This window comes from Faecalibacillus intestinalis, from assembly GCF_015097455.1.
GTDB classification, from domain to species: Bacteria; Bacillota_I; Bacilli_A; order Erysipelotrichales; family Coprobacillaceae; genus Faecalibacillus; species Faecalibacillus intestinalis.
In genome coordinates this window covers 1-115,343 of sequence record NZ_AP024085.1, presented here as the reverse complement: position 1 = coordinate 115,343, position 115,343 = coordinate 1, and the positions used below count along the sequence as shown (strand labels likewise).

The following is a 115,343-nucleotide window of genomic DNA, read 5'->3' as shown; positions in this document are numbered from 1 at the left end:
GCATGACCTTCATACATTTGTGAACGTGTTCTTCCATGAACTGCAATCGCACTTGCTCCTGCTTTTTCAATTAATTTCGCTACTTCTACCGCATTAATATGCTCCTTATCAAAACCACTTCTAATTTTAACTGTAACAGGTTTACTTACATTTTTAACAATATTACTGACAATATCATAAATTAATTGAGGATTTTGAAGAAGTTTACTTCCAGCATTTGCTTTTAAAACCTTATTCACTGGACATCCACAATTAATATCAATAATATCACAATTAGAATGTTCATCAATAAACTTGGCAGCTTGTACCATACTTTCCACTTCTCCACCAAACAATTGAATACTAACAGGATGCTCTCCTTCATCTACTTGTAACATTTCTATTGTCTTTTGATTTCCATAACAGATTGCCTTATCACTGACCATTTCTGAATATACAAGTCCAGCTCCAAACTCTTTTACAATCTTACGAAATGCCATATTAGTAATTCCAGCCATTGGTGCCATAATGACAGGATTTTTAATTTCTATATCTCTAATTTTCAAATTTTATCTCCTCCTGTATATAATTTAAACATCTGTTCATAATATAAATAGATAACTTATATATTCCCTCTATTTTCCTCCCCTAAATAGATATAAGTTATCTAAATAAGAGTTGATTTCCTTGAAAATAAAGGCATTTGCCTTTATTTTTCTTTACAAGTTAACCCTGCTGATTTTTGGTTTTCTATTGTATCTTTTAAAGATATATAATCAATATCTTTATAACTACCATTTGTACTTACAAGTCCTGCTTCTACTAAATCCTTCATATAATCACTATCGTATTGAATATCAACTGTATAAATCACTTTATTTCCTTTAACTTTTAAAGAAGCTTTAACACCATTTATATTTTTATAAAACTTATTACTATTTTTTATATAATCTTTGTAGTAAGAAATAGGATACATATCTGAAACATAATCACTGTAATCATATGTAACTTGTGTTTTTGTTTCTTTAACTTTATCATCACTAGATATAACTTCTACTTCTTCATCTGTAATCATATCTAATGTTCCTTTACAAATTGTTGTTTTAGTAAGATGACCTGTTAAATAGAAAACAATTGCACCTAATATAATAATGAGTATAAGTCCTATAATTAATTTCTTTTTCTTGTTTTCCATTTTTTCTCCTTTAAAAAAATCACATTTTTCAATGTGATTATAAACGATTAATTAAATTTTGCAATTCTTCTTCACTAAATTGATATTTTGTATTACAGAATTGACATGTAATTTCACAACCATGATCCTCATCAATCATACTTTGAAGTTCTTGTTTTCCAATAGTTGATAAAGCATTGATCATCTTTTCTCTTGAACAATCACAAGTAAAGAATAAATCTTGTCGATCTGTAATTTCAACATCATCAAAAATCATTTTTAAGATTTCTTCTGGTGTTTTTCCTTCATGAATCAATGAAGAAACAGCAGGGAAATCTTTTATTTTTTCTTCAATATAAGAAATATCTTCTTCAGTAGCTTCTGGTAATAATTGAATAATAAAACCACCTGAAGATAAGATTTCATTTGTTTCATCAACTAAAACACCTACAGAAACAACTGACGGAGTTTGTTCACTTGCCATGAAATAATAAGAAAAATCATCACCAATTTCACCTGTTTGAAGTGGTACTGTTCCACAGAAGGGTTCTTTTAACCCCATATCTCTAATCACTTGTAACGTTCCTTGTGTTCCAACAGCCACACCTACTGCTAAATGTCCAGTATCATTATAAGTATAATGAACATGTGGATCGCCTACAAAACCTTTAATATGTCCATCACCACGCGTAACAGCCATCATCGTACCAATTGGTCCTCCACCATTAATTGTGACAGTCATTTTTTCATTATTTTTATTCATTGCAGCCATCATAAGAGTAGCTGACATCATTCTTCCAAGAGCAGCAGATGCTGTTGGCCATAAATCATGTTCTTGTCTTGCTTTTTCCAATAAATTCGTTGTTTGGCAGGCAAACACACGACAATTTTTACTATTGACTAATCCTCTTACTAAATAATCTTTCATTTTTCTTTTCTATAAAAAGAACACGGAAGAAAATATCGGAATAATCATGCTTAAAGCGATTAAGATGATTACAATTCTCTTTGTTCGTGTACTCATATTTATCCCCTTTCTAAATGAAAAAAAGCGAAATTCGCTTTATTTCATTTCATCTAATAAATCATCTTGATCATCAATTGATGGTTTTTCTTCTTTAACTTCTTGAACAGGTTCTTCAGTTAAAGTTCCATCATGATGTTCTAACATTTTACCTGTATTGTATAAAGATTCAATATCTTCACCAGATAATGTTTCATGTTCAAGTAATGCTTCTGCAATACAAATAAGTTTTTCTTTATTTTGTTCAATAATATTTGTTGCTTCTTGATAACAAGCATCAATAATTTTTCGTACTTGAACATCAATTTCATAAGCAATTTGTCCTGAATGTGTATTACTTCTTTGTGTATAATCTCTACCTAAGAAAACTTGTCCATTTTCAGAATCATATTGAATAGGTCCAAGTTCAGACATACCTAATTCAGTAACCATCATTCTCGCAATTCGAGTTGCTTGTTCAATATCGTTGTGTGCTCCTGAACTTACATCTCCAAAGAAGACTTCTTCAGCCACACGTCCACCCATATATCCTGAAATAGTTGCTTTTAATTGACTCTTAGTTTGGAAATATGTTTCTTCTTTAGGTGTCATTAAGTTATAACCACCTGCTTGTCCACGAGGAACAATTGTAACTTTTTGTACTTTATTGGCATCTTCTAAAGTTAAACCTATTAAAGCATGTCCTGCTTCATGGTAAGCCACTAAGCGTCTTTCTCTTTCTGTATATTTACGTGATTTCTTAGCAGGTCCACCCATAACACGGTCCACCGCTTCATCAATATCAGCCATTGTAATTAAATCATGATTTTGTCTTACAGCAAGTAAGGCAGCTTCATTTAAAACGTTTGAAAGTTCAGCCCCAGAGAACCCTGGTGTACGTTGAGCGATGTTATCAAAATTAACATCTGGTGTAAAACGTTTATTTCTTGCATGAACTTTTAAGATTTGACTACGTGCACGTTTATCTGGATTAGCTACTTGGATTTGTCTATCGAAACGACCTGGTCTAAGTAAAGCTGGATCTAAGACATCTGCACGGTTTGTAGCTGCTAAAACGATAATTCCTTCATTTCCAGAGAAACCATCCATTTCAACTAATAATTGGTTAAGTGTTTGTTCACGTTCATCGTGTCCTCCACCCATACCAGTACCTCTTTGACGACCAACTGCATCAATTTCGTCAATGAAGATAATACATGGTGCTGTTTGTTTTGCTTTTTTGAACATGTCCCTTACACGTCCAGCCCCAACACCAACGAACATTTCTACGAATTCAGAACCTGAAATTGAGTAGAATGGAACGTTTGCTTCACCTGCTACTGCTCTAGCAAGTAATGTTTTCCCTGTACCTGGTGGACCTACAAGTAAAACACCACGTGGGATCTTAGCACCCATATCAGCAAATTTTTTTGGTGTTTTTAAGAAGTCAACTAATTCTCTAACTTCTTCTTTTTCTTCATCCATTCCAGCAACATCACTAAAATGTGTTTTAGAATTTTTTTCTAGTTTAGCTCTTGAATTACCAAATTCAAAGGCTTTATTATTACCACCAGCAGTATTTGACATCATCTTCAAGAAGAAGAACATTCCTCCAAATAAGATCAAGTATGGTAATAAGCTTACAATGAAGTTCAATAATTGATTTCTTTCAGCATCATTGACAACATTGATTTTTGTACCATTTTCATCTAACAAGCTAATTAAAGAATCTAATTCTGTTTCTGTTCTTGGAATAACAACAGAGAATTTAGTATCTTCTTTTTTACCATTGCTTGCTTTTTTAGAATATGTTCCACTCACATCAATGACTAATGATTTAGGAACGATTTCTACATCTTTTACTTTTTCTTTTTGAACTATCTCTATAAACTTATCATATCTAATTTCTGACGATTCACTTTGATTAAAGAAAGGAATTGCCACAGAAATAACCATCAGTACAATAAGCCATGGTAGGATAGACTTCAACAATCCTTTTTTATTTCCCATAAAATCTCCTAACTATTTTTTATAACAATCTTCTTTTAAAATACCTATATAAGGTAATTGACGATAACGTTCATTAAAATCAAGACCATATCCTACAACAAAGGCATTAGGAATTTTAAATCCTGAATAATCAGCTTTCATATCAAAAACACGACCTTCTTCTTTATCTAATAAAGTCACGATTTTAACACTCTTAGCATGTCTTTTTTCTAACATTTCTTTAACGTTATATAAAGTCTTTCCAGTATCTAAAATATCTTCTACGATTAAAACATTCTTACCACGAATATCTTCTTTAATATCTTGTCTAACAACTAATGTTTTAGATTCAACACCACTATAACTACTTACTGACATAAAGTCGAACTTAACATCACTTTTTAAATGTTTAGCAAGTTCTGCCATAAATGGAACTGAACCTTTTAATAAACCAACTAATAAAATTTCTTGACCAGCATAATCTTGATCAATTTGTTTTGCTAATTCATCACATTTAGCCTTAATTTCTTCTTCTGTATATAATATTTCTTTTATATCCTTGTGCATACCTTACACCTCACTTACATGTGTCATATTTTATCACAAAAACATTTGGTTTTGTATATAAATACTTGATATTTTTGGCGATATGTGGGATCAAAATGATCTCACCATGGCAATTTTCAACGATTGGCCATATTTTACGCTCATCTCTAGGAATTTTACGATCTATAAATAGCCTAGAGACCTTTTTTGTTCCTCCAGATGTTTTGATTGTATCACCATTTTTAAAACATCTTATAACTATTGGAAAGTCTTCTTTTGAAAGAAAAACACCATCGTGAAGATGTCCTTGATCTGTTAAAAAATAATGTAATTGTTGATCTTTATAAAAAGATTCATACTTTACATAATAAGTATCGTCAATTTCTTTTTTTCTAACGGCTATATTATTATACTTTTTTATGAACACAAAATTAACAGGTAATGATATTTCAATATTTGGTTTTTGTGAATGGATTTGTTTAATAATTTCTTGTACTAAGTTTTCTGTTATAAGTGGTGGATAGATCTCTTTTTTTAACATATAATAAATGATTTGATCTAATGATTCTGTTGGTAACTTATCTAAATACAAGAAATGATTTTGATCATATTCTTGATAAATTTGTTGGAGTTTTGCTTGTTGTTTTTTGTATTGTTGATTATGCTTACTTGCCTTTTCTAATAATTCTTGTTCATTATATTTTTTAAGATCGATATGTCTTACATGATTACGTGTATAACGTGTATCATAGTTTGTATAGTCTTCATGATATTCAAGATGATTTTTAGTACAATAATCTATAAGTTGTTGTTTTTTTAACTTTAATAAGGGTCTTACAACATGCATATTTTTAACATAAGATTGTTCTTTTATACCCAAATATCCCTTTGTATTATGTCTTTGTAATTGCATCACGATTGTTTCTAAATGATCATTTAAATGATGCCCTAAAATAATCGTATCAATCCCATTTAAATCACCTATTTCTTTATAAAAAGCATATCTTTTTTCTCTTGCTAACATTTCAAAATTACCTTTTTGATATTCTTTTTTATCTCCTTGTCTTACATAAAAAGGAAGATGATGATTTTGACAATAACTACGTACGAGATTTTCATCAAGATCACTATCTTCTCTAAAATGATAATTATAATGTACAACAATGACATTGTATGCTTTTTTAACTAACATATCTAATAAAGCCATCGAATCGACGCCACCTGATACTCCTACAAGATATTTTCTATTTTTATCTAATAAACTTTCATCTAACATAATCTCACCGCTTGTATTATAGCATATCTCTAATTTCTATTGACCACTTTAATAACAATAATACTCATATCATCTAGATCTTTCTTTTGAAAAGATTTTTGAAAAAGAAAGGAAACAATTTCATAAACTGACATCTTTTCAATTTCTTCTTGATATTTTTTTAATAAATCAAAGAAATGTTCTCCTACTCCATCACTTGTAAGAATCAATATATCATTTTCTTTGATTTTCATATCATAAGAAACCATCTTCATTGTAGAAGCCATTCCTACTGGTAAAGAATGTGAATGTAAAACATCTATTTGATGATTTCTTATTAAATAACTTTCATAAGCTCCATATTTAATTACTTTTAATCTTGAATTCATTAAATTAAAATCAAATAAATCTAATGTCGTATACATATCTCCTTGATTCTTTATCTTTAATAACGTATTTAAAGTATTCAACGTATCTCTTAATTGAATGCCATTTTTAAGCAATTGACTTAAAACATCCAATGTTAACTTACTTTCCTTATAAGCAATATAACCTTGTCCCATACCATCAGATAAAGCCACATAATGATGTTCATCTAAACCAAAAGTAAGAATACTATCTCCACATTGTTGATCTAAAGCATACTGTTTTTTCGCAAGTTGTAATGTATATTTAAGTTCATGTTTTAATAAAATTGAAGTGTAACCTATTTGAAGATGTTGCTTTTTAATAGAGACAAGATCTAATGATTCATTTAAATAATTTTCTAAAATAGGAATAAGTTCTTCTGTTACAGTTTTTTCATCTATATCTTCTATTCCTATTTCTAACATATAATTTTCATAATCTTTTTTTATTTTCTTTAAATAATACACTTCAAAATGATACGCTTTTAAATGCTCTAAGATTTTCTTTTCATTATCTTGTTCATCTATCTTTTTAGAAAAGTTTTGAAAAACATGACCCATGATTGAAAACTCTTGAAATAAATCTTTTTTTAAATGATCATGTGCATGATTAACTTTTAACATCTTAAAATAACCTTTTTGATGATTCTTTAAACTCTTTAAATAATCATCCGGCTTTAAACAATGTTGATAAATATAATTATAATCATCTACCTCTAAATCTTTTTGAATTCCCTTAGAAATCAACTTACCTAAACGACTCATTCCTTCTTGACTATAAAAACAATATTTTTTAGAAGAACAATGATGACACACATCCTCATAAACATATCCCACATATTCAGATAAATGGGTTTCTTGATTTTCTTCTTTAAAAACTTCTGTGAGTTGATGAAATAAAGATGCAAAAGCATCTGCTTTACTTTTAAGTTGTTCTTGATAACTTATTTCTATAAATTCTGGATTGATCTTTATTTTTTTATTTTTAAATTGTGGAGAAATCATAAATAAAAAAACTGGAACAAGAATCACAAAAGCATAATAGAAGTAATTGTAATTAATAAAAAATGGTAGTGTAATATGTGATAATAAGAAAATAGATATGAATAGATATTTGTTTTTAGGTTGCATCATAAAAAAGAAACTCATTGGTAATATTAAGGATAAGACATCATCTTTTAATGATGGAGCTATTAGCATTAAAAGAATAGAAAGATATAAAATAATAGGCATGACTTTTTCAATTGATAGATAATAAATAGAAATTAATAAGAAATATCTTAAAAAGATCATTGTATATGTTGTATTAAAAGGAATAAAGCTAATAAATAGTGTACATACCACAACAATTAATGCTTGTAATCTTTTTATATTTAAAACATTTTTATTTTGATGAATAATTAAAGGAATAATTTCTTGATCAAGATAACAATTAAACAACGTTAACATGACAAGAACTGTTGTTTGTAAGATGTTGTAATGATTCGCATAAAAAAATGGAATCAAAATTGCTGTTATAATAAAAGAAATATACTTTGTTTTTAATAGATGTGTAAAGTTAAGAAGATAAATGGTCAGTAATAATGTAATGATGACAACAATTGTAAATGTATCTTGATTAATAATCGATATTCCTATAATCGCTGTTAAAAAGCATGTAAGATACAGATATCCACTATAAAACGATACAATAAATAAAGGTAATAAAAAAGGTAAGGCTGTTTCTTGTATTTTAGCATAGCTTAAAATAATGGTACTAAAAAATATAATGATTGGTAAAATATAATGCACGTGTTTTTGTTTATTGACGATAACTAAATCCATTTTATTTCCACCTCGTAATCATTATATAGAGTTTATTTTAAATATTTTGTCACTAAAAAAAGACATCTTTAAATTGATGCCTTTTATTTTGAATTATCCATTTAACTCATTTTAATAAAAATATGAGTAACTCTATTTATTTAACATTTTACGATAAAGTACATCTTGGTAAAACCAAGATTTATGGATTTTATCGAATCCATTTCTTTCTAATAGTTTAATTGATTTTATATTATCTTCATATACATGACATAAACATATTTTAAAAGAATATGTTTCATTCATTGCCTTAAATACACTCTTTAATGCTTCACTTGCATATCCTTTAGACCAGTAAACACTATCTAAAGTATATCCTAAAGTAAAAGTTGTATGCCCATCTATTTCAATAAAAATATCTCCAATAAGCTGATTGTTTTCTTTTAAATAAAGGCCAAATTGGTAGTTACCAATTTGTCCATGAAATGGATGCTTTTGACAATATTCAATACGGTTAATAGCCTTATTTAAAGGATATTCATCCCATGATTGATACATTGCAACTTCTTCTTTATCACGATATTCACTAAAACGTTTGGCATCATCTAATGTAAGTGGCTTGATTATGAGTCTTTCTGTTTCTATATTCATATTATTTTAAATTATAATAGATAAATAACATTCTATCTTTTCCATTAATGTCTTTAATAATTTCAAAAGGGTAATCTCCAAAGAATTCTTTGATTGCTGTTTCCATTAATTCTCTTTGATCAAATCCCATTTCAAAAGCTAATAAAGCTCGATCATTTAATAAAGGTTTAACTTCTTTAAAAATCTTTCTATAAAAATATAAACCATCATTTCCACCAAATAAAGCAACATGAGGTTCATTATCCTTAACCATTGCTTCAATATCTTGATCATTAGGAATATAAGGTGGATTAGAAACAAAGATATCTACTTTTTCATGTGTATCTAATAAAGGTTGTAACATATCTCCATTTCTAAATTCAACATTCGCCCCTAATGTTTTCGCATTATCTTGAGCAACAACTAAAGCTTCTTTAGAAATATCTGTCGCAATGACTTTTAAACGTGGTTCTTCTAAAGCAAGAGTAATCGCAATAGCACCACTTCCTGTCCCTACATCACATAAATGAATTTCTTTATAATCATTAAAGTAATCATCAATACGATATAAGATGTTTTCTACCAATTCTTCTGTTTCATAACGAGGAATCAATACATCTTCATTCACTTTAAAGTCTCTACCAAAGAAACTTTCACACCCTTTAATATATTGAATAGGTTTTCCTTGATAATATTCTTCCATTCCTGCAAGAAAAGCTTTTTCTAATTCAGGTTCTACTTCTTCATTCATCATTAAATAAAGTTCATGAGGTTCTTTTTTAGCAAGATGATAAAATAAGACTTTTGCGACATTGACATCTTTATGTTCATCATCCAATTTACTTTCGGCTTCTTTAATTAATTCTCTAACTGTTTTCATTATTTTTGTCCTTCTAATTTAAGACGTTGATCTTCATTGATTAATGCTGTAATAATATCATCTAATTTACCTTCAATAATACGATCTAATTGTTGAATTGTAAGTCCAATACGATGATCTGTTACACGGTTTTGAGGATAGTTATAAGTTCTGATCTTTTCAGCACGATCTCCAGTACCAACTTTCGATTTTCTTTCACTATCAATTGCTTCTGTTTGTTGAGATTGGAAGTAATCATAAACACGTGCTACTAAAGCTTTCATTGCTTTATCACGGTTATCATGTTGAGAACGTCCATCTTGGCTTGTTGCCACAATTCCTGTTGGTAAGTGAGTAATACGAACAGCTGAATCTGTTTTATTGATATGTTGTCCTCCGGCACCACTTGCACGATAAGTATCAATTCTTAAATCACTTTTATTAATTTGTACATCAACTTCTTCCATTTCTGGCATAACTAATACTGTTGCAGTTGAAGTATGCACACGTCCTTGTGTTTCAGTCTTAGGAACACGTTGAACACGGTGTGATCCAGATTCATATTTTAATTTACCATAAACACCATCACCAATCACATTGAATGAAATAAGTGAGAAACCACCAGCTTCAGATTCTTCAGCTTCCATAACTTCTACTTTCCATCCTTGGCTTTCAGCATATTTTACATACATTCTATATAAATCACCTGCAAAGATATTTCCTTCATCTCCACCAGCAGCTCCACGGATTTCCATGATAACGTTTTTATTATCATTTGGATCTTTAGGAATTAATTCTAATTCTAATTTTTTAATAATATCTGGCATTCTTTCTTCTAATTCATCTAATTCCATTTTTGCCATTTCTTTAATTTCAGGATCATTTTCCTTCATTAATTCTTTAGCACCATCAATACCATCTTTTACTTCTTTATATTCTTGAAACAAATCATAAGCAGCTTGTAAAGAAGCTTGTTCTTTTGTAACATCTGTCATTTTTTTAATATCTGTACCAATATCTGGATCCATTAACATATGACCTAATTCTTCATATCTATTTTCCATAGATACTAATCTATCTAACATACTTTCATTCATAGCTTTTTACCTCCATTAAATTTTTTATACTCATAGCACAATAATAATACATGAAATAGACGATTTAAACAAGAAAAAATGGGCATTAATGCCCATTTGGAACTTGATCTAATAATTCTTTTTCTTTGACTAAATCAGCATATAATAAGTCCCCTTGTAAAATAATTAAGAAAATAAGTGAACCCCATATAGCTCTATCTTTAAAATAATGACACATCACAGTAGAAAGAACAGCACCACCTATAAAACATAAAATCATACATAAATGTCTTAAAGAACGATTTAAATATTTCTTTTCATGTCTTTTTCTTAACCAACGAACAAAGAAACTCCCTGTTTGTCTAATATGATTTGTTACAAAAGTAGTAGCCATACCTACTTTTTCTGCTTGTCTAAAAGTATTAAATTGCATTGCACAAATAAAGTTAATTGTTACTTGAAATACTTGATCAGGTACACTACTAGGAAGTAGTCCTAAAATAATAACAGTAATTATTTCTACCCCTATTAAGATGGTATCCCATCTTAATTTTCTATATTTCTTTATTTTTAAAGCCAAATATTCAGAAACCATTGTTCCTATAAAATAAGAACTAATAGGAATTAATAAATAAGCAGCTCTTGAGAAATCCATATTACCTAAAGCCATACCAAATAAAACAATATTGGCTGTTTGGGCATTACAGAAAACACCACCCTTTACTGAAAAAGTATAAGCCCCAAAGAATCCCCCTACAGTAATCAACAATAAAAAACAACGCCAACGTTCACACTCTAGAAAGCCTTCTTCTTTTTGTTCGAGTTCTTCTTCAACTTCTTCTAACTCATCTTCTAATTGTTCTACATTCTGTTCTACTTCGTCATAATTTTCCATTTTTATCACCGCAAATATTATATTCCTGTAATAATTTGTTATCAAGATATAATTCTATTAAAAAAGACACATGTTTTCATGCGCCTTAAGTAAGCGTCAAATAAATAAGCGATTATAAATAATTGATGAATTCAATACAATAAGGATGTACTTAATAAGGAGGTGCATCTTTTTTGATAATTAGAGGAAAAGAAAAATGGAAGGAAGTTATCGAAGCACAGAAACAAAGTGGTTTGACAATTAAAAAGTATTGTAATGACAATCATATTTGTATTTCCAGCTTCTATAAACAAAAGGCTTTGATCCTTGAAGAAGAAAATACTTTTCTACCTGTCATCCTTGATAAAAGTAATGACGTTATTGATTTTGATATTGACCATCATCATATTTCCTGTTCCAAACAAAATCTCAAGATTTTATTGGAGAACCTGCTATGATTATCAATACCGATGAAATCAAAAATATTTATGTTGCCAAGCAGTTTTGTGACATAAGAAAACAAATTGATGGTCTTGCTTTGATTGCTGCATCTCAGTTCAGCATGACTGTCTTGGATCATAGCTTGTTTATTTTTACCAATGCTTCACGTAATAGAATCAAGATGCTTTATTATGAAGCCAATGGCTTCTGGCTTTTTACAAGAAGACTTGAAAATGGAAAATTCAAGTTTAAAAAGCATGAGGAATCAGGCGTTTTGATGATTACACCCCCAACAGCTCAACTGGCTGATTGAAGGACTGGAATTTGAAAATAAAATTAGTGAGGATACTGTATCAAACTGTATTCTCATCTAATAATTTATGGTATAATCTTTCCTGTTTGAAGGATGTGATGACAATGAAAAAGGATAAAAGAATCAGACAGTTGGAAGCTGAACTTGAAGCAAAAAATACAGTCATAGAAAGTCTGAAACAGGAACTGAATTATGTTCGTGAACAGCTGGTTCTTTATAAAAAAACATTTTATGGATCAAGAAGCGAAAAGATCGAAATACCTGATCAACTGACACTCAACCTTTTCAATGAAGCTGAAACTGAATCAACAGTATTAAAAACAGAACCAGAACTGCAGGTAAGAGTTACATCACATTCAAGAAAGAAATCAAAGAAAAGAGGGATTGAAGATCTTCCTGAAACAGTTGTTGAACATGATTTGGAAGATAAAACAGATCCTCAAACAGGGAAGCCATTAAGACTGATTGGAACGAATGAAAGAAAAGAACTTGTCCATCATAAAGAATATTATGAAGTCATAAAACATATTCAATATGTTTACAGCGGGGAGTATGATGAAGAAATTGAAACAACACCAATGTACAAAGGTGATATGCCTAAAGCAGTCATACCTAAAAGTTTTGCTTCACCATCATTGCTCGCATCGATACTTGATAAAAAATACAATCTTTCTTTGCCATTATACAGATAGGAAAAGGCACTTGAACGCATAGGGATTACATTATCGAGGCAGACAATGTCCAACTGGATCATGAAACTCTATGATCTTTACTTTCAAGAATTTGTTGAGTACATGCATGATCAGCTTTTAAAATGTGAATATATCAATGCAGATGAAACAAAGCTGGAAGTATTAGAACTCAAAAAGAGTGAAGGAAAACAGGACTGTTAGATGTGGGTGTATAAAACAGGAAGAAGCGAAGAAAAGAAGATGGTGCTCTATCAGTTTGAAAACGACAGAAAATATGATAGAGCCAGCGATTATCTTGAAGGCTTTAATGGAGTAATTCAAAGTGATGGCTACCAGGCCTATGCAAATATAAAAGATATAAAAAAACATGGGATGTTTTGCTCATATTAGAAGAAAACTGGTAGAAGTAATGGATGTTGCGCCACATACACCAAAGAAATCACATTTGGATACGGCAATGACATATGCCATCAATAATGAAAAATATTTAAGATATTATATAGAAGATGGGCGAGTTAAAATAAGCAATAATTCAGCAGAAAGATGTTGTAAGAGCTTTGTCATTGGCAGAAAAAATTTTCTGTTTTCAAACAGCATCAATGGAGCCAAAGCAAGTGGAGCGGCGTACAGCATAATTGAAAGTGCAAAAATAAATGGCCTAAAACCGTATGAGTATATAGAATACATACTAACAAGAATGACAGGAAATAAGCTGACAGCAGATTTACTTGAAAAAATCATGCCATGGTCAGAAGAATTACCAAAAAATCTATACAAAAACAAAAAGGCATAGAAATATGTTCTTTTGGTGCAACAATAAAACAAACAGGACATTTTCTTCATTATGAAGGCTTACTGCTTGTTTTTTATTCTATGCTTATAAATTGATGCTTACTATTCAATACATGTATATAAAACCAATCAATGATCATAAATAGAAAAGGAATTCCTACCCATATCATAGTTTCTATAAAATGATATCTTTTTGCATTCATCCTCATCACCTCTTAACAAAATATTACTCTTTTTTATGTTAAGAAAATATCCATTAAATGTAAAAAAAGAACTTCTTTCGAAGTCCTTATGCTCTTGAATTCATTGTATTTTGTTTTAAAGAATTTACATATTCCATTTGATGTTTAGTATTTTCTCTTAATTCTTTTTCCATTCCTTCTAATGTCATATGTTGTACTTCTTTAGTTTCTGCTTTTTTTCCACATACTTTTTCTAATGCTTCTCTAGCATCATGTTGTAATGTGTTTCTCATTTGCTTTCTTTGTTCTAATTTCATTTCTGAAGTTTTGATTTCTCCCGCTACTGATTGAAAGATTTCTTCTTTTGTTAATTCTTCTCTTCCTTCATTTCCATGTTTTACATCATTACTATCTTTAAAATACTTTCTTAAAGATTCTTTTGCTTCTGCGTTAATTTCATTGATACTCATAATATTCATCCTCTCTTTCCTAAGACACCTGTAGCATAATCTTTTTTAATTTTTCAGAAAAGAGAAATGTATACAATTTTAATTTCATTAACAAAATATATAAAATGTAAGAGCTTTATTTGTTAATGAGATTTACAATAGCCAAAAGAAATTCTTGAAGCAATAAAGCAAATAAACGCTAAAAATAAATAAACATAAAGCATAGCCTGCTTGGAAAAAACTCATTGCCCTGGCAAGTCCTGAAAAAAGATTTTCAATCAAAAAAACAATGCCATTATTGAAAATAATTCTAAATAAAGAAACACATCCTGAAGATAAAGCTGGTATAAGCATAATCATTTTATGTTTATTTTTATAATCTTCCAATAATCCTACCGATAAACGTAAAACCGTTTGTGATATCCCATAAGTTCCTATAATAATTCCAATAAATGACTCCCCTTCGCTACATTGATGTTATGTTACATCAATATCATTCACTACTATGAGAGTGTCTGACTCCTCATGATGTACCTATCACTTCGAATTACACTTATAGATAAGTACCTTGATATACACCAAGTAGTCATAAGGTCTGACAGGGTCATCGCTATTTCCTTAATATCATGCCAACAGACTTCACAATAGAAGGCCTATGTTATCGTCTAGTTCATTGATAACACAGTAAATAGACTTCCACATTTATCGCAATGTTGTCACACATTCTACTGCATATCCTTCACACACCGCCTTACGTTGATGCATTAGATTAGACTTTTCGAATAGCACTAGTGCGCACGATGTAGGACTTTCACCTACAGGATTTTTACATTCCATGAAGCATTTCAAGTTAATAGAGCCCTATCTTGAATAAGCATTTATAAGTAGAAAATGTCATGCCCCTGTTGACATAACATATAAGCGACTGCCTGTCGCACGAAAAGACAACCCATTTAATTAGGTTGTCTTTCAGTGCGAGATTTTCTCAATCATCCTATTAATTTTGAGATTTAATTAAAGATTCATATACAGTTCCTTTACAATCTTCTAAGGCTCTATTTTTATATTCCTTGCTTTTTGATTCATTACCCATATTTTTGTAGATAACTGATAATAAGAATTCGAGATAGGGAGTATCTGCATTGTTTTTAGTATATTCTACATCTTCTAGATCAGATTTTAATTCATCATAATACTTAATTCCACCACTAATTAAAGTATCATTGACCATATCCATCTGTCTATATAGGGCATGATCATTTGTAGTGCTAACCATTTCCAACAAACGATCAATCATAGATGCATTCTTCTTATCTACATATATATAGAATACTGATTTTGCGAGAGCAGACTTCTGCTTAGAATTCATAGGAACATGGTCCATTATATTGTTTACTTGAGTATCTATTTGTTTGTTATCATTTACTTTTAGATAAGCATTTAAAAGTAAATATTCCCTATTAAATAGAGGAATACATATCTTAGCTAGTTGAGTTGCTATTAAGTCTTCTATTGCCTTAATATCATTTTTTTGGAGTAATGTAAGATATATTTTTAGAAATTTCTTTCTAATGATCACTGGAATAATTCCAATAACAGCAATCACTATAACAGCAACTAACATAGCATTCATACTTTTATGCCCCTTTCTCAATCAACTTTATAATATCATTTAATTCATCAATAATTATATCTGCCTGGCTTTGATCCAAGCCAAACTTATCATCTTTTAAAGCCAATACCTTAATACCGGCTCTATTTGCAGCTAATATTCCTTTAGATGAATCCTCAATAATAATAGCTTCATCTTTATTCACATTCAATTCTTTGATTGTATGTAAATATATTTCTGGATTGGGTTTACTTTCTTTGAATTGTTCACCACTTACTATAAGTGTGAAATACTTTCTTAAATCAGCTTGAGCTAATGCAGTATTAATAGCATTTAAACTTGAAGAGGACGCTAACGCAATTTTATAATGTTCACTTAAGCTTTCTAAAACAGAATAGATCTGTGGTCTAACGACTGCTTTATAATCACAATCAAATGAACGAAAATATTCTTGAAGCATATTTTTAAATGTAATGAAATCTGTTTTGTTGTTCCACATTGTGTATGCTTGTTCATAATATAATTTACTATCAATACCAATAAGAGGAATGCAATCACTTACTTGTATTTCTATATCATGCTGTTTAAAAAATCTTATCAAATCATTTATATACATGGTTTCACTATCAAAGATCACACCATCCATATCAAAAATAATCGCTTTAATCGTCTCCATCATAATTCACAAAATTCTCCGTTTTTGCAGCTGCGATAGCCTTAAATTCTTTTAATAATGGGTGTTGATAAATAGAGTGTAAGTCATTTGAAACAATAAAGCTTAATAATTGTACAAATGGTAGATATACAAGTGGACTTAATTCACTTGATACCGTATCACTCAAACTTAAAACATGATCATCACTCGATAATTGAGGGTTGTTTGAAATCAAATAAGCTCGATTTGTGACTTTTCGTGTAGCCTTATATACTTGTTCTACTCGTCGACTTGCACCATCGTTTCCATCAAAGAAAATCACATTGTATTGTGGCGTTAATTGAAGGTTTGGTCCATGGATATACTCTTCAATTTCATAGCAGCAACTTGGAATATGAATGGTTTCACCCATTTTTAATGCACTTTCAAGTGCTGTTCCATAATTAGCACCCGCTCCACAACTGTAAACCCAGGACATAGATGAGAAATTCTTATAATGTTGCTGAATAAAGTTTGTAGCCTGATCAATCATTTCTTCATTTAAATCAGCTGCTTTCTTTAATTCATCCAAATACTCAGTCTTTCCAGAATACGCAATTGCGAATAAATCTAAGAATAACGCAAGTGAAGAAACACCTTTTGTGACATAGCCAACTAATTCTTCTCCAACACCATATTCAATCACAACATCCGCAACATCTTTTACATCGCTGTTTTTATTTCCTGTTAAACAAATAGCTCTACATTCTTTTTTCTTGGTGATTTTTAATGCTTCTATTGCATTTGTACTTAACCCACTCTGTGTAACCACTAAAACTAAGTCGTTCTCTTTAATGTCATTTTCATAATACGTAAATGTATATGGCGTAATGATTCTTACTTCTAAACCACTTACTTTTTCCACGAAACTTCTCGCACAATAACAAGCATTATGACTTGATCCAGAAGCAACAAGTAAAATACGTTTTATTTCTTTTTGTTGCACTTCTTTCATCAATGGATCAACTAGTGTAGTATATTGTTCAATATTTGTTCTTAATACGTCTGGTGTTTCTTTAACATAATCAAACATTGTTAATTTATTCATAATATACCTCCAATTATTAAGGTATAAGAGGTGGAATGAATCCACCCCTTATATTTTAGTATTCTAATCTTCTGTAATAACGACGGATTTCCATAGGGTGACGAGTTTCGATTTCCATATGAACATCGATTCTGTTGTTTACAGCATGCATTACATGGTGAGATAAGTGTTTACGATATTTTTCACTAATTCCTTTTAATTCGTAATCTTTAGAGTCGATGATTGTGTAGTTTTCACAAATTCTTGGAATAAAGTTAGCTACACGTTCAGATAATGGACGCTGAGCATCTTCACCAATATAGATAGTAACTGGAGTTTCTTTAGTTACGATTTCGAACATACCGTGGAAGAATTCATTTGATGTGATTGATTTAGTTTTTAACCATAACTGTTCTTCCCAATAGCACATCGCATATGAGTAAGTAGCACCCCACTGATTTCCAGCACCTACAAAGTAGTGCATTTCATCATTCCAATGTTTTTTAGCGAATTCAACAGCAAATGGTTCAGCCTTCTTTTCAACTTCTACTAAAGCTTCTGCTAAGTATTTGTCAAATTCAGCATACATATCTTCGTAGTCTTCTAATTCACCATTGTTGAACATGAAACGGTCAGCAACCATGAAGAACTTTAACTGTTCGTTAACTGGGTAAGAGATCTTGTAGTCTCCTAAATCTAATAAAATAGCTTCTTTAGCATCTACAAATGAAATAACTGTAGAACCAACTTCAGCTTTGATCTTTTTGATAGCATCAACTACTTCTTTAGTATTTCCAGTTACAGAAGAGATAATAACAACTGTATCTTTAGTAATACGTTTGTTTCCTGTAGTTAAGTATTCAGCAGCATTTTCTGCCCAAGTTTCAATGGCACTCATTTCTTTCATATGTACTGTAGCTTGCATTGCACTTGCCCAAGTACCACCAACACCTAACCAGCAGATGTTTGAATATCCACGTTCGCAGATTTCATCAACGATTTCGTTGATCTGAGGGCGTAGAGCTAATGCGCCATTTACGCTATCGATTTTTTCCTGTTCATTAAATTTAATCATTTCCATTTTCTTTTCCTCCATTTATTTTAAATTTATTAACAACCTAAGATACCAAAGAATGCTCCGACCAATCCGATCACAACACAGATTAACAACAATGTAGTTGTCTTAACATTTTTCTTTTTCAATAAGTAGTAAACTAGTAATGTGAATAATAACGGCATTAAACCAGGCATGATATTATTAAATACATCATTTAATGTAGTTGCTTCATTACCAGAACCAAACTTCAATGGGAAACTGATTGATACGTTTTCAGCAGTCATACCACCAACGACCATCAATCCTAAAACACTTGCTGCATAAGTAAGTTTTGCCATTAATCCATTCTCCTGGATCTTAGCCAAGAATCCACTACCTAATTTATAACCAGCATTCATTAAATAATAACGTAATCCCTGAGCTGGAAGGTTGAAGATTAATAAGAATAAGATAGGTCCTAAGATATTTCCTTGATTTGCTAATGATAGACCCACTCCAGTAGCGATAATACGTAATGTTCCCCAGATGAATGAATCACCAATACCAGCTAAAGGTCCCATTAATGAAACTTTTACACTGTTGATACTTTCTGTATCAAATTCAGGATCATTTGCGTTACTTTCTTCCATAGCAGCACTAATACCTAAGATTAATGTTGCCAATTGTGGAGTTGTATTGAAGAATTCCAAGTGACGCTTCATAGCTGCAACCTGGTCTTCTTTATTTGGATATAACTTTTTGATAACTGGTAACATACTATAGCAGTATGACATATTCATCTGTCTTTCATAATTCCAAGACCATTCCAAACCGAATGAACGCCAGAATACTTGATTTAATTCTTTTTTAGTTAATTTATTAGAAGTCGTCATCTTCATCCACTCCTCCTTCTATAGCTGTTTGAACCGAATTACTACGTAACTGAGTTAATACGATAGCAATGATAGCTCCAAAGATTGCAATCGCTGTTACTGGAACCTTTAGGTATACGCTTAATGCGAATCCTAAGAAGAAGAAACATGCAACGTCTTTGTCCATAATCATCATTAATAATAAACCGAACCCAATTGCAGGTAATAAGCCCATTGTAATTTGTAAACCATTTGAAATCCATTTAGGAATGACATTTAATAAAGCCTGTACAGCAGGTCCACCAGCATAGTAACCACATGCTACGATTACACCGATAATTAAGTTAACACCGAAGAATCCACCTAATAAGTGCATTCTAGCAACTCCAGCCATATTTCCCTCAGCTGCATATTTATCTGCTTTGTGAACAAACGGAGGTAAGATGAATACCATTCCAACGTTCTTTGCGATTAATACTAGTGAAGCAACTGGTAAACCTACAGTTAATGCGGTTTCTGGTCCAGCTCCTGTTGTAATTGTGAAAGCTGTTCCTAATACAGTTCCTGAAATCATTTCAGGTGGAATACTAGCACCGATTGAGAAAGCTCCCATAAATGCTAATTCTAATGTTGCACCTAAAGTAACACCTGTTTGAACATCACCAAGTACAATACCTGTTAAAGTACCCATAACCAATGGTCTTGACAGCAAACTTGTACCGAACAAATACTCAGCATTTCCAAGCATTGCTACCAAGCCAAGTAAAATTGCTTGTAGTAACATATTTCTCCTCCTATAAAACTTTTTCTACATTTACTGGATTATCTTCTGGAACCATCTGAATTGTTACATCCACACCTGATTCACATAATCCTTTTAAAATTGTTTCTTCTGCTTGTGTAATATTCATTGCTTTAGAAATATTACGAGTTTCAGCAGTTGCCTTAGTACCACCAAGATTTAATTTTTTAATGTTGCACTCTTTACATAATCTTTCAGCATCCTTAATAGATTCAACTACAGTCAATAATTTATATTTGTCTGTAACACCACTATTGATTGCATTTACTGCATCATCCATACTTTTAATAACTAATTTCACACCACTTGGCTTTGCCATCTTGATTGATGTTTTTCTTAAATCATCTTTCATAACTGCATCACACGCAATTAAGATACAATCTGCTTCAACTGCATTTTTCCAAGAAAAAGCAACTTGACCATGTAACAATCTGTGATCCACTCTTAATAATTTAATCATTTTCTTCTCCTCCTATTAGAAATCTTCATCATCTTCGCTTGTCATTCCACTCATAACAGTCATTCCATCTTTAGCTGCTTCGATCAAATCGTTCGCTTCTGCTAGTTCAAGTTTTCCGTTCAAGCCTTTCATTACTGCATCTAATACTAGTCCCATGTTCATTCCTGAAAAGACCAGTACATTATCTAATACTGCAAGTTTAGATAATGCTGTGTGAACACTTCCACCTTTAATATCACACAAGATTAAGATTTGTTCTTCACACTCTTTTGCTTCTTTCAAAACTTCTTGATAAAAGTCTTCAGGATTTTCTCCAGGAAGCAAGCTATATGTTTCTATATCCTTAGCTAAATCTCCAACAATCATAGAAACTGAATCTTTCATCCCTTTAGATAATCCTCCATGTGATGCAAGTATGATTTTTGCCATATTCTCTACACTCCTTTCTTTTTCATATAAGTTCAAGCTTCATGTCAGTTTATAGATTCTTTCGCTTAATCTGTACAACTAACTTCCACTTATACCCTAGCAAGCTTCGTGCCAATTTATAGATCTTTACGCTCAATCTGTACAACTAACTTCCACTTATATTTAAGCAAGCTTCGTGCCAATTTATAGATCAATACGTTCAATCTGCACAACTAACTTCCACTTATATTCAAGCAAGCTTTGTGCCAGTTTATAGATCTTTACGCTTGATCTGTACAACTAACTTCCACTTATACCTAAGCAAAAAGTGTGCCAATTAATAGCACACTAATCATTAATAATATAGTTGTATATATATTCTATTTCTTCATCTGGAATCTCAACGTTGTAGTATGTCTTAACTTCTTTCATTGAAATATTTACTTGATCTATAAATTCTTGATGCTTTTCTTTAAAGTCTTGATCAGTAAAGTTTGAAATAGCCTGTCTTGTAACTAATCTTTCTACAAGACAGCAGATATGAACATATAATCCAAAGCATGTTCTATTTTTAAATCTCTTATGTAAGATATTCTGTAGATGGTCAATTGCTTTCGCAACATGTTCAAGTAGTTTATCCGGATTTAATATAGTTAAGTTATTCATGACATTGGATAATGTGAAATTACGTAAGATATTCTTTTCAAATATCTCCATCTGTTCTTTTTTCATATACTTTCCAAAGTATATCTCTACCGCATTCTGACCTTCATTAATGATCAATTCCTGTATACCAATATACTTCATAGATTCAATGTTAGGATCAAGTGTTCCAATAACACATACAACCTCATAATCATTCATTAACTGGTCATAGACCTGTTTACGTATTAAAGCAGGATAATCATAAGTAATAATCTTTAGATTAGAATCTTCAGGTAAAGAATTGAATAAGATTTCTTTGATCTTATGCGCTGCACCTAATCCTGATGCACAAGAACAGATTACAATAGGTTCTTTGTTTTTCTTAAGTTCTACATGTGTTTTATAGATGTTTTCCTTAAGAATAGAATCAATGACTTCAGTCACTGTTTTATTGAATTTAATTCCCTGTCCTATTTCTAACGCACATTTAGTATTAATATTGTTTACTAAGGCAATATCCGCATTACTTGTATCTAATCCCTGATATATTTCTTCAAGAGAACCCATATCAACTAATAAATAAAGTTTTGAGATATTACCAACATGTGCAATGTAATCATTGATCTTTCTTGTAATAGTTTGTACATCCACATCTAATGGCATATCAATCGCATCAAATATATAACTATTCAACATTCTATTGGCTGCTTCTGCAATAGAACTAGCAGTTGAATAACCATGCGCAATAATAACCGCAATTGTGAGATCTTCACCAGAATGTGCAAAATACTTAATCATACAAATACAGATAATACATTCTACAAAGTCATCAATATCCTGATTCATATTATTCTTTAAGTAATGAGAAACATCCTGTCCTATTTCATATTCACGATGGAATTCAAGTTTAAGATATTTCTTTAAGTTCTTCACTTCATCATAATTCTCATTGATCCAGTTATTTGTCAGATATGTATTCTTAGAGAATTCTGAGATATATGTAGCGAGTGCTATCAACTCATTATGTGAAGTCCTAAAGCCATAATGTTCAGTGATATTATTAAATATCTTTTCTAGATAGTTAGTAAGATAATCAATTGAACCTGCACGATTATCATTAAAGATTAATTTTTCAAAATATCTATCTACAGTCTTCTGTGCATTTATCGCAAATGAAGTATCTCTCTTTATATTAATTAATGATTGATAAAAATCTTTAATGATACCCTGATCTGATACAGGAAGAAGTGTATTAAGAGACACAAGCTTATGCTTCTTCATAATCATAGAAGAGACATCTATACTATTTCTAATACTGTCAGGTAAATCATAAGCATGAATTTCTAACGTATCTGAATTACTTTTATATAATGCACTCACACAGCTTGCCTGAATCGTATTAGTCAGTTCACCAATATTACCTACAAATGTATGATTCAGTAACAACTCATAGACATTAGATGAAATAAGAATTGTTTTGTTGATACGCTTCTCTTCATTCTTTAAGAAGTTATACATGAGTTCTAGCTTTTCATTTTCTCCTCTTTGGGCAAGAGATGGAATTGTAAGAATAACAGGAATACGTCTAAGGAATGTTTTTAATAATGCTTTTTGTGGTATTTCTGTTGTTGCAAATATAATTCTACATTTTGATTTATACCACTTATTATTATCACCTACTAAGTGATAGATTCCCTGGTCCATATAAAGGAATAGTTTTTCTTGGCATTCCGCATTTAAACAATGCACTTCATCTAGGAATAATACACCACCATCCGCAAAATGTAATAAACCTAAGTTATCACTATCTGCACCTGTAAATGCGCCCTTCTTATAGCCAAATAGGTTTGCTGTGAGTAGTTCTGGGTTATTGGCATACTCTGAACAGTTCACCTGTACAAAATTCTTAGATGCATCAATTAAGCCTGTATCTACACAATATTCATACGTAAGTTTAGCCATAAATGATTTACCAGTACCAGTTGGTCCATAAAACAACATTGGTAATCCAACTGGTGGATATGCTACTGTTGCCTTAATCTTCTCAACAATCTGATACATACTTTCATTAGACCCAATAAGCTTTTCAAAGTTCTGTAACTCTGTCTGATTATTTAATTCAGCTTCCAATTCATCCAATGATTTGTATTCATCTGATGAAAGTTTCTTCTTATATTTACTTTCAAGAGAAGCTCTTGAAAGATATAAGATAGGACTTGCTTTAATTTTAATAAGTTTTTTCTCATTAAAAAGTTCATTTAATAATCTTATCACTTGATTTCTACCTAGTTTTAATTCTTTTGATAATTGGGTGGATTGACATTCATCATATGAATTTTGATCCATTTTCCCATTAATCAACAACATTATTTTTTCTTCCAATGAAATCACCTCATTATTCATCATAAAACAAATAAAACTTGTACGCAACAATAGTTATTCGGTATACTATTCAAGTAAATATCTAAACATTAATTGGCACGAATTTTGCTATATATTGATGAGAGGTGATGACATGAAACAGAAAATGCAATATATTCAAACATTGAAACAAACTTTAAAATTGAATCAAAAACTATTAAAATCCTTAGATTTCTTGACTGACAACATTGATGATATCAACAAAGTAATACAGGATATACTAGAAACGAATCCTTTTTTAGAATTAAAATCATCAAAGAATTATGATAATCAGCAGTTTATTGAAAGTATTTCTAATAAACGTTCTTTAAAAGATGATCTCTATTATCAGTTATATGCCTATACACATCCTTATAATGAAGATGTAATGACATATCTGATTGAATCATTGGATGATAGTGGATTCTTATCTTATCCTCTTGATCAATATATGAGTGACCTTCATATCGATCAAGATATTCTTGATGCACATTTAGATATATTACGTTCATTTGAACCTAATGGTGTGGGTGCCTCTGATGCGATTGATTCTATTCTTATTCAGTTAAAAAATAATAATAAAACTAAAACCTATACACTATTTAGAGATTATCAAGATGTCATCTTAACTCAGAATTATTCACTTATTAAACAAACAACAGGATTAAATAAAGAAGAAATAGATCATTTATTCTATGAAATACGTTCTTGTAATCCATTCCCTTGTAATATGTATAACACGTCTCATGATGACTATGTATCTCCTGATATACTCATTGAAGTAGAGAATTCAGATATTACTATTACACCTATTAACCAACCTGCTCTCATGGTGAATGACACTCTATATGAAAAAGTAAAAAATGATGAGAATATGAAAGCTTATTTTAATGAGGCACATTTCTTAATGGAGAATATGACAAAGAGAAATCAAACTGTTCTTATTGTCGCAAATGCGTTAGTAAATATACAAAGTGGATATTTCTTATATGATGATGAATTATATCCATGTACTTTATCACAGCTTGCAAGTGAGACAGGATTCCATGAATCTACTATTTCACGTACTTTAAATAATAAGTACTATAGCTTTAATGGTGAGGCTTATCCTCTTAAAAAACTTCTTGTTTCTCAAACTGCTTCAGGAGATAGCAGTGATTCTATTAAAAAGGCTATTGTTGAGTTAGTAGATGATGAAGATAAAGAACATCCACTTTCAGATAATCAGATTCTCAAAAAACTAGAGGAATTAGAATTACATTGTTCACGTCGTGTTATTGTCAAGTATAGACAACAATTGAACATTCCTTCTTCTACTAAACGTAAGGTGCTTAAGAAAGTAGGCTAACCTATCACTAGGCTAGCCCCTTATCAAACCGTACGTGCACTATTAATGCATACGGCTTACCAATTTACTATTTATTTAATTTATGTACGGACTATCTTGATAAAGAATCGTCCATTTTCTTTAATCTCTTTTTTGTGTAGAATGCTATACCTAGTTCTTTGAATTTTTGAATGCGTTTTTCCATATCAACCTTATTTCTATGCATGTGACCTTCGAATACTTTGAGAACCTTGTAGACATTCAAATAATAGTTGATCTTACCAACGATGATAGGATTTATATCCTTTATCCATTCTTCTTTTGGCTTAGTCCATCTATAAGCCATATTGACCTTGATTTCTTCACCGGTCATTCTCATAGAATTGATACCAAATGTATAATTGATAAAAATCATTTTAAAAAGTCCCACAGGATTAATAGAACATCTGCCAAAATCACTATAAAGTGATTTTACTAACGGATAGATGAATTTCCAGTCTATCGTAGCTTCCAGTGTTCTAACCAAATGGTCTTGTGGTACTAAGTCATCTAAAGGTAAGCGTCAAATAAATAAGCGATTATAAATAATTGATGAATTCAATACAATAAGGATGTACTTAATAAGGAGGCGCATCTTTTTTGATAATTAGAGGAAAAGAAAAATGGAAGGAAGTTATCGAAGCACAGAAACAAAGTGGTTTGACAATTAAAAATTATTGTAATGACAATCCTATTTGTATTTCCAGCTTCTATAAACAAAAGGCTTTGATTCTTGATGAAGAAAATATTTTTATTCCTGTCATCATTGATAAAAGTAATGATGTTATTGATTTTGATATTGACCGTCATCGTATTTTCTGTTCCAAACAAAATTTCAAGATTTTATTGGAGAACCTGCTATGCTTATCAATAATGATGAAATCAAAAATATTTATGTTGCCAAGCAGTTTTGTGACATGAGAAAACAAATTGATGATCTTGCTTTGATTGTTACATCTCAGTTCAGCATGAATGTCTTGGATCATAGCTTGTTTATTTTTACCAATGCTTCACGTAATAGAATCAAGATGCTTTATTATGAAGCCAATGGCTTCTGGCTTTTTACAAGAAGACTTGAAAATGGAAAATTCAAGTTTAAAAAGCATGAGGAATCAGGCGTTTTGATGATTACACCCCAACAGCTCAACTGGCTGATTGAAGGATTGGAATTTGAAAATAAAATTAGTGAGGATACTGTATCAAACTGTATTCTCATCTAATAATTTATGGTATAATCTTTCCTGTTTGAAGGATGTGATGACAATGAAAAAGGATGAAAGAATCAGACAGTTGGAAGCTGAACTTGAAGCAAAAAATACAGTCATAGAAAGTCTGAAACAGGAACTGAATTATGTTCGTGAACAGCTGGTTCTTTATAAAAAAACATTTTATGGATCAAGAAGCGAAAAGATCGAAATACCTGATCAATTGACACTCAACCTTTTCAATGAAGCTGAAACTGAATCAACAGTATTAAAAACAGAACCAGAACTACAGGTAAGAGTTACATCACATTCAAGAAAGAAATCAAAGAAAAGAGGGATTGAAGATCTTCCTGAAACAGTTGTTGAACATGATTTGGAAGATAAAACAGATCCTCAAACAGGGAAGCCATTAAGACTGATTGGAACGAATGAAAGAAAAGAACTTGTCCATCATAAAGAATATTATGAAGTCATAAAACATATTCAATATGTTTACAGCGGGGAGTATGATGAAGAAATTGAAACAACACCAATGTACAAAGGTGATATGCCTAAAGCAGTCATACCTAAAAGTTTTGCTTCACCATCATTGCTCGCATCGATACTTGATAAAAAATACAATCTTTCTTTGCCATTATACAGATAGGAAAAGGCACTTGAACGCATAGGGATTACATTATCGGGGCAGACAATGTCCAACTGGATCATGAAACTCTATGATCTTTACTTTCAAGAATTTGTTGAGTACATGCATGATCAGCTTTTAAAATGTGAATATATCAATGCAGATGAAACAAAGCTGGAAGTATTAGAACTCAAAAAGAGTGAAGGAAAACAGGACTGTTAGATGTGGGTGTATAAAACAGGAAGAAGCGAAGAAAAGAAGATGGTGCTCTATCAGTTTGAAAACGACAGAAAATATGATAGAGCCAGCGATTATCTTGAAGGCTTTAATGGAGTAATTCAAAGTGATGGCTACCAGGCCTATGCAAATATAAAAGATATAAAAAACATGGGATGTTTTGCTCATATTAGAAGAAAACTGGTAGAAGTAATGGATGTTGCGCCAAAAGGGACAGTAATAAAAGAAACCCAAACATATAAAATGTATCAGTTGATCAATAAACTGTTTTATCTTGAGAAGGTATACGATAAAAAATACAAAAAGGATTATGATCGTATAACCAGAGAAAGAAAAACAAAATCACTTCCAGTACTTGAAGAATTCTATGAAATAGTGAAAACAGTTGCGCCACATACACCAAAGAAATCACATTTGGATACGGCAATGACATATGCCATCAATAATGAAAAATATTTAAGATATTATATAGAAGATGGGCGAGTTGAAATAAGCAATAATTCAGCAGAAAGATGTTGTAAGAGCTTTGTCATTGGCAGAAAAAATTTTCTGTTTTCAAACAGCATCAATGGAGCCAAAGCAAGTGGAGCGGCGTACAGCATAATTGAAAGTGCAAAAATAAATGGTCTAAAACCATATGAGTATATAGAATACATACTAACAAGAATGACAGGAAATAAGCTGACAGCAGATTTACTTGAAAAAATCATGCCATGGTCAGAAGAATTACCAAAAAATCTATACAAAAACAAAAAGGCATAGAAATATGTTCTTTTTGTGCAACAATAAAACAAACAGGACATTTTCTTCATTATGAAGGCTTACTGTTTGTTTTTTTATTCTATGATTATAAATTGACGCTTACCGCCTTAATCATAGTATCCATATTCTGTGTCACTCATCAAATATTCATATTCCGATTCATGTTCTTCATCTCTACCTGCTTTATATTCATAGCTAAAAATAATGACTTTATTTTTATCTACAAACGTTCCATAAACAAGTCCACCAGCTTTTTTATTATTTTTGTTTTTAAATTCATATCTATATCCTGGTTTATCCGTATTATCTGATTGATAACTTCTCTTTTTGATGTTTTCTTCTGTATTATAATTTTGGTATATTTCATCTTTTAAAAATGTATAAGCTTCTTTTCTTGTAGATATAGTTTCAACATCTATGGCTTTTAATGTAATTCTATTATTTTTATCTAATTGATAACAATGATAATATTCATTCGAGTCACTACTTTGTTTATATTTTAATGGAAACATATATGATATATGATCTATTTCATAATGATTCATTTCTATTTTCTTTAAACCACATCCAGTAAGTAATACAACTAATAGTAATATAATAATCTTTTTCACTTTAATCACCTAGATCCTCTATATGTTGTAATAATTTTATTTTTTGTTACTACAATTTGATAGTCTTTATTTGTATAAGTATTTCCTTTTTTCTTAAATGATTTTATTGCTTGGTCATAGTTTTTGTAATGAATTTTATTTGTATCAAATTGATAAGTATAATCATCATTTAAAAATTGAATATAAGCATTATTTTCTCTTGTTTCATAATCAGTAAGTATAATAATAAATTTAAATACTCCATTTTTATAAATATCATTTTTAATAGTGATATTTCTTTCATAATAAATAATTTCTTGATTTTTTACTTTTTTTATACAGTTTGTAGTTTTAGTTTTAACCGCTTCACTTTCATAAAGATCATCTATTTTTTCATATGTTTCATATTGTTGGTTATTTTGATTCGTATTTATAAACAAACATAAAGTAAGCATTGCTATAAAAAAGTATCTCATTTGTTTTGTATTGAATTTTGGACTTAACTTTTGCAATATTCCAATAATTATAATAGGAATAAAAGTCATGTAAAAAACATTAGCACTTAATAAAGAAGTTAAAATAATATCTATTAAATAAATAATAGAAATGATAAAAATCAAATAATCTTTAATTCCATTTAATTTCTTTAATATCTTCAAATCCTTATCATGTTTTAAAGCATATAAAATTGAAAAATTTAAAATTGACGATAATAAAATACCTATAGCTAAAATAAAGACCATTAACAATATAAGGTATTTAGTAAATCCTTCATAATAAACAATTGGAAAACCAATTTCAAAGAAATCAGTTAAAAATAATTTCCCAATCCAAAATAAGAAACAAGCTAATATTGGATATACAAAGTATCTCATCTTTTTAAATTGTTTGATCTTATTATTTTTATCAAATACAAATTCTGTATTTAAATCTGGCGCATCTACATTTCTATTTTCTAACACTCTAAAATCAGGCAATGCATTTTCTACATCATGATATCCCATTTCCTTCAAAACTTCATTATATTCACTAGAGGATGGAGTGTAATCTATTTGATACTTATAAACATGTTCATCATGACTAAAACGATAATAATAGCCTATAAAATCTAAACGCCAACCTTTTTTAGACATCTTATTAAAATATTCTTGTAACTCTTCATCTAAATACAAACTATTTCTTAAAACATATTTGTGTTTCATTGTCTTATCCTCCCTTATTATTTGTATCTTGTAATAATTCTATTTTTTAATACTTTGATTACATATGTTCCATTGTCATATGTATTTCCTTTTTTATTAAAGGATTGAATAGCTTTTTCATAATGAACATATTGTGTTTTATTACTGTCCCATGAAACATTAGATTTTGTATTTACTGCTTTTTCAAAATTTTGATTATCTCTTGTATCATGTTCTGTTTTGATAATGATGTATTTAAAGATTTCATCTTTATACTTATCTTTTTTAATCAAGACATCTAATTGTGGATAGGTGCATGTTGTATCTTTTATATCTTTTTCATAATTTGTAATTTTTGTTTTAACAGTGCTACTTTCAAATAATGAATCATCCATTTGTACCTGAGGAAAAATAAGTCCACAAATAGCAATAGCTACAAAAGCAGCAATGGCACTGTTATATTTATTATTTTTAATAATACGTGATAAAACTACTCCTATAATACATGTAAGTAAAGATAAACAATGACTTTTAAATCTAATGTTATAAATGATTTCAATAAGTAAAAAACACCACTTATTAATAACAAAATATAAAATAGAATACTTAAATGGTCTTTAATACTGTTTAGTTTCTTTACGCTTTTTAAATCTTTATCATTTTTTAATGCATATAAAATAGAAAAATTTAAAATTGTCACAAATAAGAGTACAAATGATAAAACAATAAAAACAATACCCATCAACAATGAACCAAATCCTTCATAATAAAGAACAGGTTTACCTATCTCTACAATATCTTTTATAAAAATCTTACCTAACCAAAATAAGAAATAAGCTAAAATTGGATAAATAAAATAGCGAATCTTTTTAAATTGTTTCATTTTATTATTTTTATCAAAAACAAATTCTGTATTTAAATCAGGTGCATCAACATTTTCATTTTCTAAAACTCTAAAATCATCAAATGAATTTCTTACTTCGTGATACCCCATTTCCTTTAAAATATCTTGATATTCACTAGATATAGGAGTGTAATCTATTTGATACTTATAAACATGTTCATCTTTTATAAATCGATAATAATAACCAACAAAATCTAAACGCCATCCTTTTTTAGACATTTCATTAAAATAATCTTGTAACTCTTCATCTAAATACAAACTATTTCTTAAGACATCTTTGTATTTCATATCTTTATCCTCCTATTTGATCTAATAATGAAATTTGTTTAAGCATCCTTTCCTTTTCTTTTTGTAATTTCTTTTTTCCTAGATTTGTAATTTGATAGATTTTTTTATTATTTTCTACTTTCACTAATTTGATATAACATTCTTTTTCAAACTTTGGTAATAAAGTATATAAAGAACCTGCTCCTACAGTAACTTCTCCATGCGTAATTTCAGTAATCTTATTCATAATTTCATAACCATGCATCGGTTGATGTAAAACAAGTAAGACATAATACATTTGTGGAGTCAGTACTTCCATTTCTCTTTTTGGCATCTATATCATCTCCTATATCGTTTAACGATACTTTCTTCACTTTTATTATATATCGTTAAACGATATATAGCAATAAAAAAAGAACACATGTTATCTCAACATGTGCCTTTTCTTTGTTTATATTAAGGGGAGGTTTTCTTTTACACCCTTATAATAATGAATCTATGTTAATTTATTGTGAACTTTTAGCTTTTCTTTTTATTTTTATAGGTTTGTTGACAACTTCATGACAATGTCTGCATCTTGGTTCATAATGATCCACTGCACCTACTAAAACAACAGGATCATCGAAAGATGCTGGCTTACCATCTACAAGTCTTTGTGTACGTGTAGCCGGTGAGCCGCATTTTGCACAAACAGCTGTAAGCTTTGTCACAAATTCTCCTTTTGTAAGAAGTTCAGGCATTACACCAAATGCTTCACCTCTAAAGTCTTTATCTAAACCTGCAACCATGACACGAACGCCTTTATCAGCAAGATATTCACATACATCAACAATTTTTTCATCAAAGAATTGCACTTCATCAATAGCAACAACTTGAACATCATCTGTTACTTTATCTAAGATTTCCTCAGGATCATCAATTGCATAACATGGTACTTTTCTACCTGAATGTGAAGCAATTTCTATTTCTGAATAACGATCATCTATTTTTGGTTTAAATACTAATATTTTTTGTTTAGCATAAGATAAAACATTAATTCTACGAATAAGTTCTTCTGTTTTACCAGCAAACATACATCCACATATAACTTCTATATATCCTTCTCGATATTGGTGATACATTCTTTCTTCTCCTAACCTCTTACATCTCTTACACCCGCACTACTTCCATCAGGACCAATAGGTGCTAAGTCTGTAAATCTACTAAAATTCTTTTCAAAAGCAAGGTTAACTTCACCTGTTGCTCCATTTCTGTGCTTAGCGATAATAATTTCTGTTAAACCATTATCTTCCTCTTCTTTACCTTCACTAGCTTTATAATATCCTTCTCGATAAATAAAGGTAACGATATCAGCATCTTGTTCGATGGCTCCTGATTCACGCAAGTCAGACATCATTGGACGTTTATTTGGTCTTTGTTCAACTGAACGTGATAACTGTGATAAAGCAATAACAGGAACATCTAATTCTCTGGCCAACATTTTTAATTGTCTTGAAATATCTGAGACTTCTTGTTGTCTTGATTCTCGATTATTGGAACTTCCAGTAATTAATTGAAGATAATCGATAACAATTAATTTTAAACCATGTTCTTGTTTTAATTTTCGACATTTAGCGACAATTTCATTGATTTTAACTCCTGGCGTATCATCTATGTATAAATTACATTTACTGACTCTTTCAGCTGCCGCATAGTATTTATTTGCATTTGTTTTCAAGATTTCACCTGTTCTCATGGTAGAACCTTCAATTCCACCCATGGAACAAATAATTCTTTGTACTAATTGACTCGCAGGCATTTCTAAAGAAAAAATAGCTACTGGGTCTTCTGATTTAAAAGCAACATTATGAGCAATATTTAAGGCAAAAGCTGTTTTCCCCATTGCTGGACGTGCCGCTAAAATAATCAAGTCTCCTTTTTGAAGTCCTGATGTTATTTTATCCAAATCTCTAAAATTTGTACGAATACCTGAAATATTACCATCAATACTTTGTAATTTATTTAAACGATCCGTTACTTCTCTAATAACTTTTTTTACATCAACAAACTCTCCGGCATTACGATCTCTCGTAATGGCCAACATTGTTTTTTCACTTTCATCAATAAAACCATCAATATCTTCAATATCTCCAAAAGCATTTTCAGCTATTTTTGTTGTTTCATTGATGATTTTTCTTAAAATCGATTTATTATGAATAATCTTTAAATAATATTCACTATGAGCTAAAGTTGGAACTGAATCACTTAATTGTCTTAAGTATTCTACTCCACCTACTTTATCTAATTGGCTATGATCTAATAGATAAGAAGTAATCGTTGTAACATCAACAGGTATATTTTGTCTCGAAAGTTCACTCATTGCATTGAATAATACTTTATGTGATTCTTCATAAAAATCTCTATCTTCACACTTATTCAAAATATCTTGGCAAGCTTCTTTTGATATAAGCATAGATCCCAGTAAAGAACGTTCTGCCTCTAAATCATGTGGGAAAACTCTTGGCATAAATCTCCCTCCTATTTTTCAGATAAGTGAACTCTAATAGTAGCGATAACTCCTTTGTATAGTTCAACTTTTAAGTTTGAATATCCTAATGCTCCAATTGGATGTGCATTGATAAATTTTCTTTTATCGACTCTAATATCATATTTTTCTCTTAATTGTTCAACGATATGTTTTGTTGAAACACTTCCAAATGTTTTACCATCTTTACCAGATTTTAAAACAAATTCTAATGTAATACCTTCAATTTTTTCTTTTAGTTCTTCCGCATTTTTCTTGTTTTCAATATCTTGTAATCTTGCTTCTTCTTTTTGTTGTTCTAAAATCTTTTTAGCACCTGCTGTTTCCTTAACAGCTAATTTATTTTTAATTAAGAAGTTTTGTCCATATCCATCAGATACATTGACAACATCCCCTTTTTTACCTACTTTTCTAACATCTTCTAATAAAACTACTTTCATCTTTTTTACCCTCTTTCATCCAAATATTGATCAATAGCTTCTTCTAACTTATCGATCGTTTCCTTAACAGTTTTTTCTTCAACCTGACAAGCAGCCATTGAAAAATGACCACCACCTCCAAGTTTTTCCATAATCAATTGTACATTAACCTCTGCCTTAGAACGAGCAGAAATAGCAATCTTATCCTTATCTACGCGTCCTGCAACAAATACTGCTTTAATTTCAGCAATATTTAATAACTCATTACCAACTTTCGCTAGTAGAGGTCTTGTATAAATTTCTTCTTCATTTCCATATGCTATTAGTATATCATTTCCAAAACGATATGCATTAGCTGAAATAGACATTTTTTCTTGTGTCGTTTTGTAATCATCTTGCAAGAACTCATAAGCTCTAGAAACATTCGCTTGTTTTTCTTTAAGCTTTGAAGCAATTTGAAAAGTACGTGATCCAACATGATTTCTAAAATAGTTTGTATCCACCAACATTCCCGCATACATAACAGTTGCTTCTGTTGGTAAAACTTCAATTTCAACTCTTTGATACTCAAATAATTCAACCACTAATTCTACAGTTGAAGAAGCAGCTGGTTCCAAATAAGTTAAAATTGGTGAATCAACAAAGTCTTCCCCTCGACGATGATGATCAATCACGACTATCTTTTCAGCCTTATCCAAAAGTTCTTCACTAATAGCCAATGCTGGCTTATGATTATCAACACAAATAAGTAATGTATCTTCATCAATTAAATCAATGGCTTTTGCAGGAGAAATAATTTTTCCTTTATATAAATCTTCTCCCATTAAACGACGTGCAATATTTCCTGTTTTTTCTTCCAAAGAATTTTCATCAACAATCACATAAGCATCTTTTTCAAATGCTTTAACAAATTTAGCAACCGCTAAACTTGCTCCAAAAGAATCTAAATCAGATTGTTTATGTCCCATAATAAGGACATTTTGGCTTTGTTTTACTATACTTGCTAGTGTTTGTGAAATAACACGTGCTCTAACACGGTTCGCTTTTTCACTATTTTCACTATTTCCACCAAAATATCGAATTTCTTCATCTAATGTTTTTACTGCCACTTGATCTCCACCACGTGAATACGATAAAGAAATAGCACTAAAAGCAAGTTCATCTAATTCACGTAAAACTTTAGATCCTCTTCCTATTCCCATTGATAAAGACATCACGGCACCAATTGATTCCATCTTTTGTTTAAATTCATCTAAAATACAAAAACGAACTTCTACTTGTTTACGATAAATCCTTTCATTAAAAACAGCTAAATAACCATCTTCTTTATATCTTTTTAAGATAATTCCATTATCTTTGGCCCAATCAAAAATCATTTGTCTTGAAGTTGTTTCAATCATGACTGATTTTTGTTCATCTGCATATTCAATAGAATCATCATAATTATCAATTGTTAAATAGGCAACACATAATTGTTGATCATTATATTCCTTTTCAATCGTTGTTAAATCTGTTACATCTTTTAAAAATAATAAACGATTATTTCTAGAATTATAAACTTCATATTTTCTAGAATTAATATCTATTGTTCTAACATCTTCATCTTCAAAAAGTATTGCGAGTAAAGGTTGCCATTCAAGTAATTTCTTCCCTACGATACGAATACCAAGTTCATGTAATAAATCACTGACCCAAACAACATTTCTATTTTCATCATATTTAATAAGCCCTATTCCACCAAAAATCAAAGCATTCTTTGATTCATTATTTAATGCTTCTTTAACACTATAAGTTGTTTCACTAAACATATTATGGAGATAATAGAGAACAATGATACAAACAACATTTTTTATTAAAATATAAATCATTAAAGCTAAAGTAACACGATTTTGTAAAAACATATAAGTTAATAAAACTAATACAAATTCTATACCTAATAAAGCAACTATTGTATTTCTAAGTTGCATAAGCTTCTTAATCATGAAATACCCTCCTCTTTATTACCTTATATTATACATGAATTCATTTATTTCATCATCTTATTTTTATTCATTCGAAGGATAAATAGATTCGTGTAAACTTTAATAATATAAACTTCTGAAAATGATAAAACGATCCATAAAATAATAAACATTCCATTCTTTAAAAAATCACTTTCTAAAAAAGGAAAAAGACCTACAATACTATAATAAATATCTTTTGCATCTGTAAAAGTATTTAAACCTAATAAAGAATTTAATAAAAATAAAACAATATAATTCTTCAACATACTATAAACTCTTAAAATCCATTTACCATCAATCTTCTTTTTTATACAATAAATATATAAAATACCTAATGGTAAAGTAAAAAAAGAATACAAAGTAAAAAATAGTTCACCTGTTAAAAATAAAATAAACGTACTTGTAAACAAGACAAGAACAGCCATCTTTTCATTAAACTTAAACGTATAATAAGCTAAGGCAACTGTCATTAGATAAATAAAAATAATATCAAACATCGTCCCTGTATAAACATTTACAACTGATAACACTCCAAAAAGAGCTGCCATAAATGCTCCTGTTACAATTTGTTTTGTCTTTTCTCTATTCATTTCATCACCGTGATTATCATACAACTTTATCGCTTATCTGTCACTTATATAAAGAAAAAAGAGATTCCTTAGAATCTCTAGTCTTCAAATAAACAAGCTCCATTTGTTTCAATAACATGTTTATACCAATCAAATGATTTCTTCTTATATCTTTTATAAGTACCATTACCTAAATCATCTGCATCTACATAAATAAATCCATAACGTTTAGACATTTGTTTTGTACTTTCAGATACTAAATCAATACATCCCCAAGATGTATAACCCATTAAATCAACACCATCTTCATAGATTGCATTATACATTTCTCTAAAGTGAGCATCAAAATAATCGATACGATATTGATCATCTACTTTACCATCAACAAGTTCATCTTTAGCTCCTAAACCATTTTCTACAATAAACAATGGTTTTCTATAACGATCATATAAATCTACCAAAGAAACTCTTAAACCGATTGGATCAATTTGCCATCCCCAATCAGAACTTGGAATATAAGGGTTTTTAATCGCAATATTAGTATTAGCAGCTGTTTTCTTTAATCCAGCATCATCTTTAGCAACACAGCTTGATGAATAATAACTAAATGAAACAAAATCAACTGGATATTTTTTCATGATTTCTAAATCATGTTCTTCCATTTTAATATTTAAACCTTCATTTTTAAATTTAGTTAATAAATAAGCAGGATATTCTCCAAAGACTTGAGTATCGCTATAACAATACGTACTTCTCATATCTTGTTGTGCTTGTAAAACATCTTCTGGTTTACAAGTATATGGATAATAAGTTAATTTTGTAAGCATACATCCTACTTTACAGTCTGGATTTTTTTCATGCGCAATTTTTGTTGCAAGAGCACTTGCGACAAATTGATGATGCATTGCTTGGAAAATAACTTCTGGAAAGTTTTTACCTTCAAAACGATCTCTTACAAGTCCTCCCGTTGTATAAGGATGTCTAATCATTGAATCAACTTCATTAAAAGTTAGCCAATATTTGACTTTATCTTTATAACGATCAGTAATAACATCTACATATTTAACAAACATATCAATAACTTCTCGATCATACCAACCATTATAATTTAATACTAAGTTGATTGGTGGTTCATAATGTGACATTGTAACAAGTGGTTCGATACCATATTTGTGACATTCATCAAAAATATCATCATAGAATTTTAAACCTTCTTCATTTGGTTCTTTGTCATCTCCATTTGGGAAAATACGTGACCAAGCAATAGAAAGTCTAAATACTTTAAATCCCATTTCAGCAAATAATTTAATATCTTCTTTATAATGATGATACCCATCTGAACCATGTCTTTTTGGATAAAGACTTGTATCATCACTTTTCATAGCTTCTAAAATTTCTTTTGTAGAAATTTCATTTTGTAGAAATTTCATTTTGTTTAGCATAATCTTGAACATCTACATCTAAATGATGGCGAGCACAATCGGAAACAGAAACTCCTTTTCCTCCTTCATTCCATCCACCTTCATATTGGTTAGCAGCAACAGCGCCACCCCATAAAAATCCTTCTGGAAATTTTTTTACCATTTTAATATCCTCCGCTTTTCTCTAAAACCATCTTAACACCTTATATAAAAAAAGCATGATTATTTCATTTAATGAAAATAATCACACTTTTAATTAATCATGTATTTTTTTAGCCAAACACATTTCCACAAATTCAACATCAAAATGTTTAGCCCTTGATCCCGAATATCCCATATCTAATGATGAGATTTGTTTCATTTCTTCTTCATTTAATTCAAAATCAAAAATATCTATATTTTCTTTAATTCTTTCTACATGTGTTGATTTTGGTATAACAATGACTCCTCTTTGGATATCCCATCTAAGTATTACTTGTCCTACTGATTTATTATATTTAGCTGCAATTCTTTTTAACATTTCATCTTCAAATGGATTATATCTTCCTCCACCTAGTGGTGCCCATGCTTCAGGAACAACATTATAATATTTCATTGTTTCTAGAGCTTTTTCTTGTGTGTAATATGGATGAAGTTCTACTTGATTGACCATTGGTTTAATTTCTACTGTATGGACAAAGTTAACAAGAATATGTGCATAAAAGTTTGAAACACCAATTGCTTTTAACTTACCTTCTTTATACGCATCTTCCATGGCCCTCCAGGCACTAAAATAATCTCCCATCGCTTGATGTAACAAATATAAATCTAAATAACCTAAACCACTTTTTTCAATAGAAGCATCAATTGCTTGTTTAGCCATTTCATAATTTTGCATATCTTGAACCCACATTTTAGAAGTAATAAATAAATCTTCTCTTGTGCAAATTCCTTCAGCAATTGCTCTTTTAACGCCTGCACCAACCGCATCTTCATTGGTATAAGAGGCAGCCGTATCAATTAAACGATATCCTGCTTTAATTGCTTGATATACTGATTCTCCACATTCTTTTTTATCTGGTACTCTAAAGACACCAAATCCAATTGTAGGAATTTTTAATCCGTTATTTAATGTTTGATATTCCATAATATGACCTCTTTTCTTACTTATATTTTGAAATAAAGAAGTCTAAATGTACAATATCAATTTTGCAATCTACTATAACTTTGTTGCATAGAAAAAACTTGGTTTTACCCAAGTTTTAACTTTCTTCAATAACACCCATTAATTCTAATAATCTATTTAAATCATCTGTGTCAGAGTATTTAATTGTAATAGACTTATCATCAACTTTGATTCTTGTACGATATTTTTTTCTAAGTAATCCTTCAACATATTGATATTCTTTAGTTTTTTCAACCTTAGGTTTATTTTTTCTGGCTTCTTGAAGTTCAAAACCTTTTACAATATTTTCAACATCTCTAACAGATAACTTTTCATCAATAACTCTTTTAGCAATCTTTAATGCTCTTTCTTTATCCAATGTAATTAAAGCTCTTGCATGTCCCATTGATAAAGAACCATCTAATACATATTCTTGAATCTTTTCAGGTAAATTCAATAATCTAAGTGTATTTGTAATATGTGTTCTTGATTTTCCAATACGTTTAGCTAATTCATTTTGTGTAAGTTTAAGTTTTTCCATCATCGTTTGATAAGCTTGTGCTTCTTCGATGGCATTTAAATCTTCTCTTTGAATATTTTCTAATAAAGCAATTTCCATCATTTGTTGATCACTAAAATCAACAATAATTGCTGGAACTTCTTCTAAATGTGCCATTCTAGCTGCACGACATCTTCTTTCACCAGCAACAATTTCATATCCTTGAACAGATTTCTTTAAAATAACTGGTTGGAAAATACCATGTTCTTGAATTGATAAAGCAAGTTCATTTAAAGCTTGTTCATCAAATACTTTTCTTGGTTGATAAGGATTAGGTCTAATTTCATCTAATTTGATTTTTTCTTGACTACTTTCAGGTGTATTATGTTCAATATCATCAATTAATGATGTAATATCTCCACCAAAAATAGCATCTAATCCTTTATTTAATTTTTTCTTTTTCTCAGCCATTTCTACTCAACACTTCCTTTGCAAGTTCTTTATAAGCTTGAGCCCCAACAGAAGATCCATCATAATCAAAAATACAGATTCCTGCACTTGGTGCTTCAGATAATTTAATATTTCTTGGAATAACAGTTTTATAAACTTTTTCTTTAAAATACTTTCTTACTTCTTGAGAAACTTCCAATCCTAAATTTGTACGTTGATCTAACATTGTTAATAATAAACCTTCAATAGAAAGTTTTTTATTAAAATGATTTTGTGTTAATTTAATTGTATTTAACAATTGTGTTAAACCTTCAAGTGCATAGTATTCACATTGTACTGGGATAAGTACTGTATCACATGAAGTTAATGCATTTGTATTTAATAAACCAAGGGCTGGTGGACAATCAATAAAAACAAAGTCATAATAATCTTTAATTTTATCTAATGATTGTTTTAAACGCACTTCTCTTCCTTGTTTTACATGTGCTAATTCTAAATCTATCCCCGCTAAATCTATTTCTCCTGGTGCAACATCTAGATTTTCAATATAAGAATGTTGAATTACTCTTTCTAAACCAACTTCTCCTGTTAAAACATGATATGTTGATAATTCAATATAATCTCTATCGATACCAATACCTTGTGTTGCATTTGCTTGAGGATCCATATCTATAAGTAACACTTTATAATTCATCTTCGCAAGTGCAGCTGATAAATTAACGCTTGTCGTTGTTTTACCAACACCACCCTTTTGATTTGTAATTGCTATAACCTTCGACATCTTTACACCCCTTTATGTCCTATCGTTTGTCCTAGTAATACTCTTGTTTCAATGTTCTCACTAGAATTATTTATAATATCATCATCTATTTTGACAGTATCTTTTTTCAAAATCAATACAACTGTTGATCCACCAAATTCAAAATAACCTTTTTCTTCTCCTTTAGTAGCAATACTATGTTTATAATTGACAATTTTACCAACCATCATTGCTCCTACTTCCATTTGAATCATTCTACCAAAGTTATTTGAATCAATCACAGTGTACTCTCTACTATTCATTTTGTATATAGGATAATAATCATTTGCGATAGGATTAACAGTATGAAAAATACCTTTGATTTTCTTATGGGAAACAATTTGACCATCATCTACATAACTATAACGATGATAATCATCAACAGCTAAACGAAATACAAGACATATTCCACCATCATATTCTTTAGCTAATGTTTCATCTTGTAATAAATCTTTTAATTGGTATTTTGTATCCTTGATTTCTAAAATCGTATCATCATTTATTGGATAATAAGTAAGTTTACTATCAGCAGGTGCCATCAATACATCTTTAGAGTCGTCAAATGGTCTTTGACCATCCTTTATTCTTCTTGTAAAGAAATCGTTATAACTTTTATATTTCTTTTCTTCATATTGACTCATATCAATATCATTATTTTTAATAAACGAAGAAATACTTGTCTTTGAAAATGGTGAAGACATATATAAACCACCTAAGTGCGTAACAAATGGTGATACTAAGATTTTTAAAGCACATCTACCAGCAGATGTGCTATATAATTTTTTTAATAATTTATTTTGACCCTCTAATTCTTTAACGATATGTCCTTGACGATCTTTAATCATGAAAAACAAAGAATTTGCACAAGTTCTACAACAACTAGAACACCAAGTGCAATAAGTCCTTTCCCTTTTAATTTTGGCACTTTAAAATCAACAACAAATAAAATACCTGTAATTAACATTAAAGTTCCATATAAGTAATCTAAACCAAAAATAACATATCTTAAAGCAAATGCAAAAGGTAAAATAAAGGCTGAAGTTGTAACTGGTAAACCTTGATAATACTTTCTTTTTTCTGTTGTTTGTTGCTGTCTTGTTTCTTCAGTAACATTAAAATAAGCTAAACGAATAACTGCTGCTAATACATAAAGTATTTCAATAGCAAGCCATCCTACTGAAGATAATCCTAAATTATATCCTAGTATTGCTGGAAAAACACCAAAAGAAATAAGATCACATAAAGAATCTATTTGAATACCAAATTTCTTTTCTTCCTCTGTACGATTCTTCTTACTTCTTGCTACCATTCCATCAAAAGTATCACAAATACCACACATCATTAAACAAATAAATGACCATTGATAAACACCTATGACAGATAAGTGAATTCCTACCATCGCAAAAACTAATGATAAATATGTAAGAATGACAGTGTAACTATAAAATCCTATCATATTCTACTCCCTCTATAATTAACGAAAACATTATAGCATAATTTTATCTAATTATGTAGTGTATATCGTCTTATTCATATTTTTGAAAATTTCTATTTTCATTCAAATCTTTATATAAAATAATTTCATCTTTTTCTAAACTTTGTTTAACATCTATAATTCTTTGATTAGACGATCCTCTAAACTTTAAACTTAAATCTTTAAGTTCTTCAATAAACTTACCATCTACTAGAACATCGATATAAGATAACAATTCATCAGTTACTTCACATCTTGCTCGACTTTCACTTAAAAGTTCTTGATCAAAGAGATAACCTGTATAACACCAAATATCCTTTTGTGGATAAAGTTCTTTCACTCTTTTAATAAATGGTAATAACGCTCTTTGATTACTTGGTTCCATTGGTTCTCCTCCAAGTAAAGACAATCCTGTTATATGTTCTGGTTTTAAATAATCTATAATTAAATCTTCTACTTCTTGATTAAACTCTTTTCCATATTTAAAATCCCATGTCATTTGATTAAAACAATTCTTACAGTGATGCGTGCATCCTGATACAAATAAAGAAACTCTAACTCCTAAGCCATTAGCGATATCAAAATTCTTAATTTCTGCATAATTCATTTCAATTCCTCTTTTCATATTTTCCTATTATACAACAATTCTTTATAGATTCTATTGATATAATAAAAAGGATGTATCATCCTTTAACATAAATCTCTATATTTTATAAGTTCTCCAATATTTCCTTGATATAAACACTCTAATTCTTCAAATAATAAATAATCCGATGGTTTCATTAAACAAGGAAGCTTAGGTAATTCTATAGCTTGACTATAAGCCAAGATTTCACTTACAAATTCTGAACAGAAATAATAATGATTTCTACGATATGGAACTTCCAATTTACATAAGATCAATCCCATTAAATTATATTTATAATCTTGAGAATGATTTAAAATAGATTCTAAAATAAATTTTGCCTTATAATATATCTCTTTCTTAACAGTAAGTTTATATAATGCACAAGGAATATGTTGATTTTTATTATAGAATCCCTTTTCAAATGACTCATTTCTAATTCCTGCAGGAATTGGAGAGTAAGTATATTTTCTAGCACAACTATACATCGGTTGTAAATTTTCTTCAAAAGAGATAGAAATATGTGTATAACTGTCTTGCGTCATTAAATAAATTGCTTTAGAAACAAAAGTATCTGATTTTGTTAGTAATAAATAAATGTCTTTCACCTTATTCTCCTTTCCTCACTTCTTTCAGTATTACATATTTTTTGGATATAATCGACATATTTTTACAAATTTATTAATTCATTAAATTTTTTTCATAATAAAAAAAGCGAGAATGTCTCGCCTTTATAAACCAACTCTTTTTTCAAAATCTGAATCTGGTTCAAATCTTCTACTTTCGATATCCATTTGAGATAATGCTTCATTCATTGATTCAACTTCTGCTTTTGTAAATTTGATTTCGGTTGCTTTAATATTTTCTTTTAATCTTTCCAACTTTGTTGTTCCTGGAATAGGTACAATAAAATCTTTTTGTGCTAATACCCAAGCCAAAGAAATTTGTGCAACTATTGCCTTTTTTTCTTTTGCAATTTTATTAACTAAATCAACAACTACTTGATTCTTTTTAAGCGCTTCTTCACTAAATCTTGGTGCATTTAATTTTACATGAAAACCATTTTTATCATAAGCGTCACTTAAAAATCCTTTACATAATGGAGCAAAAGGTACAAAACCAATTCCTAATTCTTCAAATAAAGGAATATGTTTGTTTTCTAGTTCTCTCCACATCATTGAATATTCACTCTCTACGGCTGTTAAAGGACATATTGCATGGGCTTGGTTTCAATTCCTGCTTCTGATAATCCCCAATGTTTGATTTTTCCTTGTTTAATAAAATCCTTCATTAAATACGCAATATCTTCAATTGGTACATTAGGATCAACGCGATGTAAATAATACAAATCAATATAATCTGTTTTTAATCTTTTAAGAGAGCCCTCTAAAGATTTTTTAATACCTTCAAGATTTCTTGTTTACCATTTTCCATTCTTTGGTTTTTGGTTAATAAATAGAAAAAAAGAGATGAAAATTTCATCTCTATAAGTGTAATACACGTTCTTTGATTTCTTGTGTTCTTCCTTGATTCCAGAATTGAGTTCCAATATAACCACATGTACGTCTAGCAACAGACATCATATCTTGGTTTTTATTTCCACAGTTTGGACATACCCAAATAAGTTTACCATTTTCATCTTTTTCAATTTGGATTTCTCCATCATATCCACAAGCCATACAATAATCACTCTTTGTATTTAATTCAGCATACATAATATTATTATAAATATGTTTCATAACTGCTAATACCGCATCAATATTATCTTGCATATCTGGAACTTCTACATAAGAAATAGCTCCACCTGGTGATAATTTTTGGAATTGAGATTCAAATGTTAATTTATCAAAGGCGTTAATATGTTCTGTTACATGGATATGATAACTGTTTGTAATATAATTTTTATCTGTAACACCTTCAATTTTACCAAAACGTTTTTGTAAACATTTCGCAAATTTATAAGTTGTTGATTCAATTGGTGTTCCATAAAGTGAGAAATCAATATTTTCTTTTTCTTTCCATTTTGTACATGCATCATTTAAATGTTGCATCACTTCAATAGCAAATGGTGTTGCACTTGGATCTGTATGTGATTTACCTGTCATATATTTAACACATTCATATAATCCAGCATATCCAAGAGAAATTGTTGAATAACCACCGTATAATAATTTATCAATTGTTTCACCTTTTTTAAGACGAGCCAATGCTCCATGTTGCCATAAAATAGGAGCTACATCACTAGGTGTTCCTTTTAAACGTTCATGTCTACACATTAAAGCTCTATAACATAATTCTAATCTTTCATCAAATATTTGCCAGAATTTGTTCATATCTCTTTTTGATGAACAAGCCACATCAACTAAGTTGATTGTCACAACACCCTGATTAAATCGTCCATAATATTTTGGTTTACCATTTTCATCAATATATGGTGTTAAAAAAGATCTACATCCCATTGATGGGTAACATTGACCATTTCCATTTTGATCAACTTTTAATTCTTTCATTACTTTTTCAGAAATATAATCAGGAACTAAACGTTTTGCTGAACATCTTGCAGCAAGTTCTGTTAAATAATAATATTGACTATTAGGTTCAATATTGTTTTCTTGTAAAGCATAGATTAATTTAGGGAATGCTGGTGTAATATAAACACCTTTTTCATTTTTAACACCTTTCATTCTTTGTTTAAGTGTTTCTTCAATAATCATAGCAAGGTCATCTCTTAAACGTCCTTCAGGTACTTCATTTAAATACATGAAGACAGTAATAAATGGTGCTTGTCCATTTGTTGTCATTAAAGTAACAACTTGATATTGAATTGTTTGTACCCCTTTAGTAATTTCTTTTTTCAAACGTTCTTCAGCTAAAGCATTGATTTTTTCATCATCTAATTCTAAACCAATAGTTTCAAATTCTTCTTTAACTTCTTTTCTAAACTTTTGTCTACTTACATCAACAAATGGTGCTAAATGAGATAATGTAATACTTTGTCCCCCATATTGAGAACTTGCTACTTGAGCAATAATTTGAGTAGCTACATTACATGCAGTAGAAAAACTCTTTGGTTTTTCAATCATTGTTTCTGAAATAACTGTTCCATTTTGTAACATATCTTCTAGATTTACTAAATCACAGTTATGCATATGTTGAGAGAAATAATCAGCATCATGGAAATGAATCAATCCTTCATCATGTGCTTTTACAATATCTTCTGGAAGTAAAATTCTTCTTGTTAAATCTTTACTAACTTCTCCAGCCATATAATCTCTTTGTACACTATTTACTGTAGGGTTTTTATTAGAGTTTTCTTGTTTAACTTCTTCATTTGCACATTCAATCAAACTTAAAATTTGATCATCAGTTGTATTAGATTGTCTTGCTAGTGCTCTTTGAAAACGATATGTAATATACTTTCTGGCAACAGAAAAAGCATTTAATTTCATTAATTCATCTTCTACTAAGTTTTGAATTTCTTCAACACTTAATGCTCTTTTCATTTTTTGACATTTATATTTAATGTCATTTGTAATATTATCTATTTCTTCTTCAGAAAGTCTTTCTGTTTCAACAACTTCTTTATTAGCACCAATAATTGCATTGGTAATTTTTACTTCATCAAAAATTGCTTCTTGCCCATTTCTTTTAATTATTTTCACGCCAAATGCCTCCTTATTTTTATTTCGTATATGTATTATAACTAATCAAAAAAAAAATATATACTTTTATGCTCTATTGGCCCATACTTTTTTTTCGAATTATTTTACTTAAAATAATTCGACGTCCAATCCATTCTATCACAAATAATATTGATTTTATAGTTCTTTTACGTTTTTACAAAATAAAAAATCCAATGTTCATATAAACAAAGGATTTCATTAAATTAATATTTATGATTTTTATAAAACATACAAAATAATACATAAAAAATGTAAGATAGAACCAACTAAAATCCATAAATGCCAAATACTATGCATATATTTAATCTTATTTTGTAACACATAGAAAATAACACCAATTGTATAAGCAAGTCCTCCTGAAACAAGTAACCAAATACCATTCATTCCTATTGCTTGTGGTAAGAGATTGATTTTAAAAATAATACACCAACCCATCACCAAATAACAAATCATTGAAAAAGTTTGATATTTTTTAATATCGATTGCATTTAACGTAATTCCAATCACTGTCATGATCCATATGACTGCAAATAAAATCCAAGCCCATTTAGCATCAACTTCTCTTATTGAGCAAAGTAAAACCGGTGTGTAAGTTCCCGCAATCAATACAAAGATACTGCAATGATCCATAATTTGGAAAACTTTCTTTGCTTTAAGCTTAGGTGATAAACCATGATAGATAGCTGACATTGTATAAAGAAGAATCATCGAAATTCCATAAACAATCCCTGAAAATAAGCCATAACCATCATGACAAAAGATAATACATAAAACTAATGCGGCTATCCCCATCGCCCCACCTACAATATGAGTTACCATATTAAATATTTCTTCACCTTTTGTATAAACAGGTAAAACACGATCATCTAATTTTGTTCTTTTCATATTCATTACCTCTTTTAACTATCTTATGTAGTATTTAATACTACATCTTGTAATTTACACATATAATAACAATCTCCTCCCCCTCTGTCAAGTGAGGAAATTATTTATTTTCTTGTTTTCATTTTTATTCTATAATAGAAAAGTAAAAAGGAGAAAAAATATGAAAAAAATCGCAAAATTTGAAAAAGTATCATATAACCAATTTAAAAATGATTTCATGGATTCATTTCCTCAATATAATGAAAAAGAAGTAGAAGAAATCTATCATTCCATCCAACTTCCAAAACGCGCCACAAAAGGATCAGCTGGATATGATTTCTATAGTCCTATTGATTTTGAATTAAAGCCAAGACAAACTATTAAAATTCCTACAGGTATTCGTGTACATATTGAAAATGGTTGGGTATTAGGTTTATATCCTCGTAGTGGTTTAGGATTTAAATATCGTTTACAACTTAATAATACAGTAGGTATTATTGATAGTGATTATTATAATAGTGATAATGAAGGTCATATGTTTGTAAAACTTACAAATGATAGTAATGAAGATAAATCTCTTTCTTTAAAAGCAGGACAAGGAATGGTTCAAGGTATTTTCTTTGAATTTGGAATTGTTGAAGATGATGATGTCACTGAAGAAAGAAATGGTGGCTTTGGCTCAACAACAAAATAATTACGTTTATATCGTAAGATGTCGTGATCAAACACTTTATACTGGTTGGACAAATCAGTTAGAAAAGCGTATTGAAGCCCATAACGCTGGTAAAGGTGCTAAATATACAAAGGCAAGAAGACCAGTCGAACTTGTTTATTTTGAAACTTTTGAACATAAAAGCGAGGCTTTAAAAAGAGAGTATCAAATTAAACAATTAAAAAGATCAGAAAAAGAAAAACTCATATTAAGCAAAAAGAAGATCTAAACTGATCTTCTTTTATGCTTTTTCTTCACTTAATTGATAAATCACTAAACCAGCAATAACAATCAAACATCCTAAAATCTTTGAAATAGAAAACATGTTATATACAAAAGCATCAATCACCATCCCACTGACAAGTTGTCCAATAAAGCTTAATAAAGTAAGGATAACAGGTGATATTCTAGGAACAATAATATTTAAAATCAAGATATTAAAAACCCCTATGATTCCACCTAAATACATCATCAAATTCGTTTTATCTAAAGAAATATTTATATGTTGAACACCAACAATCATAAGCACAAGCATTAAAATCAAACTTGTCATAAAGCCTGTAAAGTAATTATAAAACGTTCCTTGATAAGCACCTATTTTCTTAGAAAGCATCCCATTGACACTACGGCTTAAAACAATTGTAACTCCTGATAGAATAGAAAATATAATAGAAATCATAATAACATCACTCCTATTCCTAAACAAACAACTGCTAATCCTATGATCTTTCCTATATTTAATTTTCGAATAGATGTCGCTAGCCATCCCTTATTTTCTAACAACAAAGATGTCATCATTTGTCCTAATAATCCTAGTGCTGTCATTAAAGAAGCTCCTATCTTACCAATCGCAAAAACATTAAAAATAACAGTTAATACCCCAATACATCCTCCACAATACATATATAAAGGAATTTGTTTTTTAAAACAAACTTTCTTATCTTTGATTTTCATAATAATTAAAAAAGTAACTAAACCAACTAAATGAATGATAACTGTTGATAAATAGACCCCTGTATAATCTGATAATTGCCCATTAAATACATTCATTGTCGTTACAATAATCCCACATAATGTGGCTAATACAAAATCCATCAAGATCACCTCCAGAAAGAATTATAGTGATTGAACTTGATTATAAATACGACATATGTCATATTTGTAGTGGTGATTTAGATGAATTATTTAAATGAATTAAAAAAATTAGAAATTCTTCACGTTGATAATTATCAATATATTGAAATCAAAAAATTAAATAAAGACGAATATTTATTACATCAAGGTGAAAAGCTTAATTATATTTATATTCTTTTAAGAGGAAAAGTGAAAGTAAACCATATTAATGCGAATGGAAATAGTATGTTATGCAGTTTTAATAGTCCCTACTCTATTATTGGTGATTTAGAATTTATCACTCAATCTCCTATTATTAATAATGTGATTGCTTATGAAGATTGTATTTGTGCAACTATTTCCCTTTCTAAATATCATGAAATATTAATGAATGATGTTTTCTTTATGAAAGCCATCGCAAAAAATCTTGCCAGCAAGCTTTCTAAATCAACTCAAAATCAATCTATTTCATTAAATTATCCTGTTGAAAATAGATTAGCGGCTTATTTTATTGTTTCTCATAAAGATTATATTGTTCAAGATAATTTTGTAGTCGTTGCTGAATTGATTGGTTGTAGTTATCGTCAACTCCAACGTGTTCTTCAATTATTTTTAGATAAGAAATACATAAAGAAAATTAAACGTGGTACTTATCAAATTATTGATTTAAATGCCTTAAATCTATTAGGTGAAGATGTTTATCAGTTTTAAAAACCTTGGCAATGCCAAGGTTTTACTCTAATGTAATATGTCTTTTTACTTTTTCTTCAGGATGAATATTATCTCTTCTTTTACCTGTCATGTCTAATACTTTTACACGGAAAACTTCTGTCATCATTGCGACTTTTTCATTGAATTTGAAATCTTCTTCATGATAATGCCTCATTAAGATTTTTAACGCATTAATCTTATTTTCATCTTCAACAAATTCTACAATACCATGTCCAATGACACTTTCATAACCCATTGTGCATGACATTCTTTCATCATACATAATGATGTTATGTTCACAATCCATTTCAAAAGTCACTTTATTATTTTTTCTTATTAAATCAAGTTTTGTTCCTACTTTGGCACTATGAAAATATAGATAAAGTTGTCCTTCTTCTACATCTGTTCCAAAGTTTAAAGGAACGATATAAGGAAATTCATCATCAAATAGTGCTAAACGACAAGTATCACACTTTGCAATAATTTTCATCATTTCATCAAAATCAGTAATTTCTCTATCTTTTCTTCTCATACTCTTTTCTCCTAGTCAATAAGATTAAAATGTTTTAATCCTTTTAAAATTCCTTCTTTTTCAACATCATCACAAATATAACATGCATGTTGCTTTACTTCATCACTGCCATTTTCCATCACAATAGGATAACCTACGACATCTAACATTTCAATATCATTATGTCCATCACCAAAAGCCATTAATTCTTCTTTTTGATAACCAAAATGTTTTGAAACAGCTTGTATAGCCGCTGCTTTTCCACCTGTTTTGGGAACAATATCATAGGCATAGTCATGCCATTTTGTGACTTTGACATGTTTGGTATTTTTTATAATTTCTTTTATTCCTTTTTCATCTACATAAGGATCTACTTGGTAAATGCTATCTATATTGATTTGATTACTTATTGGTGGAATCATTGTTGAAACAGATGCTTGAGCATCTATGACTCTTTGATTTACATGAGTAATATACATTTGATTGCTTTCAATAAATAAACAAGGATAATTGTTTTCTTTTACAATCTTTACAATTTCTTTTAAATCCTCTTGAGGTATTTTATTATCATAAATAATTTGTGAACCTATTATACAATAGCCACCATTTAATAAAAGATAGCCATCAAATTCAAACTGTTCAACAAGTTTTAATTCTTCTAGCTCTAACATATGTCTTCCACTGGCTATAAACAATTGAATTCCTTTTTTCCTTACTTGTTTTAATCCTTCAATCACTTCTTTTTTTATAGAAGGTCTTTTCCCTGAAATCAATGTTCCATCAATATCTAAAAATATCGCTTTAATCATTTTCATCACCTATCTTCAATCATAAAGATTTAAAATAAACTAAGCAATAGAATTTATAAAAAAGATATATTGTTGCAAAAAAATAAAGAATTTCTCTTTTCTATGTATTAATGTAACTTATCTCTCTTTAATATTATTAAATTTTGTTTTCTTAAAATAAATAAAGATCATTACTAAAGAAATCATTGTAGATAATGGAGCTGCAATTCCCATATGGAATAGTGTTACGTTTGGTATTTTAGAAAATAATAAAGTTAAAGGAATTCTTCCAACAAAAGTCGCTACTAAACTATGTACCATCGTAAAGACAGTTCTTTCGTAACCATTTAAATAGCCATTGATACAAAAGAGAAAACTTGTAAGTAAACAATCAATAGAATACGTTTTTAAATACAAGTCACCATTTTTAATAACATCTTGATTATTGGTAAAAATACACGTAAGTATTGTTCCATCGATTTCACACATCGTTGTTACAATGATAGCAAAAGCAAGAGAAATCATGATTGCATATTTTAATGTTTGTTTTGCACGTTTATATTGTTTAGCTCCTACATTTAAAGCAATAAGAGAAGCTAAAGCACTTCCTAAGGCAATCGCTGGTAACATTAAAAATCCCATTAATTTTTCAACAACACCTAAAGAAGCTGAAGCTATTAATCCCATTTGATTAACAATAATCGTAATAATTAAAAATGATATATTAACAAGTACACTTTGTAATCCTAAAGGAAAACCTATTTGCATAATCTTTTGAATATATTTTGAAAAACAAATATCTTCTTTATAAAAAGAATAACCAATTCCTTTTTTACATAAATAAACTAATGCAAAGAGAAAAGAAAACCCTTGTGCTGATACAGTGGCAATGGCAGCCCCTTTTGTTCCCAAATGAAAATATCCTACTAAAACAAAATCAACAATAATATTAATGATACACGCAATAAAAACAAATAATAAAGGCGTTTTACTATCCCCTAATCTTCTTAAAATACTACTGACAACATTATATCCGACAATAAAGATAATATACTTAATTAGCTTTTCGTTGCTTCAATAGCTTCTTTTGGTGTATTCATTAAAAGTGTAATTTCATTATTAAAATACAACATCACAAAAGTTAAAACTAAAGCAATGATTAAAAATAAAACAATAGCCCCTCCAATGGTCTTTGATAGATCACGATAAGATTTACTTCCTAGGTATTGTCCTAATAAAACCGTAACTCCTGTAGTCAATCCTAAAACAAGGTTTGTTATTAAAGCCATGGCTTGACTTCCTATCGAAACCCCAGAAACATCAAAGGTATGTCCAAATTGTCCTACAACAAATAAATCTGCCGACCCATAGAATACTTGTAATAAGTTTGAAAACATATAAGGTAAAGCAAATATCATTAATGCTTTAAAAGTCTTTGTTCCATAATTTCCTCCTAAAAAAAAATGGATAAGGTCTAAACCTTATCCAGCATTGTCTTCAATACCCCCTGGTGCTTCTATCTTATCATTTGTATCTTTATTGTCAAGTAATTGAAAAGCTTTTACAACATCTTGATAACGAGAAATAATATAATCATAGCTTTCTTTTTGATGTGGTAAAGTACATCCACTACAATCTTTTATATCCCCTATCATTTTATAATTGCCTTTACAATCTTTTAAAATATACAATGGACAATAACAAAACAAACAATTAATTTCATCTAATTGATGACAAGGATAATACTCACATTGTTTATGACTAAAGAATTTATAATGATCTGACATAGACTTTATACTCTGTATTTTGAATAATAACTTGATCATTTAAATCATAAACAACTTGTGACATCACATATTCACCACCATTAATATAAATTTCAAAAACATGATGATCATAATAAAGTTCAATATCATAATGCCCTTGTAACTTAGGTGAAACAACATCATTACATACTTTATTTTCTTGAATAGATACTTCTTCTCTATTTAAATGGAGACAATCATCTTGAATATCAATTTTAAAACCACCAAGATTTAAAGAACTATCCTTATTAAGTGTTGTCTTTAATTGGAATGGTTGATCAAATGAAATTTCTTGAACTTCATGATTAAATGAGTTTTTTATTTTAGGATACAATTCTTGAATGATTTTACCATCTTTTTCATGTAGAATTCTTGGCATAATAAACATCCCAATCCATTCTTCTCCTTGAACGGGTTTTCTCATTCTAAGCCATCCTAGTAATAATCTTTCATTATCTTTAGATAAAAATGTTTGTGGGGCATAGAAATCTAAACCATGATCTAAATAAGGCCAATCACCATGATCTTTAATAGTAAGAGTATCTTCATCAAAATCAATCGGCATATAACGCGCATTACTATTTGGTTTTGGTGGTTGATCCGTATTTTCTGGTGAGAAAATCATAAAGAATTGATTATTGATTTTAAAGACATCTGGACATTCCCACATATTTCCAATAGTTGGTTCTTGATAGCTGTTTTTATATTCAAAATGAATTCCATCTTCACTTTCATAGAAAAGTGCTTTTCCACAGTAGTCATTTTCATAAGCTACTTTACTCCCAATAACCATGGCATATTTTCCATCTTGTTTTTTCCATACTTTAGGATCTCTGGTATGACGATAATCTCCAATAAATCCTTCTTGAATCATGGGAATGATTTGTTTTTTATTTTTAACATTATCAAAATGAATTCCATCACTACTTACAACGAGTGCTTGTGAGGCTCTTAAATCATCATCACTATATTGATTGTGTACATTACTTGGATTTTCTTTAGCGTATTTAATAGCTGTGTAATAAAGATAAAGTTGGCCATCTATTTCAATTGCTGATCCTGAAAAACATCCATTTCTATCAAAATCTTTAGATGGATATAAAGCAATTGGAAGATGTTCAAAATTGACAAAATCTTTTGTAATAGCATGTCCCCAATGCATTGTTCCCCATTTATTATCATATGGGAAATGTTGATAAAAGATATGATAGTTTCCTTTATAATAAATAAGTCCATTTGGATCATTGATCCAATGATAAGGTGCTGTAAAATGTAATTTTGGTTTCATAGTCTTCCTCCTTGTTTTAACGTCTTTATTATACAAAAAAAACAATGCTTACGCATTGTTTAATAGTTACCTTTTAAGATTTCTTTTATTTTTAAAATAACACCATCATTTTCATTACTATCAATCACTTGATAAGCAACCTCTTTAACAGGTGGCATGGCATTAGCCATCGCATAACCATATTTTACAGTTTGTAACATTTCGTAATCATTCATTTGATCACCAAAAGCACCTGCTTCTTCATTAGATATTCCTAACAAATCTAGAAGATGTTGTAAGGAAGTTCCTTTATTAATTGTCTTATAAAAAATATCAAACCAAACATTTCCTGTGGTTACAACTCTAAATTTAGGATTTATCCTTTTCTTGATCACTTCAAGTCTATCTTCAATTTTACCATCAAAGTTAGCAACTGAAAATTTTAATATCTCATCATCTATTTCATCAAATGAATCTACAAAAACAATATTTTTAATAAATAATGTAATAAAATCTTTTCTATCTTCAAACTTCTTTAAAATATAAGCACGCTTTACTCCTGATACAACTAACATACATTCTTCATCTTCTTTTAAAATATTTAATGCATGTTGATAATCATCAGTTTCTAAACAATGTTTATAAATAACATCTCCTCGATAGACAATCTTTGTTCCATTTTCACAAAGATAATAAAGATCATCTTTAATATCATCATCAAATTTACAAACTAATGCTTCATATTGATTGCCAGAAGCAATTACAAATTGAATTCCTTGTTTTAACATTTGATTATATAAATCATTAAATTCTTCACTATAGGATTTATCATCTCTTAGAAATGTTCCATCCATATCTGTTGCTAGTAACTTCATCTTAACCCTCTACTTATGTATTCTAATTGTAATAACATATTCATCTTCTAAATCTTCTGTTTCTTGTTGAAGTGATGTTCCTGTTTTTTCAATCATTCCAATTGCTTGTTGTAATGTATTTAAAGCAATTTTCACATTTCTTGAAATTGTTTTTTTAACATCGGCTGATGCTTTTTTCTTTTTAGGTTTTGGTTCTTTTTTAATAAGTCTTTCTGTATCAGCCACCGTTAGTTTTTTCTTTAAAACTTCTCTTAAGACTTCTTGTTGTTTTTCTTCATTTAATGAAAGCATTGCTCTAGCATGTCTTTCTGTTATTTGTTTTTGATTTAAAGAAAATTTAACATCATCACTTAATTTTAATAATCTTAATTTATTCGCAATCGTTGATTGTTTTTTACCAACAATATCTGCAAGCTCTGTTTGACTATAACCATATTCTTTAATTAAAGCTTGATAAGCTTTTGCTTCTTCTAATGGTGATAAGTCTTCTCTTTGAATATTTTCAATAATAGCAAGTGTTTGTGTTTGCTTATCATCATAATCTTCAATAATACATGGTATTTGTTTCATATTTAAAGAACAACAAGCACGATATCTTCTTTCACCTGCAATAATTTGGTAAATTCCATTTACTTTTCTTACAACTATAGGTTGTATTAAACCATTTTCTTTAATAGAAGCAGCTAATTCTTCAATTTTTTCTTCATTAAAAACAGTTCTTGGCTGATTCTCATTTGCTTGTATTTTATTAATATCTATATTTTTTAATTTATTATTAAACATGATACCCTCCTACAATGGACTCTTTTTTATTTTAGAAAACATTCTTGGATACTTCTTTGGTGTTTCTTTTACTTTTTTAATAATAATATTACTTCTAAAATCATCGTGATTTGCAAGTGTAAAATCATGTGTACTTTCTATTTGTCCACCTAATAATTGAATACCTTTTTTAGCTTCTTTTACTTCTTCTGGTGCTTGTCTTCCTTTTAAAGATAAGAAATAACCATTCTTTTTAACAAGTGGTAAACAAAGTTCATCAAGAATATTTAAACGTGCTACCGCTCTTGCCATCACGATATCAACACTTTCACGATGATCTTTAGCGTATTCTTCTGCACGTGCAGCCACTGCTTGACAGTTATCTAATTCCAGTTCTTTAAATAAATGATTTAAGAAAGTAATTCTTTTATTTAAGGAATCAACGATTGTAATCTTTAAATTTGGATAAAGGATTTTTAAAGGAACTGAGGGAAAACCAGCACCAGCTCCTACATCAATCAAGGTTTGATTATTGAAATCAAAATCAAAAGCAATCGTAATTGAATCATAGAAATGTTTTAAATAAACATCTTCTTTATCCGTAATTGCAGTAAGATTCATTTTTTCATTCCATTCAACTAAGATTTCATAATATTTTTGAAATTGTTGAAGTTGATGTTCACTTACTTCGATTCCTTTTTCTTTAAGTATATTTTGAAATTCTAATTCATTCATTCTTATTCTCCATTATATTTTTGTTTTAAATAAATTAATAAAACTGAAATATCTGCAGGATTGATTCCTGATATACGAGAAGCTTGACCAATGGTAAGTGGTCTAATTTCTGATAATTTTTGTTTTGCTTCTAAAGCTAAGTTTTTAACATCTTCATAATCAATATCTTCTGGAATATGTTTTTCTTCCATTTTGATTTGTTTTTGCGCTTGTCTTTTAGCTTTTTCAATATATCCTGCATATTTAATTAAAATAGTAATTCTTCTTCTTTGTTCCTCACTTAATTCAGGTGCATCAATATAAGGTAACATCATATCATAAGTGATTTCAGGTCTTGTAATAAGTTCTTTTGCAGAAACCCCTTCTTTTAAATGTGAAGAATTGTTTTGTTCCAACATTTCATTGATATCATCTTTTGGGGTAAAACGAATAGTACTTAAACGTTCAATTTCATCATAGATCCCTTTCATTTTAGTTTGATATCTTTGATATTCTTTATCTTTAACAAGTCCAATTTGATGACTATAATCATAAAGTCTTTCATCAGCATTATCATGTCTAATTAATAAACGATATTCCGCTCTTGAAGTAAGCATACGATAAGGTTCTTTTGTTCCTTTAGTAACTAAATCATCAATCATGACCCCAATATAAGCTTCATCTCTCTTTAAAACAAGAGGAGTTTCATTTCTTACTTTAAGAGTTGCATTGATACCAGCCATTAATCCTTGTCCAGCAGCTTCTTCATAACCACTTGTTCCATTGATTTGTCCAGCTGTAAATAAGTTTTTAATAACTTTTGTTTCAAGTGATGGCCATAATTGTAATGGATCAATTGCATCATATTCAATGGCATAAGCATATTTTAAAATTGTACAGTTTTCTAATCCTGGTAAAGTACGAATCATTTGTTCTTGGATATCATGTGGCATTGATGTTGAAAAACCTTGTACATAGATTGAATTCATTTCTTTTGATTCAGGTTCTAGGAAGATTTGATGTTGTGGTTTATCTGAGAATTTAACAACTTTATCTTCAATGGATGGACAATAACGTGGTCCAATTCCTTTAACAAGTCCACTATACATTGCACATTTTTCTAGATTATCATGAATGATTTTATGTGTTGTTTCATTTGTATAAGTTAGATAACAAGGTGTTTGTTTTTCAATAGGAACATATTCATCTGTGGTAAAACTAAAGGCTAGTTTTGCATTTGTTCCTGGTTGTAATGATGTTTTTGAATAATCTATACTATTGATTTCAACACGTGGTGGTGTTCCTGTTTTTAATCTTTGAATTCTAAATCCGTAATCTTTTAATTTTCCAGATAAGAATTTTGATTCTTTTTGTTGATCTGGTCCACTAGCATGTTTACTATGTCCAACAAGAATTTCTGCTTTTAAATAAGTACCTGTTGTTAGAATAACAGTTTTCGATAAATAAGTTGTTCCATCATCAAGAATAACCCCTTTAACTGTTTGATCTTCAATGACTAAATCTTCAACCATGCCTTCAATTAAATCTAAGTTTTCTTGTTCCTTAACCACTTTTTGCATATAACGAGGATATACTTTTTTATCAGCTTGTGCTCTTAAAGATTGAACTCCTGGTCCTTTAGCGGTATTTAACATTTTCATTTGTAAGTAAGTCTTATCTGCTGTTTTAGACATTTGTCCACCAAGAGCATCAATTTCTCTTACAATGATTCCTTTGGCAGGTCCACCAATAGAAGTATTACATGGCATTGACCCAATATTATTTATATTTGATGTGACAAGTAATGTTTTTAATCCCATTCTTGAAGGTGCTAAACTGGCTTCAATTCCAGCATGTCCCCCTCCGACAACTATTACGTCATACATATCACTTACACTCCCTTTCAATTCTTTTCCATTGTACACCAACATTGCTTTTTTGACGAGAAAAAAAGATGAGTTTCGTACGTTTTATCACTCTTTTTTCATAAAAAAACAGGATTACCTCCTGTTTAAAATCCATTGTTTTATTCTTTGATCTTTTCCTTGTTCTAAAATATAATCGATTACATTCTTTTTAGATAAAACTTTATTAATGAATGATGAATCGATTTCATTTAAAAACTCAATAATATCTTTTTTACATAATTGATTTAAAGATTTTATTTTCTTTGTATCTTCTCTTTTTCGCTTAGCATCTTTTAAAGGATACCCTATTCCAAAAGGTTCTTCAAACAATTGTTGGAGAGTTACTTTTAAATTAATTTCACCAGCCCATCCATAGTTAAGACCTAATGGTAAAGAAGCCACATTACCATCATTGATTCTTCCAAATAAATAAGCATCCTGTGGTGTTGGTAAATAGCCACAAATTAAATTTGGTAGACTATTACAAGCAATCATCATTCCTTGTCCTGAAGAACATCCTGTCACTATAAAATCTACCGCTTGACTTGAAATCAACAAACAAATTTCTAAAGCAATTTCAACATAGGAATAATTTTCTTCATCTTCAAAGCAACCAAAATTAATAACTTCCCCATAATCTTTTGTACATTCATATAAAATAGTATTTTTTTCTATTTGCGACGAAGCTTGAATAACACCTATTTTCATATCATCACCCCACAAAAAAAGTATACCTCATTTGAGATATACTTGTTATCTATTTCCAAAAATTCTTGCCACTACCAACAGATACGATTTCAAATTGTGTATTATTTGACGTACCACCTTTAAAGTATTTGCCAGCTTCTGTTCCATTAAAAATATCAATATGATTTTTCTTAATAGCTCCGCCTCTATCAACAACAATACCATACGCTGTTGATTCAATACCTAAGTTGTGATTTGTAATCTTAATAATTGTTCCAAAAGGAATAGATGGATCTGCTGCTAAACAATAATAACTTCCACCATTATAACTTAACTTCGCACTATGACTTCCTTTAACACCAGTTGTTGGTGATAAAGAAATACCTGATGATGAAGTTCCATTTCCTCCTGCACAATCGCCACCATATGTTGTCAGTTTTCCAGTAAAATAAGCTCCAGGTTGAACTGTTCCATGAGCGATAATTGTATCTGTTTTTTCTGCTACAACTTCACTCGATAACAATTCTTTCTTTACTATTTTACCGTTTTCATAAGTGACTTTCACTTTATTCTTAATTTGTCCTTGTTGTCCAGTTTGAACAACTTCTGTTGTAAATAAATGTAAACCAGTTGTTTCTATTGTTTGTGAAGATACATATTGCATTTCTTCTACTTCTTCTTCGTTAATACGATTAACTTGTAATAAATCCTTACTTTGTACAATATAAGACATATCTTTGTTAACTGTATCTTTTGCATTTAAGCTTACATCTAATTCTTTTAATACATTTTTAACAGTATCTTGTCTTACTAAATAATCTTTAGTTTCTTGGCCACCATCTTGATACTGTATTTCAATTGTTTCTTTATAACCTTTTATTTCTTGTGTTGCTCCTGATGTAACAGTTGTCGCCATAACCATTACATATACAACCATAATCACTAATACCCCTTTCAGTCGGGGGTCTGCATCTGAAATAATTTGTTTAATTGTTTTCATTAATTTTCCTCCTATTTAATGCCAAATACTTTTTTAGCATTAAACGTTGTCTGACTTGCAACGCTTTCTATCTCCATGTTCTTTAGCTTTGCTATTTCCTGGGCAATATACACAACATTTGCAGGCTCATTTAAAGTACCACGATAAGGATGTGGTGTTAAATAAGGACAGTCGGTTTCAATTAATAAATGTTCTAAACCTATTTTTTCTGCCACATCTTTAGGAACTCTGGCATTTTTAAAAGTAACTGGTCCAGCTAATGAAATATAGAAACCTAAATCAATAAATCTCTTTGCCATTTCTACTGATCCACTATAACAATGCATAATTCCTGGATGTCCATTTCTTTTAAGCACTTCATAAGTATCTTCATAAGCATCTCTACAATGAATAATAATTGGTTTTTGATGTTTTTTAGCAAGATCTACTTGTTGTTGAAAAATCTCTTTTTGTTTATCACTAGGAACATCATCCCAATAATAATCTAATCCGATTTCACCAAGTGCTACAACCTTTGGTTCATTTAAGTACTCATCGATGATTTGTAAATCTTGAGTAGTTGTGTTTAAACAGTCGTTAGGTCCTATCCCTACAGCAGCATAGATAAAAGGATATTCTTTTGCTATTTCAACTGCCTTTTTGGAAGACTCAAGATCATAGCCTACAACAACCATCATTTCTACTTGGTTATCTAAAGCATGTTTAATAAATTCATCTTTTTTTTCATATAATTGTTCACTATTTAAATGACAATGTGTATCAAAGTACATAAATCTCACCCCGGTGAATACTAACAAAATATTATCTCTTTGTCAAATTTCTAAATTTTTTAATTCATTAAAATTATAATTTGGTTCTTTTTATCAATGTTTTTTTTGAATGATATGAAATATATTTTGTCGTATTTTAGGATTTAAACAAATATATGCTTATAAATATGGTATTTTATAAGTGCTCATTATAATATATGCCCACTTTTATGATTTATGATACTAAAGAATAAACTATTGAAGATATCTACGATATTCTTTTGTAATCTTTGTAAGTCTTAAAGCAATAAATAAGTTTCCAATACCATTAATAAGGAATAAAATTCCTATCACAAAAGCAGAGGAAATGACTGTACTTGGGCTCAAAAAGAACATTGCAAGTCCTGTGAAAATTAAAATTGTAACAATAATATAATCAAAAGTTAAAGAATAACTAACCATTGATTTAATAAAGGTATAAGCTTCAAAACAATAGATGGCACTAATAATGATATATAAACTAAAAATATAAGAAAAGAATGTTGTCATCATTGATATATGTGTTAATACAAAGATACCTAATACGCATTTTAAAATACCACTCAATAATGTATTCTTCATAAAATAAATATCTAACCAACCACTAAAATAATAAATAAAATCAATAATTCCTGTAAAAGTAATAATAATACCAGCAAGTATTGTAATAATTTGAAAAGATTCTTGAGGATTTATTAAAAATAATATACCTATTACTATTGCACTTAAGGCATTAATCCATATACTTATTTTTACTTTATTTAAGGTTTTCATATTCATTCCTTCTTTCTACTTTTACTATAGTCTTATTTATATCAACATAAAATGGACAAAATAAAAGAATTAACCAAAAAAGGCTCCTAATGAGCCTGTATTGTTGTTTCTATTAAATGAAATATTTGTTCAACAAATGGTTTTAAATCATAATCACCTTGTGCTTCTAACCAATCAATAAGAATACCTATCATTAAACATTTATAAAAATGAATAAGTGTTTCTTTTTCTTGTTCACTTCGTAAAACATAATGAGAAGATTGTTTCATAAACATTTTTACAATATGTAAAGCTACATGATTCATATAGGTAATAAACTCATCTTTTTGTGATGAATTATAAAGATGTTGAAAAGCTTTTTTATGTTGATTATATTCTTCTATAAGTGGTACAAGACATGTCATTGGTGAACCAAATTCATAGTTATTTTGAATAATTTGATCCGCCCATGATTTAACAGTATATTCTGCTAAATTAGGAATATCTTGAAAATGATAGTAGAATGTATTTCTATTTAAATGACAGCGTTCGACAATGTTTTGAACCGTTATTTTATTAAATGGTTTTTCTTCTAATAATTGCCAAAAAGCATCAATAATTGTTTCTTTTGTTTTTTTCATATCATTACCTCATTTACCACATTATAACAAAAAAGAAATTGTAGATGAACAATTTCTTTTAAATGAATACTAATGAATATATTCGTATTTATCAATAACTATAAGAACAGTAAACCAATATTTATCTTCTGAAAAAGATATTTCAGATTTATATTTTTTTAAAGTTGATTTTACACTTGATAAACCAATTCCATGTTCTGTCGTTCCTTTTTTACTTATGAGCTGAGGATTATATTTTAATACTGGAGAGTTAATTCATATCAAAAACAATAAATAACAAATACTTAAATATAATTATAAACATACAATTATATAAAATGACAAATGCTATATAACTTAATGAAATCTGATATTTACCTTGTAATGCTATTCAATTATTATGATAATACTCCTGTAGAGCTACAAGTAAGCCTAACAGTTAATTTTTTTGTTTCATAAGCTGTATTATCATAGCTATGTTTTGCTGTTGCAGATGCTATTGCTGTTGCTCCTGATTTAGAAGCAGATTTACTCGAAATAGCCCATTTATTATTATATACACCTGACTTAACTGATGATGAAATACATTTTGCTGATCCATTCCCATATGAGAACGTTCCAGTTACAGTTACATACCATTGTTGAACGCCCGTACTACTATTATATCTAGCAATTTTACTAGCAGTTTTTTGAGATCTAGCATAATCATTAGATACAAATATAGTTGTTTCAATATACGAACCATCTTCCAAATATTCTATCTGTGAAATATTTTCATAATTATAAGCATTTACTTGTGAAGGTATGCATAAAATACAAAATAAGCTTAAAAATAATATAATTTTTTTCATAAATTTTCTACTTTTATTTAATAATTTCTTCAGTAATATAACCATGTGTTTCTGATTTTGCTTCTTCATATAATTGATTTAATCTATACATTTTAAATCCCCATAATAGAGTTATTAAAATTAGAAGTGTTAAAAGAAAATATTTAAATAACTTTTTCCTATTTAGTTTTTTTATGAGTTCATTACTTTCCATATTTTCAATATAAGATCCTGCAACCTCATTAGGTGTACCAAATTCATTTACAATATCCTGATAAGTACATCTCTCTAAATCATCTGAAAATTCTTTTATTCTTTGAGATAATAATAAGATAAATTCTCTTTTATCTTTTGAATGGATAGGAATTATTCTTTTTACATATTTAATAAATTTTTTTGAATCTTTATTCATTTTTTTCCACCTCACCATATTCAATAATATCGAATACACCTTTAATATTTTTTCTAAAATCAGTAATTGTTTTTTCTAGATAGTCTCTTCCTATAGGTTCAATATGATAATAAACTCTTACTTTTTTATTTACTATTTCATCTCGACTAGAAATGTATTCTTTTTTCAATAGGTTATGCACTACGGGATAAAGTGTACCTTCTTTTATATCTAATGTATTATTTGAAACTTCTTTGATTTTTTTTACTAATTCATATCCATAGCAATCACTTACTTTTAGCAAACTTAAAACAAGCATATCAATATTAAAAAAGCTATTTGATTTTGCCATAATTTTATCACCAAAATAATTATAGCAGTATAATATTATAATTACCATACTATTATTATAAAGGTATTATTGACAATATAGTAATATAAGATATAATAAAATTAAGGTAGACGTCAACCTAAACTAATGAAAGGAATATTAAATTATAAAAAAATAAAATTAAATTATTTGTAACGTTAAGTTTCGCACTACTTATGGCATTTGGAAATGTAAACTCTGTATCCGCTGCTAAATCAACAACAAAATCAACACCATATGGTACATTAAAAGGATTTATATCTCCTTATAATAGTGGATCATCTAAATTGTGTGAAGGTGGTACCACTATTGGTCAAAATGTTAAATCTATCAAAATAAAAATAGAAGCTAAAAAAACTAGCACTGGTACTAATATTGGTTCTACTCAAAACCAACATGCAAATAGTTCTGGTGTTGGAGATACATTAGAATGTTGGGGATATGCTGGAACTAAAGTTACATTTTATGGAACACATGATGCTATTCATACAACTGGATATCATGTTTATACATCTACACAATATTAAATTAATAAATATCATTTCTCGATAATATCTATTAAATATATCAGAAATGATATTTTCTATAGTGAGGTTAACTATGAAAAAAATAATAATAATTTTTTTAGTCATATTACTATGTGGTTGTCAAACCACAAATAATCATAAAGTAAAAACAGTTAAGAAAACTCAAGATTACCAACAATTATCAAAATATGAAATCATTGATTTTAAAATCATAGATCATAATTTAATATTCGTTTATAAAAAAAATAATCAAACATATGTTTATGATTATTCTATAGAAAAAAATAAAGAATTATTAAACACAATGATTTTTGATGGGCCTGTTAATAAAGCTAAAATACATGTTCTTCAAGATATATATGCTATTCAACTAACAGACACTTTATTCTTATTTCAAAATCATAAACTTAAAAATCATATTGATTTAAATAATTTTTTTGATGAATTTGAATATGATAGTTTAGCTGTTTCATCATCTGGTCAATTTATTTCATGTGTAAAAATGAATTATGATACAGAAAGTGTTTTATTATTAGATAGAAATTCTCATTCAGTTAGCACTGTTCTTACTTTAGATGATACACCTAGAAAATTAAATGCTATATGGGAATTAGCTTTCACAAATGATAAATCCCTTATTTATACTGGTGGAACATATTTAAAAAAAGGTCAACAAACTTCTGGATGTTATGGAGTAATAGATATAGATCATCAAACCTATAGTTTATATAATAGTCCCCAAGTTACTTTAAGTTCTTTTAAAGATAAAAGTATTATTCATAATCAAGATGAAGGCTATGGTGCTAATAAAGATAAGATTGCTGTTTATTATGATAATGGATTTAATGATTTAGAATTTAATTATGAAAATTCTGTAAATTGTTATTTAAGTAATGGAAAGATTATTATTACAGAAAAAGGAAGTGTTGATGATTGGAAACCTTATATTATTTTCAATAATGTAAAATATGATTTTAATGAGCTAGATAATATTTTATTTGCTGAATATGTTGATCATCAATTATTTATTATAGGTAAACAGAATGAGAAAACTACTTTTATAAGAAGAGAGGTAACAGAATGAAAAAAATAATGCTCAGTATGTTTTGTATATTTTTACTTGTTGGATGTAGTACCAAACAAGAAAATATAACAATCAAAAAAAATAACAATCAAGAAACAGTTGATTTAAAAGTAGGTTTTGGATTGCATCATATTGAAGATGGTTATAGTTTTGATGGTAATGATGTAGATATTAATTATGATTATGAAGTTGTAGGTAGAGATGCAAATTTTGGTTTAATGATATTTATTAATGGTATTCCTCAAATGATTAAGCATGAAGATAAAGAAAGTTTAGTCTACACATTTAAAGGAAAAAAAGACACTAATAAAACTGAGCATGTTTCTATTATGCCTAATACTGGTAGTAAAGGTGATCATCTTTATATGCATGCTTTTTTAATAGCTGATTATGAAATTGTTGATTCTCTTAAACAACTTACTAATAAACAACATATGATGGCTTGTGGTACTACTTTTATTGATATTCATCAAGATACTGCTAATAATCCTATAGATTTAAATAATAATTATGATTTAATTGATTATACATCTGATTTATTAAAACATGATGAAGAAGGTTATTTTGATAATAATTTACTTATTCAATTTCCTAATAACATAGAAGGAAATTTTAAGAAAAATAAACCTATTACTATAAAAATGAGTGGTATTTCTGATAATTATATTCTTTGGGTATTAGAAGACTTAAAACCTGTATCTAGTTACCATATAGAACTTCCTAAAAATAAAAGTGCAGTATTAAGCTATAAACCAGGAAATAAAACAAAAAATGTAAAAGCTATTGCTATTCCTCTTTCAAGTAATCTTCCAGAAGAAAGTACTTCATTGGTGGTAAAGTAATGAATATTTATATAAATGATTTATCAAAGTATTATAAGAACAAAAAAGCATTAGATCATATTACTTTACATTTATCATCTGGAATCTATGGATTAATTGGTCCTAATGGAGCAGGAAAAACTACTTTTTTAAGTATTTTATGTGGACTTATTAAAAATGATAGTGGAACAATTGAAATTGATGAAGTTAAATTTTTAAGTGATGATTTTTATCATGTCTTTGGATATGTTCCTCAATCTCCTGCTTTATATGTTGATCTTACTTGTAATGAATTTCTTGAATATATTTGTGCACTTAAATCAATTGATAAAAACCAAATAGATCATACTTTAAAATTAGTTAATTTATATGATCAAAAATATATCAAGATTAAAAAATTATCTGGAGGAATGAAGCAACGTTTATCTATTGCTCAGGCAATCATAAATGACCCTCAAATTTTATTATTAGATGAACCTACAACAGGTTTAGACCCTATTGAAAGATTAAGACTTAAAAATCTCTTAAGAAATCTTTCAAAAAATAAAATTATTATTATTTCTACTCATATTATTCAAGATATGGATCATCTAGCTAAATCTCTTATATTCTTTAAAAACGGACAATTATTAGATTTTAAAAGTCCACAAGAATTAATATTATCATTAAAACAATTCTTTTATGAAACGATTGTTTCAAAAAAAGATCTACAAAAATATATAGAAACATATCATGTTTCTTCTATTGTACCTATTAACGATGATTATAAAATTAAGTTTTTTTCTCATAAAGATGAATTATTCCCACATTGTAAAGAAATAAATTTAGAAGATATTTATCTTTATTATTATGGTGATGTTTATGATAAAAGGTGAATTATATAAATTATTCCGTTCTAAATCAGTTAAAGTCTTATTTATTCTTTTGCTTGTCTTAAACAGTTTTCAAATCATATATGTCAATTATCAAAATATATATGGAGATATTAATACAGGAAAAAGAAAAATATTAAAAATAATTGAAGGCCCTATTTCTCAACAAAAATATGATTGGCTTGTTAATTATCATAATACGATGTTAGAACAAGTAAATAATGGTAACTATAATACCAAAAACAAGTCTAAAAATACTTTTTCAGGTTATGTTTTCGGTGATGAACAGATAAGTAATAATTTATTAGAAGATTATGAATATACAATCAATTATCATTCTTCAATTAAAAATAAAATCACTATTCTAGATGAAAATATTAAAAAAACTCAAAATAGTAAATGGAAAAAAGAAAATATAACGCTTAAAAAAAGATTAAAAAATAGAAATCTTAGCTACTACTATGATTATACCTTAATCAATAATTTTATGAACCAAGATTTTCAATATCTATTATCCCTTATATTTTGCATTATCTTAGTAATCAAATTATTCATCTATGAAAAACAAAAACAAACAGATTTATATTTTTATATTTCTAGAAAACAAATAAAGAAAATATTTATATCAAAGATATTAATGATCTTGTTATTTACGTTTATTTCTTCTTTATTATTGTTAATAGAAAGTTATCTTATTTATTATTTTTTAGGAATGAAAAATGGTTTATTTCAACCACTTTATGCATTATCTCATTTTATGTATGAACCCTATAATATTTCTATATTCTTTTATATTGTTTGTAATTATTTTTTTCGTTTAGTTGGGTGTTTATCTTTCTCTTATTTATTTTTATTTCTTTGTCATTTTTTAAACAAGGAATATAAAGGATTTTTTATTGCTATATTGATTATTTATATTTCAATTCAGTTATATAACAACAATCTATTAAGTATTATTAGTTTTTCATCTTTAAATGATTCTATCTATAATCAAAGGATTTTTATGAGTTCCTTATTATTTTCATTTATCATTTTAAATTTAAATTTTTTTACCTATTTTCTATTTAAGAGGAGATATTATGTATCAATTAATTAAATTATATTTTCGTTTATTTTTTAAAAATAATAAAGGTTTACTCATTATTCTTATTTTACTTTTTACATCTTTCTTAACTTTATATATAAATCTACATCAAACAAAAATAAACCGTGATACTACTACACAAATTTATGATCAATACATAAATAAATACTCTGGTATTCCAAATAATTCAAAAGAAAAACAAATTCTAAAAGAATTAGATTCTTATGAAAATAATGAAGATATTTTAAAAGAATATCAAAATCATCAAATTAATCAAAAAGAATATCTAAAAAAACAAAGAAAAAATAATTCTAATATTTTAAAAAAAGATGCATTAAATTCTTTCTACTTATATTATTTAAAAATTAAAAATACTCAACATAAGGAAATAGTTAATACAAAGTATACTGATTGTTTAAATTTTAACAATCTAGATTTTATTCTCATTCTCTTTCTTTTCTTTCTTATTTATAGTATCTATTTAAAAGAAATAGATGATCATATATGGATTTATGAAAAAACAACATCTAATGGTATTAAGAATGCTAAAAAGAGTAAAATATTTGTATTTAGTTGTATATGGGGATTATTTTTATTTTTGATGACTATTGGTAAAATACTTATTTTTAAACATTTTTCTAGATTAGATTTTTCAATAATTAATATTCCTTGGTGTTCAAAAAATTGTCCAAATATTTCATTAATAACATTTATATGCTTTTGTACATTTCTTTACTATATAGCAAGTTATCTTTTATGTAGTCTAAGTATTTTACTAAAAAAATTTATTCATTCTAATATCTTTATTTTGCTTGTACTTTTTATTTTCGTCTATATTCCTTTAGCTTTCTTAGGAAATAGTATACATATTCTCTATTTTCCTTTTATTAGTTTTCTTGTTCCTGGTCGCTATTTTGCAGGTTATGGTGAAAAAATGTTAGGCATAGATTTTCATATAGTAATTATTGAATTGATTATTATCTTTATATTCTTTCTTCTTTCTTTTTTTAAAGGAAAAAGAAAGAACTTGATTTTTCTTTCTTTATTAATATTAATAACTGGTTGTTCAAGTAATCAAAATAATTCATCTAGTTTTCAATACAATAGTTATCATGAACTTAACTTTGCGGAAAATAAAGAATATTATTATTTTTCTAATAAGATAATAGATAAAAATGATTGGAAAGAGTATTCTTTAATAAGAAATCTTTATGAATCTAGTAATAATTTAATTAATGTATTTCCTCAAAAAGATGGTTTTTTTTATACTATTGACGATGATGAAAGTGAATATTTATATCTCTTTAATAATGATTTTCAAGATGTTAAATTAAAAAAGTTATCTTCTTTACAGAAGAATTTTATGAATATAGAACAACAACATATCCCTATTTCAGATAAGAATATATTAGGTATTATTGGTAACAAGAATAGATATTATATTATTTATAGTGACAAAATAACTAATCAAAATAATAAAGTTGTTTATAAAGGAAAATTAACAAACCGTTATTCTATTTATCATCAATATCTTTATTTTCTACAAGATGATTATACAATCATTAAAATATCTCTAGATACATTTAAAAAAGAAAAATTAGATACTCCATTATGTGATTATTTCTATATAAAAAATAATCATCTCTATTTACACAATATTCAAGATGATAAGTTATATTGTGATAATCAAATTCTATTTAATGAACAAATTGAAAATAGCGATATATATAAAGATAAACTATATTACACCCAAAATGATGGTTTATTTATGTATGATTTTACTTATAAAGAAAGTACTTTATTAACAAAAGAAAAAGTATATTCATTAAAAATATCAATAGATGGAAAATATTTATCTTATATAACAGATAGCACTAAAAAAAATAAAGAAATTAAAATAATCATTAAAGATTTAAAAAAGAATAAAATAGTATATGTTAGAGATGCATAAAAGTCATGGATAAACCATGACCTATTTGTGAAAATTTATGTCCTTTGATATCACTCATTTTAGTGATTTCTGTATTATCTTTTTTAGTGATAATTGCTGGATAAGAGTATGTATGTGGAATTGAAAAATCATATTTTTTCTTTCAGCTGTAATAGCCACTTGGTTAGTTACTAAATCATATTTATCTGAATCAAGTCCAGCAATTAAACTATCCCATTTAACTTCTACAAATTTAATTTTAACCCCTAATTCTTTAGCAAGCGCTTCTGATACTTCTACATCATAACCTACTAAATTATCGTTATCATCATGATATGAAAATGGAGCAAATGTCCCTTCTGCTCCAATCACGATTTCTTTATTTTCTTGAATTTTATCCCATGTATTTTCTTATTTAGATGAAGCACATCCTGTTGTCACAGTTGCTAGTAAGGTAAGTGCTAATAATTTAATCCCTAATTTTTTCATTGTTGTTTCCACTTTATAATAGATGATATTCATGTTCCCATTTACTGTTTACAAAATAATCAGCTGCTTTTTTAGCTGCTTCTAAATCCATAAATGTATAATTTCCACATTCTTCTTCTTTAGCCCCTGGAATCTCTTGATCCCAAGAGGCAATTTGACTATAAACATCTTTTACAACTTCTTTAATCACTTCTAAATCTAAATCTCTCACAATCAAATAAAAGCCTGTCATACAGCCCATTGGTCCAAAATAAATCACTTGATCTTTATATTTACCATTTCTAAGTAATGTTGCGCCAATATGTTCAATCGTATGTGCTGCTTCTGGTTTTAAAGCCGGTTCAACATTAGGCTGTGTCATTCGAATATCATATGTAATCAAATCCCCATCAATTCTTGATACATAAACTCCTTTAGTTAGTTTTCGATGATCAACACTAAAACTTGTAATTCTTTCCATTTTTAATTCCCCCATTTTATTTTGTACCAATTTATTTATTTCATATATAATTAGTATGATATAAGAATATAACATTCACTTATCCATGTCAAGCAAAAGCTATGTGACTAAAAGAATTAAAATTTTTTATTTTTTTAAAGAAAAAAGCAAAAAAAGAGACGATATATATAGTAGGAGGTATATTTTATGGAAGGTATAATTGAAAAAAGTTCATCTGATCATAAACTAGTATTAGATAACTATTGTAAGTTGATTATTTGTCATGAAGAAATATTAAGTAGAATAGTTAAATGTTTTATTGATGAAGCAAAACATTTAACTCTGAATGAAATTGAAAGATTGATCAAAGAAAAGAAATCTTTTCATCATTTAGATAAAGAAAACTTTATTCCCTATAGTGGTAAAACGAATTATGATTTTCTTTGTACGATTGATTTATCACAAAGAATCTATCTAAATGTTGAAATACAAAATGACCCCAATCCAGGTTATTCTCTGATTACACGAGGTCTTACTTATATCTCAAGAATCATGACCACACAATGGAAAAATGAATATTATGACTATGATTATAATCATATAAAGAAAGTCTATTCAATTTGGATATTACCACAATCTGCCAAAAAGAATGATGGTCATATCAATGCATATAAGATAGATGAAATAAATATCAATGGAACAACAATAGAAAGAATAGAAACCTATGACAAAGGTGTACTTATTATGATATACTTAAACAAAGAACATGATACTAATGAAAAGTATATAATCTATGATAACATACTAACACCACTTGTTGCTTTTTTAAATAATGTATTAAGTTATCAAGAAAAAAGAAGAATCATGAAAGAATATGGATTTAATGTAATAGATAAGGAGGTAGAAAAGATGTGTAACTTAGGAGAAATGATTGAAAGAGAAGCAATTCAAAAAACGAAACAAAGTGAAAGAAAAAAAAGAAATATCATGGTAGTAAAAAATCTTATTCATAATTTAAATACTACTTTTTCTAACGCAGTAGAATTACTTGGATTACCTCAACAGGAAATTGATGAGATTAAAAAATATTTTCAATCATAAAGAAAATGTATCAACTTAAATCTATAAGTTGATACATTTTTATTGATAATTTAATACAAATAATTCTTCATTATTTTTTATAACATTTAAATCATAATCATAAACTTCTTTTAAAGTCTTTTGATTAATCACTTCATGAGGTTTTCCTTGAAACATCAGTTGTCCATTTTTCATTGCTATAATTTCATCACTATAATGAATTGCTTGATTAATATCATGATGTACCATAATAATAGTGATTTGATATTCTTTGTTTATTTTTCTTAATAAATTAAGTGTCTCTATTTGAGCTTTAATATCTAAATATGTTGTTGGTTCATCTAATAAAAGTATAGGTGTTTTTTGTGCTAAAGCTAAAGCTATCCAAACACGTTGTTGTTGTCCTCCTGATAAGCTATTTAACATTTTATTTTGATGTTCTTTAAGATTTGTGACTTCTATTGCCCAATCTATTATTTGCTTATCTTCTTTTGAAAGAGATTGATGATAATTAAGATAAGGTAATCTTCCATAACCTATGATTGTTCTAACATTTAAATCCCCATATACTTGATTCTTTTGATGTACAACAGCTACTTTTCTAGCAAATTCTTTAATTTTATAATCCCATATATTTTTATTATCTAACTCAATTGATCCTTGTTGTATTTTATAAATACGACTTAATAGCATTAAAAGTGTTGATTTACCACTTCCATTAGGTCCAATAATGGTTGTTATTTTTTGATCTTTAAACTGTATATTTATATCTTTCATATAAGATTGATGATTATAACTAAAAGATAAATGATTAACTTTCATATAAACTCCTTTTTAATAATAAGATAAATATTGGACCACCTATCATTGACATAATAATTCCTGCACTTATTTCATAAGGAGCCATCAATGTTCTACCTATTGTATCAGCAACTAATACAATAATAGCTCCACATAAGGCAGTTGTGGGAATAAGATATTTATGTTGATTACCTACACATAAACGTGCTAAATGTGGCACAAGTAAACCTACAAAACTTAATATTCCAGCAATAGCAACAGATATACTGCATAATAAAACAGCTAATAAAGATAAAATAAAACGATATGTATTTACATTGATTCCTAATGATAATAATGTACGATCTTCTAATCCTAATAAATCACATGCTTGTGTTAAAAAAAGTAAGATTATTAAAATTGGCACAATATAAATCATTAAAAGAAATACATCATTCCATGAATATAAAGTAATTGTTCCTGCTGAAGATGAAATAGAAGCTGACATACTTTCTATAAGAGAAACAATGGCATTCATAGTATAATGAATTGCTACACCAACAAGAATAATTCTTGTTGTATTTAAACCTGATTTCCAAGATAAACTATAAATAATAATAAATGTTACTAAGCCTCCTAGACATGTAATCATTGGTTTAAATACATATAAATCAGGTAAAAAAATACCAACTAAAAGACTCACAATATTTGCCCCTGCACTTATTCCTATTAATCCAGGATCTGCTAAAGGATTTTTAAGAACAACTTGAAATAATAATCCAGATAAAGCTAATGCACACCCTACAAGCATTGTTACAATAACTCTAGGAAAACGTATTTGATAAATACTTGCTACATCTTTGTTATATTCTATAAATAAACCTTTCATTAGTTGTATAAAAGATACTTTAATTGATCCTATATTAATTGCTAGAAAAAAGCATATTCCTAAAATAATCATTAAACCTAATATAAATAATAATGGATTCTTTTTAATGATTTTCATATAAAATTCCTTCTAATGTTTCTAATCCTTTTTGATAATTAAAATTAGCACTCATTCCAAAATATTCGTTATTTAGATCATATACTTTATTATTCTTAACAGCATCAAATTGTTGCCAAGTTTGATTATTCGAAAACTCTTGTTGAAAATACTCCATAACTTGTTTTGGCATGGCATGAGATGTTCTTAAAATAAGATCAGGATTTTGTTTTAACATATCTTCTACACTTACATTTACAAAATCTTCCCCATTTCCATCTCCATAAATATTCGTCCCACCTGCTAATTTTACTAAATCTCCAACATAACTAGATTCAGTTGCTACAACATAACTTCCTCCTGGAAGACCCATTAAAATAAGTACACGTGGGCTCACATTGTTTTGATATTTTTCTCTAAAAGAAATCATATAATTTGTATAATCATCAATTAGTTTTTGTGCTTTTTTTTCTTTATTGAAGAATTTTCCTAATTCTTCAATACTTTTATACATTCCTGATAAACTTTTTAAATTTAAAAAACTTGAACTTATTTTTATTTTTTCATATTTACTTGCTAAATCACCTTCTAATGAATTAGGACTTAAAATAAGATCTGGTTTTAATGTAGAAAGTTTTTCCATATCTGGTGACATTGCATTTCCTAATTGAGTTGACTTTTTATATTTCTTAGGAACTGAATAACTATCACTTTGAGGAATACCAACAACCTGTTTTGCTGGTACATCTAATTGGTCTAATATTTCAGTTACAGAAACAGATGTAGCAGCAATTGTTACTTCTTCATTTGTTTGGACTTCTTGATTTTGATTAACACATCCGGTTAATAAAGAAATTAAACAAATAAAAATAAAACTATTTTTTAATTTTTTTAACATAAACTACACCTCCTACAACGATCACTCCTAAGACTCCAATAATCCATAAAGAATAATGAGAACTTGCTTTTTGTTCCTTTTGATTTCTCTTTTTTATATTTTTGGTAGTTAATTTTAATTTTGTATCTACTTTTCCTTTTGAATTAATTAAATGATTACTTAACCCTGTCGCATTTTCCATTAATGATTCTTTTGTAATTGTCCCTACTGTAGCTTGTGACGCTTCTGTATTTTCAACAGCTTTTGTCGTTGTTTCCTCTTGTGCTTTTGGTGTTGATGATTGAGTTGTTGTACTTAATTGATTTTCTGTTGATGTTGTTGGTGCTTGGCTTTGTGGAATCATTTGGCTGTTATAAACACCTGTTCCAGATATTGCCGAGGAAATATTTGGTTTAATAAAAAACTGAACATCTCTCCCCATAGGACTTACATACATAATAGGACTAATATAAATATCTAATGAACTTACTTGTATTCTATAATGATTAACTGTATCTCCATTTGCACTACTACTTCCTGTTTTAGTTGCTGATACAGAAGACATAGCACCACTTGATGTCATGACTTTAAAACGTACATTACTAACATTAGAAGCTAATCCAAGTCCTACAGTGATATAATATTTTCCTCCTGTTTGTTCAAGTAATAATTGTCCTTCAACAATATTACCTACCATACTATCACCTAAAGCAATATTTTCTCCACCATCTTCTGTTTTACCTGTAAGAGGATTAACATAACTTGTTGAACGACTTATTAAATAAGCACCATCATTTAAAGCATTTACTGGCGATAAAAATAACAACATCATCAAAGCAATAATATTTATCTGTAATATTCTTTTCATAATTCCTCCATAGAAATAATGAGGCATATTTTATGCCTCATATTTTTTTTGTAAAACAACAAACATAAACAATGAAATCATACCTAATACACTCATCATTGTGATAGGGGCTTGATCTCCTGTTTTTACTGCTTGACTTTCTTGTTGATTATCTTTTGTAGTTTCTGTTTTATTTTCAGTAGCTGTATTACTTGCTTGATTTTGATTATTTTCTTTTGGATCTTCTTTTTTAGTATTTGTTTCTAATTCAGTTTTATCTGAAATATATGTTAATGTACTATAATCAACTTTAATTCTTGCTTCTAAATCCATATTACCCATCATAGCAACATGTGGATTCATCATAACATTGATATATTCATCTTCATGAGGTAATTCAAATGACCATAATGTTGGATTACCTTGTGTATCTTTTTCTATAATTGTAGCACTATGATTTTTATAATCTTCTTGAGCACTTCCAATATAGAATTCTTGTAAACTTGCTTTAATTGTTCCAAATGACATTTCTTTTGTAGAAATATACATTGTTGCTTTTCCATCTTTAACAATAATTTTAGCTTTAGAATCTAAAGCAGCAGCTGCCATAGATGCTTTATCATTTGTTGCATTCCATAATGCAACATCTACACTATATGTACCATCTTGATTAAATCTAGAAGGAATTACTTTTGTTAGATGATCTAAATCTAAAGATAATCTAGCAGTAGCACCTCTATTACTTCCGCCATAATAGAATTTAACATTTGTAAGTTTTACATTTTGATCTAATTTAAATTGAACCTTTGTTGGATGTCCATTTTCTTCTTCAATAATTGTTGCTTCTTGATATGTTCCATCTTTTAATTGATATTCCATTTTATCAACTGAAGCTGTTTGACCATACATTGTCATTTCTTTTAATTTTAATGTAACAGTAACTTCATTATTGTTAACATTTATTTGTGCTGATTCAATTGCCTTAGCTGCCATTGATTGATCATCACTATTTTCTTTTAAAACATCAACTGGAACATTATATGTACCATCTTCTAAAACATATTCTTTTTGTAATTGTTGAACATTATCTAAATCTAATGTTAATGTTACATTTGTAGGATAATCATTCCCTTGTCCCATCATAGCATTCATAAAATCAACTGTAATAGATAATACTGTTGAATTATTTTCATCTAATTGAGGTAAATCAAATAAAATCTTTTCAGGAACATCTACATCTACTGTTTGTCCATTCATTCCTTGTGTAGACTTTTCAACTTTTGTTGAAAGTGTTGTACCATTAGCAATTGTTAGAACATTTGCATAATATTCTTTCCCTAAATTAATAATCATATTTTGTAAAGTAGCAATTGCTTGCATTTTTCCATCTTCATTTACTGTTACTTCTAATGAATCTCCAAATGCTTTTGCAAAAGCTGTTTGTACTGCTGGAATTGGTGCAGCACTTGTTAAACTTTTGATTGGAACTTGATATGTTCCTGCTTTTGATAAATCATTATTTAATGCATGTACTGAATTAAATGATGTAAGTTGTAAACATAATGCCATCATTAGGGCTAATGTTATTTTTAATAATTTTTTCATGTTGACCTCCCTTTTGTAAGTTAGCTTAAACTAACTAAAGAGAGTTTAGCATTTTTTTTCCATTTTTCAATATTTTATTTTGTTTCAGGTGTGTAACATAAAAGATACTATTTTATGATTATTTGTTGATATAACTACACTTTTATAGATGTTTTACTTATGAAACAAAAAAGCCTTCCAACTTGGAAGACTTTATATTTATATATTATTTTTCGAAATCAAATTCTTGGAAAACATCACTTACTGGTAAATTATTTTCAATACTTTCAATTGTTTTAGCAAGTAATGAAGCTACTGAAACAACTTTTAATTTATCGAATTTCTTTTCTTCAGGTAAGATAATTGTATCAGTTACAACTACTTCTTTAGCTGAACAGTTTTTCAATCTTTCAACAGCAGGTCCTGAGAATACTGGGTGTGTACATGCAACAAATACATTTTTAGCACCTTTTTCAAGTAACATATCAATACCTGCTACAATAGTTCCACCTGTATCGATCATATCATCAATCATGATACAGTTTTTACCTTCAACATCACCTAATACACCCATGATTTCAGCAACGTTAGGTTTTGGTCTTCTTTTATCAATGATAGCTACTGGACAATCTAAAGCAACTGCCATTTTACGAGCACGAGTAGCTCCACCATGATCTGGTGAAACAACACAGATATCATCTAAGTTTTTATTTTTGAAATAATTACAGATTAATGGTAATGCTTGCATATCATCTACAGGAATATTGAAGAATCCTTGGATTTGTGCAGCATGTAAATCAATTGTTACAACACGATTAACACCAGCAGTTGTTAATAAATCAGCAACTAATTTAGATGTAATTGGTTGTCTAGGTTTTGCTTTTCTATCTTGTCTAGCATATCCAAAGTATGGCATGATAGCTGTAATTTCTCCAGCTGATGCTCTTTTTAAGGCATCTGCTAAAACTAAGATTTCCATTAAGTTTTCAGTAACAGGATTAGATGTTGATTGGACAATGAAAACATCTTTTCCACGAACTGATTCATCAATTTCAACTAAGATTTCTCCATCAGCGAAATGGTGAACTTTTGATTTTCCCATTTCGCAACCTAAATTATCACAAATATCTTGTGCTAATTCTACTGATGATGATAAAGCAAATACTGTAATTTTGTTTTTCATTTTTTCTTTTACCCCTATTTTCCTATTTTATTTCTTTTTTCTTCTAATACTTTACTATAACCTTCTTTGTTCACTTGTCTACTTCTAGCAATTGCAAAAGCATCTTCATGAACTTCATCTGTAATTGTTGATCCAGCAGCAATAAATGCATTTTTACCAACAGTTACAGGAGCAACTAAATTAGAATTGCAGCCAACGAAAACGTTGTCTTCAATTACTGTTTGGAATTTATTTTTTCCATCATAGTTGCTAGTAATAGTACCGCAGCCAATATTTACGTTTTCACCAACTGTCGCATCTCCAATATAGCTTAAGTGCGCAGCTTTACTTCCTTTACCAAAAGTCGCTTTTTTCATTTCCACAAAGTTACCCATGTGGACATTTTCTAAGATATGACAATGATTTCTAAGTCTTGCATATGGTCCGATATCAACACCGTTTTCAATAATCGAATCAGCAATAACAGAGAATTTAATTTCTACGTTATCTTTGATTTCTACATTATCAAATTCACAATAAGGTCCAATATGACATCCATTACCAATCACTGTTTTTCCTTTAATAATACATCCTGGTTCAATTGTTGTATCATGACCAATCACTACATCTCTACCAATATAAGTATTTGTCATATCTACAATATTTACACCATCTAATAGATGTTTTTTGTTAATACGATATTGTAATTGTTTTGTTGCTTCTTGTAATTCAAACTTATCATTAATTCCACCAACTTCTGATAAGTCATCAATTTTATAACCACCAACATTTAAGTTTTGATGATTCATAATTTCAATTACATCTGTAATATAGTATTCATTTTGAGCATTGTTATTTGTTACTGATTCTAATGCTTTAAATAAAGCAGCATTATCAAAGCAATATTCTCCAACATTCATTTCAGAAATATTTCTTTGTTCATCTGTACAATCTTTATACTCAACAATACCTTTAACTTGATCATTTTCTCTAATAATACGACCAAATTTCTTATTTAAGTCACAATCACATGTCATGACTGTTCCTTTCATTTGATGTTCATTATGATATTGAATTAACCCTTGTAATGTTTCTTTAGTAATTAATGGTGCATCACCATTTAAAACAATAGTTGTTCCTTCTTTATCTCCTAAAACATCTTTTGCTTGCATCAATGCATGTCCAGTTCCTAATTGTTCTTTTTGCATTACGAACTCAACACCATCAACAAGTTTCATGACTTCTTCAGCTTTATGTCCAACAATAACATAAATACCATCAACACCTAAACCTTTTAATTCATCAACGATATGACAAACCATAGGTTTATATAAAACTTCATGTACTACTTTAGGCTTGTCGGATTTCATTCTTGTACCTTTTCCGGCAGCCATTACTACTGCGTAAGTTTTCATCGTCACACCCCTCTACGACGTCATTCTAACAAAATATAACTCATAATTAAAGATGAATAAGACAATTTATTGCAAATTCCTACATCTTTTCAAAAAAAGAAAATCTTATCACAGATTTTCTTCCTTGTTTAAAATTTTCGATTTTCTAACAAAAAAATAACGTTTTCTAAAGAATTCATATCCTTTATTCATAATTTCTTGATTTCTAGTAATACCAAATACACATGAACCACTTCCTGACATTAAAGCTCCATCAAAACCTAACTTCATCATTTCTTTTTTGATTTCTTTAATTTGTGGCACCATTTTAATAGAAGGAAGTTCTAATGTATTTTGTAGATTATCAATAACTGCTTGATAATCATTCATTTCAATTCCTTTTTTCATCTTTCTGCAATCTTGATGTTTTACCTTAGATAAATCTAATGAAGTAAATGCTTTTTGAGTTGAAACACCTTTTTTAGGTTTTACAAGTAATAAATAAGCTTCAAAATGTTCATCAATAAATTGTAATTTTTCACCAACACCTTCAACAAAAGCTGTTTTTTCATAAATACAAAATGGAATATCTGCTCCTACTTCTTTTCCTAAAGCAGCCATTTCTTCATAAGATAAATTTAAATGAAATAATTTATTCATAGCTTTAATAACTGCTGCTCCATCAGCACTTCCACCAGCTAATCCTGCTTGCGTTGGAATATGCTTATAGACAAAGATCTTAACACCTTTTTTTAATCCGTATCTTTCTTGCATCAATTGTGCAACTTTATACATAATATTTCTTTGATCGGTAGGAACGATCTTACTATTTGACTCAATTTCAATTCCTTCATCAATGACATTAATATAAATGAGATCATGTAAAGTAATAGGTGCCATGATCATTTCTAAATCATGATATCCATCTTCTCTTTTTCTTACAACATCTAACGCTAAATTTACTTTTGCATATGCTCTTACTTTCATTTTTCATTACCTCGGATACAAATTTCTGGCAACCCCTCTTGTATCAATTCCACCAACACCTAATTGTTTAAAAGAGGTTTTCTCTATAACTTTTTCTAAATCAACATACTCTTTAATATTTGTACTTGCGATTTGAGTTGTGATAATAACAGGATCTAACGCATGAATATTTTTTCTTGAAGGACTTGATGCAAAGTTAGCACCACTCGCTACTAGAAGTTCATAGTATGACTGACACGCTCCTGCAAAGATTACTAATGCATCTTTGTCGGGTTGATATTCTCTAGCCTTTTTGATTGCTTCTACAAAATCTAAACTGTGCAAATAATCTTGACTATTTCTTTTATGTCCATTTTTTTTCAAGGCATCATGTCCTGTAATGACTAAAAGATGTGGATTATGTTTTTTTAATAGGTTGGTTATTTTACTAGCAAACTCTTCTTCTTTAAAATAATAACCATATGCTCTAATACCATATTCTTGATATTTTTTCATACACATCTTTAAATAAGAAGGATCTCCATCTAAATGTAAAACACTTCCCTTTAAACATTTTTCTTGTGGTAAATGCACATCTTCTATTACTCTTTTCTCTTGAACAAGCTCTAAATCATCTATTTCACTATCCGCAATAAGACGATACTCTATTCCTCTTAAATAACAAATATTTTCTTGTATATCAATGACTTCAAAAATAATATCTTGATGATATTTTTTTCTACTTACAATATCACCTATCTTCATTCTATCACCATTATATAGTATGTTTATATAATGATTTTGTGATAGCTTGATAATCTTCTAATGTAAGTTGTTCACATCTTAATTTTTGATCTATTTGATTTTCATTTAAAACATCTAATGCATTTTGATATTCTTGTTTTAAATTATTATAAATCGTTTTTCTTCTTTGTTTAAAAGCACTATTTAATACTTTATATAAATCTAAATTAGCTTCCTTATTAATTGTAATCTTTAAAATAGCACTATCAATATGAGGTGCAGGAATAAAAACATTTTGACTTACTGTAAACATATATTCAATTTTACCCATATCTTCAATCATATACATCAGTGGACTTTTATAATCGCTTGTATATTTTAAAGCCACTTCTTTTTGTACCATCACGACAATTTCATCAATAACTTTACTTTCAGTTAAAACCTTTTCAATAATTTGAGTTGTAATATAGTAAGGCAAATTGGCTACTAAAATAACTTTTTCATACTTATCCTTTAAAGTCATTAAATCCTCTAAATTTACTTTTAAAAAATCTTCAAAAACAATCTCAATATTTTCCTGATTTAAAAACTCTTCATAGACTCCTTTAAAACGTGTATCTATTTCATAGCTTCTTACATATCCTGCATAACGTGCTAATACTTGAGTTAAAGCACCAATTCCAGGTCCTACTTCAATCACTGCACATTTTTCATTAACACTTGAACAACGAACGATTTTTTCTACGACATGAGGATCAATTAAAAAGTTTTGCCCATATTTCTTTTTAGGATATAAATCATATTTATCTAATATATATTGAGTTGTACTTTTAGTCGCTATATCCTTCATTCTCTAACTCCTTCTCTATCATTTCCCTGGAAATACCCACCATATTTAATCTTTTAAACAAAGTTTTTGCATTGCCATATCCTAAATGAAATAAATCATAAACCTTTAATCTTTTCTTTTTATCTCCAATAATATCTAATTCTAAAAACTCTTTCCAAGAAATACTTTCTTCTTGATTTGAAAATGTAACAACATTTTCAATTGCTTTCTTTACAGCTTCTTTATTTGCTTCAGCAATACCTAGTTTCTTTTTACCAATTGCATCTTTTCTATCAACAAAAGCATGTTTACAATTTTGTACATATTTCTCCACTTGGTTTCTAATCCTTAAACCTGGATAATCTGGATCTGTTAAAACAATAACACCTCTTGTCTTACTAGCCTCTTTAATAAGCTCTAATGTTTTATCATCTAATCCTAGTCCATGTGTTTCAATAGTATCTACATCATATAATTCTTTTAATAATTGGCTATCTGTTTTTCCTTCAACAACAACAATTTCATTAATTCTTTTCATAACTTTACCATTTTAAATAAATCGTCTTCAATTGATCATTCGTGATATATTGAATATGATCTACCCCTTCTATTAAACGATAGGCATCTCCTTTTTTTGTTAATCTTTCTTTAGCATCATTATATACTTCATTTGAAAATTGAAAATAACATTCTCTTTTATTTTTATTTATTTTAGCTATTAAAGTATTTAATTGATATAAATCAAAATACAACCCTTCTTCTTTAAAATAAGTATGTTTATCATTTTTAGTTATTTTATAATGATCATCTAAATCATACATTTGTTTCATTGTTTGACTATCAAACATCAAATAATTATTATTGATGATTTCCTCATCATCTAATACTAAATCACCCCAGGTTGCATCTATATAATAATAATCATTGTCATATTTTATCATATTTATTGCATGTTTGTCTTTTCTTCCTTTTATTGTTTTCCCTGTCAAATATGTTGCTTTAAAATGCAATTGATTGAGTAGATATTGCATTGTTTTTGCATAACCACTACAAACTGATTGATGATTAATAAGAACACTGATTATTTCTTGGTTATATTTTGCTTGTTCATTATACTTACAATGAGTAATAACATCATCATAAATATATTTTATTTTTTGATAGGATTTTAAATCTTGTGTATCCTCTTTTAGTTGTTTGACAATTTTCTTTATCCTTTTTTGATCTTTAAGAATTTCTTTTTCTTTCATACTATATTCAAAATTAAAAAGACCTTTTGTATTAAGAGACCATTCCTTAATATAAAATAACTCTGGATGATCCTTTAAAACTGCATTAACAATTTGACTCACTTTATCTATCTCTTTTTCTTTAATATAAATATTTTGTTTTCTTGTATAAGCAATATTATAAATTATTTGATAGAGTTGTTTTTGTTTTTTATTTAAAAGCTGGTAATGATATTTAAAACATTGATCTTGTTTAAATTTATTTTCTATACTTTGGTAAGATTGTGGAAAACATCCACATAATAAAAATAATACAAGTAGACTAATCAGTTTTTTCATTTTAAAAAAAATAATCTAGCGAATGCTAGATTACTCTTCCCTCAATTTATATTCAAAATAACTCTTACCAAAATAAACTACACTACCTGCCAAGAGCATCATTAATAATCCTAAGCACATAATAAACATCCCCTTCTTATTCATATCATACTCTTTTATACTATTTTATGCAAATTATTTAGATTTTATATCCTTTTTTTACTTTTTTTTCTACAATCTTTTTAAAACTATTATTATAAAATATTATTAGTAAAATAAATATTTTTAAACTTGTTCAATGATTTAAAAGGGGTTAGAATTATAATAAGTAGGTGATATGATGAATGCCGATAGATTATTTATGCTTGTTGATACATGTGCCAATATTGATGAAGTAAAACACGAATTTCCAAATTTAGATTTTTTAACTTATTTTTATGCTTTATTAGGATATTACTGTATTCCTACAATCAAGTTATATAATGAAACAAAAATTGATGAAAACACTTTGAATGGTATTCTTAATGGAAAAATTCAACCTCAAAGAGATGATCTTATTCAAATGAGTTTAGTTTTAAATATTGATTTAAAGAAAACAAACTTTATGCTTTCTCTTGCTGAATGTGAAACATTATCCTATAAAGAAAGTAGGGATAGTTTAATCATTTGTGCTATTAAAAATCATTATTCAATTAATAAAACAAATATGATGTTATCAACCTGCAATCTTATCAAAATATAAATAGTGGTTCAAAAATGAACCACTATTTTTCTATTTATTTAAGTTTTTAAATGCTGTCGATAACATTAATTTAATACGATTTAATTGGTTAACTTCACTTGCTCCTGGATCATAATCTACAGCAACAATATTACTTTGAGGATATTTCTTTCTTAAAGCTTTGATTGCTCCTTTACCAGTAACATGGTTAGGTAAACATCCAAATGGTTGCATACATACAATATTTGGTGCTCCACTTTCAATAAGTTCAATCATTTCACCAGTTAAGAACCAACCTTCACCTGTTTGGTTACCAATTGAAACAACTTCTTTGGCTTTATCAGCAAGATGTTCAATAGATGCTGGTGGATCAAAACGTTTAGATTTTTCTAATGCTTTAATCATATCTTTTCTTAAGAAATCTACTGCTTTAACAGCGAATTCACATAGCTTAGCAGCTTTAGCTGTCGCATTGAAATGTTTTCTTTCAAATGTTGTTGAATAGAAACAATATTGGAAGAAATCAATTAAATCAGGCATAACTGCTTCTCCACCTTCTCTTTCAATAATATCAACAATTTGATTATTAGCAGTTGGATGGAATTTAACAAGGATTTCTCCTACTAAACCAACTCTTGGTTTCTTGATATCCAATAAAGGTAATTCATCAAAATCTTTTACGATTTGATAAACATTTTTCTTAAATTCTTTCATGCTACCTGTTTCAATATTTTTCATACATTTTTCTACCCATGATTGATAAAGTCTATTAGCACTTCCTTTTTCTTTTTCATATGGTCTTACACGATAAAGGACTCTCATGAATAAATCTCCATACATTGCACCGATAATAACTTTCTTAGCAAGAGGATAAGTAATCTTAAATCCTGGATTTGATTCAATACCTTGTAAGTTAGCACTAATAACTGGTACTTGTTCTAAACCAGCATCTTTTAAAGCTTTACGGATAAATCCGATATAGTTTGTCGCACGACATCCACCACCTGTTTGAGAAATGATCAAAGCTGTTTTGTTGACATCATATTCACCACTTGTTAAAGCTTCCATCATTTGTCCAGCAACAAGGATACTTGGATAGCAGGCATCATTGTTGACATATTTTAATCCAGCTTCTGTAGCTCCTTTATCTACTGATGGTAAGACTTTTAAGTTATAACCACTTTCTTGCATTGCTTTTTCAACAAATTGGAAATGGATTGGTGACATTTGTGGACAAAGGATTGTCCAACGATCATCTTTCATTTCTTTAGTGAATGGTACTTTGACTGGTTTATATTTTTTAGATAAATCAATTTCTTTATTTTCTTGTTTATCAATTGTTGCTTTTAAGGAACGGATACGGATACGAATAGCACCTAAGTTACTTCCTTCATCAATTTTAATAAGTGTATAAATCTTATTTCTCGCATTTAAGATTTCAGCTACTTGATCTGATGTTACAGCATCTAACCCACAACCAAATGATGTTAATTGAATTAATTGTAAATTAGGTTGTGATGATACAAAAGATGCTGCATGATACATTCTTGAATGATATGTCCATTGATCCACAACACGTAATTCTTCTAATTCTTTATCTAAGTGACAAACACTGTCTTCTGTTAAAACAGCCATGCCTTCACCAGTAATTAAATCTGCTAATCCATGGTTGATTTCTGGATCGACATGATATGGCCTACCTGATAAAACAACACCTGTCATATTATTTTCTTTTAAATATGCAAGGACTGTTTCCCCTTCTCCTTGAATATCTAAACGGCATTGTTGTAGTTCTTCATAAGCATGTTCAATCGCTGCTTTTAATTCTTTATCACTAATACCAAATGATTTAAATTCATCTTTTAAGTTTGTAAACATTGTTTTTCGGTTACTTAAATCTATGAATGGATTTCTAAAGATGATTTCATTTGTTTCTAAGTTATCTACGTTATTTCTAATAACTTCTGGATAAGAAGTTACGACTGGACAGTTGTAATGATTTCCTTGAGTAACATTTTCTTTTCTTTCATAAGCTACTGAAGGATAGAAAATATATTTAATTCCTTTTTCAATTAAACTTTCAATATGTCCATGTGATAATTTAGCTGGATAACATACACTTTCTGATGGAATAGATTCAATTCCTTTTTCATAGATTTTTTTACTTGAACGTGGTGATAAGACTACTCTGAATTTTAAATCATTAAATAATGTATGCCAGAAAGGATAATTTTCATACATATTCAAGACACGAGGAATACCTACTGTTCCACGTTTTGCTTCTTTAGCCGTTAATGAACGATAATTGAAAACTCGACGATATTTATAATCATATAAGTTTGGTAATTGTTTTGATTTAGGAGGTAAGTTTGCTCCTCTTTCACATCTGTTTCCACTGATATGTTCACTACCATCATTAAATGAAGAAACTGTTAACATACAATGATTTGTACATTTTTGACAATAACGAATTGTACTTTCATAACCGAAAGCATCAACTTGTTCCTTATTAAGTAATGTTGTTCCTTGTCCTTGATATCTTTCTCTAGCAATTAAAGCAATACCAAAAGCACCCATTAATCCAGCGATATCTGGACGAATCGCTTTGATTCCTGTTTCTTGTTCAAAAGCTCTTAAAACAGATTCATTATAGAATGTTCCACCTTGTACTAATACTGATTTACCAATACTTTCAGGCGAACGTAATTTAATAACTTTATATAAAGCATTTTTAATAACAGAATAAGCAAGACCTGCAGAAATATCTTCAATCTTAGCTCCTTCTTTTTGTGCTTGTTTTACTTTAGAGTTCATAAATACAGTACAACGTGATCCTAAATCAATTGGTGCTGTTGATTGTAAAGCTAGATTAGCGAAATCAGCAACATTATACCCTAATGATTTTGCGAATGTTTCAATAAATGAGCCACATCCTGATGAACAAGCTTCATTTAATAAAATATCTTGAATAATACCATCTTCGATCTTGATAGCTTTCATATCTTGTCCACCAATGTCTAAGATAAATGAAACATCATCTTTAAAATATTTAGCGGCTGTAAAGTGAGAAATTGTTTCTACTTCACTGACATCCATTTTAAATGCAGATTTAATTAAAGCTTCACCATATCCAGTTGAACCAGCATGAACAAGTTCTACTCCTTTAGGTAAGATTTCATAGATTTCTTTTAAGATCTTACGAACAACTTCAATTGGATTTCCTTCATTAGATGAATAGAATGTATATAATACAGAACCATCTTCATCAACTAATACAGCTTTAGATGTTGTCGAACCAACATCTACACCTAAGAAAGCTTTTCCTTGATATGTATTTAAATCTCTTTTCTTTACTTTAGTACGATAATGTCTATTTCTAAATTCAATACGATCTTCTTCTGTTTCAAATAATGGTTTCAAAGTATCTGTTTCATCAGAAATACCATCTTTTAATGAATCTAAAATATTCACTAATTCATCTATACTTGTTTGTTTAATTTTATCTTCTCTAGCAAGTAAACAAGCTCCCATAGCAACGAATAATTGAGAGTTTTGAGGGAAAATAACATCTTCATCTTTTAAATTTAATGATTCAATAAAACGTGCACGTAATTGATCTAAGAAATAAAGAGGACCACCTAAGAAAGCAACTTTACCACGAATAGGTTTACCACAAGCAAGACCACTAATTGTTTGATTAACAACTGCTTGGAAAATAGAAATAGCAATATCTTCTCTTGCTGCACCTTCATTGATTAATGGTTGGATATCTGTTTTTGCGAAAACACCACAACGAGAAGCAATTGGATAAATTGTTTCATAGTTTTTAGCTAGTTCATTTAATCCTGCAGCATCTGTTTGTAATAAAGAAGCCATTTGATCAATAAAAGCTCCTGTACCACCTGCACAAGTTCCGTTCATTCTTTGTTCAAGAGTTGATTCAAAATAAGTGATTTTTGCATCTTCTCCACCTAATTCGATTGCGACATCACATTCAGGAATATATGTTTCTACTGTCTTTGTACAAGCAATCACTTCTTGAACGAATTCTACATTTAAGTGTTTTGATAAAGAAAGCCCACCTGATCCAGTCATAACTACTTTAACTGGTAAGTTTCCATGGTGTTCTTGAACTTCTTTAATTAGACTTTCTATTGCTGGTTTAACATCAGAGTAGTGTCTTTGATATTTTGAATAGATACATTGATGTTCTTGATCTTCCACATATAATTTTACTGTTGTTGATCCTACATCAATTCCCATGTAATATAATTTATCCATTTTTTGACTCCTTTACTAAATTAAGTGTCATTTTAGAAATCGTATTTCTAAATTGTTTCACTTCTTTTTCATCAATTCCATCTAACATAATTTTTTCTAATTGAATAACATGATGATCAATCTTTTCTACTGTACTATACGCATGTTCAGTTGCTTTGATTTTTTTCATACGTTTATCATTTTCAACAGGTTCTTTTGTGATATATCCGTTCTTTTCTAAAGAATTTAAAAGACCTGTTGCAGTTGATCTTCTAATATTAAAATATTTTTCTATGTCTTTTTGATAAACTTCTTCATCATTTTCACATAAATAAATAAGAATTAGCCCCTGCGGTCCTGATAACATACAATCAATACCATGAATATCATCTAAATAACGTCCCATATATTTAGACAAAACACGTATTTCCATTCCTATTCGATGTTCCATAAATGTCTCCTTTTTTGTTCGGCTGCTAACATTATACGCTTTTGTCACACTATGTCAAATTATTTGAAATTTTATTATTTAAACAAAAAAATAGATATTTTCATATCTATTTAAATAAAGCACTTCCAATTCTAATCATTGTTGATCCATGTTTTAAAGCTTCATGATAATCATTAGACATTCCCATTGATAACTGATCCAATTGATACATTGGATAATCTTTTTGAAGTCTTTGTAAAAGCTCTTGTGTCATTTTAAAATACCTTTCAGTTTCACTACTTTCAATATGTGGTGCCATCATCATAAGTCCTCTTACTTTGACATGAGGATAATCTTTTAAACTATTAAATACTTCATCAATTTCTTCTACTTCAAAACCATGTTTACTTTCTTCTTTAGCAATATTTACTTGAATTAAAACAGGCATTTCTAAATCTCTTTTAGCGGCTTGTTTTTCAATTTCTTTTAATAAAGAATAACGATCTACTGCATGAATTAAAGTTACTTTATCAATAATATATTTAACTTTATTAGGTTGTAATGTTCCAATAAATTGAAATTCACCATTACCATGATAATTTTCATACTTTTCTAAAAAGGCTTGTACTCTGTTTTCACCAAAACATGTTACACCTAATTCTTCTAATTTTTCTATTTCATGAACATCTACATATTTTGTAGCTGCAACAAGTTTTGCTGGTTTTACTTCCTCTAATATCTTTTTAACTGCTTCTTCATTTACAATCATAAAACTCTTCCTTTCATGATAAATTCTTATTTAATTATAATTCAATCAAAAAGAAAAACAAGAACTTAGTCTTGTTTTAATCTTATTCTTTCTGATTCCTTTTTTAATACTTTCATTAAAATAGGTGCACATATTAAATAAAAACAAAAGTTTCCTACTGCATGAAAAGTATCAAATAACAATCCTGCCATATAATAAACAATATATAAAGAAGGACCACCTAACATTAATTGTTCTAGAGAAACAACAATACCAAAGACATACCCCATAAAAAAGGAAAAGATAGCCATAGGAAACAGTTTTGGTTCCTTATGTATCTTTTTTAAAAAATCTAATAAAACCTGTGTAATCAAACAAATAACAACCCAAGCTAATATTTGAAAGAAAGTCCATGTTCCCATGCCTAAAAACAAATTAGAAACAACAGTTGTAACAATACTTAATTTAACTCCAAAACCTAATCCAAATAACATGACAGAAATAATAATGATAGAAGTAACAGGTTTAATATTAGGTAATGCTTGTAGATATATACGAGAGGCAATATTAACAGCTGCTAATATTCCTATTAAACTAATTTCTTTTACTTTACTTGAATGCATATATTCTCCTATTCGTAGTTAACATAATACCAAACAACTTTATCACCATCTTTTAAATCATATTTAATTGCTGCCTTATTAGGCGCAACACCATTAACACTATACATCCATCCAGACATTGGCCCATGTTGTTTTTCTTTTAAACCACCTATTCCTGAAACATAATAATCACTACCCTCAACCTCTTTACCATTTTTAGCTGCTATAATTTTTAATACACTTAAAGCATTACTATTTTTATCAACATTTAAAGTACCAGCCATCATTGTATTTCCCATTCCAATTACTTGAATATTTATTGTAATTTTTTCATTAGTTGGTTGTTGATTCGATGAACTATTGGTTGATGAATTATTTGACTGATTATTACTTGTTTGTCCACTATTTGATTGAGATCGATTCGTAGAACTTTGAGAATGACCTGCACTACTACTTTTACTATTGCTTTGAGTTGTAGATGATGATTTACTATTTGATTTATTTTCATCATTTGTTTTTGTTTCATCTGTTGATTGTGTTGATGATTGACTGTCATTTTGTGTAGATTCACTTGTTTCTTGTGTTTGATCAGTTGTCTCTTGTTTCTCTTCTTTTTTAGTTTCCTTAGTATTTTTTTCTTTCTTATTTTTTGTAGCGTCTACTTGTGCTACTTGATTGGTTTTATAATTTCCAGTAACACCATTATAAATAGAAAAACTACCAATAAAAACAAAAGAAATTGTAATAAATAATATTACAATTCTTTTTGTTTTATCCATATTTTTTATTTTATTAATGAACTCTTTCATATTCTTTTCTTAATACTAAGAATAATCCACCAGACACCATTGATAATGAAACAAAGATAACAACATTAGTTTCATCTCCAGTTTTTACTGAAGTTGTTTTTTGATTTGTTGTTTCAACTTTATTTGTAGATTGGCTATCTTTTTTTGTATCTGTTGGTTGTACTGGTTTTGTGTTATCAGGTTGTTCTGGATTCATCATTTTATCATAAGCTTTTTTTGCTTTTTCAAAAACTGAACCATTTTTATATGTACCTAATGTTTTAGCTACTTCTGCAGTTGTATATTCTGCATTATAACCACTTGGGAATGACCCATCGCTTAATTGTGTATTTAAAAGACAATCTATTGGATGAATAGTATAGCTATCATTTAATAAACTATTTGTATCATAGGCGAACATTCCTTCTAATACTTGAGATTGAGTATCTACATTATCAGTAGTAATCCATCCTGTTGTTGTTACAGTTGTATTACTTTTTATATAATCAATTGCTTTATTAATAGTAGTGGCATATTTTTCTTTATTAACAACTGCTAAACCTTCGATAACCCATCCTGTAGTATCATAGTCAGCATAGTAAACTCCACCCCATTCATAACCACAAACACTAGATGATGCTAAATCTGTATTTAACTTATCAGCAAGTAATTTTGTTTTTTCTGATGATGTAGCATATAAAGCATATAATGTCCAAATATCTGAAGAAGCTCCCCAGCTACCTTCAACATTACCATTTTCATCAATTTGGCTTTCTAATGTTTCTTTGTCTTTTGTAGGATCAATTCCTAATAAAACTTCTGTTACAATTTTTTTAGAAAGTGATGTTTTACTAAAATCTACTGAAGAAATATCAAATTGATTACTTTCTGCTTCTAACCCTAAAGATTCTACAGCAAGAATTTTATCTGCATTATTTAAAGTATTGTTATTTTTATAATATTCAACAACTTTAGAATAAACATCATTAATTTTTGATGTATCATAAGAAGCTGCCGATACACCAGAAATAGCAGTCATAAAACATAATACTGAAATCATAAGACTGCATACAATTTTTTTCATTTTCATATTCTTTCCCCTTTCAAATTAAATAACTCCTAAATAAAAACTAGGCATAGTTATCCTAGTTTATCTAGAAGAACTACTTTATACTCCGTAAAGTGTATCCTTAGATATAGGCAAGTATTCCGACTCTGTTTCATTGTTTAAGCGTCTTCCCAGTTTCCCAGTGACTTTGATGCTTATTCTCCACATTACGGCGGCGGGACCGTTCAGGTATTTCACCTGATTCCTTTTTAATTTAAATATATAATATTTAAAACCTATAAATATTATTCAATTTTACTTTGTACTTGGACATTATATTATAATTGATAAAAAAAATATAGACAGAATAGAAAAAAATCGCATGAAATCATGCGATTTTAGATTATCTGATTGTTGTACCTACTGGTAATTCTCCTGCATCTACAACACCTAATACTTTTTTATCTCCACCGGCAAGAACCATCCCTTGTGATTCTACGCCTCTTAATTTAGCTGGTTTTAAGTTTGTTACAACAATAACTTTTTTACCAGTAAATTCTTCTGGTGAATAAACATCAGCAATACCACTTACGATTTGTCTTGGTGTTTCTTCACCAACATCAATTTGGCTTACTAATAATTTATCAGCATTTGGATGTTTTTCACATTTAATAACTTTTCCTACTTTTAATTGAATTTTAGAGAAGTCATCAATTGTAATTTCTTCTTTTGTTTCTTTAGCTTCTTTTTCTTTCTTTTCTTTTACAGCTTTGATAGAAGCTTTTTGTTTTGCTTCAATAACTTCTACTTTTTTAGCAACTTCTTTTGGATCTAATCTAGCAAATAACATTTCTGGTTTTTCAACAACTTTTGTACCATTTGCATATTTACCAAATTCTTTTAAGCTTTCAAAATCACGTTGATCTGTATTAATTTGATCTAAGATTTTTGTAGCTGTTGAAGGCATATATGGATATAGCATAACTGCTGAGAATCTGATTGCTTCAATTAAGTTATATAATACTGTAGCTAAACGATCTTTTTTAGTTTCATCTTTAGCTAATGCCCATGGCATTGTTTCATCAATATATTTGTTTGTTCTTCTTAATAAGTTGAAGATTTCATCTAATGCATTTGATGCTTTGAATTCATCCATTTTAGCAATAGATTTAGCTGGCATAGCTAACGCTAAATCTTTTAATTCTTGATCTACGTCTTCGCATACGTTTTTGTTTTCTACAATACCACCAAAGTATTTATTAGACATAGCAATTGTTCTATTAACTAAGTTTCCTAAAACGTTAGCAAGATCACTATTAATTCTTTCTACTAATAAATCCCATGTAATACTTCCATCATTATCATATGGAATTTCATGTAATACGAAATATCTTACTGCATCAACACCAAAGATATCTACTAAATCATCTGCATAGATAACATTTCCTTTTGATTTGGACATTTTACTTTCACCTTGTAATAACCATGGATGTCCAAATACTTGTTTAGGTAATGGAATATCTAATGCCATTAACATAATTGGCCAATAAATTGTATGAAATCTAACGATATCTTTACCAATTAAATGTAAATCAGCAGGCCAGTATTTTTTATATAATTCACCATGATTTCCATCTGCATCATATCCAAGTCCTGTAATATAGTTTGTTAAGGCATCAATCCATACATAAACAACATGTTTAGGATCAAAATCAACTGGAATAGACCATTTAAATGATGTTCTAGAAACGCATAAATCTTGTAATCCTGGTTTTAAGAAGTTATTCATCATTTCATTTTTTCTTGAAACTGGTTGAATAAATTCTGGATGATCTTCGATATGTTTAATTAAACGATCTTGATATTTAGATAATTTAAAGAAGTATGCTTCTTCTTTGGCATCATGTACATCTCCCCCACAATCAGGACATTTACCATCAACTAATTGTGATTCAGTAAAGAATGATTCGCATGCTGTACAATATTTACCTTCATAATGACCTAAATAAATATCACCTTTGTCATATAATTTTTTAAAGATTTTTTGTACTTGTTTTTCATGATATTCATCAGTTGTTCTCATGAATCGATCATACGATGTATCCATCATATCCCAAATATTTTTAACTACACCTGCAACTTGATCTACATATTGCTTTGGTTCAATTCCTGCTTCTTTAGCTTTAATTTCAATTTTTTGTCCATGTTCATCTGTTCCTGTTTGGAATCGAACATTGTACCCTTCTTGTCTTTTAAAACGAGCAATTGCATCAGCTAAAATAATTTCATAAGTATTTCCAATATGAGGTTTACCTGAAGTATAAGTAATTGCTGTTGTAAGATAATAATCTTTTTCGTCTTTCATCTTCTAATCTCCTTTATAAAAATAAAAAACGCCCTTATAAAAGGACGAATAATCGCGGTACCACCTTTTTTACACATTGCTGTGTCACTCAAAACTTTAACGCAGTTAACGATTATTTCTAACTATTTGAAATAACTACTCCTGGGCCATCTCTTAAAGTTTAACATACTGATTTTCACCAGCCATCAGCTCTCTAAATGTTTTGCTTTAACATCTTCCATTCTTCGTATTTATTGTATCCTTATTAACTTTATCAAACCCTTAAATCAATGTCAATGAGTTTCATTGAAAGAAAATATGTTTCACGTGAAACAAAAATAGTATAGCCTAAACTATACTATTTATATTCAGAATGTCCTTTATATTTGATTAAATCAGATACAGTAACAAATTGATAACCTTCTTTACTTAATTGATCTAAAGCCATTTCTAATCCAGCAACAGAATTTTCATGAATATCATGAATCAAGACAATATTACCATCACCAGTTTTTGCTTTAGCATCTCTTATAATATTATTACATACTATTTGTGCACCATCTGTTGCTTTACTATAACGCCAATCTTCTGTATCTCCATCCCATAAAATCATACTTAAACCATATGTGTTGAAGGCTGATTTAACTGCATCATTTTTTGCTCCATATGGAGGTCTAACAAGTGTCGGTTCAGTACCTGTTGCTTTAAAACAAGCATCTTGTGTTTTCTTAATTTCTTCATCTAATGCAGTTGCATCTAATTTTGTAAGTTGTGCATGTTGATATGTATGACTTGCTATCTCATGTCCTCTTTCATAAACTGATTTAACAACATCTGGATAAAGATTCATGTTTTGACCTAATTCGAAGAATGTTCCTCGACCATTATATTTTTCAAATGCATTCATTGCTCTTTCTGTTAATGTTTTATGTGGTCCATCATCCAATGTAATAGCAACCATTTTTTTCTTTGGATCTACTTTCATTAACTTAGGTGCTTTGACACCTAATGGTGCATTAGATGGAATATTTTTATTTGCTAATTTTATGTAATCTTTATATTCTTTATAATTAATAACAATTTTATTTTTTAATGTATCATCTGTATAATATGTAAAACTATCTTTATCAACTTTTATTAATGTTGATTCTTTGTTATATTCATTTACACCCAATGTATTTAATAAATCTCCATATTTACCATGTAAACAATCTTTTAAAGCAACTAATTGATTTGTTTTACAATCATATGTCATTATAGATTTTGTTGCTTTTATTTTTGTCTCATCTTCATTAATACGCTTATAATCTAATTCAACAACAACATATTGTTTATAAATCTTTTTACAAGAGTAATCTAGATATAATATATCTTTTTGATCCTTTTTCTTTTTTTCTGATTTTAAATATGTGCTATATGATTCTTTAATAATTTTATTTAAATTCTTTTCTTTTAATTTAGGATAGTATAATGAAATGTAAAAATCATCATTTTCTTTTTCATAGTGTTGTACTGTTCCATATTGTTTATTTGTTTCATTATAAGTATTATAATCTTCATATTTATTTTTCTCATTAAATAGTAAAAAATAAATACCTCCTAATATTAATATCACAACCAATAATGTAATAATTACAGGTATTGATTTTAATCTTCTTTTTCTTCCATGTCTACCATAATTGTAGCTATCTTTGCTATACATATTACCACTTCCTCCTTTTTTATAATATACCACAAATGATATATCTTTTATAGCTTTTAATTTTGTTTCACGTGAAACAAAAAAAGAATATCATTATTTAGAATGATATTCTTGATAAACACTATTTTTATTTAAATTTCTTTGTTTAGCAACTTCTTTAATTGCATCTTTAGTAGACATTCCTTTTTCAATGTACATATCTACGTCTTCCTTGATTGTTGTTTCAAAAGTTATTTCTTCTTCTACTTCTTGACTACCTTCAACAACAATAACCATTTCTCCTTTTAATTCTTCTACAATAGAAATAATTTCAGAAATATGACCTCTAATGATTTCTTCATGTTTTTTAGTAATTTCTCTACATAAAGCAATATTTCTATCTCCTAGAATATCTAACATTAAATTTAATGTTTTTTTAATTCTATGTGGTGATTCATAAAAAACAATTGTTTCTTTATATTTTTTTAAATCAATTAATTCTTTTTTCTTTTTCTTATCTAAATGATCTAAAAAGCCATAAAACATAAATGGTTGTGGAGCAATTCCTGAAACAACTAAAGCATCTAAACAAGCATTACATCCTGAAATAGGAACAACATTTATTTCATGTTCTATTGCTTCTTTAACTAATTCATATCCAGGATCAGAAATAGCAGGATAACCGGCATCACTTACTAAAGCAATATCATTTCCTTCTTCTAATAATTGTATAAGTTTAGGAATTGATTGTTTTATGTTATGTTCATGATGAGAAATAAGTTTTGTTGAAATTTCAAAATGATTTAAAAGCTTAACAGTATTTCTTGTATCTTCTGCAGCAATATATTTTACATTTTTTAAAGTATTAATAGATCGATATGTCATTTCATCTAAATTACCAATAGGTGTTGCTACTAAATATAATGTTGGTCTTTCATTTTCAAAACTTTTTTGTCTATTCATCTATCTTCTCTCCAAACATTCTTCTTACTTCATTACTGTAACTTCCATCATCATTATGTGCATATAATGGTGGTTCGATTTTTAATCCTTTTTTTCCTTTATACATTCCTTCTACTAATAAGACATGTGAATCTCTATTCATTTTAGGATATACAAAACGTATTCTTTTAGGTTCAATATCATATTTTTGCATAATATTTAAAATATCAATCATACGATCAGGTCGATGAACAATTGCAAATCTTCCTTTGTTGTCTAATAAATAAGCTGCCGCTGAAATAATACCTTCTAAATCAATTTTTATTTCATGACGTGCTATTGTTAAATATTCATTATCATTTAAATTACTATTTTCCCCTACTTTAAAAAATGGTGGATTGCAAACAATCAGCTGTGCTTTTGGTAACTCTTTGATAACATCTTTAATATCTCCATGAACGACTTCAATTTGGTCATTTAAATCATTCATCTCAACATTTCTTCTAGCAAGATCAACCGCTTCATCTTGAATTTCTATACCTATAATTTTTTTAGGTGTTCTTTTTGAAAGCAATAATGGAATAGCCGCATTATTTGTACCAAAATCAACAATATTTTTTACATCTTTATTGATTGTACAAAACTGTGATAATAAAACAGTATCCAAAGAAAAGTTAAACATATCTTTTCTTTGGATAATTTTCAAATCATTATGTGCTAATAAATAATTAATGACTTCTTGGTTTTCCATTTTTCTTTCCTGCATGATTATTTTTATCAAATTTAATTTCTTCTAAACCAACGAATACAATTCCATTATTTGTTTCAATTTTAACAAGATCATTAATAACATTTAATCCTGTTACTTTTACATCTTTATCTTGATATTTTACACGCGATCCTATTTTAGGAAAACGTTCTTTTTCTAAAGAATAAATTTCATCTTCATATTTTAAACAACACATTAATCTTCCACATGCACCTGATATTTTTTCTATATTAATTGCTAACATTTGATTTTTAGCCATATTAATAGAAACTCCATTAAATTCTCCTAAAAGAGTTGAACAACATAATGGTAAACCACATGTTCCAATTCCACCAATTACTTTTGCTTTATCTCTTGGACCAATTTGTCTTAACTCTATTCTACATTTGAAAACAACAGCTAATTCCTTTAATAGTTCCCTAAAATCAACACGATCATCGGAAGTATACATAAAAATAACTTTTGCTTTATCTAATGTATATTCACAATTAGTAAGTTGCATATTAACATCATATCTTGAAACAATTTCTTTACATGTTACTAATGCTTGTTTTGCATCCTTAACATTTTTTTGATAATTTTCTATATCTTTTTTTGTAGCTTTTCTAACTATCTTTTTTAATTCTGTATCTAAATTAAATTCTGATATATCTTTTAATTCCTGTGATATTTCTCCAAGTTCTAATCCTCTAGCAGTTTCTACAACTACTCGGTCATCTTTTTTTAATTTTAAATTTGTGGAAAAATAATAGATCTTACCAGCACTTTTAAATTTTACACTTGCAAGTTTAATTTCTTCCATATAAATTCCTTTCTATATTCTATACATCATACTATCCATAAGTAATGGAATATTAGCATTTGTATCTAATAAGTATGATGTTTCTAATAATAATTCAATTTTCTTTATTATATCATTGTTATCATATGTTAGTGAATTAAAAAATTTTACGTGATTACAAAAAACAACTTTTCCGTTTTGTTTCACGTGAAACATATCCTTAAGTGCAAGAATAATAAAGTTAATAAATAATTTAATATTTTCCTTTTCTTTATGATTTTTAAGCATATGAATTTGTGTGTTTATGATAAGATTTTCTCTATATAAAAATAAATCCTCAACAAAATTGATTGCTTGTAACATAATATCATCAAAATCATCCTGATTTAAATTTTCTAAATCATCTTCATCTTTAATAATATAAGATAAGACACTTGCTTTTTCTTCTTCATATCCTTTAGCAATCAATTTTTCTTTAAGTACTTCTTTATTATCTGGTTTTAATTCTATAACCTGACATCTAGATATAATCGTTGGTAAAATACGGTTGATATTTTTAGTTGTAAAAATTGCATAAATACCTTCTGTTGGTTCTTCTAATATTTTAAGTAAAGCATTCATAGCTTCTTTGGTTGTTTTTTCAACATTCTTTAAAATATAAACTTTTGCCTTACCTTCAAGAGAAGACTTTTTGAAAGTTTCTTGTATATTTTCAATGTGTTTCTTTTTAATACTTTCCTCTTCTCCATCAATTTCTATAATATCTGCATATTGATGGTTTAATACTTTTTGACAATCTATACATTGTTCACAAGCTAAGGTTTCATTACATATAAGTGACATTGTTAGAAACTGTAATGGTTGATCAGTATTATTTCCGACAAGTAAGAATGCATGTGGTATTTTTTTTAAGTTAAATTCATTTTCAATAATTCTATAGAATAAAGGTTGATTTTCTTTTAAATAATCTTTGATCATAATATTTTCTTAATTTCCTTTAAGGCATCTTGTACAACATCTTCAACCTTTTGATCTGCATTGATTTTTACAATACGATCACTATATTGTTTACAAATTGTTAAATAACCTTCATAAACATTTTTATGAAAATCACTTTTTTCTAAATCTAATCGGTTTGTTTCTCTTTGATTAACTTTAATTCTTTCTAATCCTTTTTTATAATCAATATCAAAAAATAAAGTTTTATCTGGCATAACATCGTTTATCGCAAATAAATTCATATTATAAACTTCATCAATTCCTAGATTTCTAGCAACACCTTGATAAGCAAGTGAACTATCTACAAAACGATCACATAATACAATATACCCTTCTTTTAAAGCTGGTAATACTTTTTCTACAAGATGTTGTCTTCTTGCTGCTGCATATAATAAAGCTTCTGTACGTGCATCCATTTTTGTATTTTTCTTATCTAAAATAACATTTCTTATTTGTTCAGCAATATCAACCCCACCTGGTTCTCTTGTAAGTAAGACTTCATATCCTGATCCATTTAATATTTTTACAAGTTCTTTAGAAACTGTTGTTTTTCCACTACCTTCTGGTCCTTCTAATGTAATAAACTTTCCTGTCATAATACTTCTCTCCTCTTTCTTCATTATTATAACTGATTTTTCTATTTAAACAAGAAAAGACCTCTTGCAAGGTCTTATATTTTCTTTCTTCCTTCTAAAGATTTTAATAATGTTAATTCATCTGCATAATCAATATTACTTCCTATTGGTAATCCATTAGCAATTCTACTTGTTTCTATTCCTTTTTTCGCTAACAACTTAGCTAGAAACAATGCTGTTGTTTCACCTTCTCTTGTAGGATTCGTTGCAATAATCACTTCTTTAACTCCATCAAGTCTTTCAAATAAAGAATTAATATTTAAATCATCTATCGTTTTACCATCAATCATAGAAATCGTCCCATGTAAAACATGATATAATCCATGATATTCTCTAACCTTTTCCATAGCAAAAACATCTTTAGGACTTTCTACAACACAAATAACTGATTGATCCCTTGTTTCATCTTTACAAATTTCACAAAGTTCACCTTCACAAATATGTCCACATTTTTTACAGTAATGGATATTATCTTGAAAATGAGATAACACATTTGCAAACTCTTGGACATATTCTTTATCCATTGATAAAACATGATAAGCTAATCTTTCTGCAGATTTACCACCTATTCCTGGTAGTCTTTTAAAACATTCAACTAAATCTGTAAATGACTTTGGATAATTCATAATACACTCCTATTCTTCAAATTCAACAATCTCATCACCAAACATATCAATCGCATATTGCTGAGCTTCTGTAAGTTCTACAACCGGTTCATGATATTCATCAATATGATGTAAAACAATTGGTTGTGGTTGTGGTAATTTTTTTTCTTTACTAAGTTGAATAAATTTTTGTCTCATATTTGGCCAATCTGCTTCCATTACTGCAATAAAATCGTATTCTGATCCTAAAACTTCCTTTAAGAAATTTTTTAATGGATAATAATTTTCTGTATAGTTAATACTATTCACTTCTGGTTGATATTTCAATGTCAAAATAAAACCTTTTTCACCAGCAGCTACAGGTTTAGCATCACATAGCATATTTGCATATTTAGCAGTATTAAGATTATAACAATATCTTCTAATAACTGGCCATTTATCTTGAATATCATTTAAAACTGTTCTTTTCGCCTGTACTAAAATATTTAAAATGTCATTAAAGTCTACTTCTATTTGAGCTGTTGTTTTTACTTCTTTTACCTCTTCTTTAGATTCTTCCACAGGAGTTTCTACTTGTTCAACTTTCGGTTCTTTCTTTTCTTCTACCTTTTCTTGTAAATCTTCTTGAGGTTCAATTACTGGTTCTTGTATCTTTTCTACTGGTTTTTCAACCACTTCTTCTTGTTGAACTTCAACCAATGTTTCATGTGAAACATTTTCAATAACTTTTGGTTCTTCTACAACAACTTCTTTATGTTCATTTTCAATTTGATTACATATCTTTAATAAAGCTAATTCAAAATATGTTGATGAATCTACAGCCTGTCCATAATGACTACTTGCATCCATAAAAATATCAATCATTTGAAATGCTTCTTCTACTAATATATAAGGAACAATTTGTTGGATATCGTTTTTATGCAAAACAAATAATAAAGATAAATCTTGCGTGTTTTTAAAAATAATAACATCTTTTAAAACATCTATTAAATCTTGTGTCAATCTCTTTAAATCAATACTTAAAGACATCATATGATCTAATGTTTTTAAAACATTCTTCATATCCTTTGTCAGTAATAATTTAATTAAACGTATTTTTTCATCATTTGCTAATAAGCCATAAACTTTATTAATATTTTCTACTGTTAAATGTCTATCATACGCTAAACATTGTTCTAAAATACTTAAAGCATCCCTCATTCCCCCATCAGCCAACTTAGAAATAATTTCAAGAGATTCTTCATCATATTCTACATTTTCTTCTTTTAATACATATTCCAAACGACTAATAATATCATGTTCATCCACACGTTTGAAATCAAATCTTTGACAACGTGAAATAATAGTTGGCAAAATTTTATGTGGTTCTGTTGTTGCTAGAATAAATACGATATGTGCTGGTGGTTCTTCTAATGTTTTTAATAAAGCATTGAATGCTTCAGGTGTCATCATATGAACTTCATCAATAATATAAACTTTATATTTAGCATTAATAGGGGCATATTTTACTTTATCTATCAAATCTCTAACTTCATTGACTCCATTATTACTTGCAGCATCAATTTCAATAACATCAGGATGATCTCCTTGAGTAATTGCTTTACAGTTAGGACATTCATTACATGGAGGATGATCTCCTGTACAGTTAATAGCTTTAGCTAATATTTTAGCGATCGTTGTTTTCCCTGTTCCACGTGGTCCAGCAAATAAATAAGCATGCGCTATTCTATTTTCTTTAATTGCATTTTTTAATGTAATTGTAACATGACTTTGTCCAGCGACATCTTCAAATGTTTGCGGACGATAAGTACGATACAAGGCTTTATATGACATATTCTCAACTCCTATCTCCTACATTATACACGAAAAAAAGATATGAGTAATCATATCTTTTGACGTTTCTTTTTAAAATAGTCTTTTATTAACTTTGAACATTTATCTTTTAAAATATCTGATTGAATCATGGGAATATAATTAAGTTTAGGATCCGGTAAATGAATCAATTTATCTAAAGACATCCATCTTGTATCACTTGCACCATAAACAACTCTTTGAATATGACTTTGAATAATAGCTCCCGAACACATTAAACAAGGTTCTAAAGTTGTATAAAGTGTACATTCATCTAAGCGCCATCTTCCTATTTTTTTACAAGCTTCTTCAATAGCTAACATTTCTGCATGACCATAAGTTTGATTTAAATACTCTCTTTGATTATATGCACGGGCAATAATTTGATCATCTTTTACAATGATACATCCAATTGGTACATCATCATGTTTTAATGCTTTTAAAGCTTCTTGATAAGCTATTTCCATATATTCTTCATCATTCATCTTTTTTTCCTCTAAAAATAAAGACCATCACACATAGACGGTACTTCTTAATGCTGCTACCTTCCGGTCCTGACATGGTTCGAAGCCGCCTATTGTAATGGCAAATATGATTATAACGTATTTTAGATTTTTAATCAATATATAAATTCATTAAAAGTGCATCATAATACTTTTGATTGACATTAAACATTTGAGGATATCTCCCTATTTCTTGAAAATTAAACTTTTTATAAAGATTAATAGCTGATAAATTATCCTCTTTCACTTCTAAATCAAGAACTTTTAAAGATGTTTCTTTGATCATTTCTAAAGCTTCTTCCATCATCATTGAAGCAATCCCCATATTCCAATATTCTTTTTTAACAGTGATTGCAAAATGACCAATATGTTTTAATCTTTCTTTTTGTTCACCTTGAATAGATAATAAAGAAACAAGTTCATCATCAATAAAACCACATAAAAGTAAACTATTCTCTTGATCAATAAAATCTTGAATAACTTCCATTTCTTCAAATTCATTTAAATAACATTCATTTAAACCATAAGTTAAGTTATCACTTTCTCCCCCAACCTGATTTAAATAATCAATAATCATTGAAGCATCCTCAATTTCTGCTTCACTTATAAATAATTCCATCTTTTTCTTACCTTTCTATAAAAAAGAGTCACCGAAGTGACTATTTTTTAGGAATAATAATATCTTTACCACCCATATAAGGACGTAACGCTTCTGGAATATTAATAGATCCATCTTCATTATAGTTATTTTCAATAAAAGCAATAACTGCTCTTGTTGAAGCTAAAACTGTATTATTTAAAGTAGAAACATAATAATTTCCATTTTCACCTTTAGCACGAATACCTAAACGTCTAGCTTGTGCATCTCCTAATGTTGAACAAGAACCAACTTCAAAATATTTTTGTTGTCTTGGTGACCAAGCTTCAACATCACATGATTTAACTTTTAAATCAGCTAAATCTCCAGAACAACATTCTAATGTTCTTACTGGAATATCTAAACTTCTAAATAATTCAACTGTATATGACCACATTTTGTCATACCATTCCATAGCTTCTTCTGGTTTACATAAAACAACCATTTCTTGTTTTTCAAATTGATGAACACGATAAATACCACGTTCTTCAATACCATGTGCACCTACTTCTTTTCTAAAACATGGTGAATAAGAAGTCATTGTAATTGGTAATTCTTCTTCTTTAACGATTTGATCTTTAAATTTACCAATCATACTATGTTCAGAAGTTCCAATTAAGTATAAATCTTCACCTTCAATTTTATACATCATGGCATCCATTTCATCAAATGACATAACACCTGTAACAACATCACTACGAATCATGAATGGTGGAATACAATAGGTAAATCCTTTATCAATCATGAAATCTCTAGCGTATGAAAGCATTGCTGATGATAAACGAGCGATATCTCCCATTAAATAATAGAAACCATTTCCACTTGTTCTACCTGAAGCTTCTTTATCTAAACCATTAAAACGAGCAATGATATCAGCATGGTATGGAATTTCATACTCAGGTACAACTGGATCTCCGTATTTTTGAATTTCTACGTTTTCTGAATCATCTTTTCCAATAGGTACTGAATCATGAATGATATTTGGTATTTTCATCATGATTTCTTTTAATTCTTTACCATATTCTTCTTCTTTAACTTCTAAATCTTTTAATTCTTCTGCCATAGAAGTTACTTTTGCTTTAATTTCTTCAGCTTCATCTCTTTTGCCTTCTCTCATTAAAGCACCAATTTCTTTAGAATATTTATTTCTTAAACTTCTAATTTCACTGGCTCTTGTGACAACTTCACGATAATCTTTATCTAATTTATAAGCTTCATCTACTAATCCAACTTTTTCATCTTGAAATTTTTTCTTCATATTTTCTTTGACTAAAGTAGGATTTTCTCTAATTAAATTAATATCAATCATTTTCTTTCCCCTTATATTATTAATAACTGCCTTGATTATACATCAAGGCTATTTTCTTTGCAATTCTCTTTTAATCCAAGCCATAATCACTTGAACAATCATCTCTTGTTGACTGTCATTTAACTGTGTATGTGGCTTAATATGATACCACTTATATAAACACCCTCGACAACATGAAGCCGTGGCATGTTGAGCAATAAACACAGGATGATTTTTCATCGGTGTTTGCTTTCCATCATTTAAAATCACAGCCGGTGCTATTCTTTTAGAAATAAAATCTCTGGCGTGTTGTTCTATAACATCTAAGCCTTTTTCATTACAATAATCTTTATACTTTTTAGCAAGATGAAAAGAACTTCTAAACTTTGAATGATCTAAACGATTAAACAATCTTTTTAATTCTTCCCCATTCATTTCTAAAAGAGTCAGATTACTCTGACTCTTCTTCACCTTCTTCTACAACTTCTTCTTCATTTTTAGCAACAACTTCCACAGAAGAAACCTTGCTATCATGTACTTTAATAAGTCTTACACCTTGAGTCGCACGTCCTGCTGTTTTAACTTGTTCCATAGGTAAACGAATCACAATACCATCATCTGTAATAATTAATAAATCTTCATTACCTTCTACTGCTCTAATAGCTACAATTTGTCCATTACGTTCAGTAACATTAATTGTCTTAACACCTTTTCCACCACGATTAGAAACACGATATTCATCAATTGGTGACATCTTACCATAACCTTTTTCCGTAACAACCATAATTAATTGTCCTTCACGGTTTGTTGTCATACCAATAACTTTAGAACCATCAACATTAATACCTTTTACACCACTTGCACTTCTTCCCATTGGTCTAACATGACCTTCAGAGAATCTTACAAGTTTACCATTACTAGCAGCAATTAAGATTTCATCATCCCCTTTAGTTAATTTAACACCAACTAAAGAATCATCTTCTTTTAACTTAATAGCAATCTTACCTGTTTGTCTAATGTTTTCAAATTCTGAAATATCAACACGTTTAACTAAACCTTGTTCAGTTGCAAAGAATAAATACCAATGTTTATCTTCTTCAATCATTTTCTTATTAATATTAATTAATGATTTAACACTTTCATCTTTATCAAGATTTAAAATATTAACAATTGGTAATCCCTTAGCAGTTCTACCAAATTCAGGAATATTATATCCTTTCAAACGGTATACCTTTCCTTTATTAGTAAAGATCAATAAATCATCATGTGTTGACATATGAATAAGTGAACTAATCACATCATCTTGTGTTGTTGACATACCTTTAACACCACGTCCACCTCTGTTTTGAGATTTATAAGTATCTACTGGCATACGTTTTACATAACCATTATTAGTGAGTGAAATAATAACATCTTCTACTGGAATTAAATCTTCATCTTCAATATCAAATGTACCTTGAATAATTTCAGTACGACGTTTATCACCATATTTTTCTTTCATTTCTAATAATTCATTTCTAATGATTTCTAAGATACGTTCTTCATTAGCAAGAATATCTTTTAAATCAGCAATTGTAATTAATAAATTATTTAATTCTTCTTCAATCTTTTCTCTTTCCAAACCAGCTAAACGTTGTAATTGCATTTCTCTTACAGCTTTAGCTTGTTTATCAGACATTCCAAATTCATCCATTAATCTTTGTTGAATGATTTCAGTTGTTCTACTTGTACGAATTAATTGAATAATTTCATCGATATGATCTAAGGCTTTCTTTAAACCTTCTAAAATATGTGCTCTTGCTTCTGCTTTATTTAATTCAAATTGTGTTCTACGACGAATAACTTCTTCTTGATGTTGTAAATAATATTGAATTAATTCTTTAAGTGTTAAAGTTTTAGGTTCATTATTAACTAAAGCAATATTATTGACACCAAATGTTGTTTGTAAAGAAGTTAATTTATATAATTGATTTAAAATAACTTCTGCTTGAACATCTCTCTTTAATTCAATGACAATTCGAATTCCTTCACGGTTTGATTCATCACGAACATCACTAATACCTTCAACAACTTTATCACGTGCTAAATGCGCAATCTTTTCGACTAATCTTGCTTTATTTACTTGATAAGGAATTTCATAAGCAACGATTCTTTGTCTTCCCTTATGTTCTTCAATTTCTGTTTTTGCACGCATAACGATTAAACCATTACCTGTTTCATAGGCTTTTTTAATCGCACTCTTTCCTAAAATATATCCTCCTGTAGGAAAATCAGGTCCTTGAATATAATTTTCCATTAATTCTAAAACAGTAATATCAGGATTTTTACTTACCGCAATAACGGCATCAATCACTTCACCAATATTATGAGGTGGCATATTTGTAGCCATCCCAACAGCGATTCCTGTTGTCCCATTGACCAATAAGTTAGGAATACGACAAGGTAATACCGATGGTTCTCTTTCTTCACCATCATAGTTTGGAATAAAATCAATCGTATCTTTATTGATATCTCTCATTAATTCCATTGAAATTTTAGACATTCTCGCTTCAGTATAACGCATAGCGGCAGCGCCGTCACCGTCAATTGAACCAAAGTTTCCATGACCATCTACAAGCATATAACGATATGAGAAATCTTGTGCCATTCTCACTAAGGCTTCATAAATTGAAGAATCTCCATGAGGGTGATATTTCCCCATAACTTCCCCAACGATACGCGCAGATTTCTTATACGCTTTATCACTATAACAACCAAGTTCATTCATACCATAAACAATACGTCTTTGAACTGGTTTCATTCCATCTCTTACATCAGGTAATGCACGTGCTACGATAACTGACATGGCATAATTCATGAAAGAAGTTTTCATTTCTGATGTTAATTGAATTTTTCTAATTCCTTTTTCTTGATTATCCATTTTCTACTCCTTCTAAATATCTAAATCAGTTACATATTTTGCATTTTCTTGAATAAATTCTCTACGAGGTTCAACTTTTTCACCCATTAACACATCAAAAATCATATCTGCTTCCATCGCTTCATCTAATTCAATACGATTTAAAATACGGTGTTCAGGATCCATTGTTGTTTCCCATAATTGATCCGCATTCATTTCTCCTAACCCTTTATATCTTTGGATAGAATATTTTGCACCTTCACCTAACTTTGTTCTTAAATCATCTAATTCTTCATCACTATATAAATAGTGTTCTTCTTTTCCATGTTTTAATAAATAAAGTGGAGGTTGAGCCGCATAAACAAAGCCACCTTCAATTAAAGGTTTTAAATAACGATATAAGAAAGTTAACATTAAAATACGAATATGTCCTCCATCGACATCGGCGTCGGTCATAATAACGATTTTATGATAACGTAATTTATTAATATCAAAATCTTCACCAATTCCTGTACCAAAAGCAGTAATCATACTACGAATCGTATCACTTGATAAAACACGATCTAATCGCGCTTTTTCAACATTTAAGATTTTACCACGAAGCGGTAAGATAGCTTGAATACGACGATCTCTACCCATCTTAGCACTACCCCCGGCAGAATCCCCTTCGACAATGAAGATTTCACATTCACTAGCATCTCTTGATGAGCAGTCAGCTAATTTCCCAGGCAATGATGTAATTTCCATTCCTGTTTTTCTTCTTGTCATTTCACGTGCTTTTTTCGCAGCTAAACGTGCATGAGAAGCAACGATTGCTTTTTCTACAATGATTTTAGCTGTATCTGGATTTTCTAATAAGAATTGATCCAATGATTTAGAAATAATATTTGAAGCAATCTTTCTTACTTCTGCATTTCCTAATTTTGTTTTTGTTTGTCCTTCATATTGAGGATCAGGATGTTTAACAGAAATAATCGCTGTTAAACCTTCACGACAATCTTCTCCTGATAAAGCATCATCTTTTTCTTTTAAGAAGTTTCCTTTTCTTGCATAGTTATTAATAACCCTTGTAAGAGCTAAACGGAAACCTTCTTCATGTGTTCCTCCTTCATGTGTATTAATATTATTACAGAAAGAGTAAATATTTTCTTGATAACCATCATTATATTGCATTGAAACTTCAATCTTAATATCATTTTGCATATCTTCTACATAAATGATTTCATCATGAATTGGTGTTTTATTTTTGTTGATATAAGCAACATATTCCTTAATACCACCTTCATACATATAATCATGTTCACGATTTTGTCCATCTCTTAAATCAGTTAAACTAATTCTTAATCCCTTATTTAAGAAAGCAAGTTCTCTAATTCTTTGTCTTAAAACTTCATAATCATAAGTTGTTGTTTCTTTAAAGATTTCAGCATCTGCTTTAAAAGTAACCTTTGTTCCTTGCTTATCAGTAGGTCCTAATTCTTTTAATGGTGCAACTGGTGTCCCACCATTTTCAAATCTTTGATAGTATTCTTTTCCATCACGATAAACATTGACTTCTAGCCATGAAGATAAGGCATTAACAACAGAAGCACCTACACCATGCAATCCACCGGAAACTTTGTAGCCTCCGCCACCAAATTTACCACCAGCATGTAAAACAGTAAAAATTGTTTCAACTGTTGATTTACCTGTCTTAGCGTGTTTTCCAGTTGGCATTCCACGACCATCATCAATAACTTCAACTACATCGTCATCTTTCAAAATTACTTTAATATGACTTGCATACCCTGCTAAAGCTTCATCGATTGAGTTATCAACAATTTCCCAAACCAAATGATGTAACCCTCTAGATGATGTCGTACCAATATACATACCCGGTCTTTTTCTAACAGCTTCTAATCCTTCTAATACTTGGATATCTGACTCATCATAGCTATGTTGTACTTTATTTTCTTCTGCCATCATTTTTCCTCCCTATGATTAATATTAATTTTCTTAGCTTCTTTAATAACATGATGTTCTATTCCATCTATTGATGTTGTTGTAATAAACGTTTGAATACGATTATTTAAAATATCTAAAAGTTTTGTTTTTCTTTGATCATCTAATTCTGATAAAACATCATCTAATAAAAGAATAGGATATTCTCCAATTTCTTCTTTTATTAATTCTATTAAAGCTATTTTCATACTTAAAACGATTGTTCTTTGTTGACCTTGAGAAGCAAACTGATGTGCACTCTTATTATCAATAAAGATCTTCATATCTTCCTTATGAATTCCATAATAAGTACTTAAATATCTTAAATCTCTTTCAATTCCTTTTTGATAAAGTTTTAAAATATCTTCTTTATTAACATCTTTAATAAAACATTCATATCGCAATTCAACGATCTCATGACAATTTGCAATATTTAAATAAATATCTTTTACTTTTAAAGATAAACGTTCGATAAAATTATTTCTTTTTTCAATAATCTTAATTTGAACTTCAGCTAATTGCTCATCTAAAGTTTCTAGATATTCATCATATTTACCTCTTCTTTGATTCAATAATTTAAGATACTGATTTCTTTCCTTTAATAATCGATTATACTTAGTAAGATAAAAAACATAAATTGGTGAGATTTTAGATAACTCCAAATCTAAAAACTTTCTTCTAATACTCGGAGAACCTTTAACCAATGATAAATCATCTGGTACAAAGACAACCGCATTTAAATAACCTACATAATCTGAAATCTTTAAAATATCTTTTCCATCTACTTTTGCTTTTTTTGATTCCTTAGATAAAATAAGTTCTAATTGATGCATTCTTTCATTAGAAAAAACATTTCCTTTTACTTTTGCAAAGTCATGATCAAATCGAATCATTTGATCATTGATATGTGTTCTAAAAGATTTACAGACAGATAATAAATAGATTGCTTCAATAATATTCGTTTTCCCTTGAGCATTCCCACCAATTAAAATATTAATTCCTTGATCAAACTCAATAAAAAAATGATTATAATTTCTAAAATCAGTCAGTTCTAAATTATTGATGCGCATTTATACAATAAAAATTTCCTTCAAATTCAACTTGGTCACCATCATGAAGCTTTTTTCCTCTTCTAAGTTCCACTTCACCATTGACCTTTACTTGACCATCTTTAATAATCATTTTTGCTTCAATCCCACTAGATACAAGATTAACAAATTTTAAAAATTGATCTAATTTAATATATTCATCTTTAATTGGTATTTCTTTCATACTTAACCTTCTTTTCTCTATAATTGTACTAAGTTAGTATATCATAAGAATCATAAAAATTCAAAATATTGCGCTATATTCGCTATTTTTATTTACGAATAGAAAAATACTTTTTTGATAAAAAAGCTCTTAAAATAAAAATTACTTCCCAAATAAACAATTAAAAGGAAAATTTACAAAAAAAAGAAGCTTTCGCTTCTTAATATGTTCTAACTGGTAAAACAAGTTGTAATAATTCATCAGAATCAAAATCTTTAACGATGAATGGTTTCATTTCTCCAGTGAATAATATTTTTATTTTATCACCACTAAATGATTTAATAGCATCACTTGCATATTTACAACTAAATGAAATAGTAAGTGGTTCTCCTTTATAGAAAGAAGAAGCTAAATTTTCTTCCACTGAACCAATTTCTTGTTGATATGAAGATAAAATAACTTGTTCATTAGACATATCTAATTTCACAATATTATTTTGTTCATTTAATAATAATGAAACACGGTCAATCGCATTTAATAAATCAGCTCTATTAATATCTAATTCATAATCAAATTCTAAAGGAATCAATCGAGCTGTATCAGGATAAGATCCATCAATTAAACGTGTTTGAATAATATTTTTATCAAACACAAATAATACTTTACGTTCAGATACATATAATTCAATAAGTTCATCTTTTTCAATAATCTTACTAATTTCATCTAAACTTAATTTAGGAATCGTAATATTAAAAGTCACATCTTCATCAATAGAAATAATCTTTTTAGCTAAACGATAACTATCAGTAGCAACAACTTCTAAAACATGATCATGCGCTTTAAAATTGATACCAGTTAAAATAGGTCTTGTTTCTTTATCACTAGCAGCAAACTTTGTTTCTCCAATAATATCTTTTAATACAAGAGCATTCATCATAAAATGAGTTCCTGTTTTACTTAAATCAATACGTGGATATTCAATAGCATCAGTACCATTTAAGCTGTATTCAATTTGACTTCCTTTAATACGAGTAAGTAAACCATCAATAATTTCAATTTCAATATCATCACTATTGATCTTTCTTACAATATCAAAGATATAACGACTATTTAAAACAACTGCTCCTTCTTTAAGGATTACTAAATCATCATCTTCATCAATAATTGTTTGAATAGTGATATCACTATCACTTCCTGTTAAGATAAGTTGATGAGCTTGTAAATCAAATTTAATCCCTGTTAAAACAGGTAAAGGACTACGAACAGATACAGCTCTTGTTGCTTTAGCAAGTGCGTTTAATAATTTTATTCTTTTAATTCTAAAATGCATATTTGCCTCCTGTTATTTATATATTTAAAAATAAGTCATTATTACTATTAGCATGTGAACAATGTGCATAAATGTAAAATATGTTGATTTTATCAATGTTTTTTATATGAATATCAATGTGCACATATTGTTGATATTAGTCACTACATTGTGCCTAACTTTTGTTTAAGTTTATCTACAGCGAGTTTATAATCTGGATCTTTTTTGATTTTTGTTTCTACTCTTTTACAAGCTTTCATAACTGTAGAATGGTCTCGATTGGAAAAAGTTGTTCCAATTTCACTAAAAGTAATATCCAAAAGTTCCCTCATTAAATACATACATATTTCACGAGGTGTTACCAAGTTTCTCGTTCTATTTTTAGAAATAATTTGACTAATGGTTAAATAATAGAATTCAGCGGTTGTTTTTAAAATGAATTCTTTTGTTAGTGGTTCTTGTGCTTTTTTTATAGTTTTTTGATCTTTAAAGACTTCAGATGCAAAATTCATATCTATGTAATTAGTTGATTCCATGATACTACAGAAGAATAGTCGTTTTAATTGACCTTCTAAAGAACGAATATCATTACAATAATTCATAACCATGAAGTCTAAAACATCATCTGTAATAACTAAATCTGTATTACCTAGATTTTCTATTTTCTTCTCTAAAATTGCCTTTGCTGTTTCAAATTCAGGTGGATCTATTCCAAAAGATAGACCTGATTTAAAACGACTAATTAAACGTTCTTCAATTCCTTGAAGTTCATCAGGCATTTTATCACTTGTAATAACAATTTGATGATTGTTATTAATGATTTCATTAAATATATGGAAGAACATCTCACTACTTTTTTCTTTTCCAAATAAAAATTGAATATCATCAATTAATAAAATATCAAGATTTCTATAATAACTATAAATCTCATCTGTTGTATTTGTTTTTATAGAATTAATAATTTCATCCACAAAATCCTTAGAAGTAATATATCTTACTAATAAATTAGGATTTGTTTCTTTTGCTTTATTTCCAATAGCATTTAATAAATGTGTTTTTCCAAGCCCTGGATGACTATATAAAAATAAAGGATTAAAGTTCATACCAGGTTTAGTTGATACAAGTAAAGCAGCATTTTGTGCCATACGGTTTGAATTTCCTACGATAAAATTAGCAAATGTCATATCAGGATGAAGATGACTATCGATTTTAGGAACCTTTTTTTGTTTAGATTTTTTATATTCTTCTACTTCTAATACTTTGATTTTTATTGGTTTAGAAAAAGAATTAGAAAGAATAGATTCTATTTCTGCTCGTTTTTCTAAAATAGCATCAATATTCCATTTTAATTCAGTGGTGATAATAACTTGATTATCTTCAATTTCTTCTAGAGTTGCAGGTTTAAATAGTGAGTCCAAGATGATCTTATCATCAACTATTTTATTTTTTTCTAAAGTTTCTACACAAGATGACCAGATTTTGTTTAAATCTTGCACAATTTTCAACTCCCTTTCGACTCAATTATATAAAAGATGTGAACTCTTTTAAAGGAAAAATACTGTCTGCACAATAGCTTCACAATTTTATTCACAAAAA

The 115,343-nt window shown here is 28.7% G+C and carries 123 protein-coding genes, 1 other RNA gene, 4 pseudogenes, 1 riboswitch and 1 other annotated feature (1 of these 130 running past the window's edge); of the genes and pseudogenes, 21 read left to right on the top strand and 107 right to left on the bottom strand.

Going from position 1 to position 115,343, the window contains the following annotated elements:
• From dusB to Fi14EGH31_RS00590, 11 genes are all read right to left on the bottom strand, one after another.
• A protein-coding gene (gene dusB / locus Fi14EGH31_RS00640) for a tRNA dihydrouridine synthase DusB (protein ID WP_022002387.1) crosses the window boundary here: on the bottom strand, positions 1-545 show its 5' portion. The gene continues 430 nt to the left of window position 1, outside the view; only the first 545 of its 975 coding nucleotides appear in the window; its start codon is at positions 543-545; the stop codon falls past the left edge of the window.
• Between the two features lie 143 nt (positions 546-688).
• Positions 689-1,174, bottom strand: a complete 486-nt coding sequence (locus tag Fi14EGH31_RS00635; protein WP_117788581.1) for a DUF1307 domain-containing protein — start codon at positions 1,172-1,174, stop codon at positions 689-691.
• Positions 1,175-1,211: 37 nt separating this feature from the next.
• On the bottom strand, positions 1,212-2,081 hold the full coding sequence (gene hslO, locus Fi14EGH31_RS00630; protein WP_022002389.1) for an Hsp33 family molecular chaperone HslO: 870 nt from the start codon (positions 2,079-2,081) through the stop codon (positions 1,212-1,214).
• A 135-nt stretch (positions 2,082-2,216) separates the two neighbouring features.
• Positions 2,217-4,166 (bottom strand): ATP-dependent zinc metalloprotease FtsH, encoded by a 1,950-nt coding sequence (gene ftsH / locus Fi14EGH31_RS00625; protein ID WP_032091185.1) that lies wholly within the window; start codon positions 4,164-4,166, stop codon positions 2,217-2,219.
• Between the two features lie 12 nt (positions 4,167-4,178).
• Positions 4,179-4,712, bottom strand: a complete 534-nt coding sequence (gene hpt / locus Fi14EGH31_RS00620) for a hypoxanthine phosphoribosyltransferase (RefSeq protein WP_022002391.1) — start codon at positions 4,710-4,712, stop codon at positions 4,179-4,181.
• Between the two features lie 10 nt (positions 4,713-4,722).
• Complete coding sequence (gene tilS / locus Fi14EGH31_RS00615) at positions 4,723-5,967, bottom strand: tRNA lysidine(34) synthetase TilS (RefSeq protein ID WP_162297494.1); 1,245 nt, start codon at positions 5,965-5,967, stop codon at positions 4,723-4,725.
• A gap of 29 nt (positions 5,968-5,996) precedes the next feature.
• Positions 5,997-8,177, bottom strand: a complete 2,181-nt coding sequence (locus tag Fi14EGH31_RS00610) for a SpoIIE family protein phosphatase (protein WP_117575565.1) — start codon at positions 8,175-8,177, stop codon at positions 5,997-5,999.
• 132 nt (positions 8,178-8,309) lie between these two features.
• Positions 8,310-8,807, bottom strand: coding sequence for a GNAT family N-acetyltransferase (locus tag Fi14EGH31_RS00605; protein ID WP_117788583.1), 498 nt, complete (start codon positions 8,805-8,807; stop codon positions 8,310-8,312).
• 1 nt (position 8,808) lies between these two features.
• Complete coding sequence (prmC, locus tag Fi14EGH31_RS00600) at positions 8,809-9,666, bottom strand: peptide chain release factor N(5)-glutamine methyltransferase (RefSeq protein WP_032091181.1); 858 nt, start codon at positions 9,664-9,666, stop codon at positions 8,809-8,811.
• Positions 9,666-10,742, bottom strand: coding sequence for a peptide chain release factor 1 (gene prfA, locus Fi14EGH31_RS00595; protein ID WP_022002396.1), 1,077 nt, complete (start codon positions 10,740-10,742; stop codon positions 9,666-9,668). The genes prmC and prfA overlap by 1 nt, the downstream gene beginning before the upstream one ends.
• An 85-nt stretch (positions 10,743-10,827) precedes the next feature.
• Complete coding sequence (locus Fi14EGH31_RS00590) at positions 10,828-11,616, bottom strand: YoaK family protein (RefSeq protein WP_107029653.1); 789 nt, start codon at positions 11,614-11,616, stop codon at positions 10,828-10,830.
• Positions 11,617-11,789: 173 nt separating this feature from the next.
• On the opposite strand from Fi14EGH31_RS00590, the gene tnpA (Fi14EGH31_RS00585) reads away from it, so the two are divergent.
• The 5 genes and pseudogenes from tnpA (Fi14EGH31_RS00585) (at position 11,790) to Fi14EGH31_RS00560 (ending at position 13,834) form a co-directional block, all read left to right on the top strand.
• Complete coding sequence (gene tnpA / locus Fi14EGH31_RS00585; protein WP_117575566.1) at positions 11,790-12,053, top strand: IS66 family insertion sequence element accessory protein TnpA; 264 nt, start codon at positions 11,790-11,792, stop codon at positions 12,051-12,053.
• Positions 12,050-12,349, top strand: a complete 300-nt coding sequence (gene tnpB, locus Fi14EGH31_RS00580; RefSeq protein ID WP_117865069.1) for an IS66 family insertion sequence element accessory protein TnpB — start codon at positions 12,050-12,052, stop codon at positions 12,347-12,349. Before tnpA (Fi14EGH31_RS00585) ends, tnpB (Fi14EGH31_RS00580) begins: the two co-directional genes overlap by 4 nt.
• A 104-nt stretch (positions 12,350-12,453) precedes the next feature.
• Positions 12,454-13,041, top strand: a complete 588-nt coding sequence (locus Fi14EGH31_RS00575; RefSeq protein ID WP_158546555.1) for an IS66 family transposase — start codon at positions 12,454-12,456, stop codon at positions 13,039-13,041.
• Positions 13,042-13,056: 15 nt separating this feature from the next.
• Positions 13,057-13,431, top strand: a pseudogene (locus Fi14EGH31_RS15190) (IS66 family transposase); the annotation flags it as partial.
• Positions 13,409-13,834 (top strand): IS66 family transposase, encoded by a 426-nt coding sequence (locus Fi14EGH31_RS00560; RefSeq protein ID WP_117481872.1) that lies wholly within the window; start codon positions 13,409-13,411, stop codon positions 13,832-13,834. The pseudogene Fi14EGH31_RS15190 and the gene Fi14EGH31_RS00560, both read left to right, overlap by 23 nt.
• A gap of 73 nt (positions 13,835-13,907) precedes the next feature.
• On the opposite strand, the gene Fi14EGH31_RS15500 is transcribed toward Fi14EGH31_RS00560, so the two are convergent.
• From Fi14EGH31_RS15500 to Fi14EGH31_RS00505, 12 genes are all read right to left on the bottom strand, one after another.
• The gene (locus Fi14EGH31_RS15500; RefSeq protein WP_267905640.1) at positions 13,908-14,036 is read right to left on the bottom strand and encodes a hypothetical protein; all 129 of its coding nucleotides are present in this window, start codon (positions 14,034-14,036) and stop codon (positions 13,908-13,910) included.
• Between the two features lie 86 nt (positions 14,037-14,122).
• Entirely contained in the window at positions 14,123-14,485 is a 363-nt protein-coding gene (locus Fi14EGH31_RS00555) for a hypothetical protein (protein WP_117347677.1), read from the bottom strand.
• A 132-nt stretch (positions 14,486-14,617) separates the two neighbouring features.
• A complete protein-coding gene (locus Fi14EGH31_RS00550; RefSeq protein WP_106987543.1) occupies positions 14,618-14,851 on the bottom strand; it encodes a hypothetical protein in 234 nt (77 codons plus the stop codon).
• 610 nt (positions 14,852-15,461) lie between these two features.
• Positions 15,462-16,097 carry a hypothetical protein gene (locus tag Fi14EGH31_RS00545; RefSeq protein WP_106987542.1) on the bottom strand — a complete coding sequence of 212 codons (636 nt, stop codon included), beginning with the start codon at positions 16,095-16,097 and terminating at the stop codon, positions 15,462-15,464.
• 4 nt (positions 16,098-16,101) lie between these two features.
• A complete protein-coding gene (locus tag Fi14EGH31_RS00540; protein ID WP_118573756.1) occupies positions 16,102-16,755 on the bottom strand; it encodes an HAD family hydrolase in 654 nt (217 codons plus the stop codon).
• Positions 16,739-17,818 (bottom strand): SIS domain-containing protein, encoded by a 1,080-nt coding sequence (locus Fi14EGH31_RS00535; protein ID WP_022000661.1) that lies wholly within the window; start codon positions 17,816-17,818, stop codon positions 16,739-16,741. The genes Fi14EGH31_RS00540 and Fi14EGH31_RS00535 overlap by 17 nt, the downstream gene beginning before the upstream one ends.
• 55 nt (positions 17,819-17,873) lie before the next feature.
• Positions 17,874-18,878, bottom strand: coding sequence for an SIS domain-containing protein (locus Fi14EGH31_RS00530; protein ID WP_022000662.1), 1,005 nt, complete (start codon positions 18,876-18,878; stop codon positions 17,874-17,876).
• A 29-nt stretch (positions 18,879-18,907) separates the two neighbouring features.
• The gene (locus tag Fi14EGH31_RS00525; protein WP_199588564.1) at positions 18,908-19,732 is read right to left on the bottom strand and encodes a PTS system mannose/fructose/sorbose family transporter subunit IID; all 825 of its coding nucleotides are present in this window, start codon (positions 19,730-19,732) and stop codon (positions 18,908-18,910) included.
• Positions 19,713-20,489 carry a PTS mannose/fructose/sorbose/N-acetylgalactosamine transporter subunit IIC gene (locus Fi14EGH31_RS00520; RefSeq protein ID WP_117347680.1) on the bottom strand — a complete coding sequence of 259 codons (777 nt, stop codon included), beginning with the start codon at positions 20,487-20,489 and terminating at the stop codon, positions 19,713-19,715. The genes Fi14EGH31_RS00525 and Fi14EGH31_RS00520 overlap by 20 nt, the downstream gene beginning before the upstream one ends.
• A gap of 10 nt (positions 20,490-20,499) precedes the next feature.
• Complete coding sequence (locus Fi14EGH31_RS00515; protein WP_117347681.1) at positions 20,500-20,967, bottom strand: PTS sugar transporter subunit IIB; 468 nt, start codon at positions 20,965-20,967, stop codon at positions 20,500-20,502.
• Between the two features lie 15 nt (positions 20,968-20,982).
• Complete coding sequence (locus Fi14EGH31_RS00510; protein ID WP_117347682.1) at positions 20,983-21,396, bottom strand: PTS sugar transporter subunit IIA; 414 nt, start codon at positions 21,394-21,396, stop codon at positions 20,983-20,985.
• 327 nt (positions 21,397-21,723) lie between these two features.
• Positions 21,724-24,411: a sigma 54-interacting transcriptional regulator gene (locus tag Fi14EGH31_RS00505; protein WP_227352286.1), complete on the bottom strand. Its 2,688-nt coding sequence runs from the start codon at positions 24,409-24,411 to the stop codon at positions 21,724-21,726.
• Positions 24,412-24,535: 124 nt separating this feature from the next.
• Between Fi14EGH31_RS00505 and Fi14EGH31_RS00500 the strand changes: the two genes are divergently transcribed.
• Complete coding sequence (locus Fi14EGH31_RS00500; protein WP_117782891.1) at positions 24,536-25,768, top strand: RNA polymerase factor sigma-54; 1,233 nt, start codon at positions 24,536-24,538, stop codon at positions 25,766-25,768.
• Between the two features lie 310 nt (positions 25,769-26,078).
• On the opposite strand, the pseudogene Fi14EGH31_RS00495 reads toward Fi14EGH31_RS00500, so the two are convergent.
• A pseudogene (locus Fi14EGH31_RS00495) lies at positions 26,079-26,300 on the bottom strand (transposase); the annotation flags it as partial.
• A gap of 86 nt (positions 26,301-26,386) precedes the next feature.
• On the opposite strand from Fi14EGH31_RS00495, the gene tnpA (Fi14EGH31_RS00490) reads away from it, so the two are divergent.
• The 4 genes and pseudogenes from tnpA (Fi14EGH31_RS00490) to tnpC all read left to right on the top strand — a co-directional run.
• Entirely contained in the window at positions 26,387-26,707 is a 321-nt protein-coding gene (gene tnpA, locus Fi14EGH31_RS00490) for an IS66 family insertion sequence element accessory protein TnpA (protein ID WP_147322940.1), read from the top strand.
• Positions 26,647-27,006 carry an IS66 family insertion sequence element accessory protein TnpB gene (gene tnpB, locus Fi14EGH31_RS00485; protein WP_117826274.1) on the top strand — a complete coding sequence of 120 codons (360 nt, stop codon included), beginning with the start codon at positions 26,647-26,649 and terminating at the stop codon, positions 27,004-27,006. The genes tnpA (Fi14EGH31_RS00490) and tnpB (Fi14EGH31_RS00485) overlap by 61 nt, the downstream gene beginning before the upstream one ends.
• A gap of 43 nt (positions 27,007-27,049) precedes the next feature.
• On the top strand, positions 27,050-27,637 hold the full coding sequence (locus Fi14EGH31_RS00480) for an IS66 family transposase (protein WP_158560220.1): 588 nt from the start codon (positions 27,050-27,052) through the stop codon (positions 27,635-27,637).
• Positions 27,638-27,652: 15 nt separating this feature from the next.
• Positions 27,653-28,615 (top strand): annotated as a pseudogene (tnpC, locus tag Fi14EGH31_RS00470) (IS66 family transposase); the annotation flags it as partial.
• A gap of 107 nt (positions 28,616-28,722) precedes the next feature.
• Here the strand turns inward: tnpC and Fi14EGH31_RS00465 are convergent.
• From Fi14EGH31_RS00465 to trhA, 22 genes and pseudogenes are all read right to left on the bottom strand, one after another.
• A complete protein-coding gene (locus Fi14EGH31_RS00465) occupies positions 28,723-29,226 on the bottom strand; it encodes a hypothetical protein (RefSeq protein WP_107029647.1) in 504 nt (167 codons plus the stop codon).
• Positions 29,227-29,231: 5 nt separating this feature from the next.
• Entirely contained in the window at positions 29,232-30,407 is a 1,176-nt protein-coding gene (locus Fi14EGH31_RS00460; protein ID WP_022001261.1) for a DUF2812 domain-containing protein, read from the bottom strand.
• 17 nt (positions 30,408-30,424) lie between these two features.
• Complete coding sequence (locus Fi14EGH31_RS00455) at positions 30,425-30,781, bottom strand: hypothetical protein (protein WP_200765025.1); 357 nt, start codon at positions 30,779-30,781, stop codon at positions 30,425-30,427.
• 101 nt (positions 30,782-30,882) lie between these two features.
• A complete protein-coding gene (locus Fi14EGH31_RS00450) occupies positions 30,883-31,578 on the bottom strand; it encodes a DUF2812 domain-containing protein (RefSeq protein ID WP_200765024.1) in 696 nt (231 codons plus the stop codon).
• A gap of 4 nt (positions 31,579-31,582) precedes the next feature.
• A complete protein-coding gene (locus Fi14EGH31_RS00445) occupies positions 31,583-31,891 on the bottom strand; it encodes a PadR family transcriptional regulator (protein ID WP_117347686.1) in 309 nt (102 codons plus the stop codon).
• Positions 31,892-32,063: 172 nt separating this feature from the next.
• Positions 32,064-32,678, bottom strand: coding sequence for a thymidine kinase (locus Fi14EGH31_RS00440; protein WP_107029643.1), 615 nt, complete (start codon positions 32,676-32,678; stop codon positions 32,064-32,066).
• Positions 32,679-32,689: 11 nt separating this feature from the next.
• A complete protein-coding gene (dnaB, locus tag Fi14EGH31_RS00435; RefSeq protein ID WP_022001325.1) occupies positions 32,690-34,063 on the bottom strand; it encodes a replicative DNA helicase in 1,374 nt (457 codons plus the stop codon).
• 11 nt (positions 34,064-34,074) lie between these two features.
• Complete coding sequence (rplI, locus tag Fi14EGH31_RS00430; protein WP_118749123.1) at positions 34,075-34,521, bottom strand: 50S ribosomal protein L9; 447 nt, start codon at positions 34,519-34,521, stop codon at positions 34,075-34,077.
• A 5-nt stretch (positions 34,522-34,526) separates the two neighbouring features.
• Positions 34,527-36,482 (bottom strand): GGDEF domain-containing protein, encoded by a 1,956-nt coding sequence (locus Fi14EGH31_RS00425; RefSeq protein ID WP_200765023.1) that lies wholly within the window; start codon positions 36,480-36,482, stop codon positions 34,527-34,529.
• Positions 36,483-36,526: 44 nt separating this feature from the next.
• On the bottom strand, positions 36,527-37,093 hold the full coding sequence (locus tag Fi14EGH31_RS00420) for a YybS family protein (RefSeq protein WP_107029642.1): 567 nt from the start codon (positions 37,091-37,093) through the stop codon (positions 36,527-36,529).
• A 77-nt stretch (positions 37,094-37,170) separates the two neighbouring features.
• A pseudogene (locus Fi14EGH31_RS00415) lies at positions 37,171-38,656 on the bottom strand (family 1 glycosylhydrolase).
• A 93-nt stretch (positions 38,657-38,749) separates the two neighbouring features.
• Positions 38,750-39,619 carry an aldo/keto reductase gene (locus Fi14EGH31_RS00410; protein ID WP_200765022.1) on the bottom strand — a complete coding sequence of 290 codons (870 nt, stop codon included), beginning with the start codon at positions 39,617-39,619 and terminating at the stop codon, positions 38,750-38,752.
• 115 nt (positions 39,620-39,734) lie between these two features.
• Entirely contained in the window at positions 39,735-40,607 is an 873-nt protein-coding gene (locus Fi14EGH31_RS00405) for a ParB/RepB/Spo0J family partition protein (RefSeq protein ID WP_118346995.1), read from the bottom strand.
• Positions 40,600-41,367, bottom strand: coding sequence for a ParA family protein (locus Fi14EGH31_RS00400; RefSeq protein ID WP_118748781.1), 768 nt, complete (start codon positions 41,365-41,367; stop codon positions 40,600-40,602). Before Fi14EGH31_RS00400 ends, Fi14EGH31_RS00405 begins: the two co-directional genes overlap by 8 nt.
• 2 nt (positions 41,368-41,369) lie before the next feature.
• Complete coding sequence (locus Fi14EGH31_RS00395; protein WP_022000814.1) at positions 41,370-42,230, bottom strand: phosphatidylserine decarboxylase; 861 nt, start codon at positions 42,228-42,230, stop codon at positions 41,370-41,372.
• Positions 42,227-42,841, bottom strand: a complete 615-nt coding sequence (locus tag Fi14EGH31_RS00390; protein ID WP_022000813.1) for a CDP-alcohol phosphatidyltransferase family protein — start codon at positions 42,839-42,841, stop codon at positions 42,227-42,229. The genes Fi14EGH31_RS00395 and Fi14EGH31_RS00390 overlap by 4 nt, the downstream gene beginning before the upstream one ends.
• A 70-nt stretch (positions 42,842-42,911) precedes the next feature.
• A complete protein-coding gene (gene nrdG, locus Fi14EGH31_RS00385; protein WP_032091169.1) occupies positions 42,912-43,466 on the bottom strand; it encodes an anaerobic ribonucleoside-triphosphate reductase activating protein in 555 nt (184 codons plus the stop codon).
• An 83-nt stretch (positions 43,467-43,549) separates the two neighbouring features.
• A complete protein-coding gene (locus Fi14EGH31_RS00380) occupies positions 43,550-44,092 on the bottom strand; it encodes a hypothetical protein (protein ID WP_022000811.1) in 543 nt (180 codons plus the stop codon).
• A gap of 123 nt (positions 44,093-44,215) precedes the next feature.
• Positions 44,216-44,662 (bottom strand): aldo/keto reductase, encoded by a 447-nt coding sequence (locus tag Fi14EGH31_RS00375; RefSeq protein ID WP_200765354.1) that lies wholly within the window; start codon positions 44,660-44,662, stop codon positions 44,216-44,218.
• A 23-nt stretch (positions 44,663-44,685) separates the two neighbouring features.
• Positions 44,686-44,886, bottom strand: coding sequence for an aldo/keto reductase (locus Fi14EGH31_RS15495; protein ID WP_199676977.1), 201 nt, complete (start codon positions 44,884-44,886; stop codon positions 44,686-44,688).
• 82 nt (positions 44,887-44,968) lie between these two features.
• Positions 44,969-47,146: an anaerobic ribonucleoside-triphosphate reductase gene (gene nrdD / locus Fi14EGH31_RS00365; protein WP_032091168.1), complete on the bottom strand. Its 2,178-nt coding sequence runs from the start codon at positions 47,144-47,146 to the stop codon at positions 44,969-44,971.
• A 240-nt stretch (positions 47,147-47,386) separates the two neighbouring features.
• Complete coding sequence (gene trhA, locus Fi14EGH31_RS00360) at positions 47,387-48,052, bottom strand: PAQR family membrane homeostasis protein TrhA (RefSeq protein WP_117347692.1); 666 nt, start codon at positions 48,050-48,052, stop codon at positions 47,387-47,389.
• 160 nt (positions 48,053-48,212) lie between these two features.
• On the opposite strand from trhA, the gene Fi14EGH31_RS00355 reads away from it, so the two are divergent.
• Positions 48,213-48,725, top strand: a complete 513-nt coding sequence (locus tag Fi14EGH31_RS00355) for a dCTP deaminase/dUTPase family protein (RefSeq protein ID WP_117481631.1) — start codon at positions 48,213-48,215, stop codon at positions 48,723-48,725.
• A complete protein-coding gene (locus Fi14EGH31_RS00350; protein WP_227352209.1) occupies positions 48,679-48,972 on the top strand; it encodes a GIY-YIG nuclease family protein in 294 nt (97 codons plus the stop codon). The genes Fi14EGH31_RS00355 and Fi14EGH31_RS00350 overlap by 47 nt, the downstream gene beginning before the upstream one ends.
• A 12-nt stretch (positions 48,973-48,984) precedes the next feature.
• Here the strand turns inward: Fi14EGH31_RS00350 and Fi14EGH31_RS00345 are convergent, their stop codons facing one another.
• Both Fi14EGH31_RS00345 and Fi14EGH31_RS00340 read right to left on the bottom strand, forming a co-directional pair.
• Entirely contained in the window at positions 48,985-49,422 is a 438-nt protein-coding gene (locus Fi14EGH31_RS00345; protein ID WP_118346997.1) for a DMT family transporter, read from the bottom strand.
• A complete protein-coding gene (locus tag Fi14EGH31_RS00340) occupies positions 49,419-49,838 on the bottom strand; it encodes a DMT family transporter (RefSeq protein ID WP_022000803.1) in 420 nt (139 codons plus the stop codon). Before Fi14EGH31_RS00340 ends, Fi14EGH31_RS00345 begins: the two co-directional genes overlap by 4 nt.
• Before the next feature lie 81 nt (positions 49,839-49,919).
• On the opposite strand from Fi14EGH31_RS00340, the gene Fi14EGH31_RS00335 reads away from it, so the two are divergent.
• Entirely contained in the window at positions 49,920-50,567 is a 648-nt protein-coding gene (locus Fi14EGH31_RS00335) for a cyclic nucleotide-binding domain-containing protein (protein WP_117347693.1), read from the top strand.
• 22 nt (positions 50,568-50,589) lie between these two features.
• Here Fi14EGH31_RS00335 and Fi14EGH31_RS00330 read toward each other — a convergent pair whose 3' ends face one another.
• The 19 genes from Fi14EGH31_RS00330 to Fi14EGH31_RS00245 form a co-directional block, all read right to left on the bottom strand.
• Positions 50,590-51,099, bottom strand: coding sequence for a pyridoxamine 5'-phosphate oxidase family protein (locus Fi14EGH31_RS00330; protein ID WP_117574295.1), 510 nt, complete (start codon positions 51,097-51,099; stop codon positions 50,590-50,592).
• A gap of 11 nt (positions 51,100-51,110) precedes the next feature.
• Complete coding sequence (locus tag Fi14EGH31_RS00325; RefSeq protein WP_200765021.1) at positions 51,111-51,887, bottom strand: Cof-type HAD-IIB family hydrolase; 777 nt, start codon at positions 51,885-51,887, stop codon at positions 51,111-51,113.
• A gap of 117 nt (positions 51,888-52,004) precedes the next feature.
• Positions 52,005-52,778: an MATE family efflux transporter gene (locus Fi14EGH31_RS00320; RefSeq protein ID WP_455550743.1), complete on the bottom strand. Its 774-nt coding sequence runs from the start codon at positions 52,776-52,778 to the stop codon at positions 52,005-52,007.
• Positions 52,779-52,924: 146 nt separating this feature from the next.
• Positions 52,925-53,284 carry an MATE family efflux transporter gene (locus Fi14EGH31_RS15180; protein ID WP_234697811.1) on the bottom strand — a complete coding sequence of 120 codons (360 nt, stop codon included), beginning with the start codon at positions 53,282-53,284 and terminating at the stop codon, positions 52,925-52,927.
• Positions 53,285-53,347: 63 nt separating this feature from the next.
• Positions 53,348-53,653, bottom strand: coding sequence for a cysteine-rich small domain-containing protein (locus Fi14EGH31_RS00315; protein ID WP_200765020.1), 306 nt, complete (start codon positions 53,651-53,653; stop codon positions 53,348-53,350).
• Positions 53,637-54,959, bottom strand: coding sequence for a glycoside hydrolase family 32 protein (locus Fi14EGH31_RS00310; RefSeq protein ID WP_117787812.1), 1,323 nt, complete (start codon positions 54,957-54,959; stop codon positions 53,637-53,639). Before Fi14EGH31_RS00310 ends, Fi14EGH31_RS00315 begins: the two co-directional genes overlap by 17 nt.
• A 59-nt stretch (positions 54,960-55,018) precedes the next feature.
• Positions 55,019-55,813: an HAD family hydrolase gene (locus Fi14EGH31_RS00305; protein ID WP_118573033.1), complete on the bottom strand. Its 795-nt coding sequence runs from the start codon at positions 55,811-55,813 to the stop codon at positions 55,019-55,021.
• Positions 55,814-55,822: 9 nt separating this feature from the next.
• Positions 55,823-56,596 carry a nucleoid occlusion protein gene (gene noc, locus Fi14EGH31_RS00300; RefSeq protein WP_022000793.1) on the bottom strand — a complete coding sequence of 258 codons (774 nt, stop codon included), beginning with the start codon at positions 56,594-56,596 and terminating at the stop codon, positions 55,823-55,825.
• A 9-nt stretch (positions 56,597-56,605) separates the two neighbouring features.
• Positions 56,606-57,310, bottom strand: coding sequence for a 16S rRNA (guanine(527)-N(7))-methyltransferase RsmG (rsmG, locus tag Fi14EGH31_RS00295; protein ID WP_022000792.1), 705 nt, complete (start codon positions 57,308-57,310; stop codon positions 56,606-56,608).
• A 2-nt stretch (positions 57,311-57,312) separates the two neighbouring features.
• Positions 57,313-59,175, bottom strand: a complete 1,863-nt coding sequence (gene mnmG / locus Fi14EGH31_RS00290; protein WP_200765019.1) for a tRNA uridine-5-carboxymethylaminomethyl(34) synthesis enzyme MnmG — start codon at positions 59,173-59,175, stop codon at positions 57,313-57,315.
• Between the two features lie 114 nt (positions 59,176-59,289).
• Complete coding sequence (locus Fi14EGH31_RS00285; protein ID WP_117845202.1) at positions 59,290-59,904, bottom strand: RpiB/LacA/LacB family sugar-phosphate isomerase; 615 nt, start codon at positions 59,902-59,904, stop codon at positions 59,290-59,292.
• 49 nt (positions 59,905-59,953) lie between these two features.
• Positions 59,954-60,883 (bottom strand): 3D domain-containing protein, encoded by a 930-nt coding sequence (locus Fi14EGH31_RS00280; RefSeq protein ID WP_117782903.1) that lies wholly within the window; start codon positions 60,881-60,883, stop codon positions 59,954-59,956.
• 11 nt (positions 60,884-60,894) lie between these two features.
• Positions 60,895-61,653, bottom strand: a complete 759-nt coding sequence (locus Fi14EGH31_RS00275) for a TatD family hydrolase (protein ID WP_200765018.1) — start codon at positions 61,651-61,653, stop codon at positions 60,895-60,897.
• Between the two features lie 234 nt (positions 61,654-61,887).
• The gene (locus Fi14EGH31_RS00270) at positions 61,888-62,445 is read right to left on the bottom strand and encodes a DUF308 domain-containing protein (RefSeq protein WP_158560167.1); all 558 of its coding nucleotides are present in this window, start codon (positions 62,443-62,445) and stop codon (positions 61,888-61,890) included.
• An 86-nt stretch (positions 62,446-62,531) separates the two neighbouring features.
• The gene (locus Fi14EGH31_RS00265) at positions 62,532-63,065 is read right to left on the bottom strand and encodes a TetR/AcrR family transcriptional regulator C-terminal domain-containing protein (RefSeq protein WP_200765017.1); all 534 of its coding nucleotides are present in this window, start codon (positions 63,063-63,065) and stop codon (positions 62,532-62,534) included.
• A 69-nt stretch (positions 63,066-63,134) separates the two neighbouring features.
• Complete coding sequence (locus tag Fi14EGH31_RS15660) at positions 63,135-63,284, bottom strand: GHKL domain-containing protein (protein ID WP_370784914.1); 150 nt, start codon at positions 63,282-63,284, stop codon at positions 63,135-63,137.
• Positions 63,285-63,442: 158 nt separating this feature from the next.
• A complete protein-coding gene (locus tag Fi14EGH31_RS00255) occupies positions 63,443-63,895 on the bottom strand; it encodes a hypothetical protein (RefSeq protein ID WP_022000785.1) in 453 nt (150 codons plus the stop codon).
• 13 nt (positions 63,896-63,908) lie between these two features.
• Positions 63,909-64,286 (bottom strand): DUF6120 family protein, encoded by a 378-nt coding sequence (locus Fi14EGH31_RS00250; RefSeq protein ID WP_117787800.1) that lies wholly within the window; start codon positions 64,284-64,286, stop codon positions 63,909-63,911.
• Complete coding sequence (locus Fi14EGH31_RS00245) at positions 64,279-64,617, bottom strand: PadR family transcriptional regulator (RefSeq protein WP_022000783.1); 339 nt, start codon at positions 64,615-64,617, stop codon at positions 64,279-64,281. Before Fi14EGH31_RS00245 ends, Fi14EGH31_RS00250 begins: the two co-directional genes overlap by 8 nt.
• Before the next feature lie 194 nt (positions 64,618-64,811).
• Between Fi14EGH31_RS00245 and Fi14EGH31_RS00240 the strand changes: the two genes are divergently transcribed.
• The 6 genes from Fi14EGH31_RS00240 (at position 64,812) to Fi14EGH31_RS00215 (ending at position 70,974) form a co-directional block, all read left to right on the top strand.
• Positions 64,812-65,162: a hypothetical protein gene (locus tag Fi14EGH31_RS00240; protein WP_195941339.1), complete on the top strand. Its 351-nt coding sequence runs from the start codon at positions 64,812-64,814 to the stop codon at positions 65,160-65,162.
• Positions 65,163-65,235: 73 nt separating this feature from the next.
• Positions 65,236-66,246: a hypothetical protein gene (locus Fi14EGH31_RS00235; RefSeq protein WP_200765016.1), complete on the top strand. Its 1,011-nt coding sequence runs from the start codon at positions 65,236-65,238 to the stop codon at positions 66,244-66,246.
• Positions 66,243-67,088 (top strand): hypothetical protein, encoded by an 846-nt coding sequence (locus Fi14EGH31_RS00230; RefSeq protein WP_200765015.1) that lies wholly within the window; start codon positions 66,243-66,245, stop codon positions 67,086-67,088. Before Fi14EGH31_RS00235 ends, Fi14EGH31_RS00230 begins: the two co-directional genes overlap by 4 nt.
• Entirely contained in the window at positions 67,088-67,942 is an 855-nt protein-coding gene (locus Fi14EGH31_RS00225) for an ABC transporter ATP-binding protein (protein WP_032091143.1), read from the top strand. The genes Fi14EGH31_RS00230 and Fi14EGH31_RS00225 overlap by 1 nt, the downstream gene beginning before the upstream one ends.
• Complete coding sequence (locus tag Fi14EGH31_RS00220; protein WP_117574309.1) at positions 67,929-69,035, top strand: hypothetical protein; 1,107 nt, start codon at positions 67,929-67,931, stop codon at positions 69,033-69,035. Before Fi14EGH31_RS00225 ends, Fi14EGH31_RS00220 begins: the two co-directional genes overlap by 14 nt.
• Positions 69,019-70,974, top strand: a complete 1,956-nt coding sequence (locus Fi14EGH31_RS00215) for a hypothetical protein (RefSeq protein WP_200765014.1) — start codon at positions 69,019-69,021, stop codon at positions 70,972-70,974. The genes Fi14EGH31_RS00220 and Fi14EGH31_RS00215 overlap by 17 nt, the downstream gene beginning before the upstream one ends.
• Before the next feature lie 54 nt (positions 70,975-71,028).
• On the opposite strand, the gene Fi14EGH31_RS00210 is transcribed toward Fi14EGH31_RS00215, so the two are convergent.
• On the bottom strand, positions 71,029-71,325 hold the full coding sequence (locus Fi14EGH31_RS00210; protein ID WP_200765013.1) for a transporter substrate-binding domain-containing protein: 297 nt from the start codon (positions 71,323-71,325) through the stop codon (positions 71,029-71,031).
• A gap of 130 nt (positions 71,326-71,455) precedes the next feature.
• Positions 71,456-71,902, bottom strand: a complete 447-nt coding sequence (locus Fi14EGH31_RS00205) for an S-ribosylhomocysteine lyase (protein WP_117782914.1) — start codon at positions 71,900-71,902, stop codon at positions 71,456-71,458.
• A 186-nt stretch (positions 71,903-72,088) separates the two neighbouring features.
• On the opposite strand from Fi14EGH31_RS00205, the gene Fi14EGH31_RS00200 reads away from it, so the two are divergent.
• Complete coding sequence (locus tag Fi14EGH31_RS00200) at positions 72,089-72,982, top strand: hypothetical protein (RefSeq protein WP_200765012.1); 894 nt, start codon at positions 72,089-72,091, stop codon at positions 72,980-72,982.
• A 39-nt stretch (positions 72,983-73,021) separates the two neighbouring features.
• On the opposite strand, the gene Fi14EGH31_RS00195 is transcribed toward Fi14EGH31_RS00200, so the two are convergent.
• From Fi14EGH31_RS00195 to Fi14EGH31_RS00140, 12 genes are all read right to left on the bottom strand, one after another.
• A complete protein-coding gene (locus Fi14EGH31_RS00195) occupies positions 73,022-73,783 on the bottom strand; it encodes an ABC transporter ATP-binding protein (protein ID WP_117347715.1) in 762 nt (253 codons plus the stop codon).
• Positions 73,773-74,747, bottom strand: coding sequence for a FecCD family ABC transporter permease (locus tag Fi14EGH31_RS00190; RefSeq protein ID WP_117825440.1), 975 nt, complete (start codon positions 74,745-74,747; stop codon positions 73,773-73,775). Before Fi14EGH31_RS00190 ends, Fi14EGH31_RS00195 begins: the two co-directional genes overlap by 11 nt.
• Positions 74,734-75,624 (bottom strand): heme ABC transporter substrate-binding protein IsdE, encoded by an 891-nt coding sequence (gene isdE / locus Fi14EGH31_RS00185; RefSeq protein ID WP_200765011.1) that lies wholly within the window; start codon positions 75,622-75,624, stop codon positions 74,734-74,736. Before isdE ends, Fi14EGH31_RS00190 begins: the two co-directional genes overlap by 14 nt.
• The gene (locus Fi14EGH31_RS00180) at positions 75,602-76,471 is read right to left on the bottom strand and encodes a heme-binding Shp domain-containing protein (protein WP_200765010.1); all 870 of its coding nucleotides are present in this window, start codon (positions 76,469-76,471) and stop codon (positions 75,602-75,604) included. Before Fi14EGH31_RS00180 ends, isdE begins: the two co-directional genes overlap by 23 nt.
• Positions 76,472-76,501: 30 nt before the next feature.
• Positions 76,502-78,055: an NEAT domain-containing protein gene (locus Fi14EGH31_RS00175; RefSeq protein ID WP_200765009.1), complete on the bottom strand. Its 1,554-nt coding sequence runs from the start codon at positions 78,053-78,055 to the stop codon at positions 76,502-76,504.
• Between the two features lie 205 nt (positions 78,056-78,260).
• Positions 78,261-79,217 carry a ribose-phosphate diphosphokinase gene (locus tag Fi14EGH31_RS00170; RefSeq protein WP_107029258.1) on the bottom strand — a complete coding sequence of 319 codons (957 nt, stop codon included), beginning with the start codon at positions 79,215-79,217 and terminating at the stop codon, positions 78,261-78,263.
• Between the two features lie 14 nt (positions 79,218-79,231).
• On the bottom strand, positions 79,232-80,611 hold the full coding sequence (glmU, locus tag Fi14EGH31_RS00165) for a bifunctional UDP-N-acetylglucosamine diphosphorylase/glucosamine-1-phosphate N-acetyltransferase GlmU (RefSeq protein ID WP_032091132.1): 1,380 nt from the start codon (positions 80,609-80,611) through the stop codon (positions 79,232-79,234).
• A gap of 108 nt (positions 80,612-80,719) precedes the next feature.
• Positions 80,720-81,577, bottom strand: a complete 858-nt coding sequence (ispE, locus tag Fi14EGH31_RS00160; protein ID WP_200765008.1) for a 4-(cytidine 5'-diphospho)-2-C-methyl-D-erythritol kinase — start codon at positions 81,575-81,577, stop codon at positions 80,720-80,722.
• Positions 81,578-81,583: 6 nt separating this feature from the next.
• Positions 81,584-82,321: a sporulation peptidase YabG gene (locus Fi14EGH31_RS00155; RefSeq protein WP_032091131.1), complete on the bottom strand. Its 738-nt coding sequence runs from the start codon at positions 82,319-82,321 to the stop codon at positions 81,584-81,586.
• 10 nt (positions 82,322-82,331) lie between these two features.
• Positions 82,332-83,150 carry a 16S rRNA (adenine(1518)-N(6)/adenine(1519)-N(6))-dimethyltransferase RsmA gene (gene rsmA, locus Fi14EGH31_RS00150; protein ID WP_022001672.1) on the bottom strand — a complete coding sequence of 273 codons (819 nt, stop codon included), beginning with the start codon at positions 83,148-83,150 and terminating at the stop codon, positions 82,332-82,334.
• On the bottom strand, positions 83,131-83,667 hold the full coding sequence (gene rnmV, locus Fi14EGH31_RS00145; protein ID WP_107029256.1) for a ribonuclease M5: 537 nt from the start codon (positions 83,665-83,667) through the stop codon (positions 83,131-83,133). The genes rsmA and rnmV overlap by 20 nt, the downstream gene beginning before the upstream one ends.
• A gap of 4 nt (positions 83,668-83,671) precedes the next feature.
• Positions 83,672-84,697, bottom strand: coding sequence for a transglutaminase domain-containing protein (locus tag Fi14EGH31_RS00140; protein WP_200765007.1), 1,026 nt, complete (start codon positions 84,695-84,697; stop codon positions 83,672-83,674).
• Positions 84,698-85,016: 319 nt separating this feature from the next.
• Between Fi14EGH31_RS00140 and Fi14EGH31_RS00135 the strand changes: the two genes are divergently transcribed.
• Positions 85,017-85,418: a helix-turn-helix domain-containing protein gene (locus Fi14EGH31_RS00135; RefSeq protein ID WP_117347721.1), complete on the top strand. Its 402-nt coding sequence runs from the start codon at positions 85,017-85,019 to the stop codon at positions 85,416-85,418.
• 30 nt (positions 85,419-85,448) lie between these two features.
• Here Fi14EGH31_RS00135 and Fi14EGH31_RS00130 read toward each other — a convergent pair whose 3' ends face one another.
• The 26 genes from Fi14EGH31_RS00130 to dnaA form a co-directional block, all read right to left on the bottom strand.
• A complete protein-coding gene (locus tag Fi14EGH31_RS00130; RefSeq protein ID WP_200765006.1) occupies positions 85,449-89,678 on the bottom strand; it encodes a 2-hydroxyacyl-CoA dehydratase in 4,230 nt (1,409 codons plus the stop codon).
• Positions 89,671-90,108, bottom strand: a complete 438-nt coding sequence (locus tag Fi14EGH31_RS00125) for a MarR family winged helix-turn-helix transcriptional regulator (protein ID WP_117828296.1) — start codon at positions 90,106-90,108, stop codon at positions 89,671-89,673. Before Fi14EGH31_RS00125 ends, Fi14EGH31_RS00130 begins: the two co-directional genes overlap by 8 nt.
• A 106-nt stretch (positions 90,109-90,214) precedes the next feature.
• Positions 90,215-90,856, bottom strand: a complete 642-nt coding sequence (locus Fi14EGH31_RS00120; RefSeq protein ID WP_117828297.1) for a YggS family pyridoxal phosphate-dependent enzyme — start codon at positions 90,854-90,856, stop codon at positions 90,215-90,217.
• Between the two features lie 65 nt (positions 90,857-90,921).
• Entirely contained in the window at positions 90,922-91,458 is a 537-nt protein-coding gene (locus tag Fi14EGH31_RS00115) for an ECF transporter S component (protein WP_022002023.1), read from the bottom strand.
• A gap of 8 nt (positions 91,459-91,466) precedes the next feature.
• On the bottom strand, positions 91,467-92,246 hold the full coding sequence (locus Fi14EGH31_RS00110) for a DUF4430 domain-containing protein (RefSeq protein ID WP_117828298.1): 780 nt from the start codon (positions 92,244-92,246) through the stop codon (positions 91,467-91,469).
• Positions 92,230-93,315 carry a hypothetical protein gene (locus tag Fi14EGH31_RS00105; protein ID WP_200765005.1) on the bottom strand — a complete coding sequence of 362 codons (1,086 nt, stop codon included), beginning with the start codon at positions 93,313-93,315 and terminating at the stop codon, positions 92,230-92,232. The genes Fi14EGH31_RS00110 and Fi14EGH31_RS00105 overlap by 17 nt, the downstream gene beginning before the upstream one ends.
• A 92-nt stretch (positions 93,316-93,407) precedes the next feature.
• A riboswitch (cobalamin riboswitch) is annotated at positions 93,408-93,588 on the bottom strand.
• A gap of 88 nt (positions 93,589-93,676) precedes the next feature.
• On the bottom strand, positions 93,677-95,638 hold the full coding sequence (gene metG / locus Fi14EGH31_RS00100; protein WP_200765004.1) for a methionine--tRNA ligase: 1,962 nt from the start codon (positions 95,636-95,638) through the stop codon (positions 93,677-93,679).
• Between the two features lie 37 nt (positions 95,639-95,675).
• Positions 95,676-95,872, bottom strand: a binding site (T-box leader).
• Between the two features lie 103 nt (positions 95,873-95,975).
• A complete protein-coding gene (locus Fi14EGH31_RS00095) occupies positions 95,976-97,319 on the bottom strand; it encodes a polysaccharide deacetylase family protein (RefSeq protein WP_200765003.1) in 1,344 nt (447 codons plus the stop codon).
• A gap of 93 nt (positions 97,320-97,412) precedes the next feature.
• The gene (rsmI, locus tag Fi14EGH31_RS00090) at positions 97,413-98,261 is read right to left on the bottom strand and encodes a 16S rRNA (cytidine(1402)-2'-O)-methyltransferase (RefSeq protein WP_022002028.1); all 849 of its coding nucleotides are present in this window, start codon (positions 98,259-98,261) and stop codon (positions 97,413-97,415) included.
• Positions 98,254-98,991, bottom strand: coding sequence for a tRNA1(Val) (adenine(37)-N6)-methyltransferase (locus Fi14EGH31_RS00085; protein WP_117480548.1), 738 nt, complete (start codon positions 98,989-98,991; stop codon positions 98,254-98,256). The genes rsmI and Fi14EGH31_RS00085 overlap by 8 nt, the downstream gene beginning before the upstream one ends.
• On the bottom strand, positions 98,969-99,811 hold the full coding sequence (locus Fi14EGH31_RS00080) for a PSP1 domain-containing protein (protein ID WP_195932961.1): 843 nt from the start codon (positions 99,809-99,811) through the stop codon (positions 98,969-98,971). The genes Fi14EGH31_RS00085 and Fi14EGH31_RS00080 overlap by 23 nt, the downstream gene beginning before the upstream one ends.
• 12 nt (positions 99,812-99,823) lie before the next feature.
• Entirely contained in the window at positions 99,824-100,768 is a 945-nt protein-coding gene (locus Fi14EGH31_RS00075; RefSeq protein ID WP_234697810.1) for an AAA family ATPase, read from the bottom strand.
• Positions 100,765-101,385 (bottom strand): dTMP kinase, encoded by a 621-nt coding sequence (gene tmk, locus Fi14EGH31_RS00070; RefSeq protein WP_200765002.1) that lies wholly within the window; start codon positions 101,383-101,385, stop codon positions 100,765-100,767. The genes Fi14EGH31_RS00075 and tmk overlap by 4 nt, the downstream gene beginning before the upstream one ends.
• A 74-nt stretch (positions 101,386-101,459) precedes the next feature.
• Positions 101,460-102,050 (bottom strand): recombination mediator RecR, encoded by a 591-nt coding sequence (gene recR, locus Fi14EGH31_RS00065; RefSeq protein ID WP_107029243.1) that lies wholly within the window; start codon positions 102,048-102,050, stop codon positions 101,460-101,462.
• A 9-nt stretch (positions 102,051-102,059) separates the two neighbouring features.
• Positions 102,060-103,862: a DNA polymerase III subunit gamma/tau gene (dnaX, locus tag Fi14EGH31_RS00060; protein WP_117574328.1), complete on the bottom strand. Its 1,803-nt coding sequence runs from the start codon at positions 103,860-103,862 to the stop codon at positions 102,060-102,062.
• 50 nt (positions 103,863-103,912) lie between these two features.
• A complete protein-coding gene (locus tag Fi14EGH31_RS00055; protein WP_022002035.1) occupies positions 103,913-104,365 on the bottom strand; it encodes a nucleoside deaminase in 453 nt (150 codons plus the stop codon).
• A gap of 16 nt (positions 104,366-104,381) precedes the next feature.
• Positions 104,382-104,470: signal recognition particle sRNA small type (gene ffs, locus Fi14EGH31_RS00050), an RNA gene on the bottom strand.
• A 25-nt stretch (positions 104,471-104,495) separates the two neighbouring features.
• A complete protein-coding gene (locus Fi14EGH31_RS00045; protein ID WP_032091113.1) occupies positions 104,496-105,002 on the bottom strand; it encodes a GNAT family N-acetyltransferase in 507 nt (168 codons plus the stop codon).
• A gap of 40 nt (positions 105,003-105,042) precedes the next feature.
• Positions 105,043-106,329 carry a serine--tRNA ligase gene (serS, locus tag Fi14EGH31_RS00040; protein WP_022002037.1) on the bottom strand — a complete coding sequence of 429 codons (1,287 nt, stop codon included), beginning with the start codon at positions 106,327-106,329 and terminating at the stop codon, positions 105,043-105,045.
• Positions 106,330-106,377: 48 nt separating this feature from the next.
• Positions 106,378-106,779, bottom strand: a complete 402-nt coding sequence (locus Fi14EGH31_RS00035; protein WP_227351971.1) for a DUF4186 domain-containing protein — start codon at positions 106,777-106,779, stop codon at positions 106,378-106,380.
• Positions 106,760-109,228 (bottom strand): DNA gyrase subunit A, encoded by a 2,469-nt coding sequence (gyrA, locus tag Fi14EGH31_RS00030; protein WP_117574330.1) that lies wholly within the window; start codon positions 109,226-109,228, stop codon positions 106,760-106,762. Before gyrA ends, Fi14EGH31_RS00035 begins: the two co-directional genes overlap by 20 nt.
• A 12-nt stretch (positions 109,229-109,240) precedes the next feature.
• On the bottom strand, positions 109,241-111,169 hold the full coding sequence (gene gyrB, locus Fi14EGH31_RS00025) for a DNA topoisomerase (ATP-hydrolyzing) subunit B (protein ID WP_022002040.1): 1,929 nt from the start codon (positions 111,167-111,169) through the stop codon (positions 109,241-109,243).
• Complete coding sequence (gene recF / locus Fi14EGH31_RS00020) at positions 111,169-112,257, bottom strand: DNA replication/repair protein RecF (protein ID WP_117844686.1); 1,089 nt, start codon at positions 112,255-112,257, stop codon at positions 111,169-111,171. Before recF ends, gyrB begins: the two co-directional genes overlap by 1 nt.
• A complete protein-coding gene (yaaA, locus tag Fi14EGH31_RS00015; protein WP_022002042.1) occupies positions 112,244-112,459 on the bottom strand; it encodes a S4 domain-containing protein YaaA in 216 nt (71 codons plus the stop codon). The genes recF and yaaA overlap by 14 nt, the downstream gene beginning before the upstream one ends.
• Positions 112,460-112,658: 199 nt before the next feature.
• A complete protein-coding gene (gene dnaN, locus Fi14EGH31_RS00010) occupies positions 112,659-113,768 on the bottom strand; it encodes a DNA polymerase III subunit beta (protein ID WP_117787760.1) in 1,110 nt (369 codons plus the stop codon).
• A 143-nt stretch (positions 113,769-113,911) separates the two neighbouring features.
• Positions 113,912-115,243, bottom strand: a complete 1,332-nt coding sequence (gene dnaA, locus Fi14EGH31_RS00005; RefSeq protein WP_022002044.1) for a chromosomal replication initiator protein DnaA — start codon at positions 115,241-115,243, stop codon at positions 113,912-113,914.
• Positions 115,244-115,343 lie beyond the last annotated feature (100 nt).

Bases quoted from the DNA above. Each gene is read 5' to 3' on its own strand.
- Fi14EGH31_RS00635 (WP_117788581.1), bottom strand. From the start codon at position 1,174: ATGGAAAACAAGAAAAAGAAATTAATTATAGGACTTATACTCATTATT.
- hslO (WP_022002389.1), bottom strand. From the start codon at position 2,081: ATGAAAGATTATTTAGTAAGAGGATTAGTCAATAGTAAAAATTGTCGT.
- ftsH (WP_032091185.1), bottom strand. From the start codon at position 4,166: ATGGGAAATAAAAAAGGATTGTTGAAGTCTATCCTACCATGGCTTATT.
- hpt (WP_022002391.1), bottom strand. From the start codon at position 4,712: ATGCACAAGGATATAAAAGAAATATTATATACAGAAGAAGAAATTAAG.
- tilS (WP_162297494.1), bottom strand. From the start codon at position 5,967: ATGTTAGATGAAAGTTTATTAGATAAAAATAGAAAATATCTTGTAGGA.
- Fi14EGH31_RS00610 (WP_117575565.1), bottom strand. From the start codon at position 8,177: ATGGATTTAGTTATCGTCAATAAACAAAAACACGTGCATTATATTTTA.
- Fi14EGH31_RS00605 (WP_117788583.1), bottom strand. From the start codon at position 8,807: ATGAATATAGAAACAGAAAGACTCATAATCAAGCCACTTACATTAGAT.
- prmC (WP_032091181.1), bottom strand. From the start codon at position 9,666: ATGAAAACAGTTAGAGAATTAATTAAAGAAGCCGAAAGTAAATTGGAT.
- prfA (WP_022002396.1), bottom strand. From the start codon at position 10,742: ATGAATGAAAGTATGTTAGATAGATTAGTATCTATGGAAAATAGATAT.
- Fi14EGH31_RS00590 (WP_107029653.1), bottom strand. From the start codon at position 11,616: ATGGAAAATTATGACGAAGTAGAACAGAATGTAGAACAATTAGAAGAT.
- tnpB (WP_117865069.1), top strand. From the start codon at position 12,050: ATGATTATCAATACCGATGAAATCAAAAATATTTATGTTGCCAAGCAG.
- Fi14EGH31_RS00575 (WP_158546555.1), top strand. From the start codon at position 12,454: ATGAAAAAGGATAAAAGAATCAGACAGTTGGAAGCTGAACTTGAAGCA.
- Fi14EGH31_RS00560 (WP_117481872.1), top strand. From the start codon at position 13,409: ATGGGATGTTTTGCTCATATTAGAAGAAAACTGGTAGAAGTAATGGAT.
- Fi14EGH31_RS15500 (WP_267905640.1), bottom strand. From the start codon at position 14,036: ATGAATGCAAAAAGATATCATTTTATAGAAACTATGATATGGGTAGGA.
- Fi14EGH31_RS00555 (WP_117347677.1), bottom strand. From the start codon at position 14,485: ATGAGTATCAATGAAATTAACGCAGAAGCAAAAGAATCTTTAAGAAAG.
- Fi14EGH31_RS00545 (WP_106987542.1), bottom strand. From the start codon at position 16,097: ATGAATGCTATGTTAGTTGCTGTTATAGTGATTGCTGTTATTGGAATT.
- Fi14EGH31_RS00540 (WP_118573756.1), bottom strand. From the start codon at position 16,755: ATGATGGAGACGATTAAAGCGATTATTTTTGATATGGATGGTGTGATC.
- Fi14EGH31_RS00535 (WP_022000661.1), bottom strand. From the start codon at position 17,818: ATGAATAAATTAACAATGTTTGATTATGTTAAAGAAACACCAGACGTA.
- Fi14EGH31_RS00530 (WP_022000662.1), bottom strand. From the start codon at position 18,878: ATGGAAATGATTAAATTTAATGAACAGGAAAAAATCGATAGCGTAAAT.
- Fi14EGH31_RS00525 (WP_199588564.1), bottom strand. From the start codon at position 19,732: ATGAAGATGACGACTTCTAATAAATTAACTAAAAAAGAATTAAATCAA.
- Fi14EGH31_RS00520 (WP_117347680.1), bottom strand. From the start codon at position 20,489: ATGTTACTACAAGCAATTTTACTTGGCTTGGTAGCAATGCTTGGAAAT.
- Fi14EGH31_RS00515 (WP_117347681.1), bottom strand. From the start codon at position 20,967: ATGATTAAATTATTAAGAGTGGATCACAGATTGTTACATGGTCAAGTT.
- Fi14EGH31_RS00510 (WP_117347682.1), bottom strand. From the start codon at position 21,396: ATGGCAAAAATCATACTTGCATCACATGGAGGATTATCTAAAGGGATG.
- Fi14EGH31_RS00500 (WP_117782891.1), top strand. From the start codon at position 24,536: ATGAAACAGAAAATGCAATATATTCAAACATTGAAACAAACTTTAAAA.
- tnpB (WP_117826274.1), top strand. From the start codon at position 26,647: ATGCTTATCAATAATGATGAAATCAAAAATATTTATGTTGCCAAGCAG.
- Fi14EGH31_RS00480 (WP_158560220.1), top strand. From the start codon at position 27,050: ATGAAAAAGGATGAAAGAATCAGACAGTTGGAAGCTGAACTTGAAGCA.
- Fi14EGH31_RS00460 (WP_022001261.1), bottom strand. From the start codon at position 30,407: ATGAAACACAAATATGTTTTAAGAAATAGTTTGTATTTAGATGAAGAG.
- Fi14EGH31_RS00455 (WP_200765025.1), bottom strand. From the start codon at position 30,781: ATGGATGATTCATTATTTGAAAGTAGCACTGTTAAAACAAAAATTACA.
- Fi14EGH31_RS00450 (WP_200765024.1), bottom strand. From the start codon at position 31,578: ATGAAATACAAAGATGTCTTAAGAAATAGTTTGTATTTAGATGAAGAG.
- Fi14EGH31_RS00445 (WP_117347686.1), bottom strand. From the start codon at position 31,891: ATGCCAAAAAGAGAAATGGAAGTACTGACTCCACAAATGTATTATGTC.
- Fi14EGH31_RS00440 (WP_107029643.1), bottom strand. From the start codon at position 32,678: ATGTATCACCAATATCGAGAAGGATATATAGAAGTTATATGTGGATGT.
- dnaB (WP_022001325.1), bottom strand. From the start codon at position 34,063: ATGCCAAGAGTTTTCCCACATGATTTAGAGGCAGAACGTTCTTTACTG.
- rplI (WP_118749123.1), bottom strand. From the start codon at position 34,521: ATGAAAGTAGTTTTATTAGAAGATGTTAGAAAAGTAGGTAAAAAAGGG.
- Fi14EGH31_RS00425 (WP_200765023.1), bottom strand. From the start codon at position 36,482: ATGATTAAGAAGCTTATGCAACTTAGAAATACAATAGTTGCTTTATTA.
- Fi14EGH31_RS00420 (WP_107029642.1), bottom strand. From the start codon at position 37,093: ATGAATAGAGAAAAGACAAAACAAATTGTAACAGGAGCATTTATGGCA.
- Fi14EGH31_RS00410 (WP_200765022.1), bottom strand. From the start codon at position 39,619: ATGGAATATCAAACATTAAATAACGGATTAAAAATTCCTACAATTGGA.
- Fi14EGH31_RS00405 (WP_118346995.1), bottom strand. From the start codon at position 40,607: ATGGCTGAGAAAAAGAAAAAATTAAATAAAGGATTAGATGCTATTTTT.
- Fi14EGH31_RS00400 (WP_118748781.1), bottom strand. From the start codon at position 41,367: ATGTCGAAGGTTATAGCAATTACAAATCAAAAGGGTGGTGTTGGTAAA.
- Fi14EGH31_RS00395 (WP_022000814.1), bottom strand. From the start codon at position 42,230: ATGATTAAAGATCGTCAAGGACATATCGTTAAAGAATTAGAGGGTCAA.
- Fi14EGH31_RS00390 (WP_022000813.1), bottom strand. From the start codon at position 42,841: ATGATAGGATTTTATAGTTACACTGTCATTCTTACATATTTATCATTA.
- nrdG (WP_032091169.1), bottom strand. From the start codon at position 43,466: ATGAATTATGCAGAAATTAAGAATTTTGATATCGCTAATGGCTTAGGA.
- Fi14EGH31_RS00375 (WP_200765354.1), bottom strand. From the start codon at position 44,662: ATGATGTGGAGAGAACTAGAAAACAAACATATTCCTTTATTTGAAGAA.
- trhA (WP_117347692.1), bottom strand. From the start codon at position 48,052: ATGAAAAGAACAAAATTAGATGATCGTGTTTTACCTGTTTATACAAAA.
- Fi14EGH31_RS00355 (WP_117481631.1), top strand. From the start codon at position 48,213: ATGAAAAAAATCGCAAAATTTGAAAAAGTATCATATAACCAATTTAAA.
- Fi14EGH31_RS00350 (WP_227352209.1), top strand. From the start codon at position 48,679: ATGTCACTGAAGAAAGAAATGGTGGCTTTGGCTCAACAACAAAATAAT.
- Fi14EGH31_RS00345 (WP_118346997.1), bottom strand. From the start codon at position 49,422: ATGATTTCTATTATATTTTCTATTCTATCAGGAGTTACAATTGTTTTA.
- Fi14EGH31_RS00340 (WP_022000803.1), bottom strand. From the start codon at position 49,838: ATGGATTTTGTATTAGCCACATTATGTGGGATTATTGTAACGACAATG.
- Fi14EGH31_RS00335 (WP_117347693.1), top strand. From the start codon at position 49,920: ATGAATTATTTAAATGAATTAAAAAAATTAGAAATTCTTCACGTTGAT.
- Fi14EGH31_RS00330 (WP_117574295.1), bottom strand. From the start codon at position 51,099: ATGAGAAGAAAAGATAGAGAAATTACTGATTTTGATGAAATGATGAAA.
- Fi14EGH31_RS00325 (WP_200765021.1), bottom strand. From the start codon at position 51,887: ATGATTAAAGCGATATTTTTAGATATTGATGGAACATTGATTTCAGGG.
- Fi14EGH31_RS15180 (WP_234697811.1), bottom strand. From the start codon at position 53,284: ATGATATTTGCTTTACCTTATATGTTTTCAAACTTATTACAAGTATTC.
- Fi14EGH31_RS00315 (WP_200765020.1), bottom strand. From the start codon at position 53,653: ATGTCAGATCATTATAAATTCTTTAGTCATAAACAATGTGAGTATTAT.
- Fi14EGH31_RS00310 (WP_117787812.1), bottom strand. From the start codon at position 54,959: ATGAAACCAAAATTACATTTTACAGCACCTTATCATTGGATCAATGAT.
- Fi14EGH31_RS00305 (WP_118573033.1), bottom strand. From the start codon at position 55,813: ATGAAGTTACTAGCAACAGATATGGATGGAACATTTCTAAGAGATGAT.
- noc (WP_022000793.1), bottom strand. From the start codon at position 56,596: ATGTTTAATAATAAATTAAAAAATATAGATATTAATAAAATACAAGCA.
- rsmG (WP_022000792.1), bottom strand. From the start codon at position 57,310: ATGAATGAATTAGAATTTCAAAATATACTTAAAGAAAAAGGAATCGAA.
- mnmG (WP_200765019.1), bottom strand. From the start codon at position 59,175: ATGTATGACGTAATAGTTGTCGGAGGGGGACATGCTGGAATTGAAGCC.
- Fi14EGH31_RS00285 (WP_117845202.1), bottom strand. From the start codon at position 59,904: ATGAAAATAGGTGTTATTCAAGCTTCGTCGCAAATAGAAAAAAATACT.
- Fi14EGH31_RS00280 (WP_117782903.1), bottom strand. From the start codon at position 60,883: ATGAAAACAATTAAACAAATTATTTCAGATGCAGACCCCCGACTGAAA.
- Fi14EGH31_RS00275 (WP_200765018.1), bottom strand. From the start codon at position 61,653: ATGTACTTTGATACACATTGTCATTTAAATAGTGAACAATTATATGAA.
- Fi14EGH31_RS00270 (WP_158560167.1), bottom strand. From the start codon at position 62,445: ATGAAAACCTTAAATAAAGTAAAAATAAGTATATGGATTAATGCCTTA.
- Fi14EGH31_RS00265 (WP_200765017.1), bottom strand. From the start codon at position 63,065: ATGAAAAAAACAAAAGAAACAATTATTGATGCTTTTTGGCAATTATTA.
- Fi14EGH31_RS00255 (WP_022000785.1), bottom strand. From the start codon at position 63,895: ATGAAAAAAATTATATTATTTTTAAGCTTATTTTGTATTTTATGCATA.
- Fi14EGH31_RS00250 (WP_117787800.1), bottom strand. From the start codon at position 64,286: ATGAATAAAGATTCAAAAAAATTTATTAAATATGTAAAAAGAATAATT.
- Fi14EGH31_RS00245 (WP_022000783.1), bottom strand. From the start codon at position 64,617: ATGGCAAAATCAAATAGCTTTTTTAATATTGATATGCTTGTTTTAAGT.
- Fi14EGH31_RS00240 (WP_195941339.1), top strand. From the start codon at position 64,812: ATGGCATTTGGAAATGTAAACTCTGTATCCGCTGCTAAATCAACAACA.
- Fi14EGH31_RS00235 (WP_200765016.1), top strand. From the start codon at position 65,236: ATGAAAAAAATAATAATAATTTTTTTAGTCATATTACTATGTGGTTGT.
- Fi14EGH31_RS00230 (WP_200765015.1), top strand. From the start codon at position 66,243: ATGAAAAAAATAATGCTCAGTATGTTTTGTATATTTTTACTTGTTGGA.
- Fi14EGH31_RS00225 (WP_032091143.1), top strand. From the start codon at position 67,088: ATGAATATTTATATAAATGATTTATCAAAGTATTATAAGAACAAAAAA.
- Fi14EGH31_RS00220 (WP_117574309.1), top strand. From the start codon at position 67,929: ATGATAAAAGGTGAATTATATAAATTATTCCGTTCTAAATCAGTTAAA.
- Fi14EGH31_RS00215 (WP_200765014.1), top strand. From the start codon at position 69,019: ATGTATCAATTAATTAAATTATATTTTCGTTTATTTTTTAAAAATAAT.
- Fi14EGH31_RS00205 (WP_117782914.1), bottom strand. From the start codon at position 71,902: ATGGAAAGAATTACAAGTTTTAGTGTTGATCATCGAAAACTAACTAAA.
- Fi14EGH31_RS00200 (WP_200765012.1), top strand. From the start codon at position 72,089: ATGGAAGGTATAATTGAAAAAAGTTCATCTGATCATAAACTAGTATTA.
- Fi14EGH31_RS00195 (WP_117347715.1), bottom strand. From the start codon at position 73,783: ATGAAAGTTAATCATTTATCTTTTAGTTATAATCATCAATCTTATATG.
- Fi14EGH31_RS00190 (WP_117825440.1), bottom strand. From the start codon at position 74,747: ATGAAAATCATTAAAAAGAATCCATTATTATTTATATTAGGTTTAATG.
- isdE (WP_200765011.1), bottom strand. From the start codon at position 75,624: ATGTTAAAAAAATTAAAAAATAGTTTTATTTTTATTTGTTTAATTTCT.
- Fi14EGH31_RS00180 (WP_200765010.1), bottom strand. From the start codon at position 76,471: ATGAAAAGAATATTACAGATAAATATTATTGCTTTGATGATGTTGTTA.
- Fi14EGH31_RS00175 (WP_200765009.1), bottom strand. From the start codon at position 78,055: ATGAAAAAATTATTAAAAATAACATTAGCCCTAATGATGGCATTATGT.
- Fi14EGH31_RS00170 (WP_107029258.1), bottom strand. From the start codon at position 79,217: ATGAAAAACAAAATTACAGTATTTGCTTTATCATCATCAGTAGAATTA.
- glmU (WP_032091132.1), bottom strand. From the start codon at position 80,611: ATGAAAACTTACGCAGTAGTAATGGCTGCCGGAAAAGGTACAAGAATG.
- ispE (WP_200765008.1), bottom strand. From the start codon at position 81,577: ATGAAAGTAAGAGCATATGCAAAAGTAAATTTAGCGTTAGATGTTGTA.
- Fi14EGH31_RS00155 (WP_032091131.1), bottom strand. From the start codon at position 82,321: ATGAAGATAGGTGATATTGTAAGTAGAAAAAAATATCATCAAGATATT.
- rsmA (WP_022001672.1), bottom strand. From the start codon at position 83,150: ATGAAGGATATAGCGACTAAAAGTACAACTCAATATATATTAGATAAA.
- rnmV (WP_107029256.1), bottom strand. From the start codon at position 83,667: ATGAAAAGAATTAATGAAATTGTTGTTGTTGAAGGAAAAACAGATAGC.
- Fi14EGH31_RS00140 (WP_200765007.1), bottom strand. From the start codon at position 84,697: ATGAAAAAACTGATTAGTCTACTTGTATTATTTTTATTATGTGGATGT.
- Fi14EGH31_RS00135 (WP_117347721.1), top strand. From the start codon at position 85,017: ATGAATGCCGATAGATTATTTATGCTTGTTGATACATGTGCCAATATT.
- Fi14EGH31_RS00130 (WP_200765006.1), bottom strand. From the start codon at position 89,678: ATGGATAAATTATATTACATGGGAATTGATGTAGGATCAACAACAGTA.
- Fi14EGH31_RS00125 (WP_117828296.1), bottom strand. From the start codon at position 90,108: ATGGAACATCGAATAGGAATGGAAATACGTGTTTTGTCTAAATATATG.
- Fi14EGH31_RS00120 (WP_117828297.1), bottom strand. From the start codon at position 90,856: ATGATTGTAAATGAAGAAGCAGTTAAAAAGATATTAGAGGAAGTAAAA.
- Fi14EGH31_RS00115 (WP_022002023.1), bottom strand. From the start codon at position 91,458: ATGCATTCAAGTAAAGTAAAAGAAATTAGTTTAATAGGAATATTAGCA.
- Fi14EGH31_RS00110 (WP_117828298.1), bottom strand. From the start codon at position 92,246: ATGAAAGAGTTCATTAATAAAATAAAAAATATGGATAAAACAAAAAGA.
- Fi14EGH31_RS00105 (WP_200765005.1), bottom strand. From the start codon at position 93,315: ATGAAAATGAAAAAAATTGTATGCAGTCTTATGATTTCAGTATTATGT.
- metG (WP_200765004.1), bottom strand. From the start codon at position 95,638: ATGAAAGACGAAAAAGATTATTATCTTACAACAGCAATTACTTATACT.
- Fi14EGH31_RS00095 (WP_200765003.1), bottom strand. From the start codon at position 97,319: ATGTATAGCAAAGATAGCTACAATTATGGTAGACATGGAAGAAAAAGA.
- rsmI (WP_022002028.1), bottom strand. From the start codon at position 98,261: ATGAATAGACAAAAAAGTTTTGAAAATGAAAGACCAACATTATATTTA.
- Fi14EGH31_RS00085 (WP_117480548.1), bottom strand. From the start codon at position 98,991: ATGGAAAACCAAGAAGTCATTAATTATTTATTAGCACATAATGATTTG.
- Fi14EGH31_RS00080 (WP_195932961.1), bottom strand. From the start codon at position 99,811: ATGGAAGAAATTAAACTTGCAAGTGTAAAATTTAAAAGTGCTGGTAAG.
- Fi14EGH31_RS00075 (WP_234697810.1), bottom strand. From the start codon at position 100,768: ATGATCAAAGATTATTTAAAAGAAAATCAACCTTTATTCTATAGAATT.
- tmk (WP_200765002.1), bottom strand. From the start codon at position 101,385: ATGACAGGAAAGTTTATTACATTAGAAGGACCAGAAGGTAGTGGAAAA.
- recR (WP_107029243.1), bottom strand. From the start codon at position 102,050: ATGAATTATCCAAAGTCATTTACAGATTTAGTTGAATGTTTTAAAAGA.
- dnaX (WP_117574328.1), bottom strand. From the start codon at position 103,862: ATGTCATATAAAGCCTTGTATCGTACTTATCGTCCGCAAACATTTGAA.
- Fi14EGH31_RS00055 (WP_022002035.1), bottom strand. From the start codon at position 104,365: ATGAATGATGAAGAATATATGGAAATAGCTTATCAAGAAGCTTTAAAA.
- Fi14EGH31_RS00045 (WP_032091113.1), bottom strand. From the start codon at position 105,002: ATGGAATTATTTATAAGTGAAGCAGAAATTGAGGATGCTTCAATGATT.
- serS (WP_022002037.1), bottom strand. From the start codon at position 106,329: ATGATTGATATTAATTTAATTAGAGAAAATCCTACTTTAGTCAAAGAA.
- gyrA (WP_117574330.1), bottom strand. From the start codon at position 109,228: ATGGATAATCAAGAAAAAGGAATTAGAAAAATTCAATTAACATCAGAA.
- gyrB (WP_022002040.1), bottom strand. From the start codon at position 111,169: ATGGCAGAAGAAAATAAAGTACAACATAGCTATGATGAGTCAGATATC.
- recF (WP_117844686.1), bottom strand. From the start codon at position 112,257: ATGCGCATCAATAATTTAGAACTGACTGATTTTAGAAATTATAATCAT.
- yaaA (WP_022002042.1), bottom strand. From the start codon at position 112,459: ATGAAAGAAATACCAATTAAAGATGAATATATTAAATTAGATCAATTT.
- dnaN (WP_117787760.1), bottom strand. From the start codon at position 113,768: ATGCATTTTAGAATTAAAAGAATAAAATTATTAAACGCACTTGCTAAA.